Here is a 111,975-nt window from a genome sequence, read left to right as displayed (position 1 = left end):
CCGGGCCGTTCTGATTCTGGTGTGGGAGGTGGGTGTGCACAGGTCGTTCAAGTTCCTGCTGCGCCCCACCGCGCGGCAGGCCGGATCCTTGGCGGCGTGTCTGGAGGATCACCGGCAGTTGTACAACGCCGCTCTTGAGCACCGCCGCACCGCCTACCGCAAAGCCGGGGTGACAGTCCGGTACGGGGACCAGTCCGCCGAGTTGAAACATATCCGTGCCGGTGATGAGGGCGGGCAGGGCCGCTGGTCGTTCAGTTCCCAGCAGGCCACGCTCCGCCGCCTGGACAGGGCGTTCGCGGCGTTCTTCCGCCGCGCCAAGGCTGGGCAGCGCGCCGGGTTCCCCCGTTTCAAGGGACGGGGTTGGTTCGACACGGTGCAATGGCCTCGGGACGGTGACGGGTGCCGGTGGGACTCCCAACCCGAACACCCCTCGGCGGTGTTCGTGCGGCTCCAGGGGGTCGGGCACGTCCGGGTCCACCGGCACAGACCCGTTCATGGTGTGGTGAAGACGATCAGCGTGAAGCGAGAAGGGCGCCGCTGGTACGTGATCCTGTCGTGCGACGGGGTGCCCGCCCTGCCCCTGCCCGCCACGGGCGCGGCCGCCGGGATCGACATGGGTGTGGCGTCCCTGGCCACCACCAGTGACGGGGAGCACATGGCCAACCCTCGCCACCTTTCGGCATCCGCCGGACGCCTCGCCCGCGCCCAACGCGACCTGGCCCGCAAGAAGCGAGGGTCGGGGCGGCACCGCAAGGCGGTGGCGCGGGTGGCCGCGCTGCACGCCAAAGTTCGCCGACAGCGGTTGGACGATGCGCACAAGGCCGCGCTCGCGCTGGTCCGCGCCTACGACGTGATCGCGCACGAGGACCTGCGGATCGCGAACATGACCCACTCTGCGTCCGGTACGGCCGAGCAGCCGGGCCGCAACGTCGCGCAGAAGTCGGGCCTGAACCGCAGCATCCTGGACGCGGGGTGGGGGGTGTTCCTGACGATCCTCGCGCACAAGGCTGAAAGCGCCGGTCGAGAGCTGATCGCGGTGAACCCCGCCCATACCTCCCGCACCTGCCCCCAATGTGGGCACTGCGCCAATGAGAACCGCCTCACCCAGGCCGCGTTCGCGTGCACAGCGTGCGGTCACACCGCACAGGCCGACGTCAACGCGGCCATCAACATCCTCAGGGCAGGGCTTGCCCTTCGCAACGCCGCGCAAGCGGCTTAGCGAGAAGCCGCTCCCTTCACGGAGCGGAGGAGTCACGCCCAAGTCCTATCATCACGTTCGTGGAGATGCTGGAGTGCGCCGTCCGCTGGGCGGCCCCCGTCGACGAGCCCCCCATGCGCGACCTGCTCGACGACGGCGAACGCGACCGCTACGACCGCTTCCTGCGCCCCGAGGACAAGGCCCGCTTCGTCACCGGCCGCCTCCTCGCCCGCACGGCCCTCGCCGAGGCGACCGGCCTGGCGCCGGAGACCATCCGCTTCACCACCGACTGCCCGCACTGCGGCGCCGCGCACGGCAAGCCACGGCTGCCCGGCAGCGCCCTCGACTTCTCCCTCTCCCACTCCGGCGACCGCGTCGTCCTCGTCCTCGTCGAGGGCGCCGAGGTGGGCGTGGACGTGGAGCGCGAGAGCGACCGCGATGTCGACCGCCTCGCCGAGATGGTCCTCGCCGCCCCGGAGCGCGCCGCCCTGGCGGCGATGGCCGACCGCAAGCGCGGCTTCCACGCCTACTGGTCGCGCAAGGAGGCCCTTCTGAAGGCCACGGGCCACGGCCTGGCCGCCCCCATGACCGACATCCACGTCTCCGCCCCGGACGAGCCCCCGGAGGTCCTGGCCTGGGAGGGCGACGCGGCGGTCTCCCCGGTCCGCATGGCCGACCTGACGCCGGGCCCCGGCTACGCCGCCTCCATCGCCGTCCTGACCGACCGCCCCCTCAAGATCACCGAGACCCCGCTCGACTGACGGCTACCGCACGGACACGCCGAACCCGTGATCGGGCGACACCGGGCACCGGAGGATCTGCAACGCGCCGCCGCCGTCGATCGATACGCGGGTCGGGTCGGCGCGGGGCGGGAACCCGCCGCCGGTTCCGGCGTCCTCGGCGGGGCGCCAGTACCCGGTCTCGTCCCACTCACCGGACGCGGCCGTCAGCAGCGGTTCCAGGTCGGCGCCGCAGTCGCAGGCCGTCGGCTCGGGGCTGGAGTCCCCCCGCGAGGCGTGCCCGCCCGCCTTCCAGCCGGCGGCGACCGCCAGGGCCGAGTACCGGTGGCCGCTCGATTCCTCCCACTCCTGGATCCGCTCCCGCAGCTCGACGGGCAGGGTCCGGGCATCGGGATACTCGACCACCCGCTCCGGATGCAGAACGCACGGTTCGGGCAGGTATCCGTATTCCATGATCTCGGGCTCGGGCTGCTCGGCGAGGACGTCGGCGACGTCGGACGCCCGGCGCCAGCGCAGCACGGGCTGAGGCGCGTCCAGGGGGTCGTGGTCGCGCGGGCACCACAGGACCTGCAGGACGTCGGCCTCATCGGGCGCCCCCAGGTCGGGGACGTCCTTCGCGTAGAGCTGGGCCACGGCGAGCATCGTCGCCGGCGTGTCCGGGTCGGCCTTCTCGTCCAGCCGTTCGAGGCGGTCCAGTTCGGCCTGCTCCTCGTCCGTGAACCCCCTGCCCGCCGGCGTCCGGCCCCACAGTGCCGCCAGAACGCGCCTGCGCCGCCGCTCGCCGTCCACGAGCATGGGTTCGACCGGGTCGTGCTCCTCCTCGCACACGGGCCACGGCTCGTCCGCCGGCCACAGCAGCGGCCCGCCCACCGAACTGTCGCGGACGCCGGGCGAACCCGGGCGCGGATGCGGCCGCGTGGCGGTGCGGGCGAGCGGCGCGAGCGCGGGGAACAGCACCGCGAGGTCCACGGGGCGCGGCGGGGTGGTGCGTGTCATGGCGCGCAAACGTAGCGCGCCCCACCGACGGCGGGGCGCGCCTCCGGCTCAGGTGCTGATGCCGTCTCAGGTGTTGATGCCGTGGTCGCGGAGGATGTCGTTGAGGGACGCCTTGTCGTGGCGCTGCCCCTCCTCCAGCCGCTTGAGGATCAGCACCGCGGGAAGCCCGAACGTGCCGCCCTTGAACTCCTTGTAGCGGGTGCCGCCGACGGCGACGCACCAGTCGGGGATGCGGCCGCGGCTGATCTCCTCGCCGGTCTCGACGTCGATCACCGGCATGGACGCGGACAGGTTCGTGCCGGAGCCGACGACGGCGCCCTTGCCGACCCGCGCGCCCTCGACGATCATCGAGCGGCTGCCGATCATGGCCTCGTCCTCGATGATCACGGGCTTGGCGTTCGGGGGCTCCAGGACGCCGCCGATGCCGACGCCGCCGGACAGGTGGACGTTCTTGCCGATCTGGGCGCAGGAGCCCACGGTGGCCCAGGTGTCGACCATGGTGCCGGAGTCGACGTAGGCGCCGATGTTGGTGAACGACGGCATGAGCACGACGCCGGGCGCGAGGTAGGCGCCCCAGCGGGCGATGGCGCCGGGGACGACGCGGACGCCGTCCAGCCGGCTCTTCAGCGGGATGCGGTCGTGGTAGCGGAAGTCGCCCACCTGGGCCCGGGCCATGCCGAGCACCTTGAAGCTCAGCAGGATCGCCCGCTTGGCCCGCTCGTCGACGAGTACCTCGTCGGTCGCGGGGTCGATGCGGGCGACGCGGGCCTCGCCCGTGTCGATCTGGTCGACGGCGGCCACGATGGCGGCGCGCGCGTCGGCGTCGTCCGGGGTGAGGTCGGCGCGCCGCTCCCACAGCTCGTCGATGCCGCCGGAGATCGGGCTGGTGAACGTTTCGGTCATGCCTCATGAGCTTACTGGGACCCAACTCCCGGTACCTTCTTCGCGTGGCTGTTTGGGCGAGGTTGAAGGAGCGTCCCGAGGAGGGCGCGGACGGTGGCGGGGGCCGCCGCGGCCTGCGCTGGGCCGTGGGCCTGGCCGTCGGCGTCATGCTGCTGGCCGTCGGCGGGTTCGCGCTGTTCGACCGCGCCCGCCCGTACCTGCACGGGACGGGCTGCGAGGTGCGGACGACGCAGGGCACGATGCCGCTCGACCTGGAGCAGGCCGCCAACGCCGCGACGATCTCGGCGGTGGCGTTCCGCAAGCGGCTGCCCGAGCGCGCCGTGGTGATCGCGTACGCGACGGCGATCCAGGAGTCGCACATCCGCAACCTGCCGGGCGGCGACCGCGACTCGGTGGGCATGTTCCAGCAGCGCCCCTCGCAGGGCTGGGGCACCCCGGCCAAGCTCCGCGACCCCGTCCAGTCCACGAGCAAGTTCTTCGACGCGCTGGTGAAGATCAAGGACTACCTCGACCGCGACCTGCACGACGCCGCGCAGCGCGTCCAGCGCAGCGCGGACGGCACCGCCTACGCCCAGCACGAGCCGGACGGCGAGCTGCTCGCGGCGGCGTTCACCGGCCGCGAGCCCGCCACGGCGCGCTGCTGGTTCCCGCCGGACAAGAAGACCGCGTCGCGGCGCCCGGCGGCGATCCGCGAGATGCGCCGCGCGTTCGGCAGCCGCCTCAAGGTCACGGGCCCGAGCCCGCTGACGCAGGGCGCGAAGTCCGACCCCGGCTCGTGGAACGCGGTGAAGCCGGGGAGCACCCGCGAAGGCTGGGCGGTCGCCTCCTGGGCGGTGACCCACGCCCAGGCATACGGCCTCACCGAAGTCCGCTACGCGGGCAAGCACTGGCGGTCCGACGCCGGCCACGACGGCTGGACCGAGGACAAGGACGCCCCGAAGGACGCCGTCATCATCCAGTGACCTCCCGGGGCAGGGCCGGCCGCGTCATCTTCGTCATCGCGGCTTGACTCTCAGGCGGCGTGAGACTTGCAAGATGGTCTCGTGCTGAGCATCGGGAGTTTCTCACTGGTCACCGGCCTGTCGATCACTGCGTTGCGGCATTACGACGACGTCGGGCTCCTCCCGCCCGCCCATGTCGATCACGAGACGGGATACCGCCGCTACGCGCGGGAGCAGATCGGCCAGGCGCGTCTCTACGCGGCACTGCGGCACCTCCACATGCCCGTCGACGCGATGCGAGCGGTTCACGAACGCGGTCTCGGCACCGTGCTCGCCGAGCACCGTGAACGGCTGCGGGCCCAGGCCGACTCGCTGGCACAGCTCATCGAAACCGTCGAGCACTACATCGAGAAAGGAATGCCCATGACGACCTCCCGCATCTCCCAGGTCACCATCGTGGCCGACGAGCCGCAGACCTCGATCGCCTTCTACCGCGACGCGTTCGACGCCTCGTACCACCAGGAGATCGGCTCGCTGCAGTTCGGCACCTACCCCGACGACGACTTCTTCCTGCTGACCATCGCCGACCCCGAGCGGCACCCCTGGTCCGGCGGCCCGGCCAAGTTCGGGCTGCTCGTCGACGATGTCGACGCCGCGCACACGCGCGCGCTCGCCGCGGGCGCCGTCGAGGTCGCACCCCCGGTCGACACGCCCTGGAAGCCGCGCTCATCGACCGTGATGGACCCGGCCGGCAACCACATCGATCTCTACCAGGGATAGCCGGACGCTCCACCCGGGGCCGCCCCGACTCGCCCGGGCCCGCGGTTCACTCGTGATCACCGCGCGCTCCGGCCGCAGGGGCGGCCGCCCGGTCCGCAGGGTTGGCCCACGTCTGCGCGGGAATCCGTGTGCGCATGGAGATACCGCGGACCCTCGTGCTGACCGGGCATTTCCCCCCGGAACCGGGTGGAGTGCAGACGTTCACGTGGGAGCTGGTGCGGCGGCTGCCCGCGGAGCGGCTGGTCGTGGTGGCGCCGGCGCGGCCGGGGGCGGCGGAGTTCGACGCGGGGCTGGGGTTCCCGGTGGTGCGGCGGCAGGGGTACCTGCTGTTCCGGGGGCTGCGCCGGATCGTCGCGCGGCACCGGGTGCGGGCGGGGTGGATCACGGCGGCGGCGCCGTTCGGGATGTACGCGCCGCTGGTGCGGGCGGCGGGGGTGCGGTGGCTGGTCGGCTCGGCGCACGGGCAGGAGCTGGGCTGGTTCCGGGCGCCGCCGACGCGGGCGGCGCTGCGGGCGGCGGCGCGGTCGTTCGACGTGCTGACCCATCTGTGCGAGGCGACGCTGCCGGAGCTGGCGGACGCCGTCGGTGACCGGACGCGGCTGGTCCGGCTGGCCGGGGCCGTCGACACGGTGCGGTTCCGGCCCGGTCTGGACGGGGCGGCGGTCCGGCGGCGGCACGGGCTCGGTGACGGCCCGGTGGTGCTCAGCGTGGGGCGGCTCGTCCGGCGCAAGGGGCACGACATGCTGATCCGCGCGTGGCCGGACGTGGTGCGGCGGCGCCCGGACGCGCGGCTCGTCATCGTCGGGGACGGCCCGATGCGGCGGCGGCTCGCCGAGATGGCGGACCGGCACGCGCCGGGCACGGTCACGCTGACCGGGCTCGTCTCGGCGGCGGACCTGCCGCGCTACTACGCGGCCGCCGACGTGTTCACGCTGCCGTGCCGCGACGACCGGCGCGGGCTCCAGACGGAGGGGCTGGGGCTGTCGGTGCTGGAGGCGTCCGCGGCGGGGCTGCCGGTGGTGGTCGGACGCTCGGGCGGCAGCTGCGCGTCGCTGGTCGACGGCCGGACGGGGGTCCTGGTGGACGCCACCGGCCCGGACGAGCTGGCACTGGCCCTGCACCGCCTGCTCGCGTCCCCGGAGCGGGCCGCCGCGATGGGCGCGGCGGGCCGCCGGTGGACGTGCGACACCTGGAGCTGGGACACCGCCGCCGCCCGGCTCGCCGGCCTGCTGTCGGGCCCGTCCCCCGATTCGCCGTCGCGGCCGGAGAGACCGGGGATGGAGCCCGCATGGGACTCAAGGAGCAGCTGAGCCGCCGGGACTTCCGGCGGCTCATCGTCGGGCAGACGGTCTCCTCCTTCGGCGACTGGATGGGCACGCTGGCGCTGATGTACTTCGTCCTGGAACTGAGCGGCTCCACGACGGCGGTGGGCGGGGTGCTGGTGCTGCGGCTGCTGCCGTCCGCGGTGGGCGCGCCGGTGGCGGCCCGGGTGGTGACGCGGTGGCGGCGGCGCAGCGTGATGCTGTGGTCGGACCTGATCCGGACGGGCATGGCGCTGGCGCTGCCGATCGTGCCGTGGCTGGTGTGGGTGTACTTCTGGGCGTTCGTGATCGAGGTCGTGGGGCTGATGTTCCTGCCGGCCCGGGACGCGGCCATCCCCTTCCTGATCGAGGACGAGGAGGACGAGCACGACACCGGCACCCTGGAGATGGCCAACGGCATCACGATGGCGACGTCCTACGGGATGATCCCGCTGGGCGCGGGCGCGTTCGGGCTGCTGCTGTGGCTGTCGAACATGGCGGGCTGGGAGGGCCACTGGCGGTACGTGGTGGTGTTCTGGCTGAACGCGGCGACGTACATCGTGTCGTACTTCGCGATCCGCTCGATCCCCGACCTCGGCCCGGGCCCGGTGGAGCGGCGGCGGATGGAGCACTCCGAGCGGGAGTCGCAGGGCGGTTTCTTCCGGTCGCTGCGGCTGCCGGTGGTGCGCGGCGTCCTGCCGGGGGTGGCGGTGGTGGCGCTGGGTCTGGGCGCGCTGTTCTCGCTGGGCGTGGTGTTCGTCAAGAACGTCCTGGACGCGGGCGCGGTGGGGTTCGGGGCGCTGGTGGTGCTGTTCGGGGTGGGCGCCATCACGGGCCTGCTGCTGGTCCACCGCAAGGCGGGCAGCCTGATGACGCAGATCAAGCTGGGGACGGCCGCGCAGGGCCTGGTGATCGCATCGATGGGCGCGCTGGGGTCGATCTGGTGGTCCTTCATCGGGGCGGTGGTGTTCGGCGCCGCCGCGACGAGCGCGCTGGTCGGCGGCATCACCTTCCTCCAGGAGCAGCTGAACGGCGTGGAGCGCAACCTGGCGCTGACCGCGTTCCACGCCGTGCTGCGGTTCGGGCTGGCGCTGGCGGCGCTGGTGTCGGGCGTCGCGGCCGACCTCCTGAAGGAGGCCGGCGCGTCGCCGCTCGGCCTGGCGCCGGGCCAGTTCGTGCTGGCGGCGTCCGGGCTGGTGGTGCTGGCGGGCACGTTCCTGATCCGCGCGCCCGGCAGCACCAGGATGTCGTTCAGCTGACCGGCGCGGGCTCCCGTTCGGTGCCGAGTTCGACCTCGGACGCCTCGCCGCGGGTGTTGGCGGCGCGGAGTGCGACGACGGCCGCGGCGGCCAGGAAGAGGGCGCAGGCCAGCAGTGCCCGGGAGAAGCCGGAGGTCATCGCCTCGCGCACCGGCGTCCGGTCCGCGAGGAGCCCGCTGGTGCGGGACGTCGCGACGGCGGAGAAGATCGCGAGTCCGAGCGCGCCGCCGAGCTGCTGGGAGGCGTTGAGCAGGGCTGCGGCGAGCCCGGCCTGACCCGGCGGGACGTTGGCGTTGGCGGCGGTCGTGACGGCGACGAACGCGGCGCCGAGCCCCAGCGAGCCGACCAGCAGGCCCGGCCGCAGCGCGGCGCTGCGCCCGATCCGGGGCGCCGACAGGGTGGCGCGGGCCATCACCGGCACGGCGAGCCGCCGCCCCGCGGACCTGGACGTCCGCTACCGGACGGTCAACGGCGACCCGTCGGCGGTGCTGTTCGACACGTACGCCCCGTTCGCCGTCATGGTCCTCGACCTGGACGCGGACGGCGACCGGGTCCGCGGCGTCTACGCCGTCACGTCACCAACCCCGACAAGCTCACCCACATCACCGACGACGAGTGACCCGCCCCGGTCAGTGCGCGTCGGTGCGCCACCGCGTGAACCGGCGCTCGACCAGCACGAGCAGGTAGTTGAACGCCAGCCCGAGCGCCGAGATTGTGAGGATTCCGGCGTACATGTCGGGGATCGCGAAGTTCTGCTGCGCGGAGCCGATCAGGAAGCCGAGGCCCTCCTTGGCGCCGACCATCTCCGCGACGATCATCACGAGCACCGAGATCCCGCCGGCCAGCCGGATGCCGGTGAACACCGACGGCACCGCGGCGGGCAGCACGACCTTCTGGAAGATGCGGGCGGCGGGCAGCCCGAGCGACCGCGCGGACTTGACGAGCGTCGCGTCCACCGTGCGGACCGCGCTGATCGTGTTGAGCAGGATCGGCCACGTGCAGGCGTACAGCACGATCGCGATCTTCGAGGTCTCGCCGATGCCGAGGACGAGGACGAAGACCGGCAGCAGCGCGATCGCGGCGGTGTTGCGGAACAGCTCCAGCAGCGGGTTCAGCAGCTCGGCGACCGGCCGGTACCAGCCGATCAGCAGCCCGAGCGGCACCGCGACGGCGATCGACAGCCCGAAGCCCGCGAGGGCGCGGACGAGGCTGGCCTCGGTGTTGCTCCACAGCTGCCCGCTGCGGGCGAGGTCCCACAGCGCCGGGAGGACGTCCGACACCGGCGGCAGGAAGACCGGGTCGACGAGCTGGGCGCGGGGCGCCAGCTCCCAGACGGCGAAGAACGCGATGACGGCGATCGAGCGGCGCAGGGCGGTGGCGCCGAGCGCGGCGGCGCGGCGGCCGGTGCGGCGCGGCGGGGGCGCCGGCGCCGCGGGCCCGGCGGTGCGGGCGGGGGCCTCGACGGTGCTAGCCACGGCGGGCCTCCTCGCGCGGCGCGGGGACGGCCGGCCGCTGCGCCGCCCGCACCTCGTCCTTCAGCAGCGACCAGACGCGGTGCCGGTGCGCGGCGAACGCGGGGCTGGAGCGCAGGTCCTCGTGCGCGTCGCGGGGGCCGAGGTCGATGTCGACGACCTCCTTCACCCGGCCGGGCCGCGAGGTCAGCACGGCCACCCGTCCGCCCAGGTAGACGGCCTCGTCGATGCCGTGGGTGATGAACACGACGGTCTTGCCGGTGGCCTTCCAGATGCGCAGCAGCTCGTCCTGGAGGGAGTCGCGGGTCTGGGCGTCGAGCGCGGCGAACGGCTCGTCCATGAGCAGTACCTCCGGGTCGTAGGCGAGGCTGCGGGCGATCGCGACGCGCTGCTTCATGCCGCCGGACAGCTCGTGCGGGTAGCGGTCCTCGAAGCCGGACAGGCCGACGAGGTCCAGGTGGGAGCGGGCGATGTCGGCGCGCTCGCGGCGGCGCAGCCCCTTGGCCTCCAGCCCGAACTCGACGTTGCGCAGCGCCGTCCGCCACGGGAACAGGGCGTACTGCTGGAAGACGACGGCCCGGTCCAGCGCGGGCCCGGTCACCTCGGCGCCGTCGATCGCGACGCGCCCGGCGGTGGGCCGGGCCAGGCCGCCGATGAGGTCGAGCAGGGTGGACTTGCCGCAGCCGGACGGCCCGACGACGACGAGGAACTCGCCCTCGGCGACGTCGAGGTCGACGCCGCCGAGCGCGGTGAACGCGCCGCCGCCGCGGACCGGGAAGGTCTTCCCGACCCCGGACAGGCTGATCTTGGTCGCGGGCCCGGTCATCGCGGGACGCCTCCGTTCGCGTACGGATTGAACTGGTTGGTGTAGAGGTCGCGGGGCGCGACGCCGACCTCGCGGATCTGGCCGACGTCCTTCAGCCAGCGGCTCCAGACCGAGAACTCCCGGTCGGACATCAGGCCGCCGCGCCCGGCGACGCCGAGCGACTTCCAGTACTTGAGGGCGTCGGCGTTCTCGTTGCGGCCGCGCGCGGTGAGGATGCGCGTCTGCCGGGCGATGACCTCCGCGCGCGGCGCCGTCCGGGTCCACTCGATCGCGCGGGCGACCCCGGCGGTGAAGGCCCGCACGGTGTCGGGGTTGCGCTCGATGAAGTCGTCGCGGAACACGTAGGACCCGGCGGTGAAGGGCCCGAGGAAGTCGTAGTCGCTGAACACCGCGCGGACCCCGCCGGCGGCGAGCGCCTTGTCCTGGAAGATGCCGCTGAGCGCGGCGACGTCGAGCTGCCCCTGGCGCAGCGCCTGCTCCAGGGAGACCGGCGGCACGGCCAGCGCCTCGACCTTCCGGACGTCGGCGGGGGCGACGCCGTTGCGCCGCAGGTAGAGGTCGAGGACGGCCTGGGCGTGGCCGCCGAGGGTGTTCATCCCGACCTTCTTGCCGATCAGGTCGCGCGGCCCGCGGATCGGGCTGCCGTCCAGGACGAAGAAGCCGTTGTAGGTCGCGCGGTCGGTGCCGTAGTAGCCGATGACGGACGTGAGCGGCGCACCGGCCTCCTGAAGCTTGACCGAGGCGCCGTTGAACGCGCCGCCGAACGCGACCTGGCCGGTGGCGGCGCTCTGCACGTCCTGCGGGCCGCTGATGGTGTTGCCGATCCACTCCAGCTTCACCTTGCCGAGGTAGCCGAGGTCGGCGGCGAGTTCGGGGAGGATCACCTGTCCGGTCCAGCCCTGGTAGCGCAGGGTGCCGGTGCGCTCGGCGCCGCCGCCGAGCGCGCGGCCGCAGGACGCGGTGAGCGGCACGGCGGCCGCCGCGACCGCGAGCGCGGACAGCAGCCGTCTTCTCGTGGGGTCGGGGTACGGGCGTGGGACTCGTGAGGCGTTGGAGGGCACATCGTGACTATGACCTCTATTTCCTACTAAGTCAATCGGAATAGTTGCTTTTTGGGCGAGGGCGTGTTTCGCTACCGATCGGCGGGTCCGCACGGCTCCGCTCCGGATCGCCCTCCGGAGCGCCCTCGGACCGCCGTCCCGTTGACCGTCCGTCCCCCAGGAGGTGGGCAATGCCCGAGTTCGACATCCGCAAGATCGGCGGCCGCATCGGCGCCGAGGTCGTCGGCGTCGACGTTCGCGAGCTGACCGGCGCGCTGTTCGGCGAGATCCAGGAGGCCCTGCTGGAGCACAAGGTGCTGGGCTTTCGCGGCCAGGACCTGACCGACGACGACCAGATCGCCTTCGCCGCCCGCTTCGGGCCGCTCACCGGCGCGCACCCGACCGTCCCGGCGGCCGAGGAGCACCGCGAGATCCTGCCGGTGGACAGCGAGTCGGGCCGGGCGAACCACTGGCACACCGACGTCACGTTCGTCCAGACGCCGCCGAAGATCAGCACCCTGCGCAGCCTGGTCATCCCGCCCTTCGGCGGGAACACGCTGGTCGCCAACACCGGCGCCGCGTACCGGGACCTGCCGGAGGAGCTGCGCGCGCTCGCCGACCGGCTCTGGGCCGTGCACACCAACGACTACGACTACGTGAAGCCGCCGAACACCGGCGCCGACCCGGAGAAGTCGGCCGAGCACCGCAAGGCGTTCGTGTCACGGACGTGGAAGACCGCGCACCCCGTCGTCCGCGTCCACCCCGAGTCGGGCGAGCGGAACCTGTTCATCGGCGGGTTCGCGCAGAGCGTCGTCGGGCTGCCGCCGCGGGAGGGCCGCACGCTCCTCGACATCTTCCAGCGGTACGTGACCCGGCCGGAGAACATCCTGCGCTGGGCGTGGGCCCCGGGCGACCTCATCGTGTTCGACAACCGGATCACGCAGCACTACGCGTCCGACGACTACGGCGACCTGCCGCGGCTGCTGCACCGCGTCACCGCCGCCGGCGACGTCCCGGTCGGGGTGGACGGCCGGGAGAGCTACCGCGTCGAGGGCGACGAGGCCGCGCACTACACGCCGTCCGCCGCCGCCTGAGCCGGAACCGTCCGCAGACCAGGGCCCGGGGTAGGGGTGACCCCGGGCCCTGCCCGCCCTCAGAGCTTGGGCAGGACGCACATGGCGTCGAGGCCGAGCACGTGGTTGAGGCGGCCGAAGGCCAGCCACGAGCCGATGCACATGCTCAGCTCGACGATCTCGCGCTGGTCGTAGTGCGCGGTCATGCGCTCCCAGAACTCCTCGTCCAGGCCGTGGTGGTCGAGGACGTAGCGCTCGGCGTACTCGGCGGCGAGGCGGGTGCGGTCGTCGAAGGCGCCGGTGGTGCGCCATTCGGTGACCGCGTCGGCGAACTCCTCCTCGACCTTCTCGCCGTCGCGCTCGGTCCGCCAGTCGAGGCAGAACAGGCAGCCGTTGATCTGCGCGACCCGCAGCCGCGCGGCCTCGAACTCGCGGAGGCCGAGGGTGGTGTGCTCGTACACCGCGAGCGACAGGCGGGACGCGGCGGGGCCGATGCCGGGCACCAGCTCGCCCCACGCGTACTGGATCGGGTCCTTGCCGTCGGGGACGTCGAGGTTCATGCGCGGGTGCCTCCGAGCCTGCCCGCCGCGGGGCGCAGCGGGACGTCGAGCGCGTCGTAGAGTCCGGGTTCGGCGTCCACCAGCCAGTCGATCGCGCCGACGAGCCGCCCGACCGCGGTGGCGTTGCCGCCGGCGGCGCGGTTGCCGTGCTCGTCGGTGGCCTCGACCGTGACCTCGATGCGCGGGTTCCCCTCGATGATGACGCGGTGGGCGCCGTCGCCGTCCGGCGGCACGGGCCAGTCGGGCGCGCACGACGGGTGGATGCGGGTGACGTGCTCCACGACGATGCGGGGCTCGCCCTCCACGATGCCCTGCACCTCGAACCGGACCGCGCCCTGCGTGCCCTTCTCGAAGTCGCCCATGGACGCGGTGGTGATGGTCTCGTCCAGCGGACGCCGGTCCAAGGTCTCGCGGACCTCGTCCAACTCGACGCCGAGCGCGCGCGCCATCAGCCTGACCTGCCCGCCCCACACCATGGTCGGGACGGTCGCCGCCAGCATGGGCGGCTCGTAGTCCATCGGCTGGCCCATGCCGACCAGGTAGCGGACGGAGTCGGGCTGGTCGTAGGTGGAGTAGTCGAAGATCTCCTGGCAGCGGACGACGTCGATGACGCCGCCCAGCCCGCTGATCATCAGCGGCAGGACGTCGTTGCCCCAGCCCGGGTCGACGCCGGAGACGAACAGCGAGCCGCCGCCCTCGGCGACGGCGTCCAGCACCGCCTCGCGCATCTCGGCGGGCGCGTTGCGCTGGTCGTAGAGCGCGTACAGCGCGGGGGTGACGACGACGGCGCCGGCGCGGATCGCCCGCAGGATGTCGGCGAGGGCGTCGTCCGGGCGGATGTCGCCGGACGCCGCGTAGACGACGGCCTGCGGCCGGGCGGCGAGGACCGCGTCGATGTCGGTGGTCGCCGCGACGCCGAGCTCGCGGCCGAGGCCGGCGAGGTCGCCCGCGTCCCGTCCGGCCTTGCCCTCGTCGTGGACGATCACGCCGGTGAGTGTCAGCGCCGGATGGGCGTCGACGGCGCGCAGGGCGAGCCGCCCCACATTGCCGGTGCCCCAGACGATCGCGGAGATCATGGGCGGAATGTAACAAAGCCCGGGTCCAATGCCAAGCAAGCACTTGGTTAACTGCCTGTGACCTGGCAACACTTGTGCGTGATGGTTCGTAAGTTACTTTTGCGTAGCTAGTGACTTCCCTCTCCGGTCGATATAGAACCTGTTCCAATCTCAGCGACAGTGAGGGAGGTCACATGACCGATTCCATCATGCCCAACGGGAGTCTCGGCGGGGTTTCGCGCCGCGGGTTCCTTGTTGGAACCGGTTCCATTCTGGGACTGGGCCTGATGGGCGGCACCGCCGCGTCCACCGCCGCGGCGGCCGGCCCGATCGGCGACGGCGCGCACGTCCCGGTCCTGATCATCGGCACCGGCTACGGCGGCTCCGTGGCCGCGCTGCGGCTCGCCCAGGCGGGCGTGGACGTGCACATGGTCGAGATGGGGATGGCCTGGGACACCCCCGGCTCGGACGGCAAGATCTTCGCCAACACCCGCTCGCCCGACTACCGGTCGTTCTGGCTGCGGACCCGCACCAAGCAGCCGCTCAGCAACTTCCTCGGCTTCCCGATCGACAAGGACGTCCCCCGCTACACCGGGATCCTGGACGCCGAGGAGTTCGGCGGCATCACCGTCTACCAGGGGCGGGGCGTCGGCGGCGGCTCGCTCGTCAACGGCGGGATGGCGGTGACGCCGGTGCGCTCGCGGTTCAGCGGCGTCCTGCCCTCGGTGGACGTCGACGAGATGTACGGCGTGTACTACCCCCGCGCCAACGCCGGGCTCGGCGTCAACCAGATCGACCGCGCCTGGTTCGACAGCACCGACTGCTACCAGTACGCGCGGGTCGGGCGCAAGCACGCCGAGCGCTCGGGGTTCGAGTTCGTCTACGTCCCGAACGTGTACGACTTCAACTACATGAAGCAGGAGGCCGCGGGCGCGGTGCCGAAGTCGGCGCTGGCGGCGGAGATCCTCTACGGCAACAACCACGGCAAGAAGTCTCTGCAGCAGACCTACCTGGCGCAGGCCAAGGCCACCGGCCGCGTCTCCATCTCACCGCAGCACCGGGTGACGTCGGTGTCGCCCGCGTCCGGCGGCGGCTACACCGTCGCCATCGAGCAGATCGACACGACCGGCGCCGTCACGGGCACCAAGACGGTGCGGGCCGACCGGGTGTTCTTCGCGGCCGGCAGCGTCGGCACCAGCAAGCTGCTGGTCAAGCTGAAGGCGACCGGCGCGCTGCCGGCGCTGAACGGCGAGGTCGGCCGGGGCTGGGGCGACAACGGCAACGTGATGTGCGGCCGCGCCAACCACCTCTGGGACCCGACCGGCAGCCTCCAGTCCTCCATCCCGACCGGCGGCATCGACAACTGGGACGCCGGCGGCGCGTTCGCCGAGGTCGCGCCGCTGCCCACCGGCATCGAGACCTGGGCCTCGTTCTACCTGTCGATCACCAACACCCCGCACCGGGCCGCCTTCTCCTGGAACGCGGCGGCGGGCCGGGTGGACCTGAACTGGCAGACCGCCTGGAAGCAGACCAGCATCGACATGGCCAAGTCGATCTTCGACAAGATCAACAAGAAGGAGGGGACGATCTACCGGACGGACCTCTTCGGCGCCTACAAGATCTGGGGCGACCACCTCACCTACCACCCGCTCGGCGGCGCCGTGCTGAACAAGGCCACCGACAACTACGGCCGGCTGCGCGGCTACTCCGGCCTCTACGCCATCGACGGGTCGCTGATCCCCGGCAACACCAGCGTCAACCCGTTCGTGACCATCACCGCGCTCGCCGAGCGCAACATCGAGAAGATCATCGCCACCGACCTGTGACGACGCGCTAACGGGATCCGGCCACGGGCGCGTGTGGCCGGACAGTCACCCGTAGCGCCGCTCAGGCGGAGCCGCTCAGGGGCAGGCGGGGAACAGCCGCCGCGTCCCGGCCCCGGCCGGACGCCTGCCGGTGCCGATCCAGCGCACCAGGCCGTCCCAGGCCGTCCCCGCCTCCACGGCCGAGAACTCGCAGTGCTGGGTCGTCCGACCTTGGCGGTGAACAGGTCGGCGACGTCGCGGGTGCTCAGCACACCGGCGCGGACGTCGTACCCGCGTAGCCGTGCGCGTAGAGCGCGAGCTTGCCGTTCCAGTGCGGCGGCACCTCGATGGCGTAGGCCGCGTGGTGGTGGACGCCCTGCGGCACCCGCGTCGGCTTCGCGTGCACCTGGACGGGCGGCAGCGGCGGATTGTCGATCGTGTAACCGGGTAACGGCTGATCATCGGGGGTGCGGCCGGCCTGGGCCGGGCTCAGCGGGACCACCGAGGCGAGGACGGTCGCGACGAGGGCGGTGAGGGCTCGGATGCGCATGGTGCTCCGCCGGCAGACCCCCGTATTACATACCGTCCAGCCGGTTTGTGGAATGTGAAAGGCCGGATCCGGACGGGTCGCTCGGGGGAGATCGTGGACGCGGATGAGCATTCTCGGCATGGCCATCGCCGTCGTGGCGGCGGCCTTCATCGGGCTCGGGTTCGTGGCGCAGCAGCACGCGGCGTTCCGGGAACCGCTGGAGGAGATCCTGCATCCGCGGCTGCTGCTGGACCTCGTGCGCAGCCGGCTGTGGCTGACCGGCATCGCCTCGATGATCGTCGGCCAGATCATCTTCGCGTTCGCGCTGAACATCGCCGATGTCGCCGAGGTCACCCCGGTGCTCACCATCAACCTGATCTTCGCGCTGTTCGCCGCGCACGTGATCTACCGGGAGCGGCTCGGCCGCAACGAGTGGCTGGGGTCGCTGCTGCTGACCGGCGGCGTCGCGCTGTTCCTCGGCATCGGCGTGCCGCACGGCGGTGCGCTGCCGGGCGTCCACTCGCCGCGCTGGCTCGCGGGCGGGGCCGTGCTCGTCCTCGTCGCCCTGTGCGCGTTCGGCGGCCTGCACCGGGACCTGCGCGTCCGCGCGATGCTGCTGGCCTGCGGCGCCGGGCTCCTCTACGGGCTCCAGGACACCCTGACCCGCAGCGTCCTGCTGGTCTCCGACGAGGGCTTCGGCCGCATCTTCGTCACCTGGCAGCCGTACGGGCTGGTGTTCATCGGGGCGCTCGGGCTGCTGTTCGCGCAGAGCGCGTTCGACGCGGCGCCGCTGCGGATCTCGCTGCCCGCGACCACGGCGGCCGAGCCGCTCACCGGCATCGCGCTCAGCATCGTGATCTTCGGGGAGCGGGTCCGGCTGGAGGTCTCCGACCTCGCGCTGGAGGCGCTCGGGCTCGCGGCGATGGTCGGCGGCATCGTCGTCCTCGGCCAGTCCCCCTACCTCGGCAAACCCGGCGAGCGCGCCGCGGCCGCGCCGCCTGACGGGGTGGAGTGCCAGTGATCGCCATCGTGCTCGCGCTGCTCGCCGGCGCGTCCAACGCCCTCGCGTCGGTGCTCCAGCGGCGGGTCGCCAAGGCCGCGCCCGAGTCGGACGCCTTCAAGTTCGCGCTCATCCTCGACCTGCTGCGCAGCCCGATGTGGCTCGGCGGCATCGGCGCGCTCATCGCCGCGTTCGTGCTGCAGGCGGCGGCGCTGTCCATCGCGGGGCTGTCGCTCGTCCAGCCGCTGCTGGCCGTCGAGCTGCCGTTCACCATGATCCTCATCGCGTGGCTGCCGCCGCGCGGGCTGACCCGGGTGCCGTGGACGGCCGTCGTCCTGCTCAGCCTCGGGCTGGCCGTGCTGCTGTTCGCGCTGTCCCCCGACGAGAGCTACCACCTGCCGAGCGGCGCCGCCTGGATCATCGCGACGACCGGCACGGTCGCCTGCGTCGCCGGGCTCATCGCGCTCGCCTGGCTGATCCGCGGGCCGGTCCGCGCCGTGCTGCTCGGCATCACGACCTCGATCGGGTTCGCGCTGACGGCCGCGTTCATGAACACCGCCACGCACGACTTCGAGCGCGGGCTCCGCGCCGTCCTGACGTCCTGGCAGCTCTACGCCATGGCCCTCGCCGGCCTCGCCAGCCTCTTCCTGCTGCAGAACGCGCTGCAGAGCGGCACCCTCGTCGCCGTGCAGCCCGCCCTGACCATCTCCGACCCCGTCGCCAGCATCATCCTCGGGGTCTACCTGTTCGGCGAGAACGTCCGCGGCGGGCCGTGGGTCCTGCTGGAGGCGGTCGGCATGGGACTGCTCCTCCTCGGCAGCATCGGCATCGCCCGATCCCCGCTGCTGCACGAGGAGCACGACGTCAGCCGAGCACCGTCGCGATGACCCGCTCGGCGGGGACGGCGCGCAGCAGGCCAGCCGCCGTCCGCGCCCGGGTTCGCCGCTCCGCGCCGTCGGCGAGCCGGTCCAGTTCCCCGACCAGTTCGCCGGGCGTGCGCGCGTAGCGGCTCAGCCCGGCCCGCGCCATCGCCGCCGCGCCGTCCCGGCCGTGCCCGGGGATCGGCCGGTAGGAGATCACCGGCAGCCCGCACGCGAACGCCTCCCGGCAGGTCAGCCCCGCCGCGTTGTCGATCAGCGCGTAGGCGCCCGCCATCAGCTCCGGCAGGTCCTCCCGCCAGCCGAGGGCGGGCCCGTAGACGCGTTCGCGCAGCCGCTCGTTGCGGCCGCACAGCACCACCGGCACGTACCGGCCGGACGCCGCGAGGTGCTGCGCCGTCTCCACGACCCGCCCGACGCCCCAGGCGCCCGCCGAGATCAGCACGATCCGGTCACCGGGGCGGGCCCCGACCTCGCCGCGCAGCCGGTCCGTCGCCGCCCGCCTGCGGCGGAACGCCGGCCGCACCACGGGCGCGCACCGGGTCGCCGGGCGGCCCGTCCGCTCCGCCACCGCCTGCGCGGACCCCTCGTCCGGGCACAGGTACCGGTCGTTGCCGGGGTGCAGCCACATCCGGTGGACGGCGAAGTCGGTGACCAGCACCAGCGACGGCACCTCCAGCCGCTCGGTCTCCCGCAGCCGCCCGGCCGCCTGCGCCGCGACGTGGAACGTGGACACGACCGCGTCCGGCGGCAGCTCCCGGATCCGCGCGTCCAGCCGCCGCGCGATCAGCGCCGTCAGCGGCGACGCGGGCGGCGGCCGCCGGGACACGAAGAACGCCCGGTAGATGCCCTCGTACAGCCACGGCGCCGACCGGACCATGCCCTCGTACATGTGCCGGAGGCCCTGCCCGAGCCGCAGCGGGACCAGGTCGAGGACGTCCAGGACGGACGCCTCCACCCCCTGCCCCGCCATCCGCCGGGCCAGCTCCGCGGCGACCGCGTCATGCCCGGCCCCCATGCCCGCTGTCAGAATTAAGAGTCGTTTGCCCATTAATTGAACTCCCCCCGGTGAAACTGATCTCATGTCCCGCCGCGTGCCCGCCGTCCTGACCGCCGCCCTGCTGGGTCACGCCCTGCCCGCGGCGACCTGGCTCCCCCCGGTGCGGCGGCTGACGCCCCGCGTCGCCGGCCGCGGCGGCCCCCGCCACGTCGCCCTCACCCTCGACGACGGCCCCGACCCCGGCTCCACGCCCCTCTTCCTGGACGAGCTGGCCCGCCTCGGCTGCCACGCGACGTTCTTCGTCCTCGGCGCGATGCTGCGGCGCGCCCCGTCCCTCGGCCGCCGCATCGCCGCCGACGGGCACGAGATCGCCGTCCACGGCTGGGAACACGGCAACACCCTCACGGCGCGCCCCGGCCGCACGTCCGCGGGCATCCGCGACACCGTGCACCTGGTCGAGGACGTCTGCGGGGTCACCCCGTCCTGGTACCGGCCGCCGTACGGCGCGCTGAGCACCGAGGCCCTTCTCGCGGCCCGCCACAACGGCCTGCGACCCGTCCTGTGGACGGCCTGGGGCAAGGACTGGACGGCGACCGCGACCCCCGAGTCCGTGCTGCGGACCCTGGAGCCGGGCCTCGAAGGCGGCGCGACCCTGCTCCTGCACGACAGCGACGTCACCTCGGCCCCCGGCGCCTGGAAGGCGACCCTGGCCGCGCTGCCCGAGGTCGTGACCAGATGCCGCGCCACCGCCCTGACCGTCGGCCCCCTGCGCGACCACGGAGTGCGCCCGTAACTCCCCCTGCCACAGGGCTACTACTCCCCCGGCATTCGCCCTCTATGTGGAACCACCAGCCGTTTCATGGCGAGCCCGACGGACCTGACGGCCGGTTCACGTGCAGGTCAAGGCGTTCCGGCCGGGCGACGGCCGTCCGCCGGCGCCCCTCCGCGCGGAGCCGGGTCGAGCAGCATGCGCCGCGGCGGCTTCGCGACGAGCAGGAACGGGACTGCGAGCAGCGCGATGAGCGGAACTGAGGGCCCGTGCTCCTCCCCTAGGACGAGGATCACGGCGGCGAGTGTTCCGATGACCCCGGCGGCCCACACCCCGAACGCGACGCGCCGCGCCCCGCTGGGACGGCGTCCGCCGAGCGCCACCGCCGTCGCCGCCGCGAGAACCGCCGAACCGACGAATGCCGCGCCGAGCGCGACGAAGAACGGCGCGAAGACCACCGGAACGTCGCCGTCCAGCGCACCGACCAGCCCGACCGCCGCCGAAACAACGGCGAACGTCACGTACCGGAAGAACTGGATCCACATGAACCTGCGGCGATTCCCCGGATCCCGCTGAACCGCACGCCGCGAAAGAGAGAACACGGCGTCTAGCCGGTCACGACACCGGACGGCGGCCACTGCCCGCCCGGCCACTTGTTGTTCCCGTTGTTCTCCGTGCGGAAGGTGCTCGCCGCGCCTCCCATCACCTGCACGGCGCCCCAGCCGGCCGCATCGCTGACGGCCTTCGCCGTGTCCGCGTACTGCTCCGTCGCGCCGCTCTGCGGCGCGTCCGGCTTGAGCACCTTCTTGTACGCCTTCGCGGCGTCGCCCTCCCAGTAGTCGTCCACCTTCGAATAGCTCTCTTGGAAGTAGCCCGCCTGTGCGCTCACCGGCCCCTGGACATTGTCGCTGAACTTCTTCGCCGCGTCGGCCAGCTTTCCCCAGTCCCCCGGCTCCGCCACGAAATTCGCGAACTCGTTCCACATCTTGACGACAGCGTCCCGCAATTTGTCCAGCAGCGGAACGACGCGATCGGAGATGAAGGACGGAAGCTTGGCGAGGACCCGGTTGACATTGGCGACCAGCTCGTTCAGCTTCTCGGTCACTTTCTGGGTCTGCTGGTTGATGTGCGACATCGTCGCAGCGAACTCGGTCATGTCAGATATGCCACCCCTGCCGGATCTTCTTGACGTCCGCCACGTTCATCTCCTCGGCGTGCTCGTACGCTCGGCCCACCGTGTCGAGTTTGTGAGCGATCTCCTGGAAGACCTTGCCGGCCTGCCCGCCGACGTTCACGAGGGTCTGGTTCAGCGTCGCATATGTGGTGTCACATTCCGCTTTCTTGCCCAGGTACCCGAATCCCGAGGCCAGGTCCTTCATCGCGGCGACGTCCCGCGCGGCCTTCTCCATCACCTTGGCGGCGTTGCGCCAGTTGTCGGCATCCTTGTGCAGATGCTTGAGGGCCACTTCCAGTTCGCTCATGTCATCTCCCGAAGTCCAGGAAGGCCGAAGCTCCGGAGGAGGTCCTCGAGTTCGCGGAGGACGGACCCCGCGCCGTCCTCTCCGCCCGCCGGCGGCGCGCTCCGGTCCCGGCGCTCGGAATCGGCGAGGTCGTTGGCCGCCTGGAAGGCCGTGGTGAATTCCGTACAGAGCCGACCGGGGTCGGTTTTCAGCAGCCAGCTCTTCTGGGTCTCGACCCCCGTGACCATCCCGTCCCTGACACGCAGAGTCACGCGGTGATTCGCACTCTGGACGGTCACGTCCTCTGGCGGGCGCGCCAGGGCCTCTTCCAACTCCACCAGTCTTCTACTGGATTCCTCAAGGAGGCTGTTGATCTGTCGCAGCGCGGAATCGGGGTCGATGCCGGACGGAGGTACCCACGAGCCGAACGGCGTCTCGAGGCCGGGAGGCCGACGCCCGGCGGCGGGCTCCGCCTTTTCCGCATCGTCCAGACCGCGCGCCATCCTAGCCAGCATCGCGTCCGAAACCGCCTCCAGAACCGCCGAATCGAACATCTCGGCAGCCAAGGCGGCCTGCCACTTCCTGGTGAGACGGAAGCCGGTCACCCGCCCATGACCGGCCATCGTGACTTCGATGGTGCCGGTGTGGTTTCGGTACCCGTGGCTTCCAGCGAATCGTCCATCGCGGGCGCCAGCCCGGCCGCCGCCTCTCCGAGTTCGCCGATGACCTGCTCCAAGCCGGCGAAGACGTCGTCGTCCTTGGAATCACCCGCGGCCGTGACCATCGGCCGCACAGGTTCAGGTGCGGTCACCGGTTCGGCCTCGCGCACCGCCGCGGTCCTGGCCTCTCCACCCGGGCGATCATCATCATCGGAGTCGGCCCTCTGCTCGGCGGGCAGCGCGGCATTCGTCCCGGAGGGGCTCCTCTTGAGACGCGCGCTCAAGTCCTCCGCAGAGGTCGGCGCGTGCGGCACATCCCGATTGAGTAACTCATCGAGGCGATTCCTCTCCCCTGCCATAGAGCCCCCATTTCAGTCAAGGTGAGGCCACCCCCGGTGAATTGATTGGTCAAACTAGCACTCACCATTTGATGTGTCCACTAAGCCGGGTTCATTTCCGGCATATCAGTCAACCGAAATAGGGTAATAGTGTCAGGGTCCCTAACCATCGCCACGTCACGCGGCCCACTGCAGCGCACGTTCCACGGTGACTGCTGATCGCTCTGGGGACCGGGCGGTCGGCGTGCGGCACCCCGCCCGGGCGATGATCGCCCGGGCGGGGTGCGGTGCCGCGTCAGAGCCGCTGCTTGAGCATCTCCTTGCCCTGCTCGGCGCCCTTGCGGCTCTCGCCCTGCGCCCGCCGGAAGAAGTCCGCCAGCTCGACGTCGCCGTCGCGCTCGGCGTCCTCGATGTAGACGTCCAGCCTGAGGGCGTTGCTCAGGCACTGCTCCACGAACCAGGTGATGTTGTAGTCCTTGTCCTTGGTCCCGGTGACGTGGCCTGTCTCTTGAGCAGCCATGTTTCCTCCCCCAATAGCGCTTCGTCCCGCGCCTACCCCATATGTCCCGCTCTATGTAGACGAGCACCCGTTTCATCCCTCGCGGCCGCCGGGCCGGTCCACCGCCGTCCGGAATGGGGCGCGGCGCGGCGGGCGTTGAGGAGGGATGACCACGGCGGAAGAACGGCTGATCGCGGATCGCGACGCGCTCCTGAAGCTCATGGCGTCGCTGCGCGTCGACTGGGACGGCGTCGTCGAGGCGTCCGCGCAGACCGGGGTGGACGACGAGCACGATCCGGAGGGCGCCACCATCGCCTTCGAGCGCTCCCGAATCGAGTCGTCCCTGAGCAGGGCAGAGGCGCAGCTGGCCGACATCGAGAGCGCGCTGGAGCGGGTCCGCGACGGCACCTACGGCGCCTGCGAGCGCTGCGGCGGCCCAATCGGAGCGGACCGCCTGGCCGCCCGCCCCGCCGCCCGCACCTGCATCACCTGCGCCGCCGGCTGACCCGTCCGGTGCAGGCCGTCACCGCCGAGCACCACCCCTCGGGACTTCCCCCGCATTGATCAATTCGAGGCCATAATGAAGCCTCATCGGCCAGGAGTTGAATAGCGAGGGACGCGTGGCGGACGGCGGCGGCCCGGAGCGGATCGGCGGGCGGTACCGGCTCGTGGAAGAGCTGGGAGCGGGCGGGTTCGGGCGGGTGTGGAAGGCCCATGACGAGACGCTCGGCGTGGACGTCGCCATCAAGGAGGTGCGGCTGCCGCCGACGGCGTCGGACGCGGAGCGGTCGCAGTTCCTGGCCCGCGCGAGGCGGGAGGCGCGCAACGCGGCCCGGCTGCGCGACCAGCCCGGCGTCATCCCCGTCCACGATGTGGTCATCAGGGACGAGGTGCCGTGGATCGTCATGCGCCTCGTCAACGGGCACTCCCTGGAGGACCGGCTCAAGCAGGACGGCCGCGTCCCCGCCGGCGAGACCGCGAGGATCGCGAAGGCGCTGCTGAAGGCCCTGGACGCGGCGCACGCGGCCGGGGTGGTGCACCGCGACATCAAGCCCGCGAACGTGATGCTGACCGAGGCCGGAGAGGTGCTCCTCGCGGACTTCGGCATCGCCGTCCACCAGGCCGACACGGCGATGACCGCGACCGGCGCGATCATCGGCTCGCTGGAGTACCTCGCGCCCGAACGGCTGCGCGGCAAGAACAACGGCCCGGCCGGGGACCTGTTCTCACTCGGGGTCACCCTGTACCGGTGCGTCGAGGGCGTGTCGCCGTTCCGGCGCGATACACCGGCGGAGGTCGTCACGGCCCTCCTGCACGACGAGCCGCCGCCGCTCCAGCACGCCGGCGGCCTCTCCCACCTCATCGGCAGGCTTCTCGACAAGGACCCGGACACCCGCCCGACCGCCGCCGAAGCCCTCACCCTGACCGGCGCCCCGCCCACCGCCGAGGACGCGGTGGAGGAGAGGGCCCCCGAACGCCCACCCGTCGCACCCCTGATGGACACCCGGCTGAGGGGCCGCACGCATCGGACCACGTCCGGCAAGTGGCGGCCGCTCCAGCGCTTGCGCCGCCGCAGACGATGGACGGTCGCCCTGGGGGCCGTCCTGCTGCCGGGGCTTCTCGTCGTCGGCTACATGACGCTGCTCGACGTGGGAGACGGCATCGAGGTGGGCGACTGCATCCACGCCGACGGGCCGGTCGCCGACAGCACCTCCTCCGTGGGAGAGCATCCCTGCTGGCAGTCGGCGATCCGGCGGAACAGCTTCCGCGTCGTCCGGCAGTACCCGTTCTCCGCGTACTGCCCCATCGACTTGGAACGCAGAGTGGACAGCCGCTCGAACACCCTGTGCCTGACCCCCACGGGCTGAGCCGCACGCCCGACGGCCGGCAGCGGCCCGCCCGGGTCCTCGGAATCCCGAACCGCCACGACGGGCCCGACCGCACCCCTGAACCTCGCACAACCCGAGGTCCTCAATGGTTAGCCCTTGCGCTAAGTGTTGGGGGCTGGTAATACTTAGCTTCATGGCACAGTATTCGGCGGAGCTGGACGGGGTGTTCGTGGCGCTCGCTGATCCGACGCGGCGGGCTGTCGTGCGGCGGCTCGGGGGTGGGCCGGTGAGTGTCGGGGATCTCGCGAGCGAGTTTCCGATGACGTTGCCCTCGTTCATGAAGCATGTGCGGACGCTCGAAGCGAGCGGGCTCATCCGGACGGCCAAGGCCGGGCGGGTGCGCACGTGCACGCTCAACCGGGAGCGGCTCGTCCTGCTGGACGAGTGGCTCGCGGAGCAGCGCCGGGTCTGGGAGGAGCGCACCGACCGCCTCGAACAGTTCGTCACCGATGTGGAGGAGACCAATGAACCCTGACCTTGATCTTGTGTTGGAGCGGGTCATCCGGGCGCCGCGCGCGGTTGTGTGGGACGCGTGGACGGATCCCGCGCGGCTTGCGCAGTGGTGGGTTCCCGCTCCCAGCCGGTGCCGGGTGGAGCGGCTTGAGCTGCGGGCCGGCGGGGCGTTCGTCACCCGGTTGAGCGACGGGGGCGAGTTCGGGCCGCATCTTGATGCCTGCTTCCTCGATGTCGAGGAGCGGCGGCGGATCGTGTTCACCAATGCGATCGACAGCACGTGGCGGCCCGCGCGGCCCGCGCCGGTCGCGATGACGGCGACGATCACGCTGGACGACCATCCGGACGGGACGGATTACCGGATGCTCGTCCGGCACGGGGACCCCGACGCCCGGGCACGGCACGACAAGCTCGGCTTCGCCGACGGGTGGGGGACGGTCGCCGGGCAGCTCGCCGCACTGGTGGAGGGGTCGTGAAGGTCACCGTCACCGAGTTCGTCACGCTCGACGGGGTCTACCAGGGGCCCGGGTCGCCGGATGAGGACACCAGCGGCGGGTTCACCCAGGGCGGGTGGCTCGTCCCGCACATGGACGGGACGTTCGTGCAGCGCGTGTCCGGCTGGCTCGATCTCGCGGACGGGCTGCTCCTCGGGCGGCGCACCTACGAGGCGTTCGCGCGGGACTGGCCGCGGATCACCGACCCGGACGACCCGTTCGCCGAGCGGATGAACGCGCTGCCGAAGTACGTCGTCTCGAACACGCTGGTCGAGGGGAGCTGGCAACCGGCGGTGGTGCTCAAGAGCGTCCAGGCGGTCGGGGAGCTCAAGGCGCGGCCTGGGCGGGAGCTGCAGGTGCACGGGAGCGGTCGTCTTGCGGACGCTCTTCTGGAGGCCGGGCTGGTCGACACGTTGCGGCTTGTCGTCGCGCCCACCGTGTTGCGGGCCGGGCGGCGGCTGGTCAGTGGGGCGGGGGCGCTGGCCGGGTTGCGGCTCGTCCGGCATGAGGCGACCGCCAAGGGGCTGCTGCTGCTCGAATACGAGGCCGCCGGACGTGCGCTGCGTGCCGAGTACGAGGGCGTCGGCGCGTTCGCCTGAGGAGGGGGCAAGGGGCGCACTTCTCCCGGCAAATGCCCTCTGAGCTGGGTCAACGCGGTGGAGATTCTGCGATTCGGCGGGGCCAATGATCGTGGTCCGGGGCTGGCCGGGCGGCGCGGCGGCGGGAAAGCCTGAGTCCCGGGCGGTCACGCTCCGACGCCGAACGTCCGGGAGGACCCGCATGACGCAGACCATGGGCCGGCAGGCCGTCGAGTACACCGAGCGCGCCTGGCAGGACGGTGCCAGGCCCGGCCAGCAGGTGTGGGGGGCGCCGCCGCCGTTCGCGCCCGATCCGAGTGACTTCGTCCTGGACGGGCGCGGGGTGCCGCCGGACCGGCGGGACACGGTGCTGCGCCGCCTCGCCGCCTACCTCGCGGACCGCCGCGACCGGATGCTCGGCTACCAGGTCACCGAGGACATGGACGCCTACCAGCGGGACATCGGGCAGTTCCTCACCAGCCACATCAACAACATCGGCGACCCGTTCCAGGACAGCGGCTACAAGGTCAACTCCAAGGTCGTCGAGCAGGCGGTGCTGTCGTACCTCGCGCGGCTGTGGCACGGCAAGCCCTACGACCCGCGCGACAAGGACTCGTGCTGGGGATACGTCCTCAGCATGGGCTCCACCGAGGGCAACATGTACGCCCTGTGGAACGCCCGCGACTACCTCGCCGGCAAGCGGCTGCTCGGTGAGGACGAGGGCGCCGGCAAGCAGACCGCGGTGCGGTACACGGCGCCGTCCGAGGCACCGGAGAACCCGAACGCGTACTCGCCGGTGATCTTCTACTCGGAGGACACGCACTACTCGTTCGCCAAGGCCGTCCGGGTGCTGGACCTGCCGACGTTCAGCGAGATGGGGCGCGCGAAGTACCCGGACGACTGCCCGCTCGGCGGCGCCTGGCCGGACGAGGTGCCGTCCGCGCTGCCGTCCGGCGGGAAGCCCGACGAGCGGTTCCCGTCGTTCGGGCCCGGTTCGGTGGACGTCGAGAAGCTGGCGAAGCTCGTCCGGTTCTTCGCGTCCAAGGGCCATCCGTGCATCGTCAGCCTGAACTTCGGCAGCACGTTCAAGGGCGCCTACGACGACGTGCGGGCCGTCTGCGACAGGCTGCTGCCGATCTTCGCCGAGTACGGGCTGCTGAAGCGCCGGGTCCCCTACGGGCAGGACGACCACGACGTCCGGCGCGGGTTCTGGATCCATGTGGACGGGGCCCTGGGCGCGGCGTACGTCCCGTTCCTGGCCAAGGCCGCGCACGATCCGCGCTACGAGTACGAGCCGGAGGTGCCCGTCCCCGAGTTCGACTTCGGGCTGACGTCCACGGTCCCCGGCACGAACGAGGCGGTGGACATGGTGTCGTCCATCGTGGTCAGCGGGCACAAGTGGATGGGCGTGCCGTGGCCGTGCGGGGCGCTGATGACCAAGATCAAGTACCAGATGCAGCCGCCGGACAACCCGGAGTACATCGGGTCGCTGGACACCACGTTCGCCGGGTCGCGCAACGGCCTGTCCCCCATCGTGCTGTGGGACCACATCGCCCAGCACCCCGACGACCGGCAGATCGCGCTCAGCATGCACGCGCAGCGGCTGGCGTCCTACCTGGTCGAGAAGCTCACGCGGCTGGAGCACCGGCTGGAGCACCAGTTCGGGCCCGGCGGCCTCTGGATCGCCCGGACGCCGCTGGCGATCACGGTGCGGTTCCGGCGCCCGAACGCGGCGCTGGTGGCCAAGTGGTCGCTGTCGACCGTGACCATGCGGATGCGGCCCGCCGACCGGGACCCGCGCCATCTCGCGCACATCTTCCTGATGTCGTCGGTGACGGAGGCGAAGATCGACGCGTTCGTGGCGGACCTGCACGCGCCCGACGCGTTCGACCTGGAGGCCTCCCTGCCGATGGAGCTGGCCATGCCCACGGTGACGTTCGACGGCGAGAGCCTCAGCGGCGCGACCCCGTACGCGGAGCGCGGCTTCGCCTGACCGGGCGGGACGGCGGGGTCTCACGTCGCGGGCGTGAGGCCCCCGGTCCGTGCGCGGAAGGTGCGGCGGTAGGCGTCCGGCGGGACGCCGACCGTGCGGTTGAAGTTGCGGCGCAGGGTGGTGGCGGTGCCCATGCCGGTGGACGCGGCGATGGCGTCGATGCCGTCGTCGGTGGTCTCCAGCAGCTCCTGGGCGTGCCGGATCCGCTGGGTGAGCAGCCATTGCAGCGGCGTGGTGCCGGTGACCGCGCGGAAGTGGCGGGTCAGGTGGCGGGCGCTCATCCGCGCCTGGCGGGCCAGGTCCTCGACGGTGAGCGGCTGGTCGAGGCGTTCGAGCGCCCAGGGGAACAGGGCGGCGAGCGGGTGGCCGTCCGGCGCGGGCACCGGGGTGGTGACGAACTGGGCCTGGCCGCCGTCGCGGTGCGGCGGGACGACCAGGCGGCGGGCGACCGCGTTGGCGATCGCCGAGCCGTGGTCGAGGCGGACGAGGTGCAGGCACAGGTCCATCGCGGCGGCCTTGCCCGCCGAGGTGAGCACGGTGCCGTTGTCGACGTAGAGGACGTCCGGGTCCACGTCCACCCGGGGGTGGCGGGCGGCGAGGTCGGCGGTGTGCGCCCAGTGGGTGGTCGCGAGCCTGCCGTCCAGCAGTCCGGCGGCGGCCAGCACGAACGCGCCCGTGCAGAGCGAGGCGACGCGCGCGCCCGCCTCGTGCGCCGCGCGCACCGCGTCGACGAGGTCGGCGGGCGGCTCGACGTCGGTGTCCGCCCAGCCCGGGACGATCACGGTGTCCGCGTGCCGGAGCCGGTCGAGGCCGTGGTCGGGCTCCAGGAGGAACCGTCCGACCCGTACGGCGCCGGAGCCGCAGACGGTCAGGTCGTACCAGGGGACCGTGACGCCGGCCGGGGCGGCGGCGAACACCTCGTGCGCCAGCGACAGCTCGAAGTGCAACATGCCGTCGGTGACGGCCAGCGCTACCGATCTCATGTCCGGAATTGTACGGGTCATGGCGTTCCAGACACTCGCGGTGGGATGACCGTCCTCGCCAGGATGGTCCCGGCAGACAGGCCGAGGACGAAGGAGACCCCATGGGATCGGGGCAGCTGGTGGCGGTGTACGGCGCTTACGGGCACACCGGGCGGTTCGTGGTGGCGGAGCTGCGGGAGCGCGGGTTCGTCCCGGTCCTGTCCGGCCGCGACGCCGGCAAGCTGGAGAAGGCGGCGGCCGAGACCGGGCTGGAGGCCCGTCCCGCGCCGGTGGACGACCCGGCCGCGCTCGACCGCGCGCTCACCGGCGTGGCGGCCGTGGTCAACTGCGCCGGCCCGTTCGCCGTGACGGCCGCGCCGGTGATCGAGGCGGCCCTGCGCGCCGGGATCCCGTATGTGGACGTCGCGGCCGAGATCGAGGCCAACGCCGACACGTTCGCCCGTTTCGCCGGGCGCGCCCGCGATGCCGGAGCCGTGGTCGTCCCCGCGATGGCCTTCTACGGCGGCCTCGGGGACCTGCTGGCCACCGCCGCCATGGGCGACTGGACGGCGGCCGACGAGGCGCACGTCGCCTACGGGCTGAGCGGCTGGCACCCGACCGCCGGGACGCGCGCGGCGGGCGCGGTCTCGCACGCGCGGCGGGACGGCCGGCGCGTCCGGTACGCGAACGGGCGGCTGGAGTACCGCCGCGACGACCCGCCGGCGCTGGAGTGGGCGTTCCCCGCCCCGATGGGGCCCCGGGACGTCATCGGGGAGTTCACGATGGCCGACGTCGTGACCGTCCCCAGCCACCTGCCGATCCCCGAGGTGACCACCTACATGACGGTCGAGGCGGCCCGGGACATGGCGAACCCCGACACCCCGGCCCCCGTCGCGGCCGACGAGGACGGGCGGTCCGCGCAGACGTTCCTCGTCGACGTGGTCGTGCGCTCCGGCGGCCGCGAGCGGCGCGCCGTGGCGACCGGACGCGACATCTACGCCGTCACCGCGCCGCTGGCGGTGGAGGCGGTCGACCGCGTCCTCACCGGACGGACCCGCACCACCGGCGTCGCCTCCGCCGGGGAGATGTTCGACGCCGCCGACTTCCTCCGCGCACTCGCCCCGCACATCTCCCTGCGGAATGGTTGACCGGGTCGGGCGGGATTTCTATTCTGATGGGTTGTCTGAAAGGCGCTGACCAGGAGGGAAACGGTGACCTTGCCGGCGGAGGAGACATTCGGCTTCCAGGCCGAGGCGGCCCAGATCCTCGATCTGATGGCCAATTCGCTGTACAGCGACAAGGAGATATTCCTGCGCGAGCTGATCTCCAACGCGTCCGACGCGATCGACCGGTTCCGGATCGAGCGGTACGCCCATCCGGAGACCGCCGAGACGGAGGCGGACGGGTCGGAACCGGCCGGGGAGCCGCGGATCCGGGTCTCCTTCGACAAGGACGCCCGCACGATCACCGTCGCCGACGACGGCATCGGGATGAGCCGGCAGGAGGTCATCGACAACATCGGCACGATCGCCCGGTCCGGCACCGCGGAGTTCCTCCGGGCGCGCAGCGGAGACGGGCGCGGCGACACGGCGCTGATCGGGCAGTTCGGCGTCGGCTTCTACGCCGCGTTCGTCGTCGCGGACCGGGTGACGCTGACGACCCGGCGCGCCGGGCTGCCGGCGGCGGAGGGCGTGCGCTGGTCGTCGGAGGGCAAGGCCGGGTACACGCTGGAGGCCGTGGAGCGCGCCGAGCGCGGCACGACGATCGTCCTGCACCTGCGCGAGGGCGAGGACGAGCTGCTCAACGACTACCGGCTGCGTTCGATCATCAAGCGGTACTCCGACCACATCGGCCGCCCGATCCTGCTGGGCGACGACGACATCCCGGTCAACCAGGCCACGGCGCTGTGGGCGCGTCCTAAAAGCGAGCTCAAGCAGCAGGACTACAACGACTTCTACCGGCAGCTCACGAACGATTTCGCCGACCCGCTCGCGTACGTGCACGCGAAGGTGGAGGGGCGGTTCGAGTACACGCTGCTGCTGTTCGTCCCGTCGCAGGCCCCCTACGACCTGTGGCTCGCGCAGGCGATCCAGGGCGTGCGGCTCCACGTGCAGCGCGTGTTCATCCTGGAGGACACCGACCGGCTGATGCCGCGGTACCTGCGGTTCGTGCGCGGTGTCATCGACTCCGCCGACCTGCCGCTGAACGTCTCCCGGGAGATCCTCCAGGGCGGCCAGGCCATGGACCACATCCGGTCGAGCGCGGTCAAGCGGGTGCTCCGGCTGCTCAAGGACATGGCCGGCGGCGAGCCGGAGAAGTACGCGGCCTTCTGGAAGGAGTTCGGCGCCACCCTGAAGGAGGGCATCCCCGAGGACCCCGCCCACCGCGACGACATCGCGGCGCTCCTGCGGTTCGACACCACGAGCGGTACCGGCGTCTCGCTCGCCGACTACACGTCCCGCATGAAGGACGGGCAGGACAAGATCTACTACCTGCTCGCGCCCGGCCTGTCGGACGCCGCGTCCAGCCCGCACCTGGAGGCGTTCCGGGAGAAGGGCATCGAGGTGCTGCTGCTGGACGACGCCGTCGACCCCTTCGTCGTCAACGCCCTGCCGGAGTTCGACGGGAAGCGGCTGCAGTCGGTCGCGCAGGGCGCGACCGACTTCGGCGGCCTGGAGGACGACGCCGACAAGGAGGCCGCCGAGCAGGCCGGCGCCGACTTCGCCGGCCTCCTCGGCAAGCTCAAGGAGCACCTGGACGGCCGGGCCGTGGACGTCCGCGTGACCAGCCGCCTCACCACCTCCCCCGCCTGCATCGTCGCGGACGGCCCGGAGAACGACTTCACGCTCGCGCAGCGGATGCGGGGGTCGGGCCTGCCGAGCCGCCCGGTCCTGGAGGTCAACCCGCGGCACCCGCTGGTCGAGCGGCTCAACGGCGGGCAGGACGACCCGCGCCTGGCCGACTGGGCGCACCTCCTGTTCGACCAGGCCGTCCTCACCTGCGGCGCCCGCATCGAGGAGCCGGGCGCGTTCGTCGGCCGCCTCAACGACCTCCTCGTCTCGCTGACGTCCGGCACATCCGGACGTTAACCGCGGCCTTATCGGGGGTCTGCGGGAATGGGACGATGCGGATTCTCGTGGCCGAGGACGAGCGGTTCCTGGCCGATCTGGTCGCCGAGGGGCTGCGGAAGCGAGCGATGGCCGTCGACGTCGCCTACGACGGGGACGGGGCGCTGGAGCGGCTCGCGGTCAACGACTACGACGTGCTCGTCCTCGACCGCGACCTGCCGCGCGTGCACGGCGACGAGATCTGCCGGGAGCTGGCGCAGCGGGGCGCGGCCGTCCGCATCCTGATGCTGACGGCGTCGGGCGCGGTGCACGAGCGGGTCGACGGGCTGAACCTCGGGGCCGACGACTACCTGGCCAAGCCGTTCGCGTTCGACGAGCTGGTGGCGCGGATCCAGGCGCTGGCGCGGCGCAGCGCCCCGCCGCTGCCGCCGGTCCTGGAGCACGCGGGCATCACGCTCGACACGGCGCGCCGGGAGGTGTTCCGGGACGGGCGTCCCGTGCCGCTGTCCCGCAAGGAGTACGCGGTGCTGGAGGTGCTGATGCAGGCGCGCGGCACGGTCGTCAGCACGGAGGCGCTGCTGGAGCGGGCCTGGGACGAGCACACCGACCCGTTCACGACGGTGGTGAAGGTGACGATGAGCAAGCTGCGCGCCAAGCTCGGCGGGCCGCCCGTCATCGTCACCGTGCCGGGAAGCGGGTACCGGCTGTGCGGCCGATGACGGTCCGGGCGCGGATGACGCTCCTCTACGGCGGGCTCTTCACCGTCATCACGCTGGGCGTGCTGGGCACGGCGCTGTGGATCCAGACGAGGATCGTGAACGACCGGGTGCAGGACGTCCCGTTCCCGGCCGACCCGATCGCGTCCGGCGCCGTGCGCGGGCCGGCCGACGGCCGGAAGCGGATCATCGGGCCCGAGCAGTTCCAGGAGAGCCTGATCGGGTCGCAGCAGCTGGTCATCCTGACCGCCTTCGCGGTGATCGTCGTGCTGGCGTTCGCGGTGTCGTGGTGGCTCACCGGGCGGCTGCTGCGGCCGCTGCACCGCATCACCGGCACCGCGCGCCGGCTGTCGCTGTCCACCCTGCACGAGCGGATCGCGCTGGACGGCCCGCGCGACGAGCTGCGGCAGCTCGCCGACACCTTCGACGCGATGCTCGACCGGCTGGAGCGGGCGGCCGACAGCCAGCGGCGGTTCGTCGCCAACGTCTCGCACGAGCTGCGCACGCCGCTCGCCGTCCAGCGGACCGCGATCGAGGTGGGGCTGGCCGACCCGTCGCCGGAGCGGCTCGCCGTGGTCCGCGATGAGATGCTGCGCAACACGCGGCGGTCGGAACGGCTGATCGAGGGGCTGCTCGTCCTGGCGCAGGGCGAGCGGGGGCTCGACCGCCGCGACCCGGTCGACCTGGCGGCGGTCGTCGGGCAGGTCGTCGGGGAGAACCTCGCGTCCGCCGAGCGGGCCGGGGTCGGCGTCACCGCCGACACGCGGCCCGCCACCGTCGCCGGGGACGAGGTGCTGCTCGCCCGCATGGTCGCCAACCTGGTGCAGAACGCGATCCGCCACAACCATCGCGGCGGGAGCGTCCGGGTGGCGCTGCGCGAGGGCGAGCTGACCGTCGCTAACACCGGGCCCGTCGTCCCGCCGGACGAGGTGGACGGGCTGTTCGAGCCGTTCCGGCGGCTGGCCGGCGAGCGGACGGGGTCGGACGGCGGCGCCGGGCTCGGGCTGTCGATCGTCGCGGCCATCGTCCAGGCCCACGGCGGGACGGTGACGGCCACGGCCGCCCCGGACGGCGGGCTGACCGTGGCCGTGGCCTTCACCTGATCACTCGCTGCCCGGCATCACTCGCTGCGCAGCACGGCGGCGGTGCGGGTCGCGGCGGCCCGCCCGGCGGGCGCCCACGCGCCGAGGACGGCGACGAGCACCCCGGCACAGGCCGGCGGCAGCAGCAGCGTCCAGCCGTAGACGTGGATCCACGCCGCCGCCATCCCGCTGCTGAGCATCTCGCCGGTGAGCATGACGACACCGTGGTGCGCCAGGACGCCCAGCGGGGCGCCGAGCGCGCCCGCGACGACCCCCAGCGCGGCCATCGACGTCACCATCATGAGGACGACCTGACGCGGCGCCATCCCGACGGCCTTCAGGACCCCAAGGTCCCGGCTCCGCTCCCGCGCGTTCAGCAGCACGCTGTTGAGGACGCCGAGTGCCGCCGCCGTGCAGATGATCAGCGAGAACAGGACGAACAGGCCGTCGAAGACCACGCGTCCGCCGAGGTCGGGTTCGGTGGGCTCGGCGAACAGCCCCGCCGCGCCGCCGACCGTGTTGATGCGCTCGGCGTAGGCGGCCGGGTCCGTCCCCGGTTTCACGATGACCGCGAACGGCTGCGGCTCGGGCCCCTTCTGCACGCCCGGGAAGGTCGCGGCGTCGAGCATCAGCCGGGTGGTGTCGGAGTGCGCGAAGGAGCCGACGATGCGCACGGCGGCCTTCGTCCCGTCCGCCTGGAGGGTGAGGGTGTCGCCCACGTCCATGTCGTGGAGCCGCAGGAACGCCTCCGTCACCACCAGCTCGCCGCGTCCGCTGAACCAGCGCCCGCGGACGATGCTGTCGCCGAGGAACGGGCGGTAGTCGCCGCTGTAGGTCTCGGCGACCAGCCCCGACGGGAGCCCGTCGACCCGCACGGGCTGCGGACGGAACGACATCACGTGCGCGGTGCCCGGCTGCGCCTTCAGCAGTGCCGTCACCCGCTCCTCGGACAGGTTCACCGAGCCCTGGCGGTGCGGGTCGATGCCGACATTGACGGACGTGTGCCCCTCGGTGTCCGCCGTGAGGATCATCGAGACCGTCTGGTGGAGGCCGAACCCCATCGTCACGGCGGTCACGCCGAGGCACAGGCCCGCGAGGGTGAGCGCCGACCTGGCGGGCCGGGCGACGGGCAGGCTCAGCCCGAGCCCGACCGGGACGGGCAGCCGGGTGCGGGCCAGCCACTTCTGCGCCCGCCGGCCCCGGCCGCCGCGCGACACCGTCCCGGCGCTGATCGCCTGGGCCGCCGGGAGCCGCCCGGCCCGCAGCGCCGGGACGAGCGCGGCCAGGGCGACGAGCGCGAGCACGCAGCCGCCCGCCAGGACGTCCAGCGCGAGGCCGGTGCCGCCGGCGGACGGCAGGTCGAACCCGGCGGCCAGGTCCCCGGCGACCCGCGCGGCGAGCAGGTGCCCGGCGACCAGGCCCGCCGCGCAGCCGAGCAGCGCCGGCGGCGCGATCATCCCGAGGTACACGCCGACGACCTGCGCCGGGGTGAAGCCGATCGCCTTCAGCACGCCGATGCGCCGGACCCCCGCGACGACCGCGCCGCTGACCACGTTGCCGATGATGAACACCGCGACGGCCATGGCGAGCGCCCCGAAGACCGTGATGAACGGGATCAGCTCGTTGAAGTCCTCCTCGAACGCCTTCTCGGTCTCCACGGAGGACGCGTGGTCCCGCATCGCGAGCCCGGCCGTCGCCGCGGCCAGGCTCTGCCGGATCTCGGCCGCGTCGCCCGCCCGGTCGAACCGGTAGAGCATCTGCAGCCCGTCCGGGCGGAGGGCGCCGATCTGGGCGGGCGTCACCCAGCCGTCCGCGCCGCCCGTCACCGAACTGGCGAAGCCCACGACCTTGAGCGACGGCAGCCCCGGCGGAGCGATGGTGCCGCCCAGTTTCACGGGCCCCTCCGGCGAGCCCCGCAGGACGATCTCTCCGGGGGCGCGGACCCACCGCCCGGAGGTGATCATCAGCTTGTCCACCGGGCCGCCGGGGTCGGCGCGGCCCGCGACGAGGAGACCGTCGCCGCCGATGGGCCGCGGACCCGTCCCCGGCCCAGGCTGCAACGCGGCCGTGCGGAACGGGCCCGCCGCGGCGGTGACCCCGGACGCGCGCCCGGTCGCCGCGGCCTGGTCGGCGGTCACCGCGCCGGCGTCGAACGTGACGGTCGCGTGCGCGCCGCGCGCCTGCGCGAACGCGTCGGAGAACAGCGAGTTCGACGCGCTGAGCAGGCCGAGCCCGAACACGAGCGTCGCCGTGGACAGCGCGACGACGACCGCGACGCTGGCCGACTGCACCCGGCGCCGCCGCACCCCGGCGCGCGACGCCGCCCACACCGCGCTCAGCGGGCGGCCCACGGCTCGCTCCTCTCCAGCGCGGCCTCGCGGACGATCCGGCCGTCCCGGAACTCCACCAGCCGGGTCGCGCACCGGGTCGCGAGCGCCTCGTCGTGGGTGACCAGCAGCAGGGTCTGGCCGCGCCGGTTGAGGTCGAGGAGGAGCCCGGCGACCTGCTCGCCGGTGCCGCTGTCGAGGGCGCCGGTCGGCTCGTCCGCCAGCAACAGCGCCGGCCGGTTCATCAGCGCCCGCGCCACGCCGACGCGCTGCCGCTCGCCGCCGCTCAGCACCGCCGGGTAGGCGTCGCGGCGGGCGGCGATGCCGAGTTCGTCCAGCAGTTCCACGGCCCGCGCCCGCGCCCTGCGGCCGGGGACGCCCGCGAGCCGCCCGGACAGCGCGACGTTCTCCAGCACCGGGAGGTCGTCGAGCAGGTTGAAGAACTGGAAGACCATCCCGATCCGGCGGCGGCGGTACCGCGCCAGCGCGGCCTCGCCCATCCCGGTGAGGTCCTCGCCGTTCACCTCCACCGTCCCGGACGTCGGGCGGTCCAGGCCCGCGACCATGTTGAGCAGCGTCGACTTCCCGCTGCCGGAGGGCCCCATCACCGCGACGGACTCGCCCGCGCGGATCTCCAGGTCCACCCCGTCCAGCGCGGCGACCTCACCGAATGCCTTGCGCACGGAGCCGAGCCGTACGACCGTTTCGTCAAGTGCGTTCACGCGGCCAACCTGGCAGCCGCGAGGTTTCCGCGAGGTGAGCGCCGGAACCTTTCCCGGTGGGAGGGAAACATGGCGGATGTCCGGACGGCGCTGAGCGAGGCCGTCGGCGAGGAGCACGTCCTGTCGGGCGAGGCGGTGCCCGCGGACTACGGGCGGGACGAGTCGCTGGGCGTCGCCCCGGTGCCTCCCGACTGGCTGGTACGGCCGGCGGACGCCGCGCAGGTCGCGGCGGTGCTGCGGGTCGCCACCGCGCACCGGCTCCCGGTCACCGCGCGCGGCTCGGGGACGGGCCTGTCCGGCGCCGCCGTGCCGCGCCCCGGCGGCCTGGTCGTGTCGTTCGAACGGATGAACCGCGTCCTGGAGATCGACACCGGCGGCCAGGTCGCGGTGGTGCAGCCCGGTGTCACCCTCGCCGAACTCGACGAGGCGACCGCCGCCGAGGGCCTGGTCTACCCGGTCTTCCCGGGCGAGGGCGGCGCCAGCATCGGCGGGACGGTCGCGACGAACGCGGGCGGCATGCACGCGGTGAAGGAGGGCGTGACCCGGCACCACGTCCTCGGCCTGGAGGCGGTGCTCCCCACCGGCGAGGTGATCCGGACGGGCGGCCGGTACGTGAAGACGTCCACCGGCTACGACCTGACGCAGCTCATCGTGGGGTCGGAGGGCACCCTCGCCCTGGTCACGGAGGTGACGCTGCGGCTGCGGCCCCGGCTGCCGCACCGCGCCGGGGTGCTCGCGCCGTTCCCCGGCACCGACCCGGTCACCGCGGCCGTGCCCCGGCTGACCGGCGGCGGCCTCGACCCGCTCGTCCTGGAGTACATCGACGTCATCGCGATGGCGGCGATCACGCAGAACGCCGGGCTGGACCTCGGAGTGCCGGAGCGGGTCCGCGAGGCCGCCGGCGCCTACCTGCTGGTCATCCTGGAGAACCGCTCGGCGGAGCGGCTGGCCGAGGACGTCCAGACCCTCGGGGAGGAGCTGGCCGAACTGGGCGCCGCCGACGCCTACGTCCTGCGCGACGACCCCCTCCGGAAACTGGTCACGGCACGGGAGAAGGCGTTCTGGGCGGCGCGGAACGCCGGCGCCAACGCGATCGTGGACGCCGTCGTGCCGCGCGCCGCCCTCGCCCGGTTCTTCGAGGCCGTCCCCGCCATCGCCGGGCGGCACGGCGCGCTGATCGGCGGCTGCGGGCACGCCGGCGACGGCAACGTCCACCTGTCGGTCTTCCAGCCGGACGCGCAGGCCCTGGAGCGGGTGATGGACGAACTGCTCGCGGCGGCCGCCGGCCTCGGCGGGACGATCAGCGGGGAGCACGGCATCGGCCGCGAGAAGATCCGCCACTTCCGCGCCCTGGAGGACCCTGCGAAGGTGGACCTGATGCGGCGGATCAAGAGATCCTTCGATCCGGACGGGATACTCAATCCCGGTGTCCTGTTCGGCTGAGCCTTGGAGGGGCGTATGAACGGCGCGCAGGCCATGGTGGGCACGCTGGCGGACGCCGGAGTCGGCGTCTGGTTCGCGAATCCGGGCACGTCCGAGCTGCATCTCGTCGCGGCGCTGGACGCCGAGCCGCGCGCCCGGGGCGTGCTGTGCCTGTTCGAGGGCGTCGCGACGGGCGCCGCCGACGGGTACGGGCGGATGGCGGACGCCCCCGCCGCCGTCCTGCTGCACCTCGGGCCGGGGCTCGGCAACGGGCTGGCGAACCTGCACAACGCGCGGCGGGCCGGAACGCCGATCGTCAACATCATCGGCGACCACGCCACCGGGCACCAGCGCTACGACGCGCCGCTTCAGTCCGACATCGCGGCCGTGGCCGGGTCGGTGTCGGCCTGGCTGGGTCGTCCGGTGAGCGCGGCGGAGGCCGGGAAGACGGCGGCCGAGGCGGTCACGGCGGCGCGGGCGGGCGGCGTCGCCACGCTGATCGTGCCGTCCGACGTCGCCTGGTCGGACGGCGGCGCGACGGCCGCCGCGTCACCCGCCCCGACCCCGGAGCCGGTGCCCGGCGGCACGCTGGAGCGGGCCGCCGCCGCGCTGACCGGCGGCGAGCCGTGCGTCCTGCTGATCGGCGGGGACGCGGCCCGGCGCGACGGGCTGGAGGCCGCCGGGCGCATCGCGGCGGCGACCGGGGCGCGGGTGCTGTGCGAGACGTTCCCGGCGCGGCTGGAGCGCGGCGCCGGGGTCACGGCGGTGGAGCGGCTCGCCTACCTGGGCGAGATGGCGGCGGCGCAGCTGGCGGGCGTCCGGCACATCGTGCTCGCGGGCGCGCGTCGTCCCGTGACGTTCTTCGCCTACCCGGACCTTCCCGGCGACCTGGTGCCGGACGGCTGCCAGGTGCACGACCTCGGCGCCGACGCGACCGGCGCGCTCACCGGGCTCGCCGACGCGATCGCGAAGGAGGCGCACCCGGCGGTGCAGGTCGCGGTGCGGCCGGAGCTGCCGTCCGGGGCGCTGACCGGGGAGACCGCCGCCGCCGTCATCGGCGCGCTGCTGCCCGAGGGCGCGATCGTGTCGGACGAGGCGAACACGTCCGGGCTGTGGCTGCCCGGCGCCACGGCGGGCGCGCCGCCGCACGACTGGCTGTCGCTGACCGGCGGCGCGATCGGGCAGGGCCTGCCGGTCGCGACCGGTGCCGCGATCGCCTGCCCGGACCGCCCGGTCGTCTGCCTGGAGGCCGACGGCAGCGCCATGTACACGCTGTCGGCGCTGTGGACGCAGGCCAGGGAGGGCCTCGACGTCACGACCGTCGTGTTCAACAACGGCGCCTACGCGATCCTGTCGATGGAGACGACGCGGGTCGGCGCCGTCCCGGCCCCGCCCGAGGAGGGCACCATCACCCGCGACATGGTCGACCTGTCGCGGCCCGCGCTCGACTTCGTCGCGCTGGCGTCCGGGATGGGCGTCCCGGCGTCGCGCGCGCACACGGCCGAGGAGTTCGCGGCCCAGTTCGGCAAGGCGCTCGCCGAACCGGGCCCGCACCTCATCGAAGCGGTGGTGCCCCCGCTGGGCTGAGCCGGGCCGGCGCCGGCCAGCGGGGGTCGGCCCGCCGGTCAGATGCCGAGGCCGCGGCCGATGATCTCTTTCATGATCTCGGTCGTGCCGCCGAAGATGGTCTGGATGCGGACGTCCTGGTACGCCTTGGCGATCGGGTACTCGGTCATGTAGCCGTACCCGCCGTGGAGCTGGACGCAGCGGTCGACGACCCGCTTGAGCAGCTCGGTGTTCCACCACTTGAGCATGGCGGCCTCGTCGGCGGTCAGCTCGCCCTCGCCCTCCTTGACGATGCACTCGTCGGTGAAGGAGCGGGCGACGGTCAGCTCCGTCTTCATCTCGGCGAGCGTGAAGCGGTTGTGCTGGAACTTGCCGATCGGACGGCCGAACGCCTCGCGCGTCTTGCAGTACTCGAGGGTCTGCTCGAAGGCGTCCTCGGCGGCGGCCATCGCGGTCGCGCCGATGGACAGCCGCTCGCGGGCGAGGTTGGTCATCAGGTAGATGAAGCCCATGCCCTCCTCGCCGAGGAGGTTCTCCTTCGGGACGCGGACGTTGTCGAAGAACAGCTCGGCGGTGTCCTGCGCGTGCATGCCGACCTTGTCGAGGTTGCGGCCGCGCTCGAAGCCCGCCATGCCGCGCTCGACGGCGAGGAGGCTGACGCCCTTCGACCCGGCGGCCGGGTCGGTCTTCGCGACGACGATGACGAGGTCGGCGAGGATGCCGTTGGAGATGAACGTCTTCGACCCGTTCAGGACGTAGTCGTCGCCGTCCTTGATCGCGGTGGTCTTGATGCCCTGGAGGTCGGACCCGGCGGCGGGCTCGGTCATCGCGATCGCCGTGATGATCTCACCGGAGCAGTAGCCCGGGAACCAGCGGGCCTTTTGCTCGTCCGTGCAGAGCTGGCGCAGGTAGCCGCCGTTGATGTCGTTGTGCACGGCGAAGCCGGGACCGTGGACGCCGGCCCTCGCCAGCTCCTCGTTGAAGATGACGTAGTAGCGGTAGTCGTCGTTGCCGCCGCCCCCGTACTCCTCCGGCATGTCGATGCCGAGCAGGCCCGCGCGGCCGGCCGCCAGCCACACCTCGCGCGAGACGATCCCGTCCTTCTCCCACTGCTCGTGGTGCGGCGCGGCCTCCTTGGCGATGAAGGAGCGCACCATGTCGCGGAAGGCCCCGTGCTCCTCGGTGTAGATGTCCCGTCCCATCCGGCGGTCTCCCTCAAGTAAGTACGTGCTGATACACGGTTAATGTAACACTGGTGCTGTCACATAGAGGGAGGCGGGATGGAGCTCACCGTCGACGAGCTGGCCTCGCGCGCCGGGGTCACCGTCCGCACCGTGCGGTTCTACGCCGGGCGCGGCCTGCTCCCCCCGCCCCGCCTGCGCGGGCGCACCGGCCTCTACGGCCCCGACCACCTCGCGCGGCTCGAACTCGTCCGGGAGCTCCAGTCGCTCGGGCTCACCCTCGCCTCCATCGAGAAGCACCTCAAGAAGATTCCCCTGGACGCCCCCGCCGAAGACCTCGCGCTCCAGCGCGCGCTGCTGTCGCCCTGGGCGCCGGAGCGGCCGGAGGACCTCGACCGCCACGAACTCGACCGGCGGGCCGGCCGCCACCTCGACGACGCGACGATCAAGCGGCTGGAGGCGCTCGGGGTCGTCGAGCACGTGTCGGAGGACGTCATCCGGGTCGTCAGCCCCGCGCTGCTCGGGATCAGCGCCGAGCTGGCCGCGCTGCCGATGCCCCTCGACACGCTGATCGCCTCCCATGAGGCCGTCGACCGGCACACGACCGCGCTGGCCGCCGAACTCCAGCAGGTCTTCCAGGACACCGTCGTCCGGCCCTACCGGGAGGGCGGGCGGGCGCCGCAGGAGCGCGAGCAGCTCATGGAGATGGCGGGCAAGCTCAAGCCGCTGATGATCCAGTCGCTGGTGACGTCGTTCCAGCGGGCCGTGGACAAGGCCATCCGCCAATCGGTCCCCGACTAGCCGGGCGCCCGGCTAGGAGTTCTTCCACTCCTCGCCCTCGTACTCGACGAGGCGCGGGTGGACGAGCGTGTTGACCTCGACGTCGCGGCCGCGGCGGTCCTTGGGGAACACCGTCGCCGCCTGGAGCACGGAGCCGTCGAGGAAGCGCAGGCCGCCGGGGACGCCGGGCGCGAGCCGCAGCGCGGGCGGCCGCTTCCCGGCCGCCGCGAGGACGAAGCCCCAGTCGCCGAAGCTCGGCACGTCCACGTGGTACGGGTTCACCGCGAAACCGGCCGCCGCGATCGACTTCTCGATGCTCCAGAACGACTTGGGCGCGAAGTACGGCGACCCCGACTGGACGACCATCCGCCCGCCCGGCGCGAGGGCCCGCTTCACCATCCCGTAGAACTCGACCGAGTACAGCTTGGCCGTGGACACGTCGTCGGGGTCGGGCATGTCCACGATGACCGCGTCGAACTGCTCGCGCAGGCCGCGCAGCCACGAGAACGCGTCGGCGGCGACCGTCCGGACGCGCGGGTCCTCGAACGAGCGGCGGTTCAGCGACACGATCGGCTCGTAGGTGCGGGCGAGGTGCAGCATCTCCGGGTCGAGTTCGACCAGCGTCGCGCTGCGGACGTCCTTGTACCGCAGCACCTCGCGCAGCGCCAGGCCGTCCCCGCCGCCCAGGATCAGTACCCTGCCGTGCGGCCCCGCCATCACCGGGTGGACGAGCGACTCGTGGTAGCGGTACTCGTCCACCGACGAGAACTGCAGGTCGCCGTTGAGGAACAGCCGCAGGTCCGACGGCCCGAGCCCGGCCTGCCGGGTGATCACGATCTCCTGGTACTCCGTGCGCTTGGACAGCGCGATCGGGTCGCTGTAGAGCGCCTGCCGCGCCGACACCTCGAAGCCGTCGGCGAGCGCGTACGTCCCGCCGAGGACGGCGAGGACCGCGACCATGCCGAGCGCCAGCGCGGCCCGCGCGACGCGCCCGACGTCGCGGCGGAACAGCCACAGCACGACCGCCATCCCGGCGACCGCGTTCACGACCCCGACCAGCAGCGCGCCCTTGATGTGGCCGAACGCCGGCAGCAGCAGGAACGGGAACGCGAGCCCGCCGACCAGCGCGCCCACGTAGTCGGCGGCGAACAGGTCCGCGACCGCCGACCCGGCGTCCTGCTTGCGGATGCGCTGGAGCAGCGTCATCAGCAGCGGGATCTCCGCGCCGATCAGCGCGCCGACCGCGAACGCGACCACCACCAGCGCCGGGACGTACAGGTCGAGCCACGCGAACGCCGCGTACAGCACGAGGACCGACACCCCGCCGATCAGCGCGAGCGCGCCCTCCACGACCGCGAACGCGACGACCGCGCGGCCCTGCAGCGGCTTCGCCGCCAGCGACCCGACGCCCATCGCGAACACCATCACCGACAGGACGATCGACGCCTGCGTGACGGAGTTGCCGACCAGGTAGCTGCCGAGCGCGACCAGCGCCAGTTCGTACACCAGCCCGCACGCCGCGCACGTGAACACCGCCGCGAGGATCAGGGTGCGCGCGAGTCGGGCGGGCACGCGCGACCGCCCCGGCCGGCCCGCCGGAGCGGGCGCCGGGGCGGTTTCCTCCAGGTCGGCTCGCGCCACGTCGGACTGGCCCACGTCGGACTGGTCCGGGACGGCCTGGTCCAGGTCGCGGGACGTCAGGAGACCGCCCCGGCCACGATCGCGGCGACGCCGAGGTCGGCGGCGGCGACGACCCAGCCCGCCGGGTGGATGGCGGTGCCGGCGCCGTCGGCGTTCACCAGCGTCGCGCCGAGCTTGCCCGGCGTGGTCACGTCCAGCAGGAAGTACGCGACGATCATCAGCACGATGCCGCACGCGCCGAACACGGCCGTGTCGATCAGGCCCTCGGACAGGTCGCTGTCGCTGGTGACGATCGCGGTGGTGACGATCGCGCCGATGCCGAGGAGCTTGGCCGCCAGCAGCAGCGCGGCGCCGCGGTTGCCCTCGGTCCAGATCTGCTTGCCGAGCCTGCCGGGCGTCGTCACCTCCACCACCAGGTAGCCGAGCGCCATCAGCGCGATGCCGACCGCGCCGTAGGCGAACGTCGCGCCGATCTCCTGAAGGATGTCGTCGTTCATCTGTCGCTCCTCATTTGCCCGACCCTGGGCCGCCGCCCCGGAACGACGCGGCGCCTCTGCTGTTCCATCCGTTGCTGCCGGGACTCGCCCAGTGCCCGCCGACATGGGAGTAGTAGCGGTTGTAGCCGCGGCGGGGCTTGTCGACCGTGATCCGGCTGCCCGCGCCGTTCGGCAGGACGCCGACGACGAGCTTCGGGTAGCGCAGGAAGATGCCGCCCGCGGCGCCCTTGGTGGTCATGTCGTCCACCCGGTCGATCGGCTTGAACTTCTTGCTGATCTCCCCGGCGACCGACTGCGGGGCCTTCGACGACCGGTAGGTGTCGGCGCTGACGCGGGAGTACTTGTCGCCGATCCACGACGACTGCGACTGGCCGCAGCCGGTGAGGGCCACGGCGGCCACGGCGGCGGCCGCCACCGCACCCGCCGCCCGGTACCTGCCGTTCGCCCGGTTACTGTTCGTCGCCCGGTCTCTGCTGTTCACGAGGGTCTCACCAACCGGCTGCGCGTCATCACGATCTCCCGGGTCTGGGGGTAGGCGTGCCAGGTCCGCCAGCCGAAGCCGGGTTCCTGCGTCTCTTCCATGGCCAGTGCGGTGACGGCGTGCGGGGAGCCGGGGAACGCCCCGGTCAGCGCGTCACCGCGGTCCGCGAGCCGCGCGCACACGGCCTCGACGGCGCGGGCGAACGCCGTCCCGTCGCTGTGCGCGGCGGTCGTCGCGGCGAAGTCGTAGGCCCAGCCGGGCACGCTGGTGGCGGCGCGTCCCGGCAGCGGCTCGGCGCGGTCGGGCAGGCACGCCACCGTCTCGCTCAGCGGGCCCGCGATGACCTGGTGGGACGCGCCGAGCAGGCGCATCTCCACGGCGAGGCCCGCCCGCTCCAGCGGCAGCACGGCGAGGGCCGTGAGCGGCGGCAGCCCGAGCACGAACGAGAGCCCGTCCGCGCGCGCGTCCGCGTAGGGGGTGTCGAGGGTCGCGCGCAACTCAGCTACCGCCACCGGGGTAGATCGTCATCGATCCGGTCGGGACGCGCTCGCCGAGGCCCGCCTCCCACTGGCCGCCGCCGTACTGCTCGAACGACAGGTATCTGCCGCGCGGGCCCTCGTAGTCGACGTACTCCACCCGGCCCTGGACGCCGACGCCGGTCGTGCCCTCACTGGTGTAGTCGGCGGTGCCGTGCTCGTCGCGGCGGTACTCGACGCCGTCCACGACGATCGTCTTCTCGCCGGGGGTCAGGTCGCCGGCGTCGTGCTCGGTCCACCAGACGACCTCGAGGTCGGGGTCCTCCTCGACGGAGACCCACACCTTGGTGCCCTCGATGGTGTCGGCGTCCAGGAGGTGCTCGCTCCAGGTGAAGCCGCCCTCCTTCAGCCGCAGCGAGCCGCGCACGAAGTAGCGGGTGCCGAGGTACTCGACCATGTCGCCGGCCTTGAGGGTCCGCGGGTCGCCGGCCACCTGGTCCTCGGCGGCGAACGGGTCGCGGGGCGCGGCGGGGGCCGGAGCGGGGGACGGGGCGCTCGAACGACGTCGCAGCAGGACGACGATGAGCACGATCAAAGCGACAAGGATCAGCGCCAGTAGAACAACTATCGCCGTTCCGCCCACGGACACCTCCATCATTTCGTCGACATGCCGGGCGCAGACCAGCGGATCCTACCGACTGGAGGACTGCAAGCCCATACCGCGATGAGACGTATCAAATGATCCGGCGGTTTCATACGGAAACGCCGCATCCGATGCAAGGCCGCAACCGACCCGACACCGTCCGTGACGAGGAGACCCGAGAGCCGGGCGGCGGCGCCCGCGGGCCGCGTCAGAGGCGGTCGGCGGCGGCGGCGACGCGCTCGTCGGTCGCGGTGAAGGCGATCCGGATGTGCCGGGCGCCGCCCGCGCCGTAGAACTCGCCGGGGCCGACGAGGACGCCGAGGGACGCCAGGTGGGCGACGGTGTCCCAGCACGGCTCGTCCCGCGTCGCCCACAGGTACAGCGACGCCTCGGAGTGGTCGATCCGGAACCCGTGCCGCTCGAACGCGGCGCGCAGGGCGGCGCGGCGGCGGGCGTAGCGCGCGCGCTGCTCGTCCACGTGCGCGTCGTCGGCGAACGCGACCGCCATCGCGGCCTGCACCGGCGCCGGGACGATCATGCCGGCGTGCTTGCGGACCTCCAGCAGCCGCTTCACGATCGCGAGGTCGCCGGTGACGAACCCGGCCCGGTAGCCCGCCATGTTGGAGCGCTTGGAGAGCGAGTTGACGGCGAGCAGGCCCTCGTGGGAGCCGCCGCACACGTCCGGGTGCAGGACCGACACCGGCGGGTTGGCCTCGTCCCAGCCGAACTCCAGGTAGCACTCGTCGCTGACCACGACCGCGCCGCGGTCGCGCGCCCACGCCACGACCTTGCGCAGGTGCTCGGCGGGCAGCACCTTGCCGGTCGGATTGGACGGCGAGTTCACCCACACGATCTTCGGTTTCACCGGGCCGAGCGCGAGCAGCCCGTCCGCCGGGACGGGCGTCGCGCCGGCGAGGCGCGTCCCCACGTCGTAGGTCGGGTAGGCCAGTTCGGGGAAGACGACCTTGTCGCCGGGGCCGGCGCCGAGCAGCGTCGGCAGCCAGGCGACGAGTTCCTTGGTGCCGATGACGGGCAGCACCGCGTCCGGGTCGGCGCCGGACACGCCGGCGCGGCGGCGCAGCCAGCCCGCGACCGACTCGCGCAGCGCGGGCGTCCCGTAGGTCTGCGGGTAGCCGGGCGCGTCGGCGGCCGCGGCGAGCGCCTCCCGGACCGGCGCGGGCGTCGGGTCGACGGGCGTCCCGACGGACAGGTCGACGATGCCGTCCGCGTGCGCCAGCGCCCGCTCCTTGTAGGGCGCGAGCCGATCCCACGGAAAGTCCGGCAACGTGAACACTGACCTGCTCCTTCGCTCAAGACCTGGCACGGCGGCCCAGGACCGTGCACGGCCGCGCGCGGGCCCGCACGGCCGACGGGCCGCGGCCCTCCCGAACCCGGGGAGGCCGCGGCCCGGAGAAATCGACGCAGGGAGACCTGCGGAGCGCGCCCGCGCCGGGTGCGCCCCCCGGTCCCCCGGCTCAGTCGTCGTGGCTCTGCGGAGGCAGCGCGGCGACGATCGGGTGGTCCTTGTCGATCTTTCCGACCTTCGACGCGCCGCCCGGCGAGCCGAGGTCGTCGAAGAACTCCACGTTCACCTTGTAGAAGTCCTTCCACTGGTCGGGGACGTCGTCCTCGTAGTAGATGGCCTCAACCGGGCAAACCGGCTCGCACGCACCGCAGTCGACGCACTCGTCCGGGTGGATGTAGAGCTGACGCTTCCCTTCGTAGATGCAGTCGACCGGGCACTCCTCGATGCATGCCTTGTCGAGCAGGTCCACGCAGGGCTGCGCAATGACGTAGGTCACGTCAGTGACTCCTCTCGGATTTCCGGCCCCGCCGCACGTCACGGCTCACCGCAAGCTCGCTGTGAATAGTATGGCCACGACGGCTCAGTCGATTCGACATGGGGGTCCTCACATGTCCGCCCGCTTCGCCGCGCGCCTGGTGGTGTCCATCAGTGGCGCGGACGTGGGCCAGCGGATCTCGCTGCGCCGCCGTCTGCCAACGGGAGAGTACAGCGACGTCGTCGGCGTACTCGAATCGTGGTCCGGCAAGATCCTCATGGTGCGCCGCCGCGACGGCGAACTGGTCGAGGTCCCCGAGGAGATCATGGTCGCGGCGAAGGTCGTCCCGCCGCGTCCGCCGCCGCGCCGCCGCCCCCGCCGAGAGGAACCGGAGGACGGCTGACGCGGTCGGCCGTGCCGATGTTCCCGCCGGTCAGCCGGTACTGGACGGCGCCGGGCTCGCCGGGCGTGTCGGCGCGGGGCTCACCGGCCCGCCGGACGGCCCCGCCTGCGGCGGGCTCGCCGTGACCGGCGCGGGCTTCAGCCGCTCGGTGTAGGTCGTGCCCGGCACGAGCTTCTGCCCCTGGAACAGCTCCGACACGGTGACGAACGTGAACCCGCGCTTCTTCAGGCCGTCCACCACCTTCGGGATGGACTCCACGCTCGCCTTGTGGATGTCGTGGTACAGGACGATGCCGCCGGGTTTCGGCTCCTTGATCCCGACCCGGGTGTCGCGCGCGACGTCGCGGTAGCGCCAGTCGAGCGTGTCGACGCTCCACAGGATCAGCGGCATCCCGATGTCGCGCCCGACGCGCTTGTTCGTCGCCCCGTACGGCGGGCGCATCAGCGTCGGCCGCACCCCGCCCGACGCCTGCGCGATGACCTGCTGCGTGCGCTGGATCTGCGACCGCACCTCGGCGGACGACAGCCCGGTGAGCTGCGGATGGGACCAGCTGTGGTTGGCCAGCTCGTGCCCTTCGAGCGCCATCCGGCGCACCACGGCGGCGTGCGCGCCGACGTTCTCGCCGAGCATGAAGAACGTGGCGCGCGCACCGTCCTTCTTCAGCGTGTCGAGCAGGCCCGCCGTGTAGGGGCCGGGGCCGTCGTCGAACGTGAGCGCGACGCACTTCACCCGGTCGCAGTCGATCTTCCGCGGCGGTGGCGGCGTCGGCTTGCGCGGCGCCTGCGTCTTGTTCCCCAGCGCGGCATGCTGCCCCGCCGTCCTGGCCTGCCGCTTGTCCGCGTGGCTGCATCCCGCGAGGAGCAGCAGTCCGGCGCCGATGGCAGCGTATTTCCTGATCTGCACCACGCACCCCCGAACATGTCGCTTTCGGGCGGCTAATACCCTCCGTCACCCATACGACACACACCGCCAAGGCCAGAAGAACGTGAACTCTGTCCCGTGATGCGGGTGATGACGGTTGATGACGGGTGACGACGGCGAGCGGGCGGCATCCCGCACGGGCCGGCGTAGAGGACGGAGCCGTATGACCATCAGCTCACGGGACGCACCGGCGGCGCCCGCGCTAGACGACGCGGGCCTGATCGAACGGTCCCTGCGCGAACCCGAGGTCTTCGCCACGCTGTACGACCGGCACGCGCCGGCCGTCCACCGGTACGTCCGGCGGCGCCTCGGCGACCAGGCCGCCGACGACGTGGTGGCCGAGACGTTCCTGGCGGCGTTCCGGCGGCGGGCGCGCTACGACCCGGCCCGGCCGGACGCCCTGCCCTGGCTCTACGGGATCGCCGCCAACCTGGTCGGCAAGCACCGCAGGTCCGAGACGCGGATGCTGCGCGCCCTGGCCCGGACCGGGACCGACCCGGTCACCGACCCCATGGAGGGGGCGGACGCCCGGGTGAGCGCGTCCGCGTCCTCCCGGGAGCTGGCGGGCGCGCTGGCCGGGCTGTCCGCCCGGGACCGGGACGTGCTGCTGCTCGTCGCCTGGGCGGACCTCTCCTACCAGCAGGTCGCCGAGGCGCTGTCCATCCCGCTGGGGACGGTGCGCTCCCGGCTGAACCGCGCCCGGCGCAAGGTCCGCGAGGCGCTCGGCGGGGCCGACCCGACGCTCGTCCAAGAGGAGGATGAATGAACGACATCGAGGAGCGGGTCCGCGCGCTGCGCGACGAGGTCCCGGAGCCCGACGCGGCGCGGCTGGCGTCCGGCCGCGCCCGGCTGGTGGCGGCGGCGTCCGGGAGGCGGTCCGGGAGGCGGTCCGGGCCGCGCGTCCCGGCCTGGCGGCTCGCGGCGGCCGGTACCGCCGTCGCCGTACTGGGGGTGCCGGCGGCGATCGCCGTCCTGGACGGCGGCCCGGCGCGGGAGGGCGGCGGGCGGCCACCGGTCTCCGCGACCCCCGTGAGCGCCGCCGCGTTCCTGGAGAGCGCCGCGCGGGACGTCGACCAGCGGTTCGACCACCGTCCGGGAGACCACCAGTGGATTTACACGAAGGTCTACAACGCCGGGGCCGACCCGAGGGCGCCCCGGTACGAGCTGCAGCGGGAGACCTGGACGCGCTTCGACGGCCTGAAGAGCGCCGACTACACCATGGGGGCGGACGGGAAGCCGAAGCTGGAGATCGAGGACGAGGGCTGGGTCAAGACCGGAACGGACAGCGAGGAGCGGACCCCCGCCCAGTGGTACGACTACCTCCGCACGCTGCCGATGACTCCGGGGGACCAGCTGTCCGCGATGCGGAAGCGGGCCGACGAGTACGCCGCCGAGATGGGGACGGCCGGGTTCCGGCAAGGCCGCGACCAATGGGTCTTCGCGCGGCTCGGCCACTACCTGAGCCTTGAGCAGGCCATGCCGGAGCCCGGGCGCGCCGCCATCTTCCGCACCCTCGCGCGGATCCCCGGCATCGAGATCCGGCAGGGCGTGCGGGACGCGCTCGGACGCCCCGGCGTGGGCCTGACCAGGACCGGCGGGGACGGCGTCCGCACCGAGTTCATCCTTGATCCCGACACCTACACCTACCGGGGCATGCGCCTCGTGAACGTCAAGGCGCAGATGCTCCCGTACTCGCTGGGAAAGAGCACGCCGACGTCCAGGCCGGTCATGAAGCCCAAGCACGTCCCGGCCGGGAAGGTGCTGGTGGACACGGCCCTGGAGGCGACGGCCATGGTCCAGCGCCCCGGGCAGCGCCCCTGACACCCGCCCGGCGGCCGCCCTCGCCGGCGGCCGCCGGGCGATGGGTCAGCGGACGGGCCAGTCGGGCACTTCGGGCGGGAGGTCCTTGCTGACGCGCATCGGGAAGGCGGCGTCGCGCTTGTCCAGGAAGGACGAGACGCCCTCGATCGCGTCGGCGCCGCCGCCGAGCGCGGCCATCAGCCGGGAGTCGGCGGCGTGCGCGTCCCACGGCGACGGCGCGGACAGTCCCGACCACATCAGCCGGCGGATCGCGGCGACCGACACCGCCGAGGTGTTGTCGGCGATCTCGCGGGCGAGGGCGTAGGCGGCGGGGAGCAGCTCGTCCGGCGCGTACACGCGGGACACCAGGCGGCCCGCGAGGGCCTCCCGGGCGTCGAACACGCGGCCCGTCGCGGCCCACTCCATGGCCTGCGCGATGCCGACGAGGCGCGGCAGGAACCAGCTGGACGCGGCCTCGGTGACGATGCCGCGCCGCGCGAACACGAAGCCGAACTTGGCCTTCTCGCTGGCGAGCCGGACGTCCATCGGGAGGGTCATGGTGACGCCGACGCCGACCGCGGCGCCGTTGAACGCGCCGATGACGGGCTTGAGGCAGCGGGCGATGCGCAGCGCGACCGTGCCGCCGCCGTCGCGCGGGGTGCCGTCCTCCAGGACGTCGTCCTCGCCGGCGAACATGTCCTTCGACTTCTCCTTGTCGAAGGTGTCGCCGCCGCCGCTCAGGTCGGCGCCCGCGCAGAACGCGCGGCCCGCGCCGGTCACCACGACGGCGCGCACGTCGTCGTCGGCGTCGATGCGGTCGAAGACGTCGAGCATCTCGTTGCGCATGGTGAAGGTGTAGGCGTTCATCTTCTGCGGGCGGTTCAGCGTGACGGTGGCGGTCCCGTCGCGAACCTCGTACTCGATCTCCCGGTACGACCCTTGCTCCCCGGACGGCCCCTGCTCCTGGTACGGCACCTGCGAGCCCCTCTCACGCTGGACAGAACTCGATTCTAGAACGAGCCTTCAGCTTCGGGCCTCGGGGAACAGCCGGAGCAGGACGTCCCGGCGCCACTCGGCGGCGTCGCGTCCCGTCGGCGGGACGGCGACGAGCGCCCCGTCCCCGGCGGGCTCGAACCGGATCCCGACGCCGGGGGCGAGCTCGGCGGGCGGCTCGCCGGTCGCCGCCAGCCGCTGCGCCGCGAGCCCGAGGACGCGCGCCCAGCCGTCCCCCAGATACGGCGGCAGGCCCTCGGCGCACAGCTCGGGCAGGCCCCGCGCGGCCAGGCCGACGGTGCGCAGCGTCAGGCCGTCCGGACGCTCCGCGCCGGTGATCCGGACCTCGGACGTGACGTCCGCCATTCCCAACGCCGCCTCCCCGCAGGACTTTCTCCGATAAATTATGACAGTGAATTGGGCCGTGACGACGTACGACTCCGCCTTCGGGTACGTCTCCGCGCACGGCGCGCCCCTGGTCGACCTGCTCGATCCGCAGCCCGGCGAACGGATCATCGATCTCGGGTGCGGCACCGGGGCGTTCAGCGCGGAGATCGCAGAGCGGGGCGCCGAGGTGCTGGGCATCGACGGCAACCCGGAGATGGTCGCGCAGGCGACCGCCATGCAACCCGGGCTGTCCTTCATCGTCGGCGACGCCCACGACTTCGCCGTCGGCGAGTCCTTCGACGCGGTCGCCTCCAACGCGGCGCTGCACTGGATGACCCGCGACCCCGACGCCGTGATCGGCCGGGTGCACGCGGCGCTGCGCCCCGGCGGCCGGTTCGTCGGCGAGCTGGGCGGCGCCGGGAACTGCGCCGAGCTGATCGTCGCGATGCAGACGGCCTGGCGGGTGTTCGGCCTGGGCGAGCCCGAGCTGCCCTGGTACTTCCCCTCGCCGGCCGAGTACGCGGCGAAGCTGGAGGAGGGCGGGTTCACGCTGCGGCTGCTGGAGCACGCCGAGCGCCCGACCCGGATGACCGAGGGCCCGAACGGCGCCGCCGACTGGGTCCGCGCCTACGCCGCGCGCGCGCTCGCGGACGTCCCGCCGGAGATGGTCGACCCGCTGCTCGACCGCGTCAACGACCTCGCCGCGCCCGCGCTGCGCCGCGAGTCCGGATGGGTCGCCGACTACGTGCGGCTGCGGTTCGCCGCCGTCCGCCGCTCGGACGGCGCCGCACCGCTGCCGTTCGGCCCCCTGGCGTCCGACCGCCCGCTCTGAGGCTCGCGCAGGCGCCCGCCTAGTGTGGGAGCCATGCTGCGCTTGTACGACCACCGGACGGGACGCACGGAACCGCTACCGGCCGGGCAGGGACTGCGCGTCCAGGCCCTGCCCGGTGCGGGCTACCGCACGCTGGTGGTCGCGGACCTGCTGCGCCGGGTGGCGCAGCGGGGCGGGCGCCGCGTCCGCCTGGTGAGCACCCCTCATGGCGGTGCCTCCGACGACTACGGTGTCGCCCCGTTCGAGGTACTCGACGAGCCACTCCCCGACGCCGACGTGTACGTCTCCGCAGACACCACTGTGGACGCCCTGTGCCTAACGGTGCCCACCGAGACGGGCACGGCGGTTTCGGACGCGGTGGCCGCCCGTCTGGCGATGCTGGAGACCCCCTACCGGGAGCCTGCCGACCTCACCGACGCGCGTCTCTCCGCAGCGGCCGAACGGCTGGACGCGTGGCGCGGCAAGGTCGCCGAGTGGGCGACGTCCCCGGGCCGTCCCCTGAACCGGGAGTACGCGAACCGGGCGGAGGCCGCGCTCGCCGACGACCTGGACACTCCGGGCGCGCTCGCCGTCCTCGACCGGCTCGCCGCCGACCCGGACGTGCCGCCGGGCGCGAGACTGGAGACGTTCATCCATCTGGACCTGGTGCTCGCGCTGGGCCTGGTGTCCGCCATCGGCACCGCCTGAGGGGTACTCCGGGGGGTGTCCTTGATGGCACCTGACCGGCAGATGATCCGCACCACGGGGTGACCCGGGCTTTCGCGGTGCCCGGGAGAAGCTAACTTCGTATGTCGTGTCGACCGAAGCCCCAGAGTCCCCGGCACCGGCGCCGCCCGAACCGCCGGTCCGCCCGCGGCGCCGCCGCCTCGTCCGCCCGCTGATGGCGACGTTCGTCGCGCTCGCCGTGCTGCTGTTCGCGGCGGTCGGCGGAGTGGGCTGGTACTTCGCGGGCGTCGCGATCGAGGTCGACCACACCGCCGAGTACCCGCTCACCATCGTGGACGCGGCGGACGGCACCGTCACCCTCCCCCGCGTCCCGGTGACCGAGCGCCCCGGGACCTGGGCACTCGTCTGGAAGGACGGCCGCGCCGTGCTCGGTCCGGTCGTCGGCGGCGACGACGGGCACGTCGTCCGGAAGGTCTCGTCGGTCATCGCGGGCTCCCTGGTGAAGGGCGCGCCCGCCGCCATCGACCACTGGATGTACGACGGCGACCCCAAGACGGCGTTGGGGCTGCCCTTCGAGGACGTCACGTATCCGTCCAAGGCGGGGCCCATGCCGGCGTGGGTGGTGCCTGGAGCGTCCTCCAAGGGGACATGGGTCATCGCCGTCCACGGACGGAACGCCGACAAGGCGGAGACCTTCCGCGTCATGAAGTCGGTGCACGAGATGGGCATGCCGTTGATGTCCATCGCGTACCGCAACGACGTGGGCGCGCCTTCGTCCGGCGACCGCAAGAACCATCTCGGCGACACCGAATGGCACGACGTCATCTCCGCGATGGGCTACGCGCGCGCACACGGCGCGACCGGTGTCGTCCTGTACGGATGGTCGATGGGCGGCGCGATGGTGATGACGGCCCTGCGCAAGGACCCGTCGTTCGTGCGGGGCGTCGTCCTGGACTCCCCCGTCCTCGACTGGAGCGCCACCCTGGACAAGCAGGGCGCCGCCCGCAACCTGCCGGGCTTCATGACGGACGTGGCCAAGCAGGTCCTGGAGTGGCGCATCGGCATCGACCTGACCGACTACGACCAGCGCCGCTTCGCGCCCCGCCTGCGCACCCCCGTCCTCCTTTTCACCACCAGGGACGACGCCACCGTCGCCAACGGCCCCGCCTACACCTTCGCCCGCACGGCACCGCCCGGCATGGTGACGCACGTCCCCACACCGGGCGACCACACCGAATCGTGGAACGTCGACCCCTCGGCCTACGAAACGAACCTCCAGTCCTTCTTGAAGAAGGTCGCCTAGCCCGGCCGGACCTCCAGCAGCGTCTTGCCGACCGTCGCCCGCGACTGGATCGCCCTGTGGGCGTCGGCCGCGTCCTCAAGCGGGAACCGACGGCCGATGACAGGCCGAAGCCGCCCCTGGGCGGCCTCCTCAAGCGCGCTCACGGTGAACTCCCGGAGCCGCTCAGGCGTGGCCTGCGGCCGGACGAGCGTCACGCCCCGTTCCGCGGCGCCCTCCTCCGGGATGCTCGCCCACTCACCGGACGCCAGCCCGAAACTGACCATCCGCCCACCGCTCCGCAGCAGCGTGAACGCCTCCCGCGCCACATCACCGCCGACGCCGTCGAACACCACGTCCACCGCACCGGCCTTCCCGGCCCAGCCGGCCTCGCGGTAGTCGACCGCCTCGTCCGCGCCGAGCCCCATCGCGACCTCGGCCTTGCTCGCACCCCCGGCCGCCGCGACGACCACCGCGCCCCGCGCCTTCGCCAGCTGGACGAGCAGCGTCCCGACCCCGCCGGCCGCCGCCTCCACCAGCACCCGCTCCCCCGGACGCGGACCGGCCGCGTCGACCATCATCGACGCCGTCCGGCCGTCGGCGAGCAGGGCCACGGCGTCGTCGAGCGCGAGCCCGTCCGGCACCTCGAACAGGCCCTCGGCGTCGACGGCCACCTTCTCCGCATAGGCGCCACTGCCCCCGGTGCTGCTCACGACCCGCCGCCCGACGAGCCCCGCGTCCACACCGCCGCCGACCGCCGCGACCACACCCCCGACCCCGTTGCCGGGGATCACGGGCGGCTCCAGCTTCACCGGCGCCGGCCCCGTCCCGGACCGCAGCTGCGTCTCGACGAACGTGATGTTGACGAACTCCACATCGATGAGCGCCTGCCCGTCCCCCGCGACCGGATCGGGCGCCTCCCCGGGCACGAGCACCTCCGGCCCGCCGAACTCCCGCAACCACACCGCACGCATCGGAACCCTCCTGTCAGTGGTGACCACCGCCAGCGTGCTACCTCAACCAAGGTCGAGGTCAAACTGTTTCGCAACGAAGCCCTTTTCCCGCCCCACGCTCCTCTGTAAGCTTTCCGCGTATTCCGCCCCGTTGTCGGCTGCCGCTCAAGGAAGACGATGCGCGCCCGGTTGGTACGTTCCTCCCCGCTCCGGTCAAGCCGCGCCGCCTCCCTGCTCGCCGCCGCGTCCCTGCTGGCCGTCGCGGGGTGCGGATCGTCCGGCTCGTCCTCGAACGGCCGCCTCGACCCGAACGGCTCCCTCGACAACGGCGCCGCCACCCCGTCCCAGGTCGCCGACGCCCCCTCGGCCGTCCCGACGGAGGAGCTGTTCAAGACCGTCCTCAAGCGCTACCGCGCCTACCAGGACGCCTACAAGAAGGCCTACGACACCAACGACCCATCCGGCCTGGCCGACGTCGCCATGGACCCCCTCCTGACCGAGGTCACGGACGACGTCGAGGCCACCAAGGCCAAGGGCGTCATCTGGCGGTTCGCGAACACGTTCAACCCCCGCGTCTACGCCCGCTCCAAGGACAGCACGAAGGTCTACGTCATCGACTGCGTCCGCACCCTCGCCGCCTACCGCTACTCCGCCAAGACCGGCAAGCGGACTGAGACCCTCCGCGGCGGGGCCTACGTGTACCGGGCCACCGTCCAGTACGACTCCGGCACCTGGAAGGTCGCCGCCAACGTCCGGGACCGCCAATGCTGACGGTCCGCAGGGAAGGACACGCGATGCCGCCCCACACCCCCACAGGGCGCCGGACCGCCACGGCCTCGGTCACGGCGATCGCCTTGGCGCTGCCTCTGCTCGTCGCCGTTCCGGCCCGGGCCGAAGGCTGCTCAGTCGATCAGAGGGAACTCGCGAACTGCAATCTCATCGTCCGTACGCCCGGCACGGGAGGCGGCGGTGGCGGGACCGGAGGCAGCGGCAACAGCGGCCCGACGCTGCCTCCGCCGCCGGAGGGGCTGACTCCCGAGCAGGCTCAAGGCGTCGTTCCGGTCCCCGGCGTGGACCCGCCCGCCGCCGCGCCCCCCGCCACCGCGGACCTGCTCGCCATGGCCAAGGCCGCCACCAGATTTCCCGAAGTCGTGGTCCACACGGCGCCCAAGGACAAGACGTTCGTCGGTCTGCGGACATCCTTGTGGGTCGAGGGTTTCGACGACGTGGAGACCAAGCCGATCAGCATCGGCGCGCAGACAGTCCAGCTGACCGCCGAGCCCAAGTTCGTGTCATGGGACCTGGGAGAGAAGAAGGACTTCATCTGCCAGGACGCCGGCAGCGAAGACGGCAAGACCTGCAACTACACCTTCAAACGCTCGTCTGCCGCGGAGCCCGGTGGCGCCTACGAGATCACGGCGACCATCGTCTGGGACGTCGCCTGGACGTGCGTGGGCGTCGACTGCGACACCGGTGGCGCCACCCTTCCGCAGAATCCGATCCAGTCCGAGCCCACCCCGCTCACCGTCGGTGAGATCCAGACGAACACGGGCCAATGACAACGGCCGAGCATCGACTCCCCGGCTTCATCGAACTGGCGAAGTTGGGCACGGGAGCCCAGGGCGAGGTCGTGCTCGCACGGCACCAGACCGGCGGTCCACCGGTCGCGATCAAGTACCTGGCCGCCGATCTGCTCGGCGACAGGGCCGCCAAGAGCGTCTTCCGCGACGAGGCGCAGATGCTCAAGCGGGTGAACAACCCGCATGTGGCGCGCTTACTCGACTACCTGGAATCCCCGTGGGGCGCTGCGATCATCCTGGAGGCAGTACCGGGCCGTCCGCTCCGCAAGGTATTGGACGAGCACGAAGGGGCGCTAGCACCTGAAGCGGCACTGGCGACGTTGAAGGGCTCACTACTCGGCTTGGCGGCCGCGCACGGGGCCGGGGTCGTCCACCGCGATTACAAGCCGGGGAACGTGCTCGTCCAGGACGACGGGCAGAGCAAGCTCATCGACTTCGGAATCGCCGTACTCACCGGGCAGGGCGGCCGGTCAGGGACGCCCGCCTACATGGCTCCCGAACAATGGGCGGGCGGCCCCGCCACTCCCGCGACCGACATCTACGCGGCGACATGCGTCTTCGTAGAGTGCGTTACGGGGCGGAAGCCCTTCGGGGGCACGGCTCTCGCCGAATTGAAGGTTGCGCACGAGGAGGGTTTCACCTCCTTCGAGCGTGTGCCCGAGCCGCTGCACCCGCTCGTCCGGCGAGGCTTGGCGCGAAGTCCAAGTGACCGAACTTGGAACGCCTACGAGTTCGTGAGCGAACTCGAAGCGGTCGCCGCCCGCGCCTACGGGCCCGACTGGGAACGGCGCGGGATCCTCGCGTTGGGCACGATAGCCGCGACGGTGGTAACGGCCGTCCCTTTGGCGATGCTCGGGAGCGCCTTGCTGGCCCCCGGCATGTCGGCGACCGGCGCGGCCGCGTCCACGGCCTCTGGCTACATATCGGCAGGTCTCGCGCAGGGCGCGACGTCGGTGGATGTCATGGCGAAGACCGGCACCTCCGTCTCGAAGGGCTTCCTCAGCAAGATCGGCGGCGCGAAGGGCGCCGCCGGCATCGGGGCCGCGGGCGTGGGCGGCGTGATCGCGGCATGGCTCTTCTGGCCAGGTCCGAGCGTGGGCGGGACGAATCATGCCGGGGTGCACGCGTACTTCACCAAGCCCGGTGTCCTCCTCGGCCAGGCGAACCTCCCCGCCGCCGAGACCCCGTACATCGACTTCAAGTACACGCTGACCCCCGCCAGAGCCAAGACCGGGACGGAAGTACGCCTCGTGGAGGAGTTCCGGGGACGCACTCCCGGGGGCCTTTACTACACTCCGAGCGGCGAACGCCGCTGCTCCGGTGAAGAAGTGAGCCCGCCCAATAGCCATCCGTACGAATGGGGTATCGGACTCGGCGAGAACCAACTGGACATCAAAAGCTCTGATTTCATGGCCTTCTACCGCATCCCGCCAACGAAGCGCAGCGATATTCCGCAAAAGACGTCCAACGCCATCATCCTCCCCGTCCGGAGCGACACGACGGGTGAGCAGCAGCCGTTCGTGCAGGCGGAATGCGCCAACATTAGCCGCTGGACGACCACCACAAGGATCGTACTTCCCGGCCATGATCTGTTACCGCCGGGAAAGTACCTGGTGACACCCCATGTACCCATGAAGGTCACGAAGGCGGTCCGTGGTGACGAGGCCATCCCGCCGGAATCGGCGGGGGCGAGGATCGACGGAACGCTACCGATGATCGAGGTGCTGGACGACTGAGCCGGTCGTCACGCGGTGGGGAGCCATGCACCTGCGGGGCGCGTGGATGTGCGGCGGCGGTGATAGGACAAGGTCGCGGCTCCGATGAGCGGCCCCCAGGCCAGCATGGGTGCATAAGAAGCCGCGCCGAGCAGGCCGAGGTCTTCAGAGACCGCAGGATGATCCGGGCGCTCCTTGCCGATGAGTACAGGCGCCGAATCCACGAACCCGAACACCGCGTTCAGCCCGCCGTAGGCGGCCAGCAGAGTGATCAGCACCGCGGCCGTGGCGAACGGGACCACCACCATGCGCACCGGGGGCGTCCGGCCGCCCACAAACGGAACCCACCGGGGAACCGCCTCGCCCCATGGACGCACCAGCGCGAGTGCAAGCAGGCCGAACGCGAAGGAAACCGCACTGAGCGCCGGGATGTAGATCGCCTCGCCGATCGTGGCGTCGTCAGGGATCAGCGTGAGACGGAAGATCGAGGACGGCAGCACGCACAGGGGGATGGCGTAGGCGATCCATCGGGCCCGGCGCGGGATCACAGGGGCAAGGTGCACATCGGCGGCTTCGTGACGTCGCATGCCTCCACGCTCGCCGCAACGCCCGCCGCGCAACTCCCCCGCACGACCGGAGCCGATCCCCCGCGCGAGGGAATCCAGGCTCCCAGAGCGACGAGCACGGTCGCCCCTCGTCAACGAGCCGATGCGCCTGACCGGCACCCTCCGAGCCACGAGGTCAGCAGAGAACTGCGGTTCGCCGCGCATCGCCGCCTCCAGTAGTTCCGGCGACGACGCCGAGATGAGCCGTCTTCCCGAGGCCCGCCACATGCCGCGCTCCACCGACACGGCCCAGCCGGGAAAGCGCGTCCGCAGCCGGGCCAGCGCGTCGGCGTCGTTCACGCCGCCCCGTCAGGTAGGAGCGCCCACACTGCCTTCCCGCCGCCTCCGAGGGGCTGCGCACCCCACTCCTTGACGAGCGCGCCGAGCATCGCCAGCCCGCGCCCGTCCTCGCTCAGCAGGTCGACCGAGCCCGGAGCCGGCAGGACGTCGGAGGAGTCGCACACCTCCACGACGGTGCCCCTGTCCGCCTGAATGAGCCGCACGGTCGCCGAGGTGCTCACGGTGTGCTGCAAGACGTTGGTGAGGAGCTCCGACACCACGACCTGCGCCACGTAGGCGTCCTGCCCCCACTTCTCCAGGACGTCCCCCGTCCAGTCCCGAGCCGATTTGACCGACTCCGCCCGAACCGGGACGACGATCTCCGCACGCCCCTGCATAAACGATCACCTCCGGATTTCCGTGACTCTGTGCACAGAATCCACTGCGAGGCGTAGTGTCGCCACGGAACAACGCCAACACACGCACACCGCTGTCAGAAGGTGTGAGCCAGTTCCAGGGAGGTGCGCCACTTGGCTGCACGCAAGCCGACGCGTCAGACGATCTCCTTCGGCCAAGAAGTGACGCGGCTTCGCCAGGAGGCTGGACTATCACGGCTAGAGCTGGCCAAACGCGCCGCAGTCAGCCGCAGCTACATCGCACAAGTAGAGAACGGGACGACTCGCTGCCGGCAGGAATTTGCCGTGCGCTTGGACGAGGCCCTCGGCACCGGCACCACACTTCGCGACGCCTGGGACGACATCCTCAAGTCGTCCGCCCATCCCAAGTTCTTCACCGACTACTCAGAGGCCGAGTCCACCGCAGCACTGCTGCGCGCCTACCACGAGACCTTCGTTTACGGTCTGTTGCAAACTCAGAGGTACGCGCGTGTGCTCCTGCCAGCCGACAGCACCTATGAAGGACGCATGCGGCGTCAGCAGGCCCTGAGGAGCGAACCAGCACCGACGATCTGCGTCGTCATCGGAGAAGCCGTCCTGCTGCGAGAAGTCGGCGGTCCGGACATCATGCGCGAACAGCTCGAGTTCCTACTCGAGGTGTCTCAATGGGAGAACGTCTCACTTCAGATCGCCCCTACTGCTTACTACCGAGGCATCAGCGGCTCGTTCGATCTCGCGACGCAACCAACCGGCGAAGAACTCCTGTACCAGGAGACCTCCACTGGGGGTGTCACTTCGAGCGATCGAGACGATATCTTGCATATCGTCACGGCGTTCTCAACCTTGCAGGCCAAGGCACTGAGCAGCGACGCCTCACGCGAGTTCATAAGAAAGGTAATTGAGGAGCGATGGACGAGCAGATGACGGTGTGGCGAAAAGCGCGGCAGAGCAACGACCAAGGGGGATCCTGCGTGGAGTTGGCCGCCCTCACTGGAGGTGTGGGCCTTCGGGACTCCAAAGACCCGGAGGGTCCCAAACTCCTTCTCCCTCCGGCCGCATTCCGCACGCTCCTGACCGACCTCAAGCAGCGGTAATCCCCTAATCAGGCACGTGGCCCCTGGCGCACGGCCGGGGCCACGGCATGCCTGGACAACCCAGCGCCACGCACCCACGCTTCACCCAGGGCCAACCCCTTGAGGAGGGCGTCGACATGGATCAGGTGACATGGCGTAAAGCATGGCGAAGCAACGATCAAGAAGGGGCGTGCGTGGAGGTCGCCATGTTCCCCGACGCCATCGGCATGCGGAACTCCAAAGACCCGGACAGGCCCCACCTGCTCCTCACCGCAGGCGCATTCCGCGCACTCCTGACCGAACTCAAGCACTGGTGACTGGCAGCGCTGCTGGCGGATGCGCTTCCGTCGTCGTAGGAGCACGGAGTCTCGTCCGAAAGGTTCTGGGAGGACGATGGAGTTGAACTGGCGTCGGTCTAGTTACAGCGACAACCTTGGCGGCAACTGCGTGGAAGTGGCGCCGGTCGCTGGAGGTGTGGGGGTGCGGGACTCCAAGGTGCCGGGCGGGAGTGTGATTCTGCTCGGTCCGGTCGTGTTCCGGGCGCTTCTGGCCGAGTTGAAGCGGTGGCCGTAGGGCGCCCCGAGCAGCCCGCACGCCCCGCGGCGTGGGTGGCCGGGGGCGTGGACGGCGGGTGGGCCGCTGGTCAGGGCTCTAGGGGGCCGCCTCGCAGGGTGATGCGGGTGGTGGTGAGGGTGGTGAGGACGGTGGATGCGAGGGCTGCGGCGGCGATCGCGGCCAGGAGCCAGGGTGGGCCGCCCGGGAGGGGGGAGTCCAGCACGCTGAGGCCCGTCGGGACCAGGGTGAGGGCGGCGATCAGGAGGCCGAGGGTGATGCCGGCGGCGGCGACGAGGGTGGCTTCGACGGCCATCATCCGCAGGATCTGCCGGCGAGTGGCTCCCACCAGGCGCATCAGCCCGAACTCGCGGCGGCGTTCGGCGGTCGCGAGGGCCTGGGTGTTGATCAAGGAGATGACCGCGTAGCCGACGACGACGGCGAGGACGAGCCAGGCCATGGTCGCCTGGGTGCGGTCCTGGTCCTGCTGGGCGGCGGACAGGGCGGCGCGGTCGGCGAGGTGGAGGCCGGGGCCGCCGCTGGAGGTCAGTGCGGTGGCCAGCGCGGTGCGGTCGGTGCCGGGTTCGGCGCTGATGAGGATCTGCGGGACGAGTCCGGTGCCGGTGTGCGGGGCCAGCAGCGCGGCCGGTACTAGAGCGGTCTCGTAGCCGCGCCGTGCGTCGATGGTGGCGACGAGCTTGAGCCGGGTGCGGGTGCCGTCGCCGAGGCGCATCGGGATGGCGTCGCCGATCCGGTGTCCGGTGGCGTAGCGGGTGGGCAGCGCGATGGTGTCGCCCTGGAGTGCGGTCAGGGTGCCGGTGGCGGCGCGGTAGGAGGTCGTCCGATCGGCTCCCTGGGGCGTGATGCCCTGGAGGGCGAGTTCGGTGGGCTGCGGACCGGCCGATTCCTCTTCCTCGCCGCCGGAGGGCGTGGGCGCCGCGGTGGGCTCGATGAAGCCCCGGCTGGGGATCTGGGCGGTCGCGGCGGCGACGCCGGGGATCGCGCGGACGGTGTCGAGGGTGTCCAGGGGCATCCCGCCGGCGGTGGAGGTGAGCACGAGGTCGGCGCGCTGGGCCTGCTCGAAGGCGCGGCGGTTGCCGTCGGACTGGGTGGTCTGCAGGTAGGTCAGGCTGAGGGCCAGTCCGCTGGCGAGCATGACCGGCATCACGGCGGCGGTGAGGCGGGCGGTGCGGGCGCGGGCGTTGGCGGTGGCCAGTTCTCCGGTCAGGCCGGACAGCGCGCGGACCGGACGGGCCAGGGCGGTGGTGATGGCGCGGGCCAGGACGGGGCCGAGCAGGCCGAACGCGATCGTCCAGACCAGCGCGGCGGGGGTGGCGACGCCGCCGGCGTCGGGGCCGTCTGCCCCGGCGGTGCCGACCGCGAGCGCGGCGCCGCCGCCCAGGCACAGCACGCCGAGACCGACCCGGCCGGCGCTGAACCAGCGGCGTTGCAGCGCGGCCTCGGCGAGCGCCTCGGCCGGGCGGGTGCGCGCCGCCTGGTGCGCGGCCATGAAGGCGGCGCCCAGCGCGGCGGCGAGGGCGAGACCGGCGCCGGCGATCAGCGGGAAGGCACCGGAGCGGAACGCGACCGCGTCGGAGACCACGCCGCCGTGGGTGAACGCCTTCAGCAGTCGTCCGCCGAACCAGGGGGCGAGGAGGCAGGCCGGCACGGTCGCGGCCACCGCGAGGATCATCGTCTCGGCCAGGATCATCCTGCGGAGCTGGCCGGGGGTGGCGCCGACCGCGCGCAGCAGCGCGGTCTGGCGCTCGCGCTGCCGGATCGACAGGCCCACGGTGCCGGCCACCACGAACACCATGGCCAGTGCCGCGAGGCCGCCGAACGCGGCGGCGAGCGGGATCAGGTCGTCGGTGCCCTCGATCAGGCCGGGGTCCTCGGCGCGCCCCCGGTCGTCCCCGGTCAGCACGGCCGGGCCGGACCCGATCGCGGACTCCACGGCGTGCGCGACGCGGCCGCCGTCGGCGCCGGGCGCGAGCAGCACGCCCACCGAGTCGATCTTGCCGGGGTGTCCGGTCAGGCGGCCCGCGTCGGTGTCGGTGACGAAGACGTCGGCGGTGCCGGCGGCCAGCCCGACGATCTGGAACCGTTCGGTGGCGCCGCGCACCAGCAGCTCGACGCGGCCTCCGGTGTGCAGGCCGGCCCGTTCGGCCAGGTCCTCGCCCAGCACGAGCTGCCCGGGGCCGGACGGCGCGGTGCCCTGCGCGAGCCGGTGCGGGGCGAGCCGCGCCGAGGCCCAGTTGTGCCCGGTGACCGCGCCGTGAGAGGCGAGCGCGGCGGGGAAGGAGACGTCCGGCACCGCCGCGGCGACCCCCGGCACCGCGCCGATCTTCGCGGTCAGGGCGGCGTCCAGGCGGGCCCGCTCGGGGAAGATCAGCTCCTGGACGGTGCCGTGGTAGCGCTGGTCGCCGGTGACGACGATCGGTGCGGCGGCCAGCCGCTGCGGCGGCGCGGCGGAGCGGATCCCGGTCTCCAGCAGCCCGCCGCAGCCCACCACGATCAGCGCGCCCAGGAACAGCGCGGCGAACGAGGCCAGGAAACCGCCCTTGTGGAACCGCAGCATGCGCAACGCGATCGCGGTCATCGGCCCGCTCCGTCCGCGCCCAGGCGGGTCATCTGCGCGGCGACCCGCTCGACGGTCGGCAGCTCCAGCTCACCGGCCAGGCGTCCGTCCGCGAGGAACAGCGCGCGGTCGGCGTGCGCGGCGGCGACCGGGTCGTGGGTGACCATCACCACCGTCTGCCCCGTCTCCTCGACCGCCTCGCGCAGCAGGGCGAGCACCTCCCGGGCGGTGCCGGTGTCCAGCGCGCCGGTCGGCTCGTCCCCGAACAGCACCGCCGGCCGGGTGATCAGCGCCCGCGCGATCGCGACCCGCTGCTGCTGGCCGCCGGACAGCTCGCCCGGCCGGCTGCCCAGCCGGCCGCCGAGTCCGACCCGCTCCAGCACCTCCTCCACCGCCCCGCGCTCGGGACGGCGGCCCGCCAGCCGCAGCGGCAGCGCCACGTTGTCGCGCACGGTCAGCGCGGGCAGCAGGTTGAACGCCTGGAAGACGAAACCGATCCGCCGGCGGCGCAGCCGGGTCCGCTCCCGCTCGCCGAGCGAGGTGAGCTCCACGCCGTCCAGCGTCACCGAGCCCGACGTCGGCCGGTCCAGCCCGGCGGCGCACTGCAGCAACGTGCTCTTGCCGGAGCCGGACGGCCCCATGATCGCGGTGAAGGCGCCCTTGCGCAGCCCGACGCTCACCCCGTCGAGGGCGACCACGGCGTTCCTCGTACTGCCGTAGACCTTGCGCACCGACGTCAACCGGACGGCGTCGGCAGAGGCGGGCGCACCGGCCGCGCCGCCGCCACCGAGAAGTGCTTCTTGCTGGGAGTTCGTCATGACGATCATCCTCTGAAACGGGCCGGGGCCCCCGGCAGGATCGATCGGCTGAACTTGCCGTCCACCGATCGGTGGACGGCGGGACGGGCGGTTACTCGGTCGGCGGGGTGGGGCGGTAGCAGAGGCGGACCACGCCGGAGGGGAACGTCGTGGTGTTGACGAGTTGCAGGCGGACGGGCCCGATCTCGTCGAAGATGCGGGGGCCGGTCGCCCACAGGTAGGGGTTGACGGTGAACCAGAACTCGTCGACGAGGTCGGCGGCGATGAGGGCGCGGGTCAGCTCGCCGGCGCTCGGGGAGATCAGGTTGCCGGCGTGCTCCTCCTTGAGGCGGCGGATGCTCGCGGCGAGGTCGCCGTCGAGCAGGGTGGCGTTCCAGTCCAGCGGTCCGGTCAGCGACCGGGACGCGACGTACTTGGGCATGCCGTTCATCCGGGCCGCGTACTCCTCGAAACCGGGCACGTCGGCGAGCTGGGGCCAGACGGCGGACAGCCCTTCGTAGGTCTTGCGCCCGAGCACCATGGCGTCGGCCGCCTCCCACACCTCGCGTCCGAACCGCGTGCTGTCGGGGTCGTTGACGAACCATCCCTGCGGCTCGGCCTCGGGGGCCTCGAAGGCGCCGTTGACGGTCATGGCCACGTTGATGATCAGTCGTCCCATGGGAAGCTCCTTGTGATCGGTGTTCTAGGCGGCGGCCAGGACGGCCGCCAGCTTGTCGAGGCTCTGGCCGGGACGGGGTTTCTGGCGGCGTGGAGAGGGGGTTGCGGCGGTGGAGGGGTTCGTTGTGGTCACCGGAGGGCCCGGGTCCGGGAAGAGCACCTTGATCGACCGCTTGGAGCGGGCGGGTTTCGCGCGGTCCCAGGAGGCCGGGCGAGGCGTCATCCAGGACCAGGTGGCCATCGGAGGCCGCGCGCTGCCCTGGCAGGACGTCGAACTGTTCGCCGAGATGATGCTCTGCTGGGAGATGCGCTCCTACCGCAGCATGCAGGCGCAGCCGGGGACCGTCCTCTTCGATCGCGGGATCCCCGACATCGTCGGCTATCTCCGCCTTGAGGGACGGCCCGTCCCGCCGCATCTGCACACCGCGGCGCGCACCTTCCGCTACCGGCGGCGCGTGTTCATCGCCCCGCCCTGGCCCGAGATCTACGAGCAGGACACCGAACGCAAGCAGTCTCCGGCCGAGGCGGAACGGACCTACGAGTCCATGGTCACGACCTACGCCGAGTACGGCTACGAGCTGGTGGAACTGCCCCGCGTCCCCGTCGAGGAGCGCGTCCGGTTCGTCACCGAGCAGCTGTGCTGAGTGCGCGCGCCATAAAGGAGTGGAGCGCGGACGGGCCGGTTGATAGGTTGCCGTCGGCCGTGTTCTGACACTTGGAGGTGAGCCCCATGAACGCTGTACCGATGTGGGTGCTCCCCTCGTCGTCACGGTCGGGCGATTGACGTAGGGGTCGCCGGGAGCGCCTCGACAGTCAGGCACTCCCGAAAGGCACCACCTGTGCATCCCTTGCGATTCACTGCCGAGACGTCGTCCGGCGGCGTCATCGAACGCGACTTCACCGTGGACGGCGTCCCCGGTGTGCTCTGGTCGGCCGGCAGCGGCCGCGCGCCGCTCGTGCTGCTGGGCCACGGCGGCGGCAACCACAAGAAGTCCCCGGCGATGTCGGGCCGCGCGCGCCTCCTCGTGGAGGGCTGCGGCTTCCACGTCGCCGTCCTCGACGCCCCCGGGCACGGCGACCGGCCGCGCACGGCGCACGACGAGGAGGAGATCGCCGCGCTGTACCGGGCGCGGGAGGCGGGCGAGCCGGAGGGCCCGGTCGTCGTCCGCTACAACGCCCACCTGGCGGAGCGCGCCGTGCCGGAGTACCGGGCGGCGCTGGACGCCCTCCAGCGGCTCCCCGAGATCGGCGCCGACGGGCCGGTCGGCTACTTCGGGCTGAACATGGGCACGGCGGTGGGCGTCCCGCTGACGGCGGCCGACTCCCGGATCACCGCCGGGGTGTTCGGTCTCCACTGGCCCGACCGGCTGGCCGAGGCGGCGAAGCGGATCACCGTCCCGGTGGAGTTCGCCATCCAGTGGGACGACGAGCACATCCCGCGCCAGGCCGCTCTGGCGCTGTTCGACGCCTTCGCCTCTGCGGAGAAGACGCTGCACGCCAACGTGGGCAAGCACAAGGAGCTGCCCAGGTTCGAGGCCGACAGCGCGGTCCGGTTCTTCGCGCGGCACCTCGGCCGAGCGTGACGTGAGCGGCATCGGCGCCCGGTCCGGCGGGGCCGGGCGCCGGTGGCGTGCCCTCGCCGCGCGTCGGCCGCCGCACCGCTGCTCGACGCCCGTAAGAACCTGGTAATGGTCGGCGGCCTGTCGGCGGGCGCGGGCGGTGAGCAAGATCGTTGGCATGTCGATAAGCACACTCTTGCGCCGTTCCGCCACCGTCGCCGCCGCGACCGCCCTGGCCGCCTCCGCGGTCACCGCGCCCGCCCACGCCGGTGAGCGGGCGACGACCTACACCTACGTCGATCTCGGATCCGTGCCCGGTTACGCCTCCAGCATCGCCAACGACGTGAACGCCGGCGGTGTGGTGGTCGGCTCGGCCGACAACGCCGTGGTCTGGCAGGACGGTGAGATCGGCAGGCTGCCCATGATCACCGCGCTGGGCGTCAACGACGCCGGGCGCATCGTGGGCAGCGCCTACAGCGGTGCCTCGAACGAGCCCGCGCACGCCGTGGTGTACCGCGACGGCGAGCTGGTCGACCTCGGCGCCCCCTACGGCGGCGCGAACGGCAGCACCGCGCTCGCCGTCAACGAGTCCGACACCGTGGCTGGAACGTTCCGCGAGGCCGGGCAGCCGGTCCGCGCCGCCGTCTGGGACGCCGACGGCGCGATGCGCCGCCTGCCCGGCCTCGGCGGCGTCTCCTACGGCACCGAGAGCCAGGCCGCGGCGATCAACGAGGGGGGCCAGGTCGTCGGCACCGCCGTGACGAAGTCGGGGGCGAAGCGGGCCGTCATCTGGGAGAACGGCACGGTGCGCGACCTCGGCACCCTGGGCGGCGGCGGGTACCCCGGCACCCGCGCCCTCGACGTCAACGACCAGGGCACGGTCGTCGGCGACTCGCAGAAGCTCACGGGCCACCTGCACGCCGTCAGGTGGAGCGACGGGAAGATCACCGACCTCGGCACCCTCGGCGGGCCCGCCAGCTTCGCGGGCGGGATCAACAACCGGGGCCAGATCGTCGGCCTCTCCGACACCGACTCCAGCGGGGGCGCCGGGCGCCGCGCCTTCATCTGGGAGGACGGGAAGATGACCGACCTGAACAAGGTCACCGTGAACCTGCCCAAGGGGACCGTCCTCTACAACGCCACGGCGATCAGCGACGACGGCGTCATCGTCGGCACGGCCTCGCCCCGCGCCTTCATGCTCGTCCCCAACGACTGATCCGGCGACGCCGGCAGGCGGGGCGCGTCCGGTCTCCGGGCGCGCCCCGTCCGTCGCCGCCCGGCGGACGGACGGCCGGGGCGCCGCCGGATGCGCTGGTAGGATCGCGGCCGATGCGCGGGCGGTTGCTGTGACGCAGCGTGGAGGCCCGCCCCCGGCGTGAAACGGCCGATAATCGCCCGGCGCGGGATTCGTCCGCCCGCACGTCCATAGCAAAGGTTCCCCTGTGCCGCTTGCCCCTCTTGCCGATCGTCGTGCGAAGGCCGGTGCCGTGGTCGGCGCGATCAGGGGGCACTGGCTGTTCGCCGTGGTGCTCGTCGCCGGTGTGGTGCTGCGGGTGGTCACCATGCTGGGCTTCCGGGGCGTGCTGTGGTTCAACGACAGCTACGACTTCCTGCGGATCGCCGACGACCCGTTCCCGCATCCGCTGCGGCCGTCCGGCTACGGGCTGTTCCTGTGGGTCTTGAAGCCGTTCCACAGCCTGGCGCTGATCACGGCGTTGCACCACGCGGCGATCCTCGGGCTGGCGGTGGTCGGCTACCGGATGCTCGTCCGCGACTTCGAGGTGCGGCGGACGTGGGCGGCGCTGGCCGTCGCGCCGATCCTGCTCGACTCGTTCCAGATCGAGCTGGAGCATCTGCTCCTGTCGGACACCCTGTTCACCGTCCTGGTGTTCGGGGCGATGCTGCTGCTGGCCAAGCCGGGGGCGACCGGGTGGCGGCGCGCGGCGGCGGTGGGCGCGCTGCTGGGCGTGGCGGCCGTCACGCGGACGGTCGGGGTGCCGCTGTTCCTGATCGTCGTCCTGTACCTGGTGGTGCGGCGGACGCGGTGGCCCGTGTACGCGGCGCTCGCGGCGGCGTTCGTGCTGCCGGTCGGCGCGTACGGGATGTGGTTCCAGCAGGAGCACGGCCGGTTCGCGATGTCCGGGGTGGACGGCATCTTCCTGTGGGGGCGGACGGCCGCGTTCGCCGACTGCGACGCGCACACCCCGCCGCCCGACCTGGCGAACCTGTGCCCGTACGGGCAGAAGGGCGACCGGCCCGCGTCGTCCCACCAGATCTGGGAGGCCAACTCGCCGACCGGGTGGTCCAACGGGAAGCCGTTCGACGAGGAGACGAACGCGCGGGCGCAGCGGTTCGCGCTCTGGGCGATCCAGAACCAGCCCCTGGACTACGCACGGGTCGTCTCGTACGACTTCTTCGTCCGGACGTTCTCGTGGCACCGGTCCCAGTACCCGACGGTCGGCACCGAGGCCCGGTACCACTTCCCCACCAAGCCCACCGCGCGCAAGCCCGACCTCCAGCTGCTCGGCGGCGGGGACCGGCGGACGATCGTCCACGAGTACTCGCACGGCACCGGCCGGACGCACATCGTCGAACCGTACGCGGGCTTCATGCGCGGCTACCAGGAGCGGGTGAGCGTACCCGGGACGGTGCTCGGGGTCGTCCTGCTCGCGGGCGCGGCGGGCATCGTGTGGCGGCGGGCGCGCGCGCGGACGGCGCTGTTCTGGGTGTCCGGGGTGACGCTCCTGGCCGTCCCCCCGATCACGGTCGATTTCGACTACCGGTACATGCTGCCCGCGCTGCCGTTCGCGTGCTTCGCGGCGGCGATGGCGTGGGGACGGCGGCCGGCGGAGACGGCGGAGGAGCCGGAGCCGGTCAAAGCCCCGGAGGCGCAGCCCGCCGGCGCCTGATCGTCCGGCGCCTCTTGCGCGCCCCGACCCGATACGTGAGACTTTCTCGCATTCTGCGCGGGAGGGCGTACATGTCGCGTATCCGGTGGGACGTCCTGCTGGGCGTCGTCGTGCTGGCGGACGTGGTGCACGTCTTCCTGCCGTCGCTGATCACGCTGGTGGGCAGCGCGGGCTCGACCCCGGCCGAGGTCATGGGCGCGTACGCGTTGTCGTGGTTCGTGGCCGCGTTCCTCACCGTCCCGCTGGCGCGGCTGGTCCCGGCAGGCCGCTTGGCGATCGGCGGCGCGGCGCTGATGGTGGTCGCGCGAGTCGTCCTCCAGGCCGCGGACGGCGGCGACCCCCAGCTCTACGCGGCCAGCGCGGGCCTGCTCGGCGGGCTGGTGTGGCTGACCGCGACCGCCATGACCGTCCGGGACACCGCGCCGGTGATGACCGGGTTCGCGGGCGGGCTCGCGGCGGCCACGGCGCTGCACGCGGCGGTCGAGGGCATCGACCTCGTGTGGCGGACGGGCGTCGTGCCGTGGATCCCGGTCGTCGCCTACCTGGGGTTGTTCGCGTTCGCGCTGGCGCGGCGGCCCGGCGGGAGCGAAGGCGTCGCCGCGCCCCGGATCTGGCTGGCGGCCGGTCCCGCGTTCCTGCTGTGGGGCATGTGGACGGGCAACGCGGCGCACGCGCAGGCCAGCGCGGGATGGTCGGGCGGTGTCGCGGCGGCCGTCGTGGCGGCGGCGGCCGTGCTGTCCGTGGCGGTCGCGGCGCGGCCCCGGTTCTGGACGCGGCATCCGCTGGTCCCGGCGGCCGGGCTCGTGCTGTCGGTGCTCGGGTTCGCCGCCGGGCGCGCCACGATCGACGGCGTCCACGGCGTCTCCCCCGCCTGGACGGTGGCCGCCCAGGTCCTCGGGCAGGTCGCGCTGGCCGGGTGCCTCGGCTGGGCCGCGTCCGTCCCCGGCCCCGACCGGGCGGGACGGCGCGGGACGGCGATGGCGGGCGGCTGGCTGCTGTTCGTCGTGCTGATGTTCGCCTACTACTCCGCCTACGACCTCGGCACCCCGAACCAGTGGGTGCCCGTGGCGACCGCGCTGGGCGTGGCCGCCCTGGTCGTCCGCGCCCCGAGCCCGTCGCGGGAGCGCGGGCTCGAACCGTGGGCGGCGGGCGCGGCGGTCGTCGCCGTCCTCGCGGTGGCGGCCGTCCCCCTGTGGCGCGACACCGGGCCGCGCTGGCGACCGCTCGACGACGGCGGGCTCCGGCTCGCCGCCTACAACGTGCGCATGGGATACGGCATGGACGGCACGATGACCGTCACCCGGCAGGCGGACGCCCTGCGCGCGCTGCGCCCGCACGTCGTCGTCCTCAGCGAGGTCGACCGCGCCTGGCTGCTGAACGGCGGCCGCGACTCGCTGCGGCTGCTCTCCGAGCGGCTGGGGCTGCGGGCGATCTGGGCGCCAGCGGCGGACGAGGTGTGGGGCGACGCGCTGCTCACCGACCTGCCGGTGACGTCCGTCCGGAACATGCCGCTGGCCGAGGGCGGCCCGACGGGCGCGCAGGCGCTCGCCGTCGGGCTGCGCTGGCAGGGCCGCGACGTCACGGTGATCGCCACGCACACGCAGCCGCCCTCGGACTGGTCCGACCTGCGCCAGGCCGAGCAGCTCGGCGCCTTGGCCAGGGACGCCGCGCGGGACGGCCGGCAGGTCGTCCTCGCCGGTGACCTCAACCTGGAGCCGGGCTCCCGCCCCTGGGACGTGCTGATGCGCGCCGGGCTGACCGACGCGCTCGCGCCGTCCCGCCCGTTCCCGACCACGCCGGACTCGGCGGAGCAGATCGACCATGTGCTCGTCACGTCCGGCCTGGTCGGGCGGAACGCCGCCAACCCGGCCGTCCGCCACTCTGACCACCGGCCGATCGCCGTCACGCTCACCACCAGATGAGTGCATGTACGGATGCGGGAAGGCGCCGCACGCCGCGATCATGAGCGGACGCGCCGACTCGCGATCTTCCTGCTGCCCGTCGGCGTCCAACGCCCTCCCCCATGCCGCCCCCGCATTAGCCGGGCGACCGGTCCGACAGCGCGTGCGGCACTAGGTCGCCGGCCTCGGCCAGCCCGGCGCGGTCGCGGCCGTCCGGTGACGGCGGGACGCGCAGGAGCGCCGCCGCCCAGGCGGGCAGCCACCAGTTCCAGCGGCCGAGCAGCGCGACCATCGCGGGCACGAGCAGCGCGCGGACGACCGTCGCGTCCAGCAGGATGCCGAGCCCGAGGCCCGTCGCGAAGATCTTCACCTCGATGATGGGCGCGGCCGCCAGGGAGGCGAACGCCAGGAACAGGATCAGCGCCGCGCTGGTCACCAGGCGGCCGGTCCGCCCGATGCCCTCGACGACGGCGGCCTCGGTCGATCCGGTGCGGTCGTACTCCTCCCGCATCCGGGCGAGGATGAAGACCTCGTAGTCCATCGACAGCCCGTAGAGGAACGCGAACACCATCGCCGGGACGAACACCGCGATGGAACCGGTCGCCGAGATCCCCCACAGCTGCTCGCTGCCGTGCCCGTGCTGCCAGACCAGCACGGTCGCGCCGAGCACGGCCGCCAGCGACAGCAGGTTGAGCAGCACGGCCTTCAGCGGCAGCAGGAGCGAGCGGAACGCGCGGGCCAGCAGCACGAACGTCAGCAGGCCGATGAGGGCGAGCATCAGCGGGAACGTCCCGTAGACCTTGTCGGTGAAGTCGAGGTCGGCGGCGGTCCCGCCGCCCACCTGCACTCCCGGTGGCACGGCGGCCCGGACGGCCTTCACGGTGTCCTTGCCCGCGCCGGTGCCGCCCTCGTCTGCGGGCAGCACGGTGACCAGGGCCGAGCCGCCCTTGCGCCAGGCGTCGCCGTCCGGCGCGGCGACCGCGTGCACGCCCGGCAGCGAACGCAGGTCGGCCGCGACCCCGGCCGGGTCCGTGCCCGGCGGCACGAGCACGTCCACGGGCGTCAGGACGCCGGACGGCACTTCGCCGCGCTGCAGGGCGGCCAGGCCCTCGTAGGCCGGGCCGGACTTGGCCATGGCGCCGCTGTGCGCCTCGCCCAGGTTCAGGCCGAGCGCCGCGTACGCCAGGCAGGCGAGCATCGCCGTGGAGACGAGCACGGCCACCCAGCGGAACCGCACCACCAGCCGGGTCCAGGCCGTCCAGGCGCGGCTCGGTCCGGTCTCCTTGCGCAGGCGAGGCCGGTCGAGGAACGGCCCGACGGTCGCCAGCACGACCGGGAGCAGGGTCAGCGTCGCCAGCGCGCTCACCATCGGGATGATCATTCCGCCGAGCGCGACGCTGCGCAGGAAGCCGACCGGGACGACGAGCATGGCGGTCAGCCCGATGGCGACCGCGACCGCGCTGAACAGCACGGCGTGCCCGGCCGTCGCCATCGCCCGCCGCACGGCCTCCTCGCCCCGGTGGCCGCGCGCGCGTTCCTCCCGCCACCGGGTCACCAGCAGCAGCGAGTAGTCGACCGCGACGCCGAGCCCGATCAGCGCCACCACGAACTGCACCATGAAGTTGACGTCGGTGACGCCGGTGATCCCGTACACGACGAGGAACGAGGTCAGGATCGACACCACGGCGATCGCCAGCGGGACCACCGCCAGGAACGACCCGAACACGAAGGCCAGCACCACCAGCGCGCCGACGCCGCCGACCAGGGTCTCGACGAGCACGCTGGGCCCCTCGCCGCCCGCGCCCTCCGCGAGGCCGTCGATGCCCGTCACATGGACCGTCGCGCCGGACGGCAGCGCGGACAGCAGCGCCTGCCGGAGCGGCTCGCTGAGGTCGGGCCCTTCGTCTGCGGCCCCGTCGGCGGCCGCCTCATTGTGCGGGAAGACCAGGCCGAAGGTGGTCCGCCCGCCGGGCGAGACGAACCTGCCGTCGCCGGTGGAGGCGTAGGAGACGACGCGGGCGTCCAGCTTCCGTCCGGCCGTGCCGAAGGCCTCCCCGAGAGCCGCCTTCGCCGCCGGTGAGTCGGCGGTCTGCCCGGCCGGGAGGGTGACGACGGGGACGAGCGGGGTGTGCGCGCCGCCCGTCCCGTACTGCCGGGCGATCGCCTCGTTGGCGTCGCGCGCCGCCGACCCCGGCGGCGCGAAGTCCTCCTTGAGCCGGTCGGTGACCTGCGTGGCGGCGAGCGCGCCCGCGCAGGTCAGTGCCAGCCACATCAGTGTGACCAGGAGTCTGTGCCGCAGCACCAGTCCAGAGAATCTCTCCATGCCGCCCAGTGCAGCGGCCCGCTCTTCGGCGGCCCTCCGAGATCTCTTAGAGATCGCAGTGAATCCGCGATTCACAGCGATCTCTAAGAGATCTCTCACTGCGCCCACAGCGCGGAACGGACAAGACTGGGCATCGTGACCAACACGCCGAGTGCCCCTCCCACCCGCGTCCTCGTGGTCGACGACGAGGACTACCTCGCCGACCTGGTCGCCACCGCCCTCCGGTACGAGGGCTTCGAGGCGGCGGTCGCCGGCTCCGGCGCCGAGGCGCTGCGGCAGGTGGCGCGGTTCGCCCCCGACCTCATCGTGCTCGACGTGATGCTGCCCGACGGGTCGGGCCTGGAGACCTGCGCCCGGCTGCGCCGCGAGGGCTGCGAGGCGCCGGTGGTGTTCCTGACCGCCCGCGACGCCACCGAGGACAAGATCAAGGGGCTGACGGTCGGCGGCGACGACTACGTGACCAAGCCGTTCAGCCTGGAGGAGCTGATCGCGCGCGTCCGGGCCGTGCTGCGCCGCACCCGGCCGCGCGGCGGCGCCCCGGCGCGGGCGGCTTTCGCCGACCTGGAGATCGACGAGGACTCCTACGAGGTGCGGCGCGGCGGCGCCCTCGTCGAACTCACCCCCACCGAGTTCAAGCTGCTGCGCTACCTGGTGCTCAACGCGGGCCGCGTGCTGACCAAGCGGCAGATCCTCGACCATGTGTGGGAGTACGACTTCGGCGGCGGCGACGGCGTCGTGCAGACCTACGTCAGCTACCTGCGGCGCAAGGTGGACGACCGCGAGCCGCGCCTCATCCACACCGTGCCGCGCGTCGGCTACGTCATGCGGCTGCCGCGGGAGGGGCGGTGACCCTGCGCAGGCGGCTCGTCCTCATCGTGCTCGTGCTGCTCACGCTGGGCTTCGTCACCGCCGGGGCCTCCACCGTCGCCGCCCTCTTCGACTGGAAGAGCGCCACCAACGACCGGCTGATGACGGAGGTCGGACGCGAGGCCGCGGCGATCGTGTCCGCCCGCGCGGGCCGGGGCGAGGGACTGGCGCTGCCGCCCGAGTCCGGCGACCTGCGGCGCCTGTGGCGGGCGGGCGCCGGGCACGGCGGCTTCCCTTCGTTCCTGCAGATCCGCGGCCCGAACGGCGCCGTCGTCCAGACCCTGGCGTTCGCCGAGACTCCCCCGATCCCGGCCGGCGTCCGCGCGGGACGGCCGAGCGAGGGCAACCCGGACGGGGAGCGGTTCTCGCGGATCGAGGCGCGGGTGGCCGGTGACGGCGACCGCTCCGGGGGGCCGTTCGGCGGCCAGGTGCCCGACTGGCGCGTCCGCGCCGCGCTTCTGCCGGACGGGCAGGGCACGCTGGTCATGGCGATGCGCACCACCGAGCAGGACGAACTGCTCGCCCGGACGCTCGGCACGCTCGTCACGGTGACGGTCGTGGTCCTCGGCGTGGTCGGGCTGCTGGCCTGGTGGGCGATCCGGAGCGCGCTGCGCCCGCTGGACGAGATCGCCGGGACGGCCGCCGCGATCGGCGGCGGGGACCTGGCGCGGCGGGTCGACGTGCCGGGCCCGCGGACCGAGGTCGGACGGCTGAGCACCGCGCTCAACGGGATGCTCGGGCAGATCGAGGCGGCCTTCCGGGAGCGCGAGGCGTCCGAGCACCGGCTGCGGCGCTTCATCGCGGACGCCTCGCATGAACTCAGGACCCCGGTCGCCACCGTGCGCGGCTACGCCGAACTGTTCCGGCGCGGCGCCGCCGACCGGCCCGGGGACCTCGCCAAGGCGATGCGCCGCATCGAGTCCGAGGCCGAGCGGATGGGCCTGCTGGTGGACGAGATGCTCCTGCTGGCCCGGCTCGACCAGGGCCGCCCGCTGGAACGGCGGCCCGTCGACCTGGCCGTCCTCGCCGCGGACGCGGTCGCCGACGCCGGGGCCGTCGAGCCCGGCCGCCCGCTCACCCTGGAGGCCGGTGAGCCGGTGCCGGTCTCCGGGGACGCCGAACGGCTGCGGCAGGTGCTCGCGAACCTGCTGGCCAACGTCCGCACGCACACCCCCGCCGGCACGCCCGCCACCGTCCGCGCGGCCCTGGACGGCGACCGGGCGGTCATCGAGGTGGCCGACCGGGGGCCGGGGCTCACCGCGGAGCAGCGCGCCAAGGTGTTCGAACGGTTCTACCGCGCCGACGCGGCCCGCTCGCGCGACCAGGGCGGCGCCGGGCTCGGACTGTCGATCGTCGCCGCCGTCGCGGAGGCGCACGGCGGCACCGCCACCGTGCGGTCCGCGCCCGGGGAGGGCGCGGTGTTCACCGTCTCCCTCCCCGCCGCCTCCCCTGCCGCCGCCTCACTCCCCGCCGCGCCCACCTGATCGGCCGCGCTACGGGGCGCCGCCCGACGGGAGGTCGCCGAGGCGGGCGGCGGCGACCTTCTTCGGGACGACCATCCGCCACGCCTCGATGACGAGTTCGCGCATCTCGGGCTCGTCGAGGGCGGCCGTCCGGCACTCCACCCAGTTGAACCGCATCTCCGACTCGCGGGGCAGGTGGAACTTCTCCGGCTCGGACGCCACCAGCGCGGCGCGCTCCTCCTTGGGGAACGCGAACCCCATCTCCGTCTCGTCCCGCGAGAAGGCGACGTAGACGATGGAGCCGACGCGGAACTTCACCCGGTCGTGGATGAGGTGCTCCGTCGTGCGGGGCAGGGTCCGCGCCAGCGCCCGTACCTGCTCGACCGTGATCATCGTGTCCTCCTGTGGCCCCGTTTCCCCCAGCAAAGCACCCGGAACCGACGATCTTGTTAGATTTGCCTGCGTGAGGGGGCGGTCGTGAACGAACTGGTGCGGTGGCAGACCGAGCACGGGACGATCGTCGTGGAGAGCGACGACCGCGAGCCCGGATTCCAGTCCGTCTCCCGGAGCGGCGAGATCTTCCGCGACGCGGCGGGCAGGTTCGAGGAGGCGTTCGGCAACGTCCGGGAGGCGGCCCAGTCGGCGCTCGCGGCGCTGCGCGGCGGCGACCTGAACCCCGACGCGGTCGAGCTGGAGTTCGGCGTCAAGCTCAACGCGGCGGCCGGGGCCGTCATCGCGAAGACGTCCGTCGAGGGGCACCTCAAGGTCAAGATGACCTGGGGGCAGCCGGTCCCGCCGGCCGGCGGCGGGACGGCCGAAGAGGGGGCGTAGCCGCGACCGTGGACGACTGGCAGTGGCGCGCCTGGGTCGGCCATCCGTCCGGCGGCAAGCTCGGCGCGGCGTTCCTCATCACCGAGACCCGGCTGCTGACCTGCGCCCACACCGTCCACGGCCTGGACGAGGCGCGCGTCGGCTTCCCCGGCCTGCGGGAGGGCCTGACCGCGGACGTCGTCCGGCGCGGCGAGTGGCGGCACGAGGGCGACCCGGGCGACGTCGCCGTCCTGGAGCTGCGCCGGCCCGTCCCCTACGAGCCCGCCCGCCTGGCCGCCCCCGACGACCTGCACGAGCACGCCCTCGCCGGGCGGACGTTCGCCGTCTGCGGGTTCCCGCGCCGCAAGGACCAGAACGAGCGGCACGCGAACGTGACGACGTCCCCGCACCGCGACATGCGGCGCGAATGGTGGGAGCTGAAGACCGGGCCCGGCGACTGGCTGGAGGAGGGCTACAGCGGGTCGGCCGTGTACGACGCGGCGACCGGCGAGGTCATCGGCATGGTGACGAACGCCGAGCTGCGCGACGGCGACCGCGCCGACCTCGGCTGGATGCTCCCCCTCCCGCACATCCGGACGTACTGGGAGGAGCTGGACGACCTGCTGCCGCTCCGCTGGCTCACCCCGGACGCGCGCCGCGAGCTGCGCGAACTCCTCGACGGGGTGCGCTGCACCGACCCGCTCGACGCCGCCCTGGAGCGCGTCACCGGGCGCCGGGCGGCCGGCGGGTTCCGGTCCGCGTGGGGGTCGGTGCGGTACGTCGCCGAGGGCTGGCCGCAGGACCGGCTCGTCCGCTACCTCGCGGCGCTCGGCCCGCACCTGCCGGACGCGGCGCGCGGGCGGCTGGCCGCCTGGTCGGCGCGCCACCTGCCGGACGCCGCGCCCGCCGCCCCGCGCTCGGGGCCCGCGTCGGTGATCGTCCGGCTGGAGCGGGTCACCTTCGACAACGCCTTCGACGTGACCGTGCACACCTGGATCGACGGCGCCGAGGGGCCGCGCCGGCCGACCGAGCGCGTCCCGGAGAAGCGGGTGCGGGCGGTGGCCGAGGCGGGCGTGGCGGCGCTGGCGCCCGCGCTGTTCGGCCGCGACTGGATGATCGAGTTCGCGGTGCCGGAGAGCTGGCTCGGCAAGCCGTTCGAGCAGTGGCACCTCGACCCGCGCAACCGGATCCCGATGCGCCGCTACCCGGTCGTCGTGCGGGACGTGGAGCGGATGCGGCCCGACTCGTTCCGGCGCGACCAGGCGCACCACCGCTGGCGGCTGCTGCACGAGCGGGGCCGCAGCGACCCGCGCCCCATCGCCTGCGACGCGCCCCGCAAGGGCAGCGACTTCCAGGACTGGCTGGAGGCGAACATCGACTTCTGCGTGCTCGTCTACGGGTCGCGCCCGGTGAAGAGCTGGCTGACGGCCGCGCTCAACAACGGCATCCCCGTCATGCTGTGGACGCGCACGCCGTGCGACGCCCCGTCCCACGGCGACTGCCGGGGGCACCGTGTGCTGGACGAGCTGACCGCCGCCGTCGGCGGCAGGCATCCGGGCGAGCTGCCGCAGGTGGCGCTCGCCCTGCGCAAGGCCGCCCTGGTGGCGCCGAAGGGCGAGCCGCACTGCGGGCGCGACCTGACCCTGCTGTGGGACGACCCGTCCCGCCTTCCCGACCCCCCGCTCGCCATGGAGGTATAGGTGTCCGACTGGCTGCTCTACACAGGGAGCCGTCGCACCCACGACGGCATCGACCGGCTTCCCGGCCCGCCGCCATGGCGCACGTTCGACGGCGAGCCCGTTCTGGACACCCCGTCCGGCGGCTCCGGGAACGAGCATCAGGCCACCACCTACCGGCCGTCGGACGACGCCGTACAGCAGGTCAACGCCGCGCTGTACCTGCGCAGGCCGCTGCTGGTGACGGGGCCGCCCGGCACGGGGAAGTCGACGCTCGCCTACGCCGTGGCCCACGAACTCGGTCTCGGGCCCGTCCTGCACTGGCCCATCACCAGCCGCACCACGCTCCGCGACGGCCTCTACCAGTACGACCCCCTGACCCGCCTGTACGCGGCAGGGCAACGCGACGACGCGCCCGCCGACGACGACATCGGCCGCTACATCCGGCTCGGCGCGCTCGGCACCGCGCTGCTCCCCTACAAGCGGCCGCGCGTCCTGCTGGTGGACGAGATCGACAAGAGCGACATCGACCTGCCCAACGACCTCCTCACCATCTTCGAGAAGGGCGCGTACGAGCTGCCCGAGCTGACCCGGCGGGCCGACCCGTCCGCCGAGGTCATGACCGCCGACGGGCCCGGCGCCCGGGTCACCGTCACCGGCGGCACCGTGCGCTGCAACGCGTTCCCGTTCGTCGTGCTGACCAGCAACGGAGAGCGCGAGTTCCCGCCCGCGTTCCTGCGCCGCTGCGTCACCGTCGAGCTGCGGCAGCCGTCCGGGGAGGCGGAGCTGGCGGCGATCGTCCGGGAGCATCTCGGGCCGCTCGCCGACCAGAGCGAGGACCTCGTCCGCCGGTTCCTCGACCGGTCCGCGTCCGGGACGCTCGCCACCGACCAGCTGCTCAACGCCGTCTACCTGTGCCGCCACGCCGGCGCCGGCGACCGGGCCGCCCTCGCCGACCGGATCATGCCGTACCTGACCGGGCCGATCGACGACGACGCATGAGCGAGATCGACCGGCTCCGCGCGGCCCTCGCGGCGACCGGGCCGCCGCCGGACGCCCGCGAGCTGAGCGAGATGCTGTGGCTCGCCTGCCACATCACCCCCGCCGAGCAGGAGCCCTCCCCCGCTCCGCCGGCTCCCCCTGCGGCCGTGCCCGACGCACCGGAGGACCTCCCGGCACCGCCGCCTCCGCCCGCCCCCTCGCCGCCGCCCGCGCGGGAACCGCTGACCGGCCTCCACCCGCGCCCCGGGCCCGGCGCCGAACCGGCCGGCACGGCGACGGAGGTGCTCGTCCCGACGGCGCCGATGCTGGCGGACGCCCTCGGCGTGCAGCGCGCGCTGCGCCCGCTCAAGCGCCGCGTCCCGTCCCGGCACCGCCGCGAACTGGACGAGGAGGCGACCGCCGCGCGCATCGCCGACACCCTCCTGTGGGCGCCCGTGCTCGTCCCGTCGTCCGAACGGTGGCTCACGCTCAGCCTTGTCGTCGACACCGGCCCCACCATGCGGCTCTGGCGGCCCCTCGCGCGCGAGCTGACCGAGACGCTGATCCGCCAGGGCGCCTTCCAGAACGTCCACATCGCCTACCTCGACACGACCGGCCGCGTCGCCTCGGCCCCCGGCGCCCCGCCGCAGGACCCGGGCACCCTGCTGGACGCGTCCGGCCGGCACGCCGTGCTCGTCCTGAGCGACTGCTCCGGCCCGCACTGGTGGAGCGGGCACGCCGCGCGCGCCGTCCGCCGCTGGGCGCAGGCCGGGCCGACCGCGATCCTCCAGCCGCTCGCCGAACGCCTGTGGCGCCGCACCGCCGCACCGGCCGTCCCCGGCCTCGCGTCCCTCCCCCGGCCCGGCGCCCCGAACACCGACCTGCGCTTCACCCCGCACGACGGCGCCCCGCCGCCGGGCGTGCCCGTCCCGGTGCTGGAGGCGGCGCCGCGCTGGTTCGCCGCCTGGGCCCGCCTGGTCGCCGGTTCCGGCCCGCAGCCCGCCGCCGTCGCGGCACTGGCGGCCCACCCGTCCGGCCCGACGCCGGTCGGCCGCGAACGCGAACTCCCGATCGGCGAACGCGTCCGCCGGTTCCTGACCACGGCCTCCCCGGACGCCGCCGAACTCGCCGCGCACGTCGCCGTGTCCGACCCGTCCCTGCCGGTGATGCGGCTCATCCAGCACCGCATCCTCGGCGGCTCCGGGCCCGGCCAGCTCGCGGAGGTCCTGCTCAGCGGCCTGCTGCGCCCGGCGGGCGACGTCCGCTACGCGTTCGTGCCCGGCGCCCGCGAGGCCCTCCTCGACACCCTCCCGCGCCCGGAGGCCCTGCACACCCGGCGCGTCCTCGAAGCCGTCTCCGCCGAGATCGAACGCCGCGCCGGCACCGCCGCCGAGACGTTCCGCGCCCTGCTCCCCACCGACGGCGGCCCCGTCACCCTCACCGCCGACACCGACCACTTCGCCCTGGTCACCCCCGAGACCCGCACCCACCTGGCCCCCGGTCCCGCCCCCGCTCCTGCGCCCGCTCCCGACCTGCTGGACCTCTTCGGGGCGTCGCCCGACGAGCTGATCTCCCACCACTGGCACGGCCCGCCCCGCAAGACGCTGATCGGCGCGATCGGCGACGGCGGCTGGTTCTCCCTGGACATCCTCAGCGGCCGCCCCGACCTCCCGCACGGCCTGGTCACCGGCCCCATCGCGGACCGCGACGCACTGCTGCGGGCGATCGTGGCCAGCCTCGTCCTCACCCACTCGCCCGATGTCGTGAACCTCGGGTTCGCCAACTTCCTGCGGTGGGACACCTTCACCCACCTGGCGGACCTCCCGCATCTCGCCCTGTCCAACTCGGAGTCGACGCCGTTGCCGTCGCTGCTGGACGGGCTCCAGAAGGCCCTCGAAGCCGAGCGGCGGCGCCGCGAAGCCGTTCTGCGGGAGGCGAACGTCCGCACGTGGGACGCCTACCAGGCGGCACTCGCCAGAGGACGCCCGCTCCCCCCGCTCCCCGCGCTCGTCGTGATCATCCAGGACGCCGGCGATCTGTTCGGGCCCAACCTCCCGGGAGCCATGATGCGGCTTTGCGAAGTGGGCGCCGATCAGGGATTGCGTTTCATCTTCTCCATGGCCGACGCCGCCCTCTTCCCCTGGGCGGCGGACCTGACGACCTGGCAGGCCGACATGGGGGAGCACAGGATGTCCATGAAGCTCCCGACGGGGGGCTACTTCTACCAGGATTTCCGGCCCGCGACGGTCTCTCCGGACGCCGCCGACTCCATCGTGGAGGCGATACGCCGGCGTGCTCCGCGAGTGGACAGGCTCCACCTTCCCACCGACCCCGTCGAACCACCGGAACCCCCCGCGCCCGAGGCCCCGCCCAGGTTCGACGTCCTCAGGCTGAACGGCGGCGGGCCCAGCGGCATGTTCCACGAGACGTGGGCGCTTCCCGCGTCCGAGCCGCGCAGTCCCGGCATCGGGTACGACGATGAGGGCGATGTCGTCACCCTCTACCCGCTCGACATCTCGGCCGGGATCCCCCACGGCCTCATCGTCGGCGACACCGAGGCGCGGCGGCGCGTCATCCGCGCGATCACGTTCTCACTCGCCGCCGCCTACTCGCCGGGCGATCTCACGTTCGCCTTCGCGGGGCTGGGCGAGCATCCGCTCGGTGAGCCGCTCGACCTCCCGCACGTCCGCTACTGCGACGAGGAACTGCTCGGTTCGCCGGACCGCCTCCGGCAGTTCACCGAGTTCTTGTCGGAGGAGATCGAGGCCCGTTCCACCGGGGCGGTGACAGATCCCCCGGGCCTCGTCGTCTTCGCCGACGTGTCGCTGACCTTCCCGTCCGGCAGGCCCGAGGCGGCCGAGGCGCTGCTCACCGCGGCCCAGAAGGGCGCGGCGCTCGGCATCCAACTCCTGGTCGGCTCGACGACCGTCGAGGACACCACGATCTGGGACCGCTTCCTGCCGCTGCTCGGCTGGCGGGTCACCGCGAGCGAGCAACCGCCCGCCGTGCTCCGGCGCGTCCTCGGACGCCCGTCCCTGCCGTTCACCGGCGAGCGGACGGCGTACCTCCGCGCGGGCACCGGTGCTCCGCGCCGCTTCACCGTGGCCGAGGAGCCGCCCGCCCCCGCCGTCGAGGACTTCGTCCGCCGGACGCGCGCCCAGGTGGCGCACACCTCCGGGCTACGGACGACCGTCGCCGATCCCCGGCGGTCCCGCGCCGTGCTGATCGGCGTGTCCGACTACACCTCGATGCCGCGCCTGCCCGCCGTCCAGAACAACCTGAGCGGATTGAAGGCGGCCCTGTGCGACCCGAGGGTATGGGGTCTGCCGGAGCGGAACTGCATCACCCTGTGGCAGCCGACGGATGCGGCACAGGTCATGGATGCCGTCCAGGACGCCGCGAGCGGCGCGGAGGACGCGCTGCTCGTCTACTACATCGGCCATCTCACGGGAACCGTGGGCGACCCGCCGTCCCTCGCGCTGCCGGAGACCCGGCCGGGCATTGACCACACCGCGCTCCCCTACAGCGGGCTGCGAAGGCTGATCAATGAGGCGAGTCCGCGCCACAAGGTTCTGCTCCTCGACTGTTCCTTGGGCGGACGCGCGATACAGGACGTCACCCCATTTCCGACGGATGGCGACACGTACGTCATGGCATCGGTTTCCACGATCGAGCAGATGCTTCCTTCCACGGGAGAAACGCACACCGCGTTCACCGGCGAGTTGATCAATCTGCTCGAACGAGGAGTGGCGACGGCGCCCGCGCACCTCGACATGGCGATGCTCCACTACGCCCTCGGGGAACGGCTCATGGCCAAGGCCGCCGATCGGCCGGTGATGTTCGGGGCCGGCATCGACGGCACCGGCATCAGCCTGTTCCGCAACCGCGCCCGCGAGGTGGAGCGTCCGGCCGCGCAGGAGCCCGGCGAGTCGATCAGGGCACTGCTCGATGGCGCGCTCGATGGCGGCCATCTGGTGTTCTGCGGCCGCTACGGACCGGAGAAGCTGGCGGCCGCGGAGTGGTGCGGCGAACAGCTCGCCGCCCGGCATGATCTGCCGCACGGGCGCGTGACCACGACGTCCTGGCGCCTGCTGGTGGGCCAGGACTCGGGCGACCGTGACACGCCCGGCTCATGGCTCTCCCACGAGCCCGTGGGCGGTGTGCTGCTCGTGCGGGACGCGGACGAACTGGTGAGCGCCGAGAGCGGCCCGATGGGCGAGGCGGTCATCAAGGAGATCGTCAGGCTGGCCCGGCACGACGATGACCCGCTGATCATCTTGTGCGGGCAGGTTCCGGCCATGCGCGCCGTGCTCACCCTGCTGCCGCCCGCCATCGCCGACCGGTTCCGCATGATCGCGCCGACGGAGTGGGGTCCGGGCGTGTCCCCGCTGCCGGAGCACCTGCCGCGCGCCCAGCTCGCGATGGCGTCGCACGGGCGCATCCCGATCGGCATCGAGTACGGCTCGCAGGCCCCGGCCGTGCTGGACTTCCGGGAGCTGCCGCATTTCACCGTGGTCGGCCCGCCCGGCTCCGGTAAGACGAACGTGCTGTACCTCGTCTTCGACGCCCTCAGCACCGGCGGGGAGGAGCCGTACGTCATCGACCCGAGCGGCGGGCTGAACGACATGGACTTCCGGCTGCCGGGCGGGCCCCGGATCTCCTCCGGTGAGTACGCCGCCACGTCGACGCAGGTCCGGTTGCTGATCGACCGGCTCCTCGGCCGCCTGGAGAGGTCGCCCGCGCAGGAGTTCTACCTGCTCGTGGACGACCACGCCCTGCTGGACCGCGGGCTGTTCCAGCCGCTCGGGCCGCACCTCGGCGGGGGACGCCTCCACCTCGTCGTCGCCCGCACGGAGACGAGGCCGGACGCCGGGACCGACTCGCTGCTCGACGAGCTCCACCCGCAGGTGTGCGCGGCCCTGCTGATGGGCGGGCCCACACCGGCCGAGCGCGTCCCCGGGCGCGGGGTGCTCACCCAGGGGTACGAGAGCCGGTTCGTCCAGGTCGCGTCCGTCCAGTGAACGATATTGGACCGGCCGATACATAACGTGTTAGCCTGCGGACATGGGGCGGCCGAGGAAGTTCGAGGAGGAGCGGGCCGTCCGGGCGGCCATGCTGGCCTTCTGGGCGGACGGGTACGAGGCGACCTCCACGCAGGAGCTGTGCGAGGCGACCGGTCTCGGGCGCAGCAGCATCTACAACACGTTCGCCAGCAAGCGCGACCTGTACGTCAAGGCGCTGACGCACTACACGCAGCACCGGACGGGTCGTCTCGCCGAACTGATGGAGGACGGCGCCAAGCCCGTGCGGGAGAAGCTGCGGACGGTGCTGGAGTGGGCCGTCGAGCCGGACGCCGGGGACCCGGCCGGCTGCCTGGTCGTGAACGCGACGGTCGAGTTCGGGCCGCATGACCCCGACATCGCCGAGCGGCTCGACCGGGACCGGCGGCGGCGCTTCGACCTGCTGAAGTCCGGCATCGAGGACGGCATCCGCGCCGGCGAGATCGCCCCGGACCGGGACGCGGCGGCGCTGACGCACTTCGTGATCGCGACGGTGAGCGGCATCCAGGTCGCCGCACGCGGCGGCGCCGACCGGGCCACCCTGCAGAGCATCGCCGACACGGCCATGACCGCCCTCTGAGACGAGGGCGGCCGCGGCCGCCCTTTTCCACGCGCTGATTTTGTACTGATCTATCCAAAACAGGGAGAGGGACAGCGATGCCACTGGCCGTGTACGTGCTGGGGATGGCGATCTTCGCCCAGGGGACGTCGGAGCTGATGCTCGCGGGCCTGCTGCCGGAGATGGCCGCCGACCTCGGGGTGTCGGTGCCCGACGCGGGGCTGCTGATCTCCGCGTTCGCGATCGGGATGCTCGCCGGGGCCCCGGTCCTGGCGTTGCTGACGCTGCGGTGGCCGCACCGGAGCACGATGCTGGCGTTCCTCGCGGTGTTCGTCCTGACGCACGCCGTCAGCGCGCTGACCCCCGGGTACTGGGTGCTGTTCGCGATGCGGATCGTGGGCGCGTTCGTCTACGCCGGGTTCTGGGCGGTGGCGGCGGCGACGGCGGTCTCGCTCGTCCCGGCGAACGCGCGGGGCAGGGCGATGGGGGTCGTCGCGGGCGGGCTCACCGTCGCGGCGATCGTGGGGCTGCCCGCCGGGACGGTGATCGGCCAGCACCTCGGCTGGCGGGCGGCGTTCTGGGCGGTGGCGGCGATGTCGGCGGCCGCGATGGCCGGGGTGGCCGCGACGATCCCCGCCGGGCGCACGGGCGGCGCGGCGCCCCGCGTCCGGGCCGAGCTGCGCGCGGTGGCCGTCCCCCGGCTGTGGCTGCTGTACGGGACGACCGCGCTGGCGACGAGCGGGCTCCTCGTCACGTTCGGCTACCTCGGCGCGCTGCTGACGGAGACGACGGGGATCGCGGAGGCCTGGGTGCCCGGCGTCCTCGCCCTGTACGGCGTCGGCGCGCTCATCGGGATCACGGCCGGCGGGCGGACGGCCGACACGCGGGCCGTCCCGACCCTGTACGCGGGGTTCGCCGGGCTCACGGTCGTGTCCGTGCTGCTCGCGCTGACGGCGGAGTCGCCCGTCCCGGTGGTGGCCCTGGTGTTCCTGCTGGGGTTCGCCGGGTTCGCCACGAATCCGACGCTGAACACGCGGGCGTTCGGGATGGTGGACGGCGCGGCGACGCTGGTGGCCGCCGGGAACGTGGTGGCGTTCAACATCGGCATCACCGTGGGGCCGTGGCTCGGCGGGCTCGCGCTCGACGCCGGGCTGGGCTACCCGGCCACGGCGTGGATCGGCGCGGCGCTGGGCGTGGCGGCGCTCGGCGCCGTCGCGCTGGGGCAGGTCCGGCGGCGTCCCGTCGAGGACGCCGCGCGGGCCCGGACGTCGGTGAACGCGTGACCGGGTCAGGCGCAGGAGCTTGCGCGGAAGCTCCACAGGGCGCGCTTGCCGGCGTACTCCGCGACCGTCCAGATGCGGTGCGCGCCGCGCTGGCAGGACAGGTCCTCGGGCCCGCGGGAGGACGCGCGGCGCTGCACCTTGCCCCAGCCGGTGCCGGAGTAGCGGGCCGTCAGGAGCCGGCCGCGCGCGTGCCCGCGGCTCTGCGAGAACCACCAGCGGCCGTTGGTCCGGACGGCGCCCTGGATCCGGTCCGCCGGCAGCTCGGCTCCGCCGGTGGGGCGGACGGTCCCGCCGCCGGCGAGCGCCGCCAGCCGCCACGTCACCACCCGTCCCCGCGCCCAGTTCGGACGGCAGTACTCGCCCCCGGCGAGGACGTGCGGCGAGTCGGTGCGGTCGACGGAGATCCACGACATGCGCGGCGGGCCGGAGCCGCGGCACTTGCGGCCGACCTTGCCGTGGGCGAACCGCCAGCTGCCCGTCTGCGGGAGGACGTAGCGGAAGCCGTGCCCGTAGTACTTGCCCTTGTGGAGGCCGACCCAGCCCGCGTGGCCGGTGGAGCCCGCCTTGCTCCTGCTCAGGTCGTAGATCCGGCGCATGTCGAACATGCGCAGGCCGTGGCGGGTGTCGGCGACGTACAGGGTGTCGCCGTACCAGGCGATCCCGCCGGCGTGGATGCCGATGTCGCCGAAGGTGGCGCGGCCGCCCCGCATCTGCGGTTCGACGAGCAGGACGTGCCGGTAGGTGCGGCGGCCGGGGTTGACGAAGGTGACCCTGACCTTGCCGCCGTTGTGCCACGACACGAGGATCGGCCTGCCGCCGCCTGGTGACGTCTCACCGGCGGAGGCGTCCGACGCGGTCGTGACGCCCTGCGGGACCCAGGCCCTCGTGGCGGTGTCGGCCCGGTTGAAGCAGTACACGAGCGAGCCGGCGGGGACGGCGGCCGGGCCGCCGCAGCCGCGGCCGAGCTTCTTCTGCCCGGACGATCGGATCACGCCGTCCACGCCGGTGCCGCGCAGGCTGCGGTCGAGTGCCTGGATCGGCGCGGCGTGGGAGGGGCCGCGGCGCAGCGCGAAGTCGCGGGGATTGAGACCGGCCGGGGCCTTCGCCGTCGTCGGGGTGGCCGCCTGGGCGGCGGGTACGGCGGCTGCCAGCGCGAACGTGGGGACACCGGCCATCAGAGCCGCGACGGCCGCCCACCCCGTCCCGGTCGCCGTGCGTTGCAAGATCATCACGTTCCGCAACGTTGCCGGGTCCGGGTCGGGGTAAAGGCGGCCGCACCTTTCGCGATGGGCAATTTCTGTTTACGCCGCCGGACGGGACGGCCCCGCCGCCGGGGCCGTCCCGCTCAGGGGATCAGCGCAGCGCGCAGGTACCGGAGTCCGACTTCGACGGGTCGCTCTCCGAGGTCCCGGTCAGCCGCAGCCGCGCGTGCCGGGAGGCACCGGGGCCGGGCTTCGCCCACACCTCGACGCGGGTCCGGCCGTGCGCCTTCGCGGTGGCCAGCTCGTTGGGCAGCCAGGTCGTCCAGCCGTCGCCGGCCACGTCCGCCTTCAGCCGGAACACGTCGGAGCCGTGGGGGCCGGCACCGCCGCGGCCGGTGTTGCGGAGCGTCAGCGTGCACTTCGCCCAGCCCGCGCCCGCCGGGCGGGCGCGGCCCGAGTCCACCTTCACGCCGCGCCGCTGCGGGCCGGCGCCGTCGAGGGAGCTGACCGCGACCGTGTAGGACAGGACGCCGCGCCGGTCGCGCTTCAGGTTCAGCACGTAGAAGTGCAGCCGGTTGGCCTCGTCCACGTACTCGTACTCGCTGCCGGAGCCGGTGCCCGCGTGGTACAGGGCGTCCGACAGCTGCCGGTAGTCGCCGATCGTCATCTTCACCGGGGTGCCGTCCGGGCGGACGAAGTCGACCTTGTCGATGTCCTGCGGGTTGGCGTCCTTGACCCAGATGAACGGGGCGTCGTCCGCGTCCTTCGTCTTCGCCAGCAGCACGCCGGAGTCGGGGGTGAAGGAGTCGGTGCCCATCCGGTCGACGACCTCGAGGGTGTAGTTGTCGTAACCGCCGTCGTCGCAGAGCGGGTCCGTGCCGGTGTCGCAGCCGGGGCTCTTGTCGCCGCCCGCGCCGAGCTTCACGTTGATGCCGGCGAGGCCGCTCTTGCCGGGGTCGACCGACCGGGCCGTCACCTGCGCGACGACCATGCCGGACGAGGCGAGCGCGTCCCGGCTGAGCTGCAGCACGTTGTCAGGGTTCACCATGCCGAGCTTCATCTTGTTGCGGAGCATGTGCTGCGCGCCCATGGAGCCGCCGCCCGTCGCGGGGATCGTCCAGCGGCTGTGCGGGCCGCCCGGCCCGTTGAAGGTGCCCCGGCTCAGCATGTCCCACGGGCCGCTGTAGGCGCGGCGCGGCGGGTCGCTGTACGGGTTGTTGTAGTTGTCGCCGATGCCCAGGATGTGGCTGAACTCGTGGGCGTAGACCGACATGCCGGAGCTCTCCGCCTGGGTGGAGGAGACGCCGAAGATGGCGTTCGGCCAGAGCGTGGAGCCCGCCTGCCAGGACGTCCACGGCACGTACCGGGTCTTCACCCAGTTCGTCAGGCCCGGGTCGCCCGGCCCCCACTCCGGCGGGACGTCCTCCTTCGCGGTGAACTTCATCTCGCCGAACTCCTGCCAGGTGGACGACTCGTCCTGCCCGGCGCTGAGGAAGAACACGAAGTCGTACTTCTTCGCGGTCTCCTCGCCGACGTCGGCGACCCACGCGGCGCGGGCGTCGGCCCGCAGGTCGCGGTTGCAGGTGTCGCCGGCGGGGCAGCCGGTGCCGCCCTGCATGCGGTCGACGCCGTACTCGTGGTCCTTGGCGGGCATCCGGTAGGCGCCGAAACCGGTGAGGTCGACCCCGTACCGGCCGCCGGAGTCCTCCATCCAGTACTCGTGGAGGGTGTGGCCGTGGTTCAGCTCCTGCGGCCTGTTGAGCAGGTCCTGGTAGAACTTCGCGACCCCTTCGCGCGGGACGTCGCCGACCTTCACCGGGTTGCCGAAGATGGAGGAGTTCCGCGGCCGCGTCACCTCGAACGGCTGGTTCGCGTAGTCGACGAGGACGATCGCGACGTTGAAGTTCTCCACCGACCCCTTGCGGGACGGGTCCGCCCACGAGGTGCCGGGGATGCGCTTGTAGTCGTCCCACGTCATCGTGTCGGGAAGCTCGTAGTTCTGCGGGTCGATCGGGCGCGGGGCGCCCGCCGCGAACGTGCGGGCGGACGGCTGCTCGCGCTGCCACGGCTGCGTCTGCGGCCAGTGCCGCATCTGCCAGGGGTTCGCGGTCTCGTTCGGGATCGGCGGCTTCGCCAGCGCCGCGGCCGGGGCGGCGGCGAGCCCCGCGACCAGCAGCAGCGCCGACGCGGGTACCAGCAGCATCTGTTTGACGCGCATGTCTCCCCTACCTCTGGTGGTTGCTGAGAGCAGGAAAGACCACACGGCGCCCACCGGCTAGGGCCGATTTAGCCGATCTTGTACCGAATAGCGTGTCATGTCGCGCGATGCCCGCAGGTCAGCGCGGGAGTTCGCGCTCCGCGACGACGATGCCGTCCTCGTCGCTGTAGAGCCAGTCGCCGGGGCGGAACTCCGCGCCGCCGAACGACACCGGGACGTCCACCTCGCCGGCGCCGTCCTTGGCGCTCTTGCGCGGGTTCGAGCCGAGCGCCTTCGCGCCGAGGTCGAGACCGCGCAGCGCCGCCACGTCCCGCACCGCGCCGTTGATCACGACGCCGGACCAGCCGTTCGCCACGGCCGCCGCCGCGATCATGTCGCCCATCAGCGCGGACGCCAGCGAGCCGGCCCCGTCCACGACCAGCACCCGGCCCCCGCCCGGCGTGTTGAGCAGCCTCTTCACCAGGCCGTTGTCGCGGTGGCAGCGCACGGTGGAGACCGGGCCGGCGAACGCCGTCCGGCCGCCGTACTGCCGGAACTGGGTCTCGCAGCTGCGCAGCTCGGCCCCGAAGTCGTCGATGAGGTCAGCGGTCGCGAAGTCCATGACGGCAGCCTACTGCTCGGTAACCGGGCCGCCGGACGGCGCGTCGGTGGGCCGGCCGATCAGCCGGGACAGCACGATCGCCGTCTTGGTCGCGGTGATGTTGTCCTCCCGGCGCAGCCGTTCGAGGGCCTGCTCCAGATGCTGGATGTCGCGCGCCCGCACATGCACGAGCGCGCTGGCGTCCCCGCTGATCGTGTACGCCGCGACGACCTCCGGATGGCCGCGGACACTGGAGTAGATCTGCTCCGGTGACGTCGCGCCGGTGCAGAAGATCTCGATGAACGCCTCGGTCGTCCAGCCGAGCGCGGCCGGGTCGACGACCGCCGCGAAGCCGTTGATGACGCCGTCCGCGCGCAGCCGGTCGACCCGCCGCTTCACCGCCGGCGCCGACAACCCGACCCGGTCCCCGATCTGCGCGTACGAGGCGCGCCCGTCCTCCAGGAGCCGCGCAACGATTCGACGGTCCAGGTCGTCAAGACGCAACAAATAACACCCCCGAAGTCGGTTTTCGTCATTGGTCGGCGGTCATTTCCGAACATACGCTGGGAAGTGGACCGGCGGCCACCCGGACCCCGCCCGTCCCTCCCCTCGGCACCGGACTCCCCGTCCGGTGTCCAGCCATGCCCCGGCCCGACCGGCCGGGCCGAGCCGCGAAGGAGCGTCGTGACGCAAACCGACCAGCTGCGAGCGATGTCCGAGGACCACAGCGCGCACAACTACCATCCCCTTCCCATCGTGGTCGCCGAGGCGGACGGCGCCTGGCTGACCGATGCCGAGGGCCGCCGCTACCTCGACATGCTGGCCGCCTACTCGGCGGTCAACTTCGGGCACCGCAACCCCCGCCTCGCGGAGGCCGCCCGGCGGCAGCTCGACCGCGTCACGCTGGTCAGCCGCGCGTTCGACCACGACCAGTTCGGCCCGTTCGTCACCGAGCTGGCCGAGCTGTGCGGCAAGGACATGGTGCTGCCGATGAACAGCGGCGCCGAGGCCGTCGAGACCGCGCTGAAGACCGCCCGCAAGTGGGGCTACGAGGTCAAGGGCGTCCCGGCCGACCAGGCGAACATCATCACGTTCGAGGGCAACTTCCACGGCCGCACCACCACGATCATCAGCTTCTCCACCGACCCCGACGCCCGCGACTCCTACGGCCCGTACACGCCGGGCTTCCGGACCGTCCCGTACGGGGACGCCGAGGCGCTCAAGGCCGCGATGGACGAGCACACCGTCGGCGTGCTGATCGAGCCGATCCAGGGCGAGGCCGGCGTGAACGTCCCGCCGAGCGGATTCCTGCGCGCGGTGCGGGAGCTGTGCACCGCCGGCGGCGCGCTGATGATCGCGGACGAGATCCAGTCGGGCCTCGGCCGCACCGGCACCACGTTCGCCGTCGAGCACGAGGGCGTCGTCCCCGACGTCTACATCCTCGGCAAGGCCCTCGGCGGCGGCATCATGCCGGTGTCCGCCGTCGTCGCCGACCGCGACGTGCTCGGCGTGTTCAAGCCCGGCCAGCACGGCTCGACGTTCGGCGGCAACCCGCTCGCCTGCGCGATCGGCCGCGAGGTCATCGCGATCCTGAAGACCGGCGAGTACCAGGAGCGCTCCCGCACGCTCGGCGCGCACCTGCACGACCGGCTCGGCCGGCTGCCCGGCGACCTCGTCCGCGAGGTGCGCGGGCGCGGGCTGTGGGCGGGCGTCGAGCTGACCGGCCCGGCCCGCCCGGTCAGCGAGCGGCTCATGGACCTCGGCGTCCTCGCCAAGGAGACCCACGAGACCACGCTGCGCCTCGCGCCGCCGCTGGTCATCGAGCACGCCGACCTCGACTGGGCCCTCGACCAGCTGGAGATCGCCCTCAAGGGCTAGCAGCGGCCGCGCCGCCTCCCCGCAGCGCGCGGGCGCGCGGTTCCCCCCGGCCCGAGACGCCGCCGGTCAACGGCGCCCGGCGGCGTCTCGCTCTGCTAACGCAAACCCGCGAGTCGTCAAAGAATCGGCCCCCGCCCGCCCGGCGGCGCGGCGCGCGGCGCACGCGGCGGCAGGGTGGTCGGCATGCTGTTGCGGAACACGAGCCGGCGCCGGGTCGCCATCGGTTGCGGCGGGCTCGCGGTGGGCGTCCTGATACTGCTCGCGGGCGGCCTCTACCTGCTGCAACGCGCCTACGACGGGGAGGTCAGGCGGGTCGCCGGGGCGCTGCCCAGCGGGGCAGGGCGGCCGGCCTCCACCGGCCGCGGCGAGAACTGGCTGCTGATCGGCTCCGACCGGCGCGCGGACATCCCCGCGATGGGCGCCCGCGCCGACACGATCATGCTGGTGCACCTGTCCGGGCGCGGCGACCGGGTGTCGCTGATCTCGATCCCCCGGGACGGCTGGGTGCCGGTCCCCGGGCACGGCACCACGAAGATCAACGCGGCGTTCGCCTACGGCGGCCCGTCGCTGCTGATCCGCGCCGTGGAGCGGCTCAGCGGCGTCCGCGTCGACCACTACGCCTCGCTCGACTTCCGCGGGTTCGTGAAGATGACCGACGCGCTCGGCGGCGTGGACGTCACCATCACCAAGGACACCTACGACCCGATGCACGAGCGCAGGTGGAAGGCGGGGAGCCAGCACCTGGACGGCGTCGAGGCGCTGGACTTCGTCCGGCAGCGGTGGAACCTGCCGGACGGCGACCTGGACCGCATCAAGCGGCAGCAGGCGTTCCTGCACGCGCTGGCGGACAAGGCCCTCGACACCCGCAACCCGATCAAGATCGACCGGTTCGTCCGGGCCGTGACCGGCTCGGTGGCCGTGGACGACTCGGTCACCGCCGGGACGCTGCGCGGGCTCGCGCACCGGCTCCTGAAGACGTCGCTGGTGGAGTACCTGACCGCCCCGGTCGCCAAGCCCGCCGAGCGGGACGGGCAAAGTGTCGTACTCCTGGACGATGATGGTGTGCGGTCGCTGTTCACGGCCGTCCGCAACGACACGGTCGGCGACTACGTCGCCCGCAACGGCGCGGCCAACTCGGTGGATTCCGTGCGCTGACACCTCCACTGACCTGCATGGGGCTTGTAGGGACATGTCCGGCTTGTAATTAAGGTGACGAAGTCCGTCCGGTTGGATTAGTCTGTGTGGACTAATCGGAATCGACCATAGGGCCGGAACCATGTCCCGACCACTGACACCGCTCGCGCTGACCGTGCTGCGGATGCTCTGCGACAGCCCGATGCACCCGTACGAGATGCAGCAGCGCATCCGCGACCACGCCTACGACCAGGCCGTCAAGATCACCCACGGTTCGCTGTACCACTCGGTGGAGCGGCTCGCCGCGGCCGGGCTGATCGAGCCGCTGGAGACGAGCCGCGAGGGCCGCCGGCCCGAGCGCACCGTCTACGCGGTGACCGCCGACGGGCGGGACGCCGCGCAGATGCGGCTCGCCGAACTGCTGCGCCACCCCGCCGAGGAGTTCCCGCTGTTCGGCACCGGGCTGGCGTTCGTCAACCTGCTGTCCGAGGGGGAGGTCGTCCGGCTGCTGCGCGCCCGCGCGGTCGCGCTGGAGGCCAACCTCGCCGGCCACCAGACGGCGAACGACGCGCTCCTCAAGCAGGGCCTGGAGCGCTACAAGCTGCTCGACCACGAGTGGACGATCGCCCGGGTGCGCGGCGAGCTCGACTATGTGCGGGGACTGGTCGACGACCTGGAGTCCGGCCGCCTGACCTGGAGGGACGACGAGGTGCAGATCCGCTGCCACCCCCGCCCCCGACCACCACGCCACGACGACAAGGGGGCCTCATGAGCAAATGGCGCGGAAATCCCTGGGCGATCCTGCTGACGCTCTCCCTCGGATTCTTCATGACCCTGCTCGACCTGACGATCGTGAACATCGCGATCCCGAGCATGACCGACAAGCTGCACGCCTCGCTGGACGAGGTGCTGTGGGTCGTCAACGCCTACGTCCTGGTGCTGGCGGTGCTGCTCATCACCGCGGGCCGCCTCGGCGACCTGTGGGGCAAGAAGAACCTGTTCATCGCCGGGGTGGCGCTGTTCACGCTGGCCAGCCTGGCCTGCGGGATCGCGCAGGACCCCACGCAGCTGATCGCCGCCCGCGCCGTGCAGGGCCTCGGCGCCGCGCTGCTGATGCCGCAGACCATGTCGATCATCATCGGGGTGTTCCCGCCGGAGCGGCGCGGCACCGCGCTCGGCGTGTGGGGCGCGGTCGCCGGGGTGTCCACGATCGCCGGCCCGACGATCGGCGGCCTGCTCGTCACCAGCCTCGACTGGCGCTGGATCTTCTTCGTGAACCTGCCGATCGGGATCCTGGTGCTGGCCATGGCGGTGCCGATCCTGCCCGGCCGCACCCCCGGCGTCCGGCACCGGTTCGACGTCGTCGGGGTGCTGCTGGCGTCCGCCGCCCTGTTCTGCCTCACGTTCGCGCTCACCGAGGGCCAGAAGTACGAGTGGAACGAGGGCATCTGGGGGCTGATCGCCGCCGGGCTCGCCCTGTTCGTGGTCTTCGTCGTGCAGCAGCGGTCCCGCCAGGACGGCGAGCCGCTCGTCCCGTTCTCCCTGTTCAAGGACCGCAACTTCACCGTGCTGAACCTCGTCGGCGCGGCCGTCTCGGTCGGCATGGTCGGCATGTTCCTGCCGATGACGATCTACCTGCAGTCGGTGCTGGGCTTCAGCGCCCTCAAGGCGGGGCTCGTCATGGCGCCGTCGTCGCTGGTGTCGATGTTCCTCGCGCCCGTCGCGGGCCGGCTGTCGGACCGGATCGGCGGCAAGTTCATCCTGATGGGCGGCCTCACGCTCTACGGCGTCGGGATGGTGTGGATCGTCCTCGCCGCCGAGGTCGGGACGGACTGGAAGGCGTTCATCCCCGCCCTCGTCGTGTCCGGCATCGGCATCGGCGGGGTGTTCGCGCCGATGGCCACCGAGGCGACCCGGAACGTCCCGCCGCGCCTCGCGGGCGCCGCGTCCGGCGTCAACAACACGATCCGGCAGGTCGGGTCGGTGCTGGGCAGCGCGGCGGTCGGCGCCGTCCTGCAGAACCAGCTCGCCTCCTCGCTGCGGGAGGAGGCCGCGACCCGCTCGGCGGCGCTGCCCGCCGACGTGCGCGGCGGGTTCGTGCAGGGGTTCGCCAACGCGGCCAAGAGCGGCCTGGAGGTCGGCGCGGGCCAGAGCGGCGCGAAGCAGCAGCTCCCGCCGGGCGTCCCGCCGGGCGTCGCGCACCGCGTCCACGAGCTGGCCGGCCAGGTCTTCTCGCACGGCTTCGTGCACGCGATGAAGCCGACGATGTGGCTGCCGATCGCCGTCGTCCTGCTCAGCGCGGCGGCGTGCGTCACGCTGAAGGGGCACAAGGACAACACGGCCATGCCCCAGCTCGACGCCGAGCCCGCGCCGATGGCGTCCTGACCGCGGCCGCCGGGAGCGGCTAGTCGCGGACCCGGCCCGCCCTGCCGAGCAGCCAGTCGCCCGGCGGGCGGGCCGCCGGCACCGTCATGACCCCGACGACCGCGGCGACCATGCCGCCGACGATGAACAGGTATCCGGCGAGGGTGCCGGGGACGACGAGGTCGCCCTCGCCGCGGCGCATCGACAGGACGAACACCACCACGCCCCACACCACCGCGGGGACCGTCGCGCCGAGCCGGCCGCCCATCCCGTGCCCGGCCAGCCGGGCCATCGCGAAGACCAGCACGACCAGGGCGATCGCGGCGACCGGGACCGAGCCGAGCGTCCAGTCCTGGCTGAACGAGCCGACCACGCCGAACACCGCCCCGAGCAGGGCCAGCGCGGCGTAGGCGGCGCCGGACACGAACGCGTCCAGCGGGCCCTCCCGGCCGGGCTCGCGCGCGGCGGACGCGCCCGCCGCTCCGCCCGCCGCTCCGTCCGCCGGGAGGCCGTCCTTGGCGAGGCTCACCCGCGCCTCGTCATCGTCCTTGTGCACGCAGTCAGGCTACCGGCCGCGGGTCCCGCGGCGATCAGGCGCCGGGGCCGGGGCCCTGCTCCGCGAGGCCCGCGAACAGGTCGCGCTCGCGGCGGCCGGGGCCGACCGGGCCCTGCTCGCCGGCCTGGAGGACGAAGTACTCGGTGCCGAACGCCTGCTGCCCCAGGTTGTTCGACAGCGCGAAGAACGGGCCGACCTGGTCGGGCGCCACAACGATCTGGGTGTGGTGGGCGCGCAGCGCGGCGAGTTTGGCGGGCAGGTGCGCGCGGGCGTCCACCACCGTCGTGACCTCCCCGTCGGGCACGCCGGAGCCGAGCTCGTCCAGCCCGGCGACGCGCGCGAACGGCAGCTTCGCCTCCCGCATCACCGCGATCGCCCGCGCGAGGACGGTGCGCGGGGTGGCGTAGGCGTAGAACTTGGCGGCCCGCCACGGCTCGCCGCCCGCCGTGACCGACGGGTCGGCGGCCAGTTCGAACGCCCGCCACGCGACGCGGTGCGCCTGGATGTGGTCGGGATGCCCGTAGTTGCCGCGCTCGTCATAGGTGACGATCACCTGCGGCCGGACCTCCCGGATCACCGGGACGAGGTCCGCGGCGGCGGTGTCGACGTCCGCCCGCCAGAAGCAGCGCGGGTCGTCGTTGGTGGGCGCGCCCATCATGCCGGAGTCGCGCCAGCGCCCCGCGCCGCCGAGGAAGCGGTGGTCGCGGACGCCGAGCGCCGCGCACGCCGCCGCCAGCTCCCCGATCCGGTACTCGCCGAGGGCGTCCTCCTTGTCGGAGGCCAGGTGGCGCAGCTCCTCCGGGATGACCTCGCCCTCCTCGCCCAGGGTGCAGGTGACGAGACAGACGTGGGCGCCCTCGGCGGCGTACTTGGCCATGGTCGCCCCGGTCCCGATGGACTCGTCGTCCGGATGGGCGTGGACGAACAGGATCCGCGGCTCCTTCATAGTCAACGAGCCTACTCAGAGCACGGGGCGGCGGCGATGACCGCCCTGCCCCGCACGGTCCGGCGGGTCCTGGAGGGGGGTCAGTCGCCCGAGCCCGGCCCGCCGCCACCGCCCGCACCGGTACCGGGGCCGTCACCGCCGTCACCACCGTCGCCGCCGCCGGTCGTCGGCGGCACGCTGGTGGGCGGCTCGCTGGTCGGCGGCTCGGACGTGGGCGGCTCGCTGGTCGGCTCCTCGGTCGTCGGCTCGCTCGACTGCTGCGGCGGCGGGGTGTTGCGGCGGGTGCGGGTGCGGGTGGGCGTCGGCTCCTCCGGCTCCTCGGACGTCGGGGTCTCCGAGACCTCCGTCGACTCGCTCACCGACGGCGTGACCGGCGTGTTCGGCGAGCCGCCGTCGCCGCGGGTCGCCGCGTACACGCCGACGACGAGCGCCAGCACGGCGATCGCGGCGACCGCCGCGACGATCGGCCACTTGGACTTGCGCTCGGGCTCCCAGTCGTCGTACCGGGCCCGGGCCGCGCCGCCGCGCGGGGGCCCCGCGGGCGGCAGGCTCCCGGTGTACTCCGACGGCGAGACGCGGCGCGTCCCGCCGGCGGGGCCGCCCGGATGGGTGGCGCCCGCGCCCGCGAGCCCGGACACGCCGAGCCCGCCCGCGGCGAGGGTGGAGCCCTCCGCGAGCATCGTGGTGGCCTGCGCGGGGTCGTCCATGCGGGTCTGCCCGGCGCCGCCCGGCCCGCTGCCGATCAGCGCCATCATGATCTGCTGCGCGGTCGGCCGCCGCTCCGGCTCCTTGGCCAGGCACGCCGCGATCAGCCGGTGCAGGTCGGGCGGGACGCCGTCCAGCATCGGCGGCTCGTTCATCACCCGGTTGATCACCGCGACCACGGTGTCGTCGCCGAACGGCGGGTGGCCGGTCGCGGCGAACACCATCGTCGTCGCCCACGCCCACACGTCCACGGCCTCGGTGAGGGTGGCGCCCGCCACCTGCTCCGGCGCCATGTAGGACGGCGTGCCGATCGCCTTCGTCGCGTTCGTCTGGCCGGTGTCCAGGGCGCGCGCGATGCCGAAGTCGATCACCCGCGGGCCGTCCGGCGCCATGATGACGTTGTGCGGCTTGAAGTCGCGGTGCACGATCCCGGCCTGGTGGATCGCGACCAGCGCGGTCGCGGTGCCGATCGCGAGCCGGTCGAGCGCCGCGCCGCCGATCGGGCCCGTCTCGGTGACCTGCTTGTAGAGCGAGGGGCCCGGCACGTACTCGCTGGCGATGTAGGGCTGGTCGCCGGCGACGTCGGCCTCCAGCACCTGCGCGGTGCAGAACCGCGCGACCTGCTTGGCGGCCTGCGCCTCCCGGACGAACCGGGTGCGGGCCATCGTGTCCCCGGCGAGGTCGGCGCGCAGCAGCTTGATCGCGGCGCGGTTCCCGGAGGCGTCGACCCCGGCGTAGACGACCCCCTGGCCGCCCTCGCCGAGCCGTTCGACGATCTCGTACGAGCCAAGCCGCCGGGGATCTCCCGGCTGCAGCTCCGGCATTGACCACTCCTCAGCCCGCGACGAAAAAAGTGCTTGGGGAAGCCTTGAGCTTACGCGAGCGCGGACCCGGGCACGGGACATTCCCCGGCCGCCCACGCGACGACCCGTGATCATAGAGGGCAGGAGACCGCCGTGCGCCGTACTTCCCGGGCATCCTGGCAGACTCGGGTGCCATGAGCATCAGCTATCCGCGGCAGAGCGCCCGCACCCGCCGGTTCGGCCTCGGCGTTCCGCGCGCCTTCCAGATCGCGCCGGACGAGTCGCGCGTGCTGTTCCTGCGCACCCGGGCGGGCGACGATCCCGTCACCTGCCTGTGGACGCTGGACACCGCGACCGGCGAGGAGGAGTGCGTCGCCGACCCGGCCGCGCTGGACGTGCCCGGCGAGGAGGGCCTGCCCGCCGAGGAGCGGGCCCGGCGCGAGCGCGCCCGCGAGCAGGCGGGCGGCATCGTCGGCTATGCCACCGACCAGAGCATGCAGCAGGCCGTGTTCACGCTCGCCGGGCGGCTGTACGCGGTCGACATCGGCACCGCGCTCGTCCGCGAACTGCCCGCGCAGACGCCCGTGTTCGACCCGCGCCCCGATCCCGCCGGGCGGCGCATCGCCTACGTGTCGGGCCGCACACTGCGCGTCATCGAGATGGACGGCACCGACGACCGGGCGCTCGTCCAGCCGGAGTCCGACCAGGTCTCCTACGGCCTCGCCGAGTTCGTCGCGGCGGAGGAGATGGGCCGGATGCGCGGCCACTGGTGGTCGCCCGACGGCGGCACGCTGCTGGCGGCGCGGGTGGACGAGACGCCGGTGCAGCGCTGGCACATCGCCGACCCGGCCAACCCCGAGCGGCCCCCGTCCGAGATCGCCTACCCGGCGGCCGGCACACCGAACGCGCTGGTGTCGCCGGTGCTGCTGAAGCTGGACGGCCGGCGCACCGCCGTCGCCTGGGACCGCGGCATGTTCCCCTACTTCGTGGCCGCCTCGTGGGACCGGCACGGCCTGCTGATCGTCGTGCAGCCGCGCGACCAGCGCTCGCAGCGGGTGCTGAGCGTGGACCCGTCCAACGGCGAGACGTCCCTCCTGCACACCGAGCACGACCCGGTGTGGACGGAGATCGTCCCCGGCCTGCCCGCCCGGACGTCCTCCGGCGGCCTCGTCTGGGTCACCGAGGACCGCGACGCCGACACCCGCCGCATCACCGTCGGCGGCACGCCGGTCACGCCGGCCGGGCTGCAGGTCCGGTCGGTGCTCGGGGTGGACGGCGAGTCGATCCTGTTCACCGGCTCGGAGGAGCCCACCGAGGTCCACCTGTACTCGTGCGCCGGCGGCGAGACCACCCGGCTGACCGAGGGGGCGGGCGTCTTCGGCGGCCTCCGGTCCGGCGGGGTCACCGTGGTGACGGGCGCGCGGCTCGACCGCCCCGGCTCGGAGACCGAGGTGCGCACGCCCGCCGGGACGCACCCGGTCGCCTCGTTCGCCGAGACCCCGGTGATCACGCCGAAGGTGGAGCTGCTGCGCGCCGGCGACCGGGAGATCCGCACCGCCGTGCTGCTGCCGACCGGCTGGGAGCCCGACCAGGGGCGGCTGCCCGTCCTCATGGACCCCTACGGCGGGCCGCACGCCCAGCGCGTCCTCGCCGTGCAGCGGATGTACTGCGAGCCGCAGTGGCTGGCCGACCAGGGCTTCGCCGTCGTGATCGCCGACGGCCGCGGCACGCCCGCGCGCGGCCCGGCGTGGGAGCGCGCCGTGCACGGCGACTTCGTCGGCCCGGTGCTGGACGACCAGATCACGGCGCTGATCGAGGCGGCCCGCAAGCACCCGGCCGCGCTCGACCTCGACCGGGTCGGCATCCGCGGCTGGTCGTTCGGCGGCTGGCTCGCGGGCCTCGCCGTCCTGGAGCGCCCGGACGTGTTCCACGTGGGCATCGCGGGCGCGCCCGTCACCGACTGGCGGCTGTACGACACCCACTACACCGAGCGCTACCTCGGCCACCCGGACGAGGAGCCGGAGGCCTACGCCGCGAACTCGCTGATCGAGCGGGCCGCGGACCTGAAGCGGCCCCTGATGGTCATCCACGGGCTGGCGGACGACAACGTCGTGGCCGCGCACACGCTGCGGTTCTCATCGGCGCTGCTGGCCGCCGGGCGCCCGCACACCGTCCTGCCGCTGTCGGGCGTCACCCACATGACCCCGCAGGAGGTCGTCGCGGAGAACCTGCTCCACATCCAGGTCGACTACCTGAAGTCGGCGCTAGCCGGCTGAGCCGTGCCAGGACGCCCACAGGGCCGCGTAGGAGCCCTTCTGGGCCAGCAGGTCCTCGTGGGTGCCGAGTTCGGTGATGCGCCCGTCCTCCACCACCGCCACACGGTCGGCGTCGTGGGCGGTGTGGAGGCGGTGCGCGATCGCCACCACGGTCCGGCCGTCCAGGACGGCGGCCAGCGACCGCTCCAGGCGGCGGGCGGCGCGCGGGTCGAGCAGCGACGTCGCCTCGTCCAGGACGAGGGTGTGCGGGTCGGCGATGACGAGCCTGGCCAGCGCGAGCTGCTGCGCCTGCGCGGGCGTCAGCGTCGCGCCGCCGGAGCCGACGACGGTGCCGAGGTCCGGCCCGTCCCACTCGACCGCGGCGAGCACCCGGCGGACCTCCGCGTCGGAGGCGTCCTCGCGGGCCATCAGGAGGTTCTCGCGGAGCGTGCCGCGGAACACGTGGTGCTCCTGGGTGACCAGCGCGACCTCGCGGCGCAGGCCGTCCAGCGGCAGCTCCACCAGCGGGACGCCGCCGACGGTGACGGCGCCCGCGCGCGGGCCGTCCACCCCGGCGAGCAGGCGGCCGAGGGTGGACTTGCCCGCGCCGCTCGGCCCGACCATCGCGAGCCGCTCACCGGGCCGCAGGTCGAGGTCCACGCCGTGCAGGACGTCCTTGCCGGGCCGGTAGGAGTAGCGGACGCGGCGCGCCGTGAGCCGGTCGCCCGCGGGCCGCGCGTCGCCCGGTTCCCGGTCGGGCGGGACGTTGCCGACGCCGAGCAGGCGGGCCAGTGACGCGCCGCCGAGCTGCAGCTCGTCCAGCCAGGAGAGCATGGTGTCCACGGGCTCGATGAGCAGCTGCGCGTACAGGGTCGCGGCCGTCACCTGCCCGAGCGTCGCCATGTCGTGCATGTACAGCAGGCCGCCGACGAACAGGGTCGACACCACGGGCAGCACGAAGCTCAGCTCGGCCACCGGGAACAGGAACATGCGCAGCCGCAGCGTGTAGCGCTGGGCCTTGTAGGAGACCGCGATGTCGTCGTCGCCGCGGCGGTGCCGGCGGTCGGCGAGGCCGAGTGCCTCGACGGTCCGGGCGCCCTGGACGGTCTCGGTGAGCCCGTCGGCGATCCGCGACCACGCCTCGTTCTCCCGCAGGTAGCCGACGTGGGCGCGCGGCAGGTACCAGCGCATCACCGCGACCAGCAGCGGCACGGCGACCAGCGCGGGCAGCGCGACGAGCGGGCCGTTCAGCAGCAGCGCACCGAACGTGAACGCGCCGACGACGATCGCGACGAGCGTCTCCGGCATCGCGTACCGGACGGACGTGCTGAGCGTGTCCACGTCGCGGGACGCGCGGGTGACCAGGTCGCCGGTGCCGGCCCGCTCGACCGTGGACAGCGGCAGCGCCAGCACCCGGTCGACGAACTCCTCGCGCAGCTCGGCCAGCACCCGCTCGCCGAGCTTCGCGGACGCCAGGTAGGCGTACCGGATCAGCACGCCCTGCGCGATCACGAACCCGGCGATGGCGAGCCCGGCGGTGTCGATGGCGGCGTGCCCGTCGCGGACGTCCTCGACGAGCGCGCCGAGCAGCCGGGGCGTGACCAGGCCCGCCACGGCGGCCAGCGCGTGCAGGCCGAGCACCCCCGCGAGGGCGCGCGGGTGCCGCAGGACGAGCCGCCGCGCGTACGCCCGCACCTGCGCGGACGTCGCGACCGGCAGTGTCTCGGCGCTCATGCCTCCGCCCTTTCCACGGTCTCTCCCCTGGTGACGGTGGCCGCGTAGCGCGGCTCGGTCTCCAGGAGGTCGCGATGTGCTCCTTCGGCGACGACCAGGCCGTCCTGGACGAACACGACGTGGTCGGCGCGGTCCAGCATCAGCGGGCTGGTCGTGCACACCACGGTGGTGCGGCCCGCGCGCGCTTGGCCGAGCCTTCCGGCGATGCGTGCTTCGGTGTGCGCGTCCACCGCGCTGGTCGGCTCCACCAGGACGAGGACGTCGGGGTCTGCGGCGAGCGCCCGCGCGAGGCGGAGGCGCTGCTGCTGGCCGCCGGAGAACTCCCGTCCGGCCTCGGCCACGTGCGCGTCCAGGCCGGCGGACGCGACGATGTCCTCGGCACAGGCCGCGTAGACGGCGTCCTTCAGGGCCGCCTCGTCGGCGTCCGGCGCGAGGGACTCGGCCAGCGGCCCGGAGAAGAGGCGGTCCTCGTTGACGGCGACGAGGATCCGCTTCCGGACGTCCGCGACCGCGTGCAGCGGGATGCCGCCGAAGTCGACGTCGCCGTCGGCGTACCGGCCGAGCCGGTCGGCGACGGCCTGCGCGTCGCGCGGGTCGGCCGCGGCGACCGCGGTCACCCGCCCCGGCCGCACGACCAGCCCGGAGGCGATGTCGACCAGCTCGGCGGACGCCGCCGGGCGGGCCGTCCCGGCGGCCGGCAGCTCGGGGTCGATCGCCAGCAGCGCGGTCACCCGGCCCGCCGCCACCAGCCCCTTGGTGATCTTGCCGGCGGCCTCGCCGAGGGTCTTCAGCGGGACGATCAGGAACACCGCGTACCCGTAGAAGGTGACCAGTTCGCCGACGCTGATCGTCCGCTCGGCGGCGAACCGGGCCCCGATCCAGGTGACCAGCGCGATCAGCAGCCCGGGCAGCAGCACCTCGGCGCCGTTCATCCGGGTCTCGGCCCGCGCGGCCGCCACCCCGGCCGCGCGCACCCGCTGCGACCCGGCGCGGTAGCGGCCGGAGAACAGCGTCTCGCCGCCGATGCCGCGCAGCACCCGCAGGCCCGCGACGAGGTCGGTGGCGTGCGAGCTCAGCTCGCCGACCAGCTCGCGGTGCGCCAGCTCGCGGTCGCGGTAGGGGCGCAGCAGCGGCGCCGCGACCGCCAGGATCAGCGGCACGCCGACCAGCACGATCAGGCCGAGCGGCGGCGAGGTGCTCAGCAGGATCGCGGCCACCGCGACGATCGCGACCACGGCCCCCGAGCCGCGGGACAGGATGTCGATGGTGTCGCCGATGTGCGACACGTCGGACAGGCCGATGCTCACCACCTCGCCGGCGCTCAGCCGCTTCGGCAGCGTCCCGCCGAGGCGGGTCGACTGCCGGGTGACGAGCTGGACCGTCCGGTAGGCGGAGGCGAGCCAGTTGTAGACGGCGAACCGGTGCCGGACGGCGCCCGTGGCTGCCTGCACGACGCCGAGGCCGAGCAGCACGCCGGACCACACCAGCAGGGCGCGCTCGTCCCGCGCCGCGACGCCGTCGCCGATGGCGCGGCCGATCGCGGCGGGCATGAGGGCCTGGCTGAGCATCCAGACCACGCCGAGGAGCGCGCCCGCGGCGATGCTGCGCCACTGGACGCGCGCCAGCCACAGCAGGTAGCGCGCGGATGCTCCGCCGGCGCCCCTCCGGGCGCCGCGCGAGGCTCTGCCTCGGCGGAGGACGTGGTCGGGCGTGCCAGGATTTTTCTCCGGCAGCGGCTTCACCTGACGAAGGTTATGCAGCCGGACCCGGCGAGTTCGACTGGTTTTTCACCTGGCCGGACGCCGCCCGGGCGGCTTTCGGACCGCCCGCAAATCATGATCAGGACGCGCGCGGGAGGTGCGCCGGGACGCGGCGGCACGCTAAGGTCGGGGCGTACGGAGCGATGCTTCCTCCGCTCCTTGAGCCGGGACCCTGGCGGCTAGGCCGATGCCGCTGCCCCGGCGCGGCCCGCCGCGCGCTCCCGCACCCACGGGAATAAGCGGGGCGCCACCGGCCGTTGCCAGTGCCGTCAGCCCGACTTCCGGAAGCCCTGTGAGCACCATCAGCCATCAGACGTACCCCTTCGCACCGGGGGCCGAGGACAGGACCGACCTGCTCCTCATCGACGCCGACCCCTCCGACGTCCTCATGGTCGAGAAGATGCTCGCCGAGAGCGGCCTGGACACCGCCATCGCGGTCGCGTCCGACCTCGCCGAGGCCCGCCGCGCGCTGACCCGCCGCACGCAGTGCATCCTCGTCGACCTGTCCACCCCCGGCATCGACCGGCTGGACGGGCTGCGCCAGGTGCTGGCCCTGTCCGAGACCGCCGCCGTGGTCGTGCTGACCGGCCTCGACGACGCCCACCTCGGCGTCCAGGCCGTCGCCGCCGGCGCCGAGGACTACCTGGTCAAGCAGGAGGTCGACGCCCCGCTGCTGGCCCGCGCGATCCGCTACGCCATCGAGCGCAAGCGCTCGGAGGAGACCGAGCGGCGGCTCGTCGAGGCCCGCATCCTCGGCCGCGAGAACGCCCGGCTGGAGCGCGGGCTGCTGCCCGTCCCGCTGATCGAGGACGCGTCGCTGCGGCACCACACCCGCTACCGGCCCGGCCGGCGGCGCGCCCTGCTCGGCGGCGACTTCTACGACACCGTGCAGACCGAGGGCGGCGCCGTCCACCTGATGATCGGGGACGTCTGCGGGCACGGCCCGGACGAGGCGGCCCTCGGCGTCCAGCTCCGGATGGCGTGGCGGACGCTCGTGCTCGCCGGGCACACCGGCGAGCAGCTGCTCGGCACCCTCGACACCGTCCTCGGGCACGAGCGGCGCAGCGAGGAGATCTTCACCACGCTGTGCATGATCACGATCGCGCCGTCCCGGCGGACCGCGCGGATGCACCTGGCCGGGCACCCGGCGCCGCTGCTGTTCCACGGCGTCCTCGGCGAGGACGGCGAGGTCGCGGCGCTGCCCGACTACGCGCACGGGCCGGCGCTCGGGCTGCTGCCGGGCGCCGAGTGGCCGACGACCGAGATCGACCTCGGCGACTCCTGGGGCCTGATGCTCTACACCGACGGCCTCATCGAGGGGAAGGTCGGCGCCGGCTCGGACCGGCTCGGCACCGACGGCCTGGTCGGGCTGGCGCGCGAGGCGCGCACCCGGGGCGCCACCGGGCGCGCCCTGATCGACGACCTGGTCACCGAGGTCGAGCACCTCAACGGCGACGCCCTCACCGACGACCTCGCGGTGCTGCTGCTGTCCCGGCAGCCCGGGCGCGCGTAACCACAGGCCGCTGACCTCGGTCAATGTCTTGTGGATCACTTGATCGGGGAGTTCCCGGACCCGTTGTGAGGTCACTCACCAGGCAGAACGTCACGGAACGGCTACAACACCCGCCCGGCGTGCGTCCATAGCCTGCGGCTATCGCCATGAGTGCGCTGATGACTTGGAACTATTCTCCGATCCGGACATAACGTGCAGGTCGTGGCTATAGCGATACCTGCGATCTACCGATCGACCGTCGGCAAGAAGGCCGTCATGGCGGTGACCGGCGGCATCCTCGTGCTGTACCTGGTCGCGCACATGGTCGGGAACCTGAAGATCTTCATGGGCGCGGAGGACTTCAACCACTACGCGCACTGGCTGCGCACGATCGGTGAGCCCGCGGTACCGCGCCGGACCGTCCTGACCCTCATCGAGGTCGTGCTCGGCGTCTCGGTGATCCTGCACATGTGGTCGGCGGTGTCGCTCGCCAAGCGCGCCGCGCACGCCCGCCCCGTGAAGTACCAGTCGAAGAAGAAGTCGAACGCGCAGGGCTACGCCGTCCGCACGATGCGGTACGGCGGCGTCATCATCGCCGTCTACATCATCTGGCACCTGCTGGACCTGACGTTCTTCGTCGTGAACCCCAAGGGCGCCGACGCCACCCCCTACGAGCGGATGGTCGCCGACTTCGACCCGTCCCGCTGGTACATCACGCTCTGGTACGTCGTCGCCATCCTGCTCGTCGGCCTGCACCTCAACCACGGCATCTGGAGCGCGTTCCAGACGCTCGGGCTGCGCAGCCCGCGCAGCCACAACGCCCTGCGGGGCCTCGCCGCGACCACCGCCGCGCTGATCACGCTCGGCTTCATCGCGGTCCCCGTCTCCATCACGTTCGGATGGGTGAGCTGACCATGACCGACAGCTTCTACAAGTCCGGCGACCCGATCGCCGACACCAAGGCGCCCAAGGGCCCCATCGAGGACCGCTGGACGACGCGCAAGTTCGAGGCCAAGCAGGTCAACCCGGCCAACAAGCGCAAGAAGAAGATCATCATCATCGGCACCGGGCTGGCCGGCGGCTCCGCCGGCGCGACGCTCGGCGAGGCCGGCTACCACGTCCAGCAGTTCTGCTTCCAGGACTCGCCGCGCCGCGCCCACTCGATCGCCGCGCAGGGCGGCATCAACGCCGCGAAGAACTACCGCAACGACGGCGACAGCGTCTACCGGCTGTTCTACGAGACCGTGAAGGGCGGCGACTTCCGCTCCCGCGAGTCGAACGTGTACCGGCTCGCCGACATCTCCCGGAACATCATCGACCAGTGCGTCGCGCAGGGCGTCCCGTTCGCCCGCGAGTACGGCGGCCTGCTCGACAACCGCTCGTTCGGCGGCACCCAGGTCTCCCGCACCTTCTACGCGCGCGGCCAGACGGGCCAGCAGCTGCTCCTCGGCGCCTACCAGGCGCTGATGCGGCAGGTCGAGGCCGGGAACGTGGAGCTGTACCCGCGGCACGAGATGCTCGACCTGATCATGGAGGACGGGCGGGCCCGCGGCGTCGTCGTCCGGAACCTGATCGACGGCGAGATCAAGCACTACACGGCGGACGCGGTCGTGCTGGCGTCCGGCGGCTACGGCAACGTGTACTTCCTGTCCACGAACGCGATGGGCTCGAACGTCACCGCGTCCTGGCGCGCCCACCGGCACGGCGCCCTGTTCGCCAACCCGTGCTACACGCAGATCCACCCGACGTGCATCCCGGTCAGCGGCGACCACCAGTCGAAGCTGACGCTCATGTCGGAGTCGCTGCGCAACGACGGCCGGGTGTGGGTGCCGAAGAAGGGCGGCGACACCCGCAAGCCGTCCGACATCCCCGAGGACGAGCGCGACTACTACCTGGAGCGCATCTACCCCTCGTTCGGCAACCTCGTCCCCCGCGACATCGCGTCCCGCGCGGCGAAGAACGTCTGCGACGAGGGACGCGGCGTCGGCCCCGGCGGCCTCGGCGTCTACCTCGACTTCGCCGACGCCATCGGGCGGCTCGGCCGCGACAAGGTCGAGGCCAAGTACGGCAACCTCTTCCAGATGTACGAGCGCATCACCGGCGAGAACCCGTACGAGACGCCGATGCGCATCTACCCCGCCGTCCACTACACGATGGGCGGCCTCTGGGTGGACTACGACCTCGAGTCCACCATCCCGGGCCTGTTCGTGATCGGCGAGGCGAACTTCTCCGACCACGGCGCCAACCGGCTCGGCGCGTCCGCGCTGATGCAGGGCCTCGCCGACGGCTACTTCGTCCTGCCGAACACCATCGGCGACTACATCGCCCGCAACGCGCTCGGGCCGGTCGCCGAGACGGCGGTCAGCGAGGCCGAGGAGCGGGTGCGGACCCGGATCGACACGCTGCTCTCGATCGACGGGGACCGCACCGTCGACTCCTTCCACCGCGAGCTCGGCCACATCATGTGGGAGTACTGCGGCATGGAGCGCACCGAGCAGGGCCTGCGCAAGGCCCTGGAGCTGATCCCGGCGCTGCGCGCGGAGTTCTGGACGCGCGTCAAGGTCACCGGCAAGGGCGAGGAGCTGAACCAGCAGCTGGAGAAGGCCGGCCGCGTCGCCGACTTCTTCGAGCTGGCCGAGCTGATGGTCATCGACGCGCTGCACCGCACCGAGTCCTGCGGCGGCCACTTCCGGGCCGAGAGCCAGGACGAGGACGGCGAGGCCAAGCGCGACGACGACAACTTCGCCCACGTCGCCGCCTGGGAATGGGCCGGGGAGGGCGAGCAGCCCGTCCTCCACAGGGAGGCCCTGGACTTCGAATACGTCAAGCCGACGCAGCGGTCGTACAAGTAGCAGAGGGTCGGACAGGTAATCATGAAGCTCACACTGCGCGTCTGGCGCCAGAGCGGCCCCCGGGACAAGGGGAGGATGGTCGAGTACAAGCTCGACGACATCTCCCCCGACGCCTCGTTCCTGGAGATGCTGGACGTCCTCAACGAGAAGCTCATCGCCGAGGGCGAGGAGCCGGTCGCGTTCGACCACGACTGCCGCGAGGGCATCTGCGGGATGTGCTCGCTGGTCATCAACGGCACCCCGCACGGCCCGGAGCGCGCCACCACCACGTGCCAGCTCCACATGCGCAAGTTCAAGGACGGCGAGGTCATCGACGTCGAGCCGTGGCGCGCCAAGGCGTTCCCGGTGGTGAAGGACCTGGTCGTCGACCGGTCCGCGTTCGACCGGATGATCCAGGCCGGCGGCTACATCACCGCCCCGACCGGCACCGCGCCGGAGGCGCACTCGACCCCGGTGCCGAAGCCGGACGCCGACCGCGCGTTCGAGGCCGCCGAGTGCATCGGCTGCGGCGCCTGTGTCGCGGCCTGCCCGAACGGCTCGGCCGCGCTGTTCCTCGGCGCCAAGGTCACCCACCTCGGGCTGATGCCGCAGGGGCAGCCGGAGCGCTGGGACCGCGTCGTCTCCATGCTGGAGACCCACGACGAGGAGGGCTTCGGCGGCTGCACCAACACCGGCGAGTGCACCGCCGCCTGCCCGAAGGAGATCCCGCTGGACGTCATCGGGCGCCTCAACGGCGACTACCTGAAGGCGACCACCGGCGGCAAGAAGCGCTGATTCCCGCCGCCTGATCGGCCCCTGATCTCGGCCCCGCCCGGAGTACCGGGCGGGGCCGTACTACTGCTCTACTGTGGTCACATGATCACATTTGTGCCGTACCACCAGGACGAACGGCTTCCCGACGCGTCCTTCCCCCTGGACGGGTTCGACCTGATCCCGGTGACCCGCGACCTCCCGGACGGCGACGTGTGGGAGCGCGTCGCGGCGCTGTGCGAGCCGGTGGCCGCCGAGGTCGCCGACCAGGTCGCCGGCGGCACCCGGCCGGCCGTCGTCTCCGGCGACTGCCTGCTCGCCGAGGCCGTCCTCGCCGGGCTGCAGAAGGCCGGGGTCGACGCGTCCGTCGTCTGGTACGACGCGCACGGCGACGTCCACTCGGCGGAGAGCTCCACGTCCGGCTACATCGGCGGCATGCCGCTGCGGCAGATCATCGGCACCGACACCGCGCTGCTCGCCGACCGGCTCGGCCTGCGCCCGCTGCCGGAGGACCGCGTCGTCCTGGTGGACGCCCGCGACCTCGACCCGGCCGAGGCCGAGTTCCTCGCGTCGTCGAAGGTGCGGCGCTGCCCGGTGGACGACGTCGTCCTGCCGGACGGGCCGCTGCTCCTGCACATCGACCTGGACGTCGTCGACAAGGACGACCTGCCGGGGATGAAGTTCCCCGTGGGCGGCGGGCCGTCCTATGACGCGGTGATCGCGTCCGTCCGCCGGGTCATGGCGACCGGCCGCGTGGCCGCGCTGGACATCGCCTGCCCCTGGCACCTGCCGGAGGGCGATGACAACGCCGTCCGGGGCCGTGTCCTGCGCGACCTCCTGACCGCCTGACCGCCTGACCGCTACTCGGCGCCGACCAGGTTCTCGACGCCCGCGGGGAGGGTCCCCGCCCCGGCGGCCTCCGCGAGGAACGCCTCCAAGGTCTCCTGGAACGCGCGGGCCGCATGGGTCAGCTCGACGTCCTTGCGGTGGGCGAGCGCGATGGTGCGCAGCAGGCCCGGACCGTGGCGGCCCCGCC

Annotated in this window: 108 protein-coding genes (2 of these 108 running past the window's edge); 60 read left to right on the top strand and 48 right to left on the bottom strand. The window is 72.8% G+C overall.

Annotation, left to right across the window (positions count from 1 at the left end; translation table 11 throughout):
• Nucleotides 1-1,219: the 3' portion of a transposase gene (locus HUT06_RS09775; RefSeq protein ID WP_254715079.1), read on the top strand. It extends 26 nt beyond the left edge of the window; only the last 1,219 of its 1,245 coding nucleotides appear in the window; its start codon lies off the left edge, out of view; its stop codon occupies nt 1,217-1,219.
• 65 nt (nt 1,220-1,284) lie between these two features.
• Complete coding sequence (locus HUT06_RS09770; RefSeq protein WP_176201259.1) at nt 1,285-1,959, top strand: 4'-phosphopantetheinyl transferase superfamily protein; 675 nt, start codon at nt 1,285-1,287, stop codon at nt 1,957-1,959.
• A 3-nt stretch (nt 1,960-1,962) separates the two neighbouring features.
• Here HUT06_RS09770 and HUT06_RS09765 read toward each other — a convergent pair whose 3' ends face one another.
• Entirely contained in the window at nt 1,963-2,934 is a 972-nt protein-coding gene (locus HUT06_RS09765) for a hypothetical protein (protein WP_176195426.1), read from the bottom strand.
• 66 nt (nt 2,935-3,000) lie between these two features.
• Entirely contained in the window at nt 3,001-3,837 is an 837-nt protein-coding gene (locus tag HUT06_RS09760) for a 2,3,4,5-tetrahydropyridine-2,6-dicarboxylate N-succinyltransferase (protein WP_176195425.1), read from the bottom strand.
• A 44-nt stretch (nt 3,838-3,881) separates the two neighbouring features.
• On the opposite strand from HUT06_RS09760, the gene HUT06_RS09755 reads away from it, so the two are divergent.
• From HUT06_RS09755 to HUT06_RS09740, 4 genes are all read left to right on the top strand, one after another.
• Nucleotides 3,882-4,799 (top strand): hypothetical protein, encoded by a 918-nt coding sequence (locus tag HUT06_RS09755; protein WP_254715078.1) that lies wholly within the window; start codon nt 3,882-3,884, stop codon nt 4,797-4,799.
• Nucleotides 4,800-4,880: 81 nt separating this feature from the next.
• Nucleotides 4,881-5,558, top strand: a complete 678-nt coding sequence (locus HUT06_RS09750; RefSeq protein WP_176195424.1) for a VOC family protein — start codon at nt 4,881-4,883, stop codon at nt 5,556-5,558.
• A gap of 134 nt (nt 5,559-5,692) precedes the next feature.
• Complete coding sequence (locus HUT06_RS09745) at nt 5,693-6,868, top strand: glycosyltransferase family 4 protein (RefSeq protein ID WP_217711262.1); 1,176 nt, start codon at nt 5,693-5,695, stop codon at nt 6,866-6,868.
• On the top strand, nt 6,847-8,118 hold the full coding sequence (locus tag HUT06_RS09740; RefSeq protein ID WP_176195423.1) for an MFS transporter: 1,272 nt from the start codon (nt 6,847-6,849) through the stop codon (nt 8,116-8,118). Before HUT06_RS09745 ends, HUT06_RS09740 begins: the two co-directional genes overlap by 22 nt.
• On the opposite strand, the gene HUT06_RS09735 is transcribed toward HUT06_RS09740, so the two are convergent.
• The 4 genes from HUT06_RS09735 to HUT06_RS09720 all read right to left on the bottom strand — a co-directional run bounded on the left by HUT06_RS09735 (nt 8,111) and on the right by HUT06_RS09720 (nt 11,477).
• The gene (locus HUT06_RS09735) at nt 8,111-8,530 is read right to left on the bottom strand and encodes a hypothetical protein (protein ID WP_176195422.1); all 420 of its coding nucleotides are present in this window, start codon (nt 8,528-8,530) and stop codon (nt 8,111-8,113) included. The two genes, HUT06_RS09740 and HUT06_RS09735, sit on opposite strands and share 8 nt — an antisense overlap.
• A 217-nt stretch (nt 8,531-8,747) precedes the next feature.
• Nucleotides 8,748-9,593: an ABC transporter permease gene (locus tag HUT06_RS09730; protein ID WP_176195421.1), complete on the bottom strand. Its 846-nt coding sequence runs from the start codon at nt 9,591-9,593 to the stop codon at nt 8,748-8,750.
• Nucleotides 9,586-10,416 carry an ABC transporter ATP-binding protein gene (locus HUT06_RS09725; RefSeq protein ID WP_176195420.1) on the bottom strand — a complete coding sequence of 277 codons (831 nt, stop codon included), beginning with the start codon at nt 10,414-10,416 and terminating at the stop codon, nt 9,586-9,588. Before HUT06_RS09725 ends, HUT06_RS09730 begins: the two co-directional genes overlap by 8 nt.
• The gene (locus tag HUT06_RS09720; RefSeq protein ID WP_176195419.1) at nt 10,413-11,477 is read right to left on the bottom strand and encodes an ABC transporter substrate-binding protein; all 1,065 of its coding nucleotides are present in this window, start codon (nt 11,475-11,477) and stop codon (nt 10,413-10,415) included. Before HUT06_RS09720 ends, HUT06_RS09725 begins: the two co-directional genes overlap by 4 nt.
• A gap of 170 nt (nt 11,478-11,647) precedes the next feature.
• Between HUT06_RS09720 and HUT06_RS09715 the strand changes: the two genes are divergently transcribed.
• Nucleotides 11,648-12,550, top strand: a complete 903-nt coding sequence (locus HUT06_RS09715; RefSeq protein ID WP_176195418.1) for a TauD/TfdA family dioxygenase — start codon at nt 11,648-11,650, stop codon at nt 12,548-12,550.
• 59 nt (nt 12,551-12,609) lie between these two features.
• Here the strand turns inward: HUT06_RS09715 and HUT06_RS09710 are convergent, their stop codons facing one another.
• Nucleotides 12,610-13,089 (bottom strand): carboxymuconolactone decarboxylase family protein, encoded by a 480-nt coding sequence (locus HUT06_RS09710; RefSeq protein WP_176195417.1) that lies wholly within the window; start codon nt 13,087-13,089, stop codon nt 12,610-12,612.
• Complete coding sequence (locus tag HUT06_RS09705) at nt 13,086-14,165, bottom strand: dihydrodipicolinate reductase (protein ID WP_176195416.1); 1,080 nt, start codon at nt 14,163-14,165, stop codon at nt 13,086-13,088. Before HUT06_RS09705 ends, HUT06_RS09710 begins: the two co-directional genes overlap by 4 nt.
• 173 nt (nt 14,166-14,338) lie before the next feature.
• Here HUT06_RS09705 and HUT06_RS09700 point away from each other — a divergent pair, with 173 nt between their 5' ends.
• Nucleotides 14,339-15,970 carry a GMC oxidoreductase gene (locus tag HUT06_RS09700; protein WP_176195415.1) on the top strand — a complete coding sequence of 544 codons (1,632 nt, stop codon included), beginning with the start codon at nt 14,339-14,341 and terminating at the stop codon, nt 15,968-15,970.
• A gap of 244 nt (nt 15,971-16,214) precedes the next feature.
• Here HUT06_RS09700 and HUT06_RS09695 read toward each other — a convergent pair whose 3' ends face one another.
• Nucleotides 16,215-16,499 carry a hypothetical protein gene (locus HUT06_RS09695; RefSeq protein WP_176195414.1) on the bottom strand — a complete coding sequence of 95 codons (285 nt, stop codon included), beginning with the start codon at nt 16,497-16,499 and terminating at the stop codon, nt 16,215-16,217.
• 103 nt (nt 16,500-16,602) lie between these two features.
• On the opposite strand from HUT06_RS09695, the gene HUT06_RS09690 reads away from it, so the two are divergent.
• Together HUT06_RS09690 and HUT06_RS09685 are read left to right on the top strand one after the other, a co-directional pair.
• Entirely contained in the window at nt 16,603-17,499 is an 897-nt protein-coding gene (locus HUT06_RS09690) for a DMT family transporter (RefSeq protein WP_176195413.1), read from the top strand.
• Nucleotides 17,496-18,365 carry a DMT family transporter gene (locus HUT06_RS09685; protein WP_176195412.1) on the top strand — a complete coding sequence of 290 codons (870 nt, stop codon included), beginning with the start codon at nt 17,496-17,498 and terminating at the stop codon, nt 18,363-18,365. Before HUT06_RS09690 ends, HUT06_RS09685 begins: the two co-directional genes overlap by 4 nt.
• Here the strand turns inward: HUT06_RS09685 and HUT06_RS09680 are convergent.
• Nucleotides 18,343-19,374 (bottom strand): hypothetical protein, encoded by a 1,032-nt coding sequence (locus HUT06_RS09680; protein ID WP_254715077.1) that lies wholly within the window; start codon nt 19,372-19,374, stop codon nt 18,343-18,345. The genes HUT06_RS09685 and HUT06_RS09680 overlap by 23 nt on opposite strands.
• 64 nt (nt 19,375-19,438) lie before the next feature.
• On the opposite strand from HUT06_RS09680, the gene HUT06_RS09675 reads away from it, so the two are divergent.
• The gene (locus tag HUT06_RS09675) at nt 19,439-20,149 is read left to right on the top strand and encodes a polysaccharide deacetylase family protein (protein WP_176195410.1); all 711 of its coding nucleotides are present in this window, start codon (nt 19,439-19,441) and stop codon (nt 20,147-20,149) included.
• Nucleotides 20,150-20,256: 107 nt separating this feature from the next.
• On the opposite strand, the gene HUT06_RS09670 is transcribed toward HUT06_RS09675, so the two are convergent.
• The 6 genes from HUT06_RS09670 to HUT06_RS09645 form a co-directional block, all read right to left on the bottom strand.
• A complete protein-coding gene (locus tag HUT06_RS09670; protein WP_176195409.1) occupies nt 20,257-20,670 on the bottom strand; it encodes a hypothetical protein in 414 nt (137 codons plus the stop codon).
• A 62-nt stretch (nt 20,671-20,732) separates the two neighbouring features.
• The gene (locus HUT06_RS09665) at nt 20,733-21,281 is read right to left on the bottom strand and encodes a hypothetical protein (RefSeq protein WP_176195408.1); all 549 of its coding nucleotides are present in this window, start codon (nt 21,279-21,281) and stop codon (nt 20,733-20,735) included.
• Nucleotide 21,282: 1 nt separating this feature from the next.
• Nucleotides 21,283-21,606, bottom strand: coding sequence for a hypothetical protein (locus HUT06_RS09660; protein WP_176195407.1), 324 nt, complete (start codon nt 21,604-21,606; stop codon nt 21,283-21,285).
• A complete protein-coding gene (locus tag HUT06_RS09655; protein ID WP_176195406.1) occupies nt 21,603-22,190 on the bottom strand; it encodes a hypothetical protein in 588 nt (195 codons plus the stop codon). Before HUT06_RS09655 ends, HUT06_RS09660 begins: the two co-directional genes overlap by 4 nt.
• Complete coding sequence (locus HUT06_RS09650; RefSeq protein WP_176195405.1) at nt 22,187-22,414, bottom strand: hypothetical protein; 228 nt, start codon at nt 22,412-22,414, stop codon at nt 22,187-22,189. Before HUT06_RS09650 ends, HUT06_RS09655 begins: the two co-directional genes overlap by 4 nt.
• 463 nt (nt 22,415-22,877) lie before the next feature.
• Nucleotides 22,878-23,102: a hypothetical protein gene (locus tag HUT06_RS09645; protein WP_176195404.1), complete on the bottom strand. Its 225-nt coding sequence runs from the start codon at nt 23,100-23,102 to the stop codon at nt 22,878-22,880.
• A gap of 145 nt (nt 23,103-23,247) precedes the next feature.
• Here HUT06_RS09645 and HUT06_RS09640 point away from each other — a divergent pair, with 145 nt between their 5' ends.
• The 6 genes from HUT06_RS09640 (at nt 23,248) to HUT06_RS09615 (ending at nt 28,488) form a co-directional block, all read left to right on the top strand.
• Nucleotides 23,248-23,586 (top strand): TraR/DksA C4-type zinc finger protein, encoded by a 339-nt coding sequence (locus HUT06_RS09640; RefSeq protein ID WP_176195403.1) that lies wholly within the window; start codon nt 23,248-23,250, stop codon nt 23,584-23,586.
• Between the two features lie 115 nt (nt 23,587-23,701).
• Nucleotides 23,702-24,949, top strand: a complete 1,248-nt coding sequence (locus HUT06_RS09635; protein ID WP_176195402.1) for a serine/threonine-protein kinase — start codon at nt 23,702-23,704, stop codon at nt 24,947-24,949.
• Between the two features lie 154 nt (nt 24,950-25,103).
• On the top strand, nt 25,104-25,445 hold the full coding sequence (locus HUT06_RS09630; protein WP_176195401.1) for a helix-turn-helix transcriptional regulator: 342 nt from the start codon (nt 25,104-25,106) through the stop codon (nt 25,443-25,445).
• Nucleotides 25,420-25,899 (top strand): SRPBCC domain-containing protein, encoded by a 480-nt coding sequence (locus HUT06_RS09625; protein WP_368406964.1) that lies wholly within the window; start codon nt 25,420-25,422, stop codon nt 25,897-25,899. The genes HUT06_RS09630 and HUT06_RS09625 overlap by 26 nt, the downstream gene beginning before the upstream one ends.
• Complete coding sequence (locus HUT06_RS09620) at nt 25,896-26,516, top strand: dihydrofolate reductase family protein (protein WP_176195399.1); 621 nt, start codon at nt 25,896-25,898, stop codon at nt 26,514-26,516. Before HUT06_RS09625 ends, HUT06_RS09620 begins: the two co-directional genes overlap by 4 nt.
• Before the next feature lie 181 nt (nt 26,517-26,697).
• A complete protein-coding gene (locus HUT06_RS09615; RefSeq protein ID WP_176195398.1) occupies nt 26,698-28,488 on the top strand; it encodes a histidine decarboxylase in 1,791 nt (596 codons plus the stop codon).
• A gap of 20 nt (nt 28,489-28,508) precedes the next feature.
• On the opposite strand, the gene HUT06_RS09610 is transcribed toward HUT06_RS09615, so the two are convergent.
• Nucleotides 28,509-29,471: a helix-turn-helix domain-containing protein gene (locus HUT06_RS09610; protein WP_176195397.1), complete on the bottom strand. Its 963-nt coding sequence runs from the start codon at nt 29,469-29,471 to the stop codon at nt 28,509-28,511.
• 101 nt (nt 29,472-29,572) lie between these two features.
• On the opposite strand from HUT06_RS09610, the gene HUT06_RS09605 reads away from it, so the two are divergent.
• The 4 genes from HUT06_RS09605 (at nt 29,573) to HUT06_RS09590 (ending at nt 34,337) form a co-directional block, all read left to right on the top strand.
• Complete coding sequence (locus tag HUT06_RS09605; protein ID WP_176195396.1) at nt 29,573-30,598, top strand: trans-acting enoyl reductase family protein; 1,026 nt, start codon at nt 29,573-29,575, stop codon at nt 30,596-30,598.
• A 63-nt stretch (nt 30,599-30,661) separates the two neighbouring features.
• A complete protein-coding gene (gene htpG, locus HUT06_RS09600; RefSeq protein WP_176195395.1) occupies nt 30,662-32,539 on the top strand; it encodes a molecular chaperone HtpG in 1,878 nt (625 codons plus the stop codon).
• A gap of 35 nt (nt 32,540-32,574) precedes the next feature.
• Nucleotides 32,575-33,237 (top strand): response regulator transcription factor, encoded by a 663-nt coding sequence (locus HUT06_RS09595; protein ID WP_176195394.1) that lies wholly within the window; start codon nt 32,575-32,577, stop codon nt 33,235-33,237.
• On the top strand, nt 33,234-34,337 hold the full coding sequence (locus tag HUT06_RS09590) for a cell wall metabolism sensor histidine kinase WalK (RefSeq protein WP_176195393.1): 1,104 nt from the start codon (nt 33,234-33,236) through the stop codon (nt 34,335-34,337). The genes HUT06_RS09595 and HUT06_RS09590 overlap by 4 nt, the downstream gene beginning before the upstream one ends.
• A gap of 17 nt (nt 34,338-34,354) precedes the next feature.
• Here the strand turns inward: HUT06_RS09590 and HUT06_RS09585 are convergent, their stop codons facing one another.
• Both HUT06_RS09585 and HUT06_RS09580 read right to left on the bottom strand, forming a co-directional pair.
• Nucleotides 34,355-36,667, bottom strand: a complete 2,313-nt coding sequence (locus HUT06_RS09585; RefSeq protein ID WP_176195392.1) for an FtsX-like permease family protein — start codon at nt 36,665-36,667, stop codon at nt 34,355-34,357.
• Nucleotides 36,652-37,365: an ABC transporter ATP-binding protein gene (locus tag HUT06_RS09580; protein WP_176195391.1), complete on the bottom strand. Its 714-nt coding sequence runs from the start codon at nt 37,363-37,365 to the stop codon at nt 36,652-36,654. The genes HUT06_RS09585 and HUT06_RS09580 overlap by 16 nt, the downstream gene beginning before the upstream one ends.
• A gap of 69 nt (nt 37,366-37,434) precedes the next feature.
• On the opposite strand from HUT06_RS09580, the gene HUT06_RS09575 reads away from it, so the two are divergent.
• Entirely contained in the window at nt 37,435-38,808 is a 1,374-nt protein-coding gene (locus HUT06_RS09575) for an FAD-binding oxidoreductase (RefSeq protein ID WP_176195390.1), read from the top strand.
• 15 nt (nt 38,809-38,823) lie between these two features.
• Entirely contained in the window at nt 38,824-40,374 is a 1,551-nt protein-coding gene (locus HUT06_RS09570; protein WP_176195389.1) for an acetolactate synthase large subunit, read from the top strand.
• 38 nt (nt 40,375-40,412) lie between these two features.
• Here HUT06_RS09570 and HUT06_RS09565 read toward each other — a convergent pair whose 3' ends face one another.
• Nucleotides 40,413-41,555, bottom strand: a complete 1,143-nt coding sequence (locus HUT06_RS09565; RefSeq protein WP_176195388.1) for an acyl-CoA dehydrogenase family protein — start codon at nt 41,553-41,555, stop codon at nt 40,413-40,415.
• A 78-nt stretch (nt 41,556-41,633) separates the two neighbouring features.
• Here HUT06_RS09565 and HUT06_RS09560 point away from each other — a divergent pair, with 78 nt between their 5' ends.
• Complete coding sequence (locus HUT06_RS09560) at nt 41,634-42,335, top strand: MerR family transcriptional regulator (RefSeq protein WP_176195387.1); 702 nt, start codon at nt 41,634-41,636, stop codon at nt 42,333-42,335.
• A 12-nt stretch (nt 42,336-42,347) separates the two neighbouring features.
• On the opposite strand, the gene HUT06_RS09555 is transcribed toward HUT06_RS09560, so the two are convergent.
• From HUT06_RS09555 to fdxA, 7 genes are all read right to left on the bottom strand, one after another.
• Entirely contained in the window at nt 42,348-43,886 is a 1,539-nt protein-coding gene (locus tag HUT06_RS09555; RefSeq protein WP_254715075.1) for a polyamine aminopropyltransferase, read from the bottom strand.
• Nucleotides 43,887-44,011: 125 nt separating this feature from the next.
• On the bottom strand, nt 44,012-44,452 hold the full coding sequence (locus tag HUT06_RS09550; RefSeq protein ID WP_176195386.1) for a DUF350 domain-containing protein: 441 nt from the start codon (nt 44,450-44,452) through the stop codon (nt 44,012-44,014).
• A gap of 10 nt (nt 44,453-44,462) precedes the next feature.
• Nucleotides 44,463-44,933, bottom strand: coding sequence for a DUF4247 domain-containing protein (locus HUT06_RS09545; RefSeq protein WP_176195385.1), 471 nt, complete (start codon nt 44,931-44,933; stop codon nt 44,463-44,465).
• Nucleotides 44,930-45,445, bottom strand: coding sequence for a DUF2617 family protein (locus tag HUT06_RS09540; RefSeq protein WP_254715074.1), 516 nt, complete (start codon nt 45,443-45,445; stop codon nt 44,930-44,932). Before HUT06_RS09540 ends, HUT06_RS09545 begins: the two co-directional genes overlap by 4 nt.
• Complete coding sequence (locus HUT06_RS09535; RefSeq protein ID WP_176195384.1) at nt 45,432-46,067, bottom strand: DUF4178 domain-containing protein; 636 nt, start codon at nt 46,065-46,067, stop codon at nt 45,432-45,434. The genes HUT06_RS09540 and HUT06_RS09535 overlap by 14 nt, the downstream gene beginning before the upstream one ends.
• A 193-nt stretch (nt 46,068-46,260) precedes the next feature.
• Nucleotides 46,261-47,346 carry a succinyldiaminopimelate transaminase gene (dapC, locus tag HUT06_RS09530; protein WP_176195383.1) on the bottom strand — a complete coding sequence of 362 codons (1,086 nt, stop codon included), beginning with the start codon at nt 47,344-47,346 and terminating at the stop codon, nt 46,261-46,263.
• Nucleotides 47,347-47,527: 181 nt separating this feature from the next.
• Nucleotides 47,528-47,854: a ferredoxin gene (fdxA, locus tag HUT06_RS09525; protein WP_067632891.1), complete on the bottom strand. Its 327-nt coding sequence runs from the start codon at nt 47,852-47,854 to the stop codon at nt 47,528-47,530.
• A gap of 112 nt (nt 47,855-47,966) precedes the next feature.
• Here fdxA and HUT06_RS09520 point away from each other — a divergent pair, with 112 nt between their 5' ends.
• Nucleotides 47,967-48,236, top strand: a complete 270-nt coding sequence (locus HUT06_RS09520; protein ID WP_176195382.1) for a hypothetical protein — start codon at nt 47,967-47,969, stop codon at nt 48,234-48,236.
• 30 nt (nt 48,237-48,266) lie between these two features.
• Here HUT06_RS09520 and HUT06_RS09515 read toward each other — a convergent pair whose 3' ends face one another.
• Nucleotides 48,267-49,139, bottom strand: coding sequence for a polysaccharide deacetylase family protein (locus HUT06_RS09515; protein ID WP_254715073.1), 873 nt, complete (start codon nt 49,137-49,139; stop codon nt 48,267-48,269).
• Between the two features lie 181 nt (nt 49,140-49,320).
• Here HUT06_RS09515 and HUT06_RS09510 point away from each other — a divergent pair, with 181 nt between their 5' ends.
• Together HUT06_RS09510 and HUT06_RS09505 are read left to right on the top strand one after the other, a co-directional pair.
• Nucleotides 49,321-49,923: an RNA polymerase sigma factor gene (locus tag HUT06_RS09510; protein WP_176195381.1), complete on the top strand. Its 603-nt coding sequence runs from the start codon at nt 49,321-49,323 to the stop codon at nt 49,921-49,923.
• Nucleotides 49,920-50,978: a CU044_5270 family protein gene (locus HUT06_RS09505; RefSeq protein WP_176195380.1), complete on the top strand. Its 1,059-nt coding sequence runs from the start codon at nt 49,920-49,922 to the stop codon at nt 50,976-50,978. The genes HUT06_RS09510 and HUT06_RS09505 overlap by 4 nt, the downstream gene beginning before the upstream one ends.
• Before the next feature lie 45 nt (nt 50,979-51,023).
• Here HUT06_RS09505 and HUT06_RS09500 read toward each other — a convergent pair whose 3' ends face one another.
• Both HUT06_RS09500 and HUT06_RS09495 read right to left on the bottom strand, forming a co-directional pair.
• On the bottom strand, nt 51,024-51,932 hold the full coding sequence (locus tag HUT06_RS09500; protein WP_176195379.1) for a crotonase/enoyl-CoA hydratase family protein: 909 nt from the start codon (nt 51,930-51,932) through the stop codon (nt 51,024-51,026).
• A 48-nt stretch (nt 51,933-51,980) separates the two neighbouring features.
• On the bottom strand, nt 51,981-52,316 hold the full coding sequence (locus HUT06_RS09495) for a hypothetical protein (RefSeq protein WP_176195378.1): 336 nt from the start codon (nt 52,314-52,316) through the stop codon (nt 51,981-51,983).
• Between the two features lie 58 nt (nt 52,317-52,374).
• On the opposite strand from HUT06_RS09495, the gene HUT06_RS09490 reads away from it, so the two are divergent.
• The 3 genes from HUT06_RS09490 to HUT06_RS09480 all read left to right on the top strand — a co-directional run bounded on the left by HUT06_RS09490 (nt 52,375) and on the right by HUT06_RS09480 (nt 55,138).
• On the top strand, nt 52,375-53,169 hold the full coding sequence (locus HUT06_RS09490; protein WP_254715072.1) for a class I SAM-dependent methyltransferase: 795 nt from the start codon (nt 52,375-52,377) through the stop codon (nt 53,167-53,169).
• Nucleotides 53,170-53,202: 33 nt separating this feature from the next.
• The gene (locus tag HUT06_RS09485) at nt 53,203-53,856 is read left to right on the top strand and encodes a hypothetical protein (protein WP_176195376.1); all 654 of its coding nucleotides are present in this window, start codon (nt 53,203-53,205) and stop codon (nt 53,854-53,856) included.
• Between the two features lie 106 nt (nt 53,857-53,962).
• Entirely contained in the window at nt 53,963-55,138 is a 1,176-nt protein-coding gene (locus HUT06_RS09480; RefSeq protein ID WP_176195375.1) for a S9 family peptidase, read from the top strand.
• Here the strand turns inward: HUT06_RS09480 and HUT06_RS09475 are convergent.
• Nucleotides 55,135-56,088: a zinc-binding dehydrogenase gene (locus HUT06_RS09475; RefSeq protein WP_176195374.1), complete on the bottom strand. Its 954-nt coding sequence runs from the start codon at nt 56,086-56,088 to the stop codon at nt 55,135-55,137. The two genes, HUT06_RS09480 and HUT06_RS09475, sit on opposite strands and share 4 nt — an antisense overlap.
• Nucleotides 56,089-56,244: 156 nt before the next feature.
• Here HUT06_RS09475 and HUT06_RS09470 point away from each other — a divergent pair, with 156 nt between their 5' ends.
• From HUT06_RS09470 to HUT06_RS09460, 3 genes are read left to right on the top strand one after another with little or no spacing between them, the layout of a single operon-like run.
• On the top strand, nt 56,245-56,838 hold the full coding sequence (locus HUT06_RS09470; RefSeq protein ID WP_176195373.1) for a hypothetical protein: 594 nt from the start codon (nt 56,245-56,247) through the stop codon (nt 56,836-56,838).
• A gap of 23 nt (nt 56,839-56,861) precedes the next feature.
• Nucleotides 56,862-57,626 (top strand): hypothetical protein, encoded by a 765-nt coding sequence (locus HUT06_RS09465; protein WP_176195372.1) that lies wholly within the window; start codon nt 56,862-56,864, stop codon nt 57,624-57,626.
• A complete protein-coding gene (locus HUT06_RS09460) occupies nt 57,623-59,383 on the top strand; it encodes a serine/threonine-protein kinase (RefSeq protein WP_176195371.1) in 1,761 nt (586 codons plus the stop codon). The genes HUT06_RS09465 and HUT06_RS09460 overlap by 4 nt, the downstream gene beginning before the upstream one ends.
• Before the next feature lie 8 nt (nt 59,384-59,391).
• Here HUT06_RS09460 and HUT06_RS44445 read toward each other — a convergent pair whose 3' ends face one another.
• Together HUT06_RS44445 and HUT06_RS09450 are read right to left on the bottom strand one after the other, a co-directional pair.
• On the bottom strand, nt 59,392-60,267 hold the full coding sequence (locus HUT06_RS44445; RefSeq protein WP_254715071.1) for a hypothetical protein: 876 nt from the start codon (nt 60,265-60,267) through the stop codon (nt 59,392-59,394).
• Nucleotides 60,264-60,644 (bottom strand): ATP-binding protein, encoded by a 381-nt coding sequence (locus HUT06_RS09450; RefSeq protein ID WP_176195370.1) that lies wholly within the window; start codon nt 60,642-60,644, stop codon nt 60,264-60,266. Before HUT06_RS09450 ends, HUT06_RS44445 begins: the two co-directional genes overlap by 4 nt.
• Before the next feature lie 132 nt (nt 60,645-60,776).
• Between HUT06_RS09450 and HUT06_RS09445 the strand changes: the two genes are divergently transcribed.
• The 4 genes from HUT06_RS09445 to HUT06_RS09430 all read left to right on the top strand — a co-directional run bounded on the left by HUT06_RS09445 (nt 60,777) and on the right by HUT06_RS09430 (nt 62,287).
• Complete coding sequence (locus HUT06_RS09445; protein WP_176195369.1) at nt 60,777-61,565, top strand: helix-turn-helix transcriptional regulator; 789 nt, start codon at nt 60,777-60,779, stop codon at nt 61,563-61,565.
• The gene (locus HUT06_RS09440) at nt 61,550-61,735 is read left to right on the top strand and encodes a DUF397 domain-containing protein (protein ID WP_176195368.1); all 186 of its coding nucleotides are present in this window, start codon (nt 61,550-61,552) and stop codon (nt 61,733-61,735) included. The genes HUT06_RS09445 and HUT06_RS09440 overlap by 16 nt, the downstream gene beginning before the upstream one ends.
• 116 nt (nt 61,736-61,851) lie before the next feature.
• Nucleotides 61,852-62,031 (top strand): DUF397 domain-containing protein, encoded by a 180-nt coding sequence (locus tag HUT06_RS09435; protein WP_176195367.1) that lies wholly within the window; start codon nt 61,852-61,854, stop codon nt 62,029-62,031.
• 19 nt (nt 62,032-62,050) lie between these two features.
• A complete protein-coding gene (locus tag HUT06_RS09430; RefSeq protein ID WP_368406963.1) occupies nt 62,051-62,287 on the top strand; it encodes a DUF397 domain-containing protein in 237 nt (78 codons plus the stop codon).
• A gap of 70 nt (nt 62,288-62,357) precedes the next feature.
• Here the strand turns inward: HUT06_RS09430 and HUT06_RS09425 are convergent, their stop codons facing one another.
• From HUT06_RS09425 to HUT06_RS09415, 3 genes are all read right to left on the bottom strand, one after another.
• Nucleotides 62,358-64,865, bottom strand: coding sequence for an ABC transporter permease (locus HUT06_RS09425; protein WP_176195365.1), 2,508 nt, complete (start codon nt 64,863-64,865; stop codon nt 62,358-62,360).
• Nucleotides 64,862-65,662 carry an ABC transporter ATP-binding protein gene (locus HUT06_RS09420; RefSeq protein WP_176195364.1) on the bottom strand — a complete coding sequence of 267 codons (801 nt, stop codon included), beginning with the start codon at nt 65,660-65,662 and terminating at the stop codon, nt 64,862-64,864. Before HUT06_RS09420 ends, HUT06_RS09425 begins: the two co-directional genes overlap by 4 nt.
• 91 nt (nt 65,663-65,753) lie before the next feature.
• Complete coding sequence (locus HUT06_RS09415; RefSeq protein WP_176195363.1) at nt 65,754-66,320, bottom strand: dihydrofolate reductase family protein; 567 nt, start codon at nt 66,318-66,320, stop codon at nt 65,754-65,756.
• Nucleotides 66,321-66,429: 109 nt separating this feature from the next.
• Between HUT06_RS09415 and HUT06_RS09410 the strand changes: the two genes are divergently transcribed.
• The 5 genes from HUT06_RS09410 (at nt 66,430) to HUT06_RS09390 (ending at nt 72,709) form a co-directional block, all read left to right on the top strand.
• Nucleotides 66,430-66,963 (top strand): AAA family ATPase, encoded by a 534-nt coding sequence (locus HUT06_RS09410; RefSeq protein WP_176195362.1) that lies wholly within the window; start codon nt 66,430-66,432, stop codon nt 66,961-66,963.
• Nucleotides 66,964-67,167: 204 nt separating this feature from the next.
• Nucleotides 67,168-67,902 carry an alpha/beta hydrolase gene (locus HUT06_RS09405; protein ID WP_217711261.1) on the top strand — a complete coding sequence of 245 codons (735 nt, stop codon included), beginning with the start codon at nt 67,168-67,170 and terminating at the stop codon, nt 67,900-67,902.
• Between the two features lie 154 nt (nt 67,903-68,056).
• Nucleotides 68,057-69,094, top strand: coding sequence for a DUF3466 family protein (locus HUT06_RS09400; protein WP_176195360.1), 1,038 nt, complete (start codon nt 68,057-68,059; stop codon nt 69,092-69,094).
• Nucleotides 69,095-69,365: 271 nt separating this feature from the next.
• Entirely contained in the window at nt 69,366-70,787 is a 1,422-nt protein-coding gene (locus HUT06_RS09395) for a hypothetical protein (RefSeq protein WP_176195359.1), read from the top strand.
• Between the two features lie 71 nt (nt 70,788-70,858).
• The gene (locus HUT06_RS09390; protein ID WP_176195358.1) at nt 70,859-72,709 is read left to right on the top strand and encodes an endonuclease/exonuclease/phosphatase family protein; all 1,851 of its coding nucleotides are present in this window, start codon (nt 70,859-70,861) and stop codon (nt 72,707-72,709) included.
• Between the two features lie 115 nt (nt 72,710-72,824).
• Here the strand turns inward: HUT06_RS09390 and HUT06_RS09385 are convergent, their stop codons facing one another.
• Entirely contained in the window at nt 72,825-75,011 is a 2,187-nt protein-coding gene (locus tag HUT06_RS09385; protein ID WP_176195357.1) for an MMPL family transporter, read from the bottom strand.
• Nucleotides 75,012-75,146: 135 nt separating this feature from the next.
• Here HUT06_RS09385 and HUT06_RS09380 point away from each other — a divergent pair, with 135 nt between their 5' ends.
• Together HUT06_RS09380 and HUT06_RS09375 are read left to right on the top strand one after the other, a co-directional pair.
• Nucleotides 75,147-75,860, top strand: a complete 714-nt coding sequence (locus HUT06_RS09380) for a response regulator transcription factor (RefSeq protein WP_217711260.1) — start codon at nt 75,147-75,149, stop codon at nt 75,858-75,860.
• Nucleotides 75,857-77,362 carry a cell wall metabolism sensor histidine kinase WalK gene (locus HUT06_RS09375; RefSeq protein ID WP_176195356.1) on the top strand — a complete coding sequence of 502 codons (1,506 nt, stop codon included), beginning with the start codon at nt 75,857-75,859 and terminating at the stop codon, nt 77,360-77,362. Before HUT06_RS09380 ends, HUT06_RS09375 begins: the two co-directional genes overlap by 4 nt.
• Nucleotides 77,363-77,371: 9 nt before the next feature.
• On the opposite strand, the gene HUT06_RS09370 is transcribed toward HUT06_RS09375, so the two are convergent.
• On the bottom strand, nt 77,372-77,734 hold the full coding sequence (locus HUT06_RS09370) for an MmcQ/YjbR family DNA-binding protein (RefSeq protein WP_176195355.1): 363 nt from the start codon (nt 77,732-77,734) through the stop codon (nt 77,372-77,374).
• Between the two features lie 84 nt (nt 77,735-77,818).
• Here HUT06_RS09370 and HUT06_RS09365 point away from each other — a divergent pair, with 84 nt between their 5' ends.
• The 6 genes from HUT06_RS09365 to HUT06_RS09340 all read left to right on the top strand — a co-directional run bounded on the left by HUT06_RS09365 (nt 77,819) and on the right by HUT06_RS09340 (nt 87,710).
• Nucleotides 77,819-78,172, top strand: a complete 354-nt coding sequence (locus tag HUT06_RS09365; protein ID WP_176195354.1) for a CU044_2847 family protein — start codon at nt 77,819-77,821, stop codon at nt 78,170-78,172.
• Nucleotides 78,173-78,180: 8 nt separating this feature from the next.
• Nucleotides 78,181-79,851: a trypsin-like peptidase domain-containing protein gene (locus HUT06_RS09360; RefSeq protein WP_176195353.1), complete on the top strand. Its 1,671-nt coding sequence runs from the start codon at nt 78,181-78,183 to the stop codon at nt 79,849-79,851.
• Nucleotides 79,852-80,829, top strand: a complete 978-nt coding sequence (locus tag HUT06_RS09355) for a MoxR family ATPase (RefSeq protein ID WP_176195352.1) — start codon at nt 79,852-79,854, stop codon at nt 80,827-80,829.
• Nucleotides 80,826-85,829 (top strand): SAV_2336 N-terminal domain-related protein, encoded by a 5,004-nt coding sequence (locus HUT06_RS09350; RefSeq protein WP_176195351.1) that lies wholly within the window; start codon nt 80,826-80,828, stop codon nt 85,827-85,829. Before HUT06_RS09355 ends, HUT06_RS09350 begins: the two co-directional genes overlap by 4 nt.
• A 43-nt stretch (nt 85,830-85,872) precedes the next feature.
• A complete protein-coding gene (locus HUT06_RS09345; RefSeq protein WP_176195350.1) occupies nt 85,873-86,448 on the top strand; it encodes a TetR/AcrR family transcriptional regulator in 576 nt (191 codons plus the stop codon).
• 77 nt (nt 86,449-86,525) lie between these two features.
• The gene (locus HUT06_RS09340) at nt 86,526-87,710 is read left to right on the top strand and encodes a Cmx/CmrA family chloramphenicol efflux MFS transporter (protein ID WP_176195349.1); all 1,185 of its coding nucleotides are present in this window, start codon (nt 86,526-86,528) and stop codon (nt 87,708-87,710) included.
• A 5-nt stretch (nt 87,711-87,715) separates the two neighbouring features.
• Here the strand turns inward: HUT06_RS09340 and HUT06_RS09335 are convergent, their stop codons facing one another.
• From HUT06_RS09335 to HUT06_RS09320, 4 genes are all read right to left on the bottom strand, one after another.
• A complete protein-coding gene (locus HUT06_RS09335; protein ID WP_176195348.1) occupies nt 87,716-88,942 on the bottom strand; it encodes a hypothetical protein in 1,227 nt (408 codons plus the stop codon).
• A gap of 121 nt (nt 88,943-89,063) precedes the next feature.
• Nucleotides 89,064-91,130 (bottom strand): M6 family metalloprotease domain-containing protein, encoded by a 2,067-nt coding sequence (locus HUT06_RS09330; protein ID WP_176195347.1) that lies wholly within the window; start codon nt 91,128-91,130, stop codon nt 89,064-89,066.
• Between the two features lie 118 nt (nt 91,131-91,248).
• The gene (gene rraA, locus HUT06_RS09325) at nt 91,249-91,731 is read right to left on the bottom strand and encodes a ribonuclease E activity regulator RraA (RefSeq protein WP_176195346.1); all 483 of its coding nucleotides are present in this window, start codon (nt 91,729-91,731) and stop codon (nt 91,249-91,251) included.
• A gap of 9 nt (nt 91,732-91,740) precedes the next feature.
• On the bottom strand, nt 91,741-92,214 hold the full coding sequence (locus HUT06_RS09320; RefSeq protein ID WP_176195345.1) for an Lrp/AsnC family transcriptional regulator: 474 nt from the start codon (nt 92,212-92,214) through the stop codon (nt 91,741-91,743).
• Between the two features lie 207 nt (nt 92,215-92,421).
• Here HUT06_RS09320 and rocD point away from each other — a divergent pair, with 207 nt between their 5' ends.
• From rocD to HUT06_RS09300, 4 genes are all read left to right on the top strand, one after another.
• Complete coding sequence (gene rocD / locus HUT06_RS09315; RefSeq protein ID WP_176201251.1) at nt 92,422-93,588, top strand: ornithine--oxo-acid transaminase; 1,167 nt, start codon at nt 92,422-92,424, stop codon at nt 93,586-93,588.
• A 183-nt stretch (nt 93,589-93,771) separates the two neighbouring features.
• Nucleotides 93,772-94,743 (top strand): LCP family protein, encoded by a 972-nt coding sequence (locus HUT06_RS09310; RefSeq protein WP_176195344.1) that lies wholly within the window; start codon nt 93,772-93,774, stop codon nt 94,741-94,743.
• 121 nt (nt 94,744-94,864) lie between these two features.
• Complete coding sequence (locus tag HUT06_RS09305; RefSeq protein WP_176195343.1) at nt 94,865-95,494, top strand: PadR family transcriptional regulator; 630 nt, start codon at nt 94,865-94,867, stop codon at nt 95,492-95,494.
• Nucleotides 95,491-97,107: a DHA2 family efflux MFS transporter permease subunit gene (locus tag HUT06_RS09300; protein WP_176195342.1), complete on the top strand. Its 1,617-nt coding sequence runs from the start codon at nt 95,491-95,493 to the stop codon at nt 97,105-97,107. Before HUT06_RS09305 ends, HUT06_RS09300 begins: the two co-directional genes overlap by 4 nt.
• A gap of 19 nt (nt 97,108-97,126) precedes the next feature.
• Here the strand turns inward: HUT06_RS09300 and HUT06_RS09295 are convergent, their stop codons facing one another.
• The 3 genes from HUT06_RS09295 to HUT06_RS09285 form a co-directional block, all read right to left on the bottom strand.
• Nucleotides 97,127-97,642, bottom strand: a complete 516-nt coding sequence (locus tag HUT06_RS09295) for a DUF6113 family protein (RefSeq protein ID WP_176195341.1) — start codon at nt 97,640-97,642, stop codon at nt 97,127-97,129.
• A gap of 34 nt (nt 97,643-97,676) precedes the next feature.
• Nucleotides 97,677-98,588 (bottom strand): N-acetyl-1-D-myo-inositol-2-amino-2-deoxy-alpha-D-glucopyranoside deacetylase, encoded by a 912-nt coding sequence (gene mshB / locus HUT06_RS09290; RefSeq protein WP_176195340.1) that lies wholly within the window; start codon nt 98,586-98,588, stop codon nt 97,677-97,679.
• An 80-nt stretch (nt 98,589-98,668) separates the two neighbouring features.
• On the bottom strand, nt 98,669-100,117 hold the full coding sequence (locus HUT06_RS09285) for a serine/threonine-protein kinase (RefSeq protein WP_176195339.1): 1,449 nt from the start codon (nt 100,115-100,117) through the stop codon (nt 98,669-98,671).
• 173 nt (nt 100,118-100,290) lie between these two features.
• Between HUT06_RS09285 and HUT06_RS09280 the strand changes: the two genes are divergently transcribed.
• Nucleotides 100,291-102,372: a S9 family peptidase gene (locus HUT06_RS09280; RefSeq protein ID WP_176195338.1), complete on the top strand. Its 2,082-nt coding sequence runs from the start codon at nt 100,291-100,293 to the stop codon at nt 102,370-102,372.
• Here the strand turns inward: HUT06_RS09280 and HUT06_RS09275 are convergent.
• Both HUT06_RS09275 and HUT06_RS09270 read right to left on the bottom strand, forming a co-directional pair.
• On the bottom strand, nt 102,361-104,085 hold the full coding sequence (locus tag HUT06_RS09275; RefSeq protein ID WP_176195337.1) for an ABC transporter ATP-binding protein: 1,725 nt from the start codon (nt 104,083-104,085) through the stop codon (nt 102,361-102,363). The genes HUT06_RS09280 and HUT06_RS09275 overlap by 12 nt on opposite strands.
• Entirely contained in the window at nt 104,082-105,827 is a 1,746-nt protein-coding gene (locus HUT06_RS09270; protein WP_254715070.1) for an ABC transporter ATP-binding protein, read from the bottom strand. The genes HUT06_RS09275 and HUT06_RS09270 overlap by 4 nt, the downstream gene beginning before the upstream one ends.
• Before the next feature lie 310 nt (nt 105,828-106,137).
• Between HUT06_RS09270 and HUT06_RS09265 the strand changes: the two genes are divergently transcribed.
• The 5 genes from HUT06_RS09265 to HUT06_RS09245 all read left to right on the top strand — a co-directional run bounded on the left by HUT06_RS09265 (nt 106,138) and on the right by HUT06_RS09245 (nt 111,788).
• Complete coding sequence (locus HUT06_RS09265; protein WP_254715069.1) at nt 106,138-107,358, top strand: PP2C family protein-serine/threonine phosphatase; 1,221 nt, start codon at nt 106,138-106,140, stop codon at nt 107,356-107,358.
• 201 nt (nt 107,359-107,559) lie between these two features.
• Nucleotides 107,560-108,249, top strand: coding sequence for a succinate dehydrogenase cytochrome b subunit (locus tag HUT06_RS09260; protein ID WP_176195335.1), 690 nt, complete (start codon nt 107,560-107,562; stop codon nt 108,247-108,249).
• 2 nt (nt 108,250-108,251) lie between these two features.
• Nucleotides 108,252-110,189 (top strand): fumarate reductase/succinate dehydrogenase flavoprotein subunit, encoded by a 1,938-nt coding sequence (locus HUT06_RS09255; protein WP_176201249.1) that lies wholly within the window; start codon nt 108,252-108,254, stop codon nt 110,187-110,189.
• Between the two features lie 21 nt (nt 110,190-110,210).
• Nucleotides 110,211-110,963 carry a succinate dehydrogenase/fumarate reductase iron-sulfur subunit gene (locus HUT06_RS09250; RefSeq protein ID WP_176195334.1) on the top strand — a complete coding sequence of 251 codons (753 nt, stop codon included), beginning with the start codon at nt 110,211-110,213 and terminating at the stop codon, nt 110,961-110,963.
• Between the two features lie 81 nt (nt 110,964-111,044).
• A complete protein-coding gene (locus tag HUT06_RS09245) occupies nt 111,045-111,788 on the top strand; it encodes an arginase family protein (protein ID WP_254715068.1) in 744 nt (247 codons plus the stop codon).
• Nucleotides 111,789-111,799: 11 nt separating this feature from the next.
• Here HUT06_RS09245 and HUT06_RS09240 read toward each other — a convergent pair whose 3' ends face one another.
• Nucleotides 111,800-111,975, bottom strand: partial view of a LysR family transcriptional regulator gene (locus tag HUT06_RS09240; protein ID WP_176195333.1) — the 3' portion only. It continues 805 nt past the right edge of the window; the window shows 176 of its 981 coding nt (coding positions 806-981); its start codon lies off the right edge, out of view — the gene reads right to left on this strand; the stop codon is at nt 111,800-111,802.

Origin of the sequence: Actinomadura sp. NAK00032, assembly GCF_013364275.1 — a bacterium.
In the GTDB taxonomy this organism is placed as follows: Bacteria; Actinomycetota; Actinomycetes; order Streptosporangiales; family Streptosporangiaceae; genus Spirillospora.
Note: the sequence above shows the minus strand (reverse complement) of the source record. Positions and strands in the feature narration are given on the sequence as shown.

Excerpts from the sequence above, each read along its gene's own strand:
- HUT06_RS09770 (WP_176201259.1), top strand. The coding sequence starts at position 1,285 with ATGCTGGAGTGCGCCGTCCGCTGGGCGGCCCCCGTCGACGAGCCCCCC.
- HUT06_RS09765 (WP_176195426.1), bottom strand. The coding sequence starts at position 2,934 with ATGACACGCACCACCCCGCCGCGCCCCGTGGACCTCGCGGTGCTGTTC.
- HUT06_RS09760 (WP_176195425.1), bottom strand. The coding sequence starts at position 3,837 with ATGACCGAAACGTTCACCAGCCCGATCTCCGGCGGCATCGACGAGCTG.
- HUT06_RS09745 (WP_217711262.1), top strand. The coding sequence starts at position 5,693 with ATGGAGATACCGCGGACCCTCGTGCTGACCGGGCATTTCCCCCCGGAA.
- HUT06_RS09740 (WP_176195423.1), top strand. The coding sequence starts at position 6,847 with ATGGGACTCAAGGAGCAGCTGAGCCGCCGGGACTTCCGGCGGCTCATC.
- HUT06_RS09735 (WP_176195422.1), bottom strand. The coding sequence starts at position 8,530 with ATGGCCCGCGCCACCCTGTCGGCGCCCCGGATCGGGCGCAGCGCCGCG.
- HUT06_RS09725 (WP_176195420.1), bottom strand. The coding sequence starts at position 10,416 with ATGACCGGGCCCGCGACCAAGATCAGCCTGTCCGGGGTCGGGAAGACC.
- HUT06_RS09715 (WP_176195418.1), top strand. The coding sequence starts at position 11,648 with ATGCCCGAGTTCGACATCCGCAAGATCGGCGGCCGCATCGGCGCCGAG.
- HUT06_RS09710 (WP_176195417.1), bottom strand. The coding sequence starts at position 13,089 with ATGAACCTCGACGTCCCCGACGGCAAGGACCCGATCCAGTACGCGTGG.
- HUT06_RS09705 (WP_176195416.1), bottom strand. The coding sequence starts at position 14,165 with ATGATCTCCGCGATCGTCTGGGGCACCGGCAATGTGGGGCGGCTCGCC.
- HUT06_RS09700 (WP_176195415.1), top strand. The coding sequence starts at position 14,339 with ATGACCGATTCCATCATGCCCAACGGGAGTCTCGGCGGGGTTTCGCGC.
- HUT06_RS09695 (WP_176195414.1), bottom strand. The coding sequence starts at position 16,499 with ATGCGCATCCGAGCCCTCACCGCCCTCGTCGCGACCGTCCTCGCCTCG.
- HUT06_RS09690 (WP_176195413.1), top strand. The coding sequence starts at position 16,603 with ATGAGCATTCTCGGCATGGCCATCGCCGTCGTGGCGGCGGCCTTCATC.
- HUT06_RS09680 (WP_254715077.1), bottom strand. The coding sequence starts at position 19,374 with ATGGGGGCCGGGCATGACGCGGTCGCCGCGGAGCTGGCCCGGCGGATG.
- HUT06_RS09675 (WP_176195410.1), top strand. The coding sequence starts at position 19,439 with ATGTCCCGCCGCGTGCCCGCCGTCCTGACCGCCGCCCTGCTGGGTCAC.
- HUT06_RS09670 (WP_176195409.1), bottom strand. The coding sequence starts at position 20,670 with ATGTGGATCCAGTTCTTCCGGTACGTGACGTTCGCCGTTGTTTCGGCG.
- HUT06_RS09665 (WP_176195408.1), bottom strand. The coding sequence starts at position 21,281 with ATGACCGAGTTCGCTGCGACGATGTCGCACATCAACCAGCAGACCCAG.
- HUT06_RS09660 (WP_176195407.1), bottom strand. The coding sequence starts at position 21,606 with ATGAGCGAACTGGAAGTGGCCCTCAAGCATCTGCACAAGGATGCCGAC.
- HUT06_RS09645 (WP_176195404.1), bottom strand. The coding sequence starts at position 23,102 with ATGGCTGCTCAAGAGACAGGCCACGTCACCGGGACCAAGGACAAGGAC.
- HUT06_RS09640 (WP_176195403.1), top strand. The coding sequence starts at position 23,248 with ATGACCACGGCGGAAGAACGGCTGATCGCGGATCGCGACGCGCTCCTG.
- HUT06_RS09630 (WP_176195401.1), top strand. The coding sequence starts at position 25,104 with ATGGCACAGTATTCGGCGGAGCTGGACGGGGTGTTCGTGGCGCTCGCT.
- HUT06_RS09625 (WP_368406964.1), top strand. The coding sequence starts at position 25,420 with ATGTGGAGGAGACCAATGAACCCTGACCTTGATCTTGTGTTGGAGCGG.
- HUT06_RS09615 (WP_176195398.1), top strand. The coding sequence starts at position 26,698 with ATGACGCAGACCATGGGCCGGCAGGCCGTCGAGTACACCGAGCGCGCC.
- HUT06_RS09610 (WP_176195397.1), bottom strand. The coding sequence starts at position 29,471 with ATGAGATCGGTAGCGCTGGCCGTCACCGACGGCATGTTGCACTTCGAG.
- HUT06_RS09605 (WP_176195396.1), top strand. The coding sequence starts at position 29,573 with ATGGGATCGGGGCAGCTGGTGGCGGTGTACGGCGCTTACGGGCACACC.
- HUT06_RS09595 (WP_176195394.1), top strand. The coding sequence starts at position 32,575 with ATGCGGATTCTCGTGGCCGAGGACGAGCGGTTCCTGGCCGATCTGGTC.
- HUT06_RS09590 (WP_176195393.1), top strand. The coding sequence starts at position 33,234 with ATGACGGTCCGGGCGCGGATGACGCTCCTCTACGGCGGGCTCTTCACC.
- HUT06_RS09575 (WP_176195390.1), top strand. The coding sequence starts at position 37,435 with ATGGCGGATGTCCGGACGGCGCTGAGCGAGGCCGTCGGCGAGGAGCAC.
- HUT06_RS09570 (WP_176195389.1), top strand. The coding sequence starts at position 38,824 with ATGAACGGCGCGCAGGCCATGGTGGGCACGCTGGCGGACGCCGGAGTC.
- HUT06_RS09565 (WP_176195388.1), bottom strand. The coding sequence starts at position 41,555 with ATGGGACGGGACATCTACACCGAGGAGCACGGGGCCTTCCGCGACATG.
- HUT06_RS09560 (WP_176195387.1), top strand. The coding sequence starts at position 41,634 with ATGGAGCTCACCGTCGACGAGCTGGCCTCGCGCGCCGGGGTCACCGTC.
- HUT06_RS09550 (WP_176195386.1), bottom strand. The coding sequence starts at position 44,452 with ATGAACGACGACATCCTTCAGGAGATCGGCGCGACGTTCGCCTACGGC.
- HUT06_RS09535 (WP_176195384.1), bottom strand. The coding sequence starts at position 46,067 with ATGATGGAGGTGTCCGTGGGCGGAACGGCGATAGTTGTTCTACTGGCG.
- HUT06_RS09520 (WP_176195382.1), top strand. The coding sequence starts at position 47,967 with ATGTCCGCCCGCTTCGCCGCGCGCCTGGTGGTGTCCATCAGTGGCGCG.
- HUT06_RS09510 (WP_176195381.1), top strand. The coding sequence starts at position 49,321 with ATGACCATCAGCTCACGGGACGCACCGGCGGCGCCCGCGCTAGACGAC.
- HUT06_RS09505 (WP_176195380.1), top strand. The coding sequence starts at position 49,920 with ATGAACGACATCGAGGAGCGGGTCCGCGCGCTGCGCGACGAGGTCCCG.
- HUT06_RS09495 (WP_176195378.1), bottom strand. The coding sequence starts at position 52,316 with ATGGCGGACGTCACGTCCGAGGTCCGGATCACCGGCGCGGAGCGTCCG.
- HUT06_RS09485 (WP_176195376.1), top strand. The coding sequence starts at position 53,203 with ATGCTGCGCTTGTACGACCACCGGACGGGACGCACGGAACCGCTACCG.
- HUT06_RS09475 (WP_176195374.1), bottom strand. The coding sequence starts at position 56,088 with ATGCGTGCGGTGTGGTTGCGGGAGTTCGGCGGGCCGGAGGTGCTCGTG.
- HUT06_RS09470 (WP_176195373.1), top strand. The coding sequence starts at position 56,245 with ATGCGCGCCCGGTTGGTACGTTCCTCCCCGCTCCGGTCAAGCCGCGCC.
- HUT06_RS09465 (WP_176195372.1), top strand. The coding sequence starts at position 56,862 with ATGCCGCCCCACACCCCCACAGGGCGCCGGACCGCCACGGCCTCGGTC.
- HUT06_RS09460 (WP_176195371.1), top strand. The coding sequence starts at position 57,623 with ATGACAACGGCCGAGCATCGACTCCCCGGCTTCATCGAACTGGCGAAG.
- HUT06_RS09450 (WP_176195370.1), bottom strand. The coding sequence starts at position 60,644 with ATGCAGGGGCGTGCGGAGATCGTCGTCCCGGTTCGGGCGGAGTCGGTC.
- HUT06_RS09440 (WP_176195368.1), top strand. The coding sequence starts at position 61,550 with ATGGACGAGCAGATGACGGTGTGGCGAAAAGCGCGGCAGAGCAACGAC.
- HUT06_RS09435 (WP_176195367.1), top strand. The coding sequence starts at position 61,852 with ATGGATCAGGTGACATGGCGTAAAGCATGGCGAAGCAACGATCAAGAA.
- HUT06_RS09430 (WP_368406963.1), top strand. The coding sequence starts at position 62,051 with ATGCGCTTCCGTCGTCGTAGGAGCACGGAGTCTCGTCCGAAAGGTTCT.
- HUT06_RS09425 (WP_176195365.1), bottom strand. The coding sequence starts at position 64,865 with ATGACCGCGATCGCGTTGCGCATGCTGCGGTTCCACAAGGGCGGTTTC.
- HUT06_RS09420 (WP_176195364.1), bottom strand. The coding sequence starts at position 65,662 with ATGACGAACTCCCAGCAAGAAGCACTTCTCGGTGGCGGCGGCGCGGCC.
- HUT06_RS09415 (WP_176195363.1), bottom strand. The coding sequence starts at position 66,320 with ATGGGACGACTGATCATCAACGTGGCCATGACCGTCAACGGCGCCTTC.
- HUT06_RS09400 (WP_176195360.1), top strand. The coding sequence starts at position 68,057 with ATGTCGATAAGCACACTCTTGCGCCGTTCCGCCACCGTCGCCGCCGCG.
- HUT06_RS09390 (WP_176195358.1), top strand. The coding sequence starts at position 70,859 with ATGTCGCGTATCCGGTGGGACGTCCTGCTGGGCGTCGTCGTGCTGGCG.
- HUT06_RS09385 (WP_176195357.1), bottom strand. The coding sequence starts at position 75,011 with ATGGAGAGATTCTCTGGACTGGTGCTGCGGCACAGACTCCTGGTCACA.
- HUT06_RS09370 (WP_176195355.1), bottom strand. The coding sequence starts at position 77,734 with ATGATCACGGTCGAGCAGGTACGGGCGCTGGCGCGGACCCTGCCCCGC.
- HUT06_RS09350 (WP_176195351.1), top strand. The coding sequence starts at position 80,826 with ATGAGCGAGATCGACCGGCTCCGCGCGGCCCTCGCGGCGACCGGGCCG.
- HUT06_RS09345 (WP_176195350.1), top strand. The coding sequence starts at position 85,873 with ATGGGGCGGCCGAGGAAGTTCGAGGAGGAGCGGGCCGTCCGGGCGGCC.
- HUT06_RS09340 (WP_176195349.1), top strand. The coding sequence starts at position 86,526 with ATGCCACTGGCCGTGTACGTGCTGGGGATGGCGATCTTCGCCCAGGGG.
- HUT06_RS09330 (WP_176195347.1), bottom strand. The coding sequence starts at position 91,130 with ATGCGCGTCAAACAGATGCTGCTGGTACCCGCGTCGGCGCTGCTGCTG.
- rraA (WP_176195346.1), bottom strand. The coding sequence starts at position 91,731 with ATGGACTTCGCGACCGCTGACCTCATCGACGACTTCGGGGCCGAGCTG.
- rocD (WP_176201251.1), top strand. The coding sequence starts at position 92,422 with ATGTCCGAGGACCACAGCGCGCACAACTACCATCCCCTTCCCATCGTG.
- HUT06_RS09310 (WP_176195344.1), top strand. The coding sequence starts at position 93,772 with ATGCTGTTGCGGAACACGAGCCGGCGCCGGGTCGCCATCGGTTGCGGC.
- HUT06_RS09305 (WP_176195343.1), top strand. The coding sequence starts at position 94,865 with ATGTCCCGACCACTGACACCGCTCGCGCTGACCGTGCTGCGGATGCTC.
- HUT06_RS09300 (WP_176195342.1), top strand. The coding sequence starts at position 95,491 with ATGAGCAAATGGCGCGGAAATCCCTGGGCGATCCTGCTGACGCTCTCC.
- mshB (WP_176195340.1), bottom strand. The coding sequence starts at position 98,588 with ATGAAGGAGCCGCGGATCCTGTTCGTCCACGCCCATCCGGACGACGAG.
- HUT06_RS09285 (WP_176195339.1), bottom strand. The coding sequence starts at position 100,117 with ATGCCGGAGCTGCAGCCGGGAGATCCCCGGCGGCTTGGCTCGTACGAG.
- HUT06_RS09280 (WP_176195338.1), top strand. The coding sequence starts at position 100,291 with ATGAGCATCAGCTATCCGCGGCAGAGCGCCCGCACCCGCCGGTTCGGC.
- HUT06_RS09275 (WP_176195337.1), bottom strand. The coding sequence starts at position 104,085 with ATGAGCGCCGAGACACTGCCGGTCGCGACGTCCGCGCAGGTGCGGGCG.
- HUT06_RS09255 (WP_176201249.1), top strand. The coding sequence starts at position 108,252 with ATGACCGACAGCTTCTACAAGTCCGGCGACCCGATCGCCGACACCAAG.
- HUT06_RS09250 (WP_176195334.1), top strand. The coding sequence starts at position 110,211 with ATGAAGCTCACACTGCGCGTCTGGCGCCAGAGCGGCCCCCGGGACAAG.
- HUT06_RS09245 (WP_254715068.1), top strand. The coding sequence starts at position 111,045 with ATGATCACATTTGTGCCGTACCACCAGGACGAACGGCTTCCCGACGCG.